At 41.4% G+C, this 115,343-nt stretch carries 120 protein-coding genes, 7 tRNA genes, 1 pseudogene and 2 riboswitches (2 of these 130 only partly in view); of the genes and pseudogenes, 32 read left to right on the top strand and 96 right to left on the bottom strand.

What is annotated here, in order from left to right; all coding sequences use genetic code 11:
• The 5 genes from AC3WTB_RS14865 to AC3WTB_RS14845 form a co-directional block, all read right to left on the bottom strand.
• Nucleotides 1-160, bottom strand: the 5' end (the start) of a protein-coding gene (locus tag AC3WTB_RS14865; protein ID WP_058837413.1) for an LLM class flavin-dependent oxidoreductase. It extends 893 nt beyond the left edge of the window; only the first 160 of its 1,053 coding nucleotides appear in the window; its start codon is at nt 158-160; its stop codon lies beyond the left edge, outside the window.
• 17 nt (nt 161-177) lie between these two features.
• A complete protein-coding gene (locus tag AC3WTB_RS14860) occupies nt 178-801 on the bottom strand; it encodes a nitroreductase family protein (RefSeq protein ID WP_492333917.1) in 624 nt (207 codons plus the stop codon).
• Nucleotides 785-1,258, bottom strand: a complete 474-nt coding sequence (locus AC3WTB_RS14855) for a MarR family winged helix-turn-helix transcriptional regulator (protein ID WP_492333916.1) — start codon at nt 1,256-1,258, stop codon at nt 785-787. The genes AC3WTB_RS14860 and AC3WTB_RS14855 overlap by 17 nt, the downstream gene beginning before the upstream one ends.
• Nucleotides 1,259-1,366: 108 nt before the next feature.
• On the bottom strand, nt 1,367-1,909 hold the full coding sequence (locus AC3WTB_RS14850; protein ID WP_058837410.1) for a dihydrofolate reductase family protein: 543 nt from the start codon (nt 1,907-1,909) through the stop codon (nt 1,367-1,369).
• An 85-nt stretch (nt 1,910-1,994) separates the two neighbouring features.
• A complete protein-coding gene (locus AC3WTB_RS14845) occupies nt 1,995-2,546 on the bottom strand; it encodes a TetR/AcrR family transcriptional regulator (protein ID WP_492333915.1) in 552 nt (183 codons plus the stop codon).
• A 148-nt stretch (nt 2,547-2,694) separates the two neighbouring features.
• On the opposite strand from AC3WTB_RS14845, the gene AC3WTB_RS14840 reads away from it, so the two are divergent.
• The 3 genes from AC3WTB_RS14840 to AC3WTB_RS14830 all read left to right on the top strand — a co-directional run bounded on the left by AC3WTB_RS14840 (nt 2,695) and on the right by AC3WTB_RS14830 (nt 4,318).
• Nucleotides 2,695-3,318, top strand: a complete 624-nt coding sequence (locus AC3WTB_RS14840) for a GNAT family N-acetyltransferase (RefSeq protein ID WP_047204138.1) — start codon at nt 2,695-2,697, stop codon at nt 3,316-3,318.
• Between the two features lie 68 nt (nt 3,319-3,386).
• Nucleotides 3,387-3,782 (top strand): VOC family protein, encoded by a 396-nt coding sequence (locus tag AC3WTB_RS14835; RefSeq protein ID WP_212044650.1) that lies wholly within the window; start codon nt 3,387-3,389, stop codon nt 3,780-3,782.
• Nucleotides 3,779-4,318, top strand: a complete 540-nt coding sequence (locus tag AC3WTB_RS14830) for a GNAT family N-acetyltransferase (RefSeq protein WP_039176793.1) — start codon at nt 3,779-3,781, stop codon at nt 4,316-4,318. Before AC3WTB_RS14835 ends, AC3WTB_RS14830 begins: the two co-directional genes overlap by 4 nt.
• Here the strand turns inward: AC3WTB_RS14830 and AC3WTB_RS14825 are convergent.
• Nucleotides 4,315-4,584, bottom strand: a complete 270-nt coding sequence (locus tag AC3WTB_RS14825; protein WP_212044648.1) for a YesK-like family protein — start codon at nt 4,582-4,584, stop codon at nt 4,315-4,317. The genes AC3WTB_RS14830 and AC3WTB_RS14825 overlap by 4 nt on opposite strands.
• A gap of 54 nt (nt 4,585-4,638) precedes the next feature.
• Between AC3WTB_RS14825 and AC3WTB_RS14820 the strand changes: the two genes are divergently transcribed.
• A complete protein-coding gene (locus tag AC3WTB_RS14820) occupies nt 4,639-5,112 on the top strand; it encodes a GNAT family N-acetyltransferase (RefSeq protein ID WP_099662945.1) in 474 nt (157 codons plus the stop codon).
• Here the strand turns inward: AC3WTB_RS14820 and AC3WTB_RS14815 are convergent.
• From AC3WTB_RS14815 to AC3WTB_RS14805, 3 genes are all read right to left on the bottom strand, one after another.
• A complete protein-coding gene (locus AC3WTB_RS14815) occupies nt 5,107-5,892 on the bottom strand; it encodes a GNAT family N-acetyltransferase (protein ID WP_492333914.1) in 786 nt (261 codons plus the stop codon). The genes AC3WTB_RS14820 and AC3WTB_RS14815 overlap by 6 nt on opposite strands.
• A 127-nt stretch (nt 5,893-6,019) precedes the next feature.
• The gene (locus AC3WTB_RS14810) at nt 6,020-7,222 is read right to left on the bottom strand and encodes an MFS transporter (RefSeq protein ID WP_039176781.1); all 1,203 of its coding nucleotides are present in this window, start codon (nt 7,220-7,222) and stop codon (nt 6,020-6,022) included.
• Between the two features lie 31 nt (nt 7,223-7,253).
• Entirely contained in the window at nt 7,254-7,859 is a 606-nt protein-coding gene (locus AC3WTB_RS14805) for a TetR/AcrR family transcriptional regulator (protein WP_059376099.1), read from the bottom strand.
• A gap of 309 nt (nt 7,860-8,168) precedes the next feature.
• On the opposite strand from AC3WTB_RS14805, the gene AC3WTB_RS14800 reads away from it, so the two are divergent.
• Together AC3WTB_RS14800 and AC3WTB_RS14795 are read left to right on the top strand one after the other, a co-directional pair.
• Nucleotides 8,169-8,621, top strand: a complete 453-nt coding sequence (locus tag AC3WTB_RS14800; protein ID WP_369879168.1) for a MarR family winged helix-turn-helix transcriptional regulator — start codon at nt 8,169-8,171, stop codon at nt 8,619-8,621.
• Between the two features lie 56 nt (nt 8,622-8,677).
• The gene (locus AC3WTB_RS14795; RefSeq protein WP_492333913.1) at nt 8,678-9,571 is read left to right on the top strand and encodes an alpha/beta fold hydrolase; all 894 of its coding nucleotides are present in this window, start codon (nt 8,678-8,680) and stop codon (nt 9,569-9,571) included.
• 35 nt (nt 9,572-9,606) lie between these two features.
• Here the strand turns inward: AC3WTB_RS14795 and AC3WTB_RS14790 are convergent, their stop codons facing one another.
• From AC3WTB_RS14790 to AC3WTB_RS14770, 5 genes are all read right to left on the bottom strand, one after another.
• On the bottom strand, nt 9,607-10,755 hold the full coding sequence (locus AC3WTB_RS14790; RefSeq protein ID WP_058837402.1) for a type II asparaginase: 1,149 nt from the start codon (nt 10,753-10,755) through the stop codon (nt 9,607-9,609).
• A 378-nt stretch (nt 10,756-11,133) separates the two neighbouring features.
• Complete coding sequence (locus AC3WTB_RS14785) at nt 11,134-11,895, bottom strand: SDR family NAD(P)-dependent oxidoreductase (RefSeq protein ID WP_492333912.1); 762 nt, start codon at nt 11,893-11,895, stop codon at nt 11,134-11,136.
• Nucleotides 11,896-12,031: 136 nt separating this feature from the next.
• The gene (locus AC3WTB_RS14780; RefSeq protein WP_492333911.1) at nt 12,032-12,385 is read right to left on the bottom strand and encodes an MmcQ/YjbR family DNA-binding protein; all 354 of its coding nucleotides are present in this window, start codon (nt 12,383-12,385) and stop codon (nt 12,032-12,034) included.
• A gap of 140 nt (nt 12,386-12,525) precedes the next feature.
• Nucleotides 12,526-13,419 (bottom strand): alpha/beta hydrolase, encoded by an 894-nt coding sequence (locus AC3WTB_RS14775; protein ID WP_492333910.1) that lies wholly within the window; start codon nt 13,417-13,419, stop codon nt 12,526-12,528.
• Nucleotides 13,420-13,725: 306 nt separating this feature from the next.
• A complete protein-coding gene (locus tag AC3WTB_RS14770) occupies nt 13,726-14,607 on the bottom strand; it encodes a LysR family transcriptional regulator (RefSeq protein WP_064498160.1) in 882 nt (293 codons plus the stop codon).
• A gap of 394 nt (nt 14,608-15,001) precedes the next feature.
• On the opposite strand from AC3WTB_RS14770, the gene AC3WTB_RS14765 reads away from it, so the two are divergent.
• From AC3WTB_RS14765 to AC3WTB_RS14755, 3 genes are all read left to right on the top strand, one after another.
• Nucleotides 15,002-16,057, top strand: coding sequence for an ornithine cyclodeaminase family protein (locus tag AC3WTB_RS14765; RefSeq protein WP_058837397.1), 1,056 nt, complete (start codon nt 15,002-15,004; stop codon nt 16,055-16,057).
• 100 nt (nt 16,058-16,157) lie between these two features.
• Nucleotides 16,158-17,291, top strand: a complete 1,134-nt coding sequence (locus AC3WTB_RS14760; RefSeq protein ID WP_039176753.1) for an aminotransferase — start codon at nt 16,158-16,160, stop codon at nt 17,289-17,291.
• Nucleotides 17,292-17,539: 248 nt separating this feature from the next.
• Entirely contained in the window at nt 17,540-18,847 is a 1,308-nt protein-coding gene (locus AC3WTB_RS14755; protein WP_492333909.1) for an aspartate aminotransferase family protein, read from the top strand.
• Nucleotides 18,848-18,986: 139 nt separating this feature from the next.
• On the opposite strand, the gene AC3WTB_RS14750 is transcribed toward AC3WTB_RS14755, so the two are convergent.
• A complete protein-coding gene (locus tag AC3WTB_RS14750; protein WP_059376082.1) occupies nt 18,987-20,426 on the bottom strand; it encodes a DHA2 family efflux MFS transporter permease subunit in 1,440 nt (479 codons plus the stop codon).
• Between the two features lie 79 nt (nt 20,427-20,505).
• Nucleotides 20,506-21,102, bottom strand: coding sequence for a TetR/AcrR family transcriptional regulator (locus AC3WTB_RS14745; protein ID WP_492333908.1), 597 nt, complete (start codon nt 21,100-21,102; stop codon nt 20,506-20,508).
• Between the two features lie 235 nt (nt 21,103-21,337).
• Between AC3WTB_RS14745 and bglS the strand changes: the two genes are divergently transcribed.
• A complete protein-coding gene (bglS, locus tag AC3WTB_RS14740; protein WP_041089240.1) occupies nt 21,338-22,066 on the top strand; it encodes a beta-glucanase in 729 nt (242 codons plus the stop codon).
• 43 nt (nt 22,067-22,109) lie between these two features.
• On the opposite strand, the gene AC3WTB_RS14735 is transcribed toward bglS, so the two are convergent.
• Nucleotides 22,110-22,535, bottom strand: coding sequence for a MerR family transcriptional regulator (locus AC3WTB_RS14735; RefSeq protein ID WP_492333907.1), 426 nt, complete (start codon nt 22,533-22,535; stop codon nt 22,110-22,112).
• Between the two features lie 208 nt (nt 22,536-22,743).
• Between AC3WTB_RS14735 and AC3WTB_RS14730 the strand changes: the two genes are divergently transcribed.
• On the top strand, nt 22,744-23,793 hold the full coding sequence (locus AC3WTB_RS14730) for an NAD(P)-dependent alcohol dehydrogenase (RefSeq protein ID WP_492333906.1): 1,050 nt from the start codon (nt 22,744-22,746) through the stop codon (nt 23,791-23,793).
• Between the two features lie 228 nt (nt 23,794-24,021).
• Nucleotides 24,022-24,483 (top strand): CarD family transcriptional regulator, encoded by a 462-nt coding sequence (locus AC3WTB_RS14725; RefSeq protein ID WP_064498163.1) that lies wholly within the window; start codon nt 24,022-24,024, stop codon nt 24,481-24,483.
• Nucleotides 24,484-24,753: 270 nt separating this feature from the next.
• Here the strand turns inward: AC3WTB_RS14725 and cspC are convergent, their stop codons facing one another.
• Both cspC and AC3WTB_RS14715 read right to left on the bottom strand, forming a co-directional pair.
• The gene (gene cspC / locus AC3WTB_RS14720) at nt 24,754-24,957 is read right to left on the bottom strand and encodes a cold shock protein CspC (protein ID WP_008346765.1); all 204 of its coding nucleotides are present in this window, start codon (nt 24,955-24,957) and stop codon (nt 24,754-24,756) included.
• Between the two features lie 242 nt (nt 24,958-25,199).
• A complete protein-coding gene (locus tag AC3WTB_RS14715; RefSeq protein WP_492333905.1) occupies nt 25,200-26,171 on the bottom strand; it encodes a S8 family serine peptidase in 972 nt (323 codons plus the stop codon).
• A gap of 86 nt (nt 26,172-26,257) precedes the next feature.
• On the opposite strand from AC3WTB_RS14715, the gene AC3WTB_RS14710 reads away from it, so the two are divergent.
• Complete coding sequence (locus tag AC3WTB_RS14710) at nt 26,258-26,953, top strand: DUF4258 domain-containing protein (protein ID WP_492333904.1); 696 nt, start codon at nt 26,258-26,260, stop codon at nt 26,951-26,953.
• The gene (locus tag AC3WTB_RS14705; RefSeq protein ID WP_492333903.1) at nt 26,950-27,345 is read left to right on the top strand and encodes a DUF2283 domain-containing protein; all 396 of its coding nucleotides are present in this window, start codon (nt 26,950-26,952) and stop codon (nt 27,343-27,345) included. The genes AC3WTB_RS14710 and AC3WTB_RS14705 overlap by 4 nt, the downstream gene beginning before the upstream one ends.
• 654 nt (nt 27,346-27,999) lie before the next feature.
• Here the strand turns inward: AC3WTB_RS14705 and AC3WTB_RS14700 are convergent.
• The 13 genes from AC3WTB_RS14700 to AC3WTB_RS14640 form a co-directional block, all read right to left on the bottom strand.
• Nucleotides 28,000-28,083 (bottom strand) — tRNA-Leu (locus AC3WTB_RS14700).
• Nucleotides 28,084-28,131: 48 nt separating this feature from the next.
• Nucleotides 28,132-28,214: transfer RNA gene (locus tag AC3WTB_RS14695), tRNA-Leu, on the bottom strand.
• 7 nt (nt 28,215-28,221) lie between these two features.
• A tRNA-Lys gene (locus AC3WTB_RS14690) sits at nt 28,222-28,297 on the bottom strand.
• A gap of 31 nt (nt 28,298-28,328) precedes the next feature.
• A tRNA-Gln gene (locus AC3WTB_RS14685) sits at nt 28,329-28,403 on the bottom strand.
• A 20-nt stretch (nt 28,404-28,423) separates the two neighbouring features.
• Nucleotides 28,424-28,495 (bottom strand) — tRNA-Glu (locus AC3WTB_RS14680).
• A 9-nt stretch (nt 28,496-28,504) separates the two neighbouring features.
• Nucleotides 28,505-28,595, bottom strand: a tRNA-Ser gene (locus AC3WTB_RS14675).
• Between the two features lie 4 nt (nt 28,596-28,599).
• Nucleotides 28,600-28,674, bottom strand: a tRNA-Asn gene (locus AC3WTB_RS14670).
• A gap of 223 nt (nt 28,675-28,897) precedes the next feature.
• Nucleotides 28,898-30,745 (bottom strand): sigma-54-dependent Fis family transcriptional regulator, encoded by a 1,848-nt coding sequence (locus AC3WTB_RS14665; protein WP_492333902.1) that lies wholly within the window; start codon nt 30,743-30,745, stop codon nt 28,898-28,900.
• A 103-nt stretch (nt 30,746-30,848) separates the two neighbouring features.
• Entirely contained in the window at nt 30,849-32,228 is a 1,380-nt protein-coding gene (gene lpdA, locus AC3WTB_RS14660) for a dihydrolipoyl dehydrogenase (protein ID WP_492333925.1), read from the bottom strand.
• Nucleotides 32,229-32,246: 18 nt separating this feature from the next.
• On the bottom strand, nt 32,247-33,380 hold the full coding sequence (locus AC3WTB_RS14655; protein WP_492333901.1) for a dihydrolipoamide acetyltransferase family protein: 1,134 nt from the start codon (nt 33,378-33,380) through the stop codon (nt 32,247-32,249).
• Nucleotides 33,381-33,397: 17 nt separating this feature from the next.
• Nucleotides 33,398-34,435: an alpha-ketoacid dehydrogenase subunit beta gene (locus AC3WTB_RS14650; RefSeq protein WP_008346887.1), complete on the bottom strand. Its 1,038-nt coding sequence runs from the start codon at nt 34,433-34,435 to the stop codon at nt 33,398-33,400.
• Between the two features lie 20 nt (nt 34,436-34,455).
• The gene (locus AC3WTB_RS14645) at nt 34,456-35,433 is read right to left on the bottom strand and encodes a thiamine pyrophosphate-dependent dehydrogenase E1 component subunit alpha (RefSeq protein ID WP_492333900.1); all 978 of its coding nucleotides are present in this window, start codon (nt 35,431-35,433) and stop codon (nt 34,456-34,458) included.
• 200 nt (nt 35,434-35,633) lie between these two features.
• On the bottom strand, nt 35,634-36,107 hold the full coding sequence (locus AC3WTB_RS14640) for a SprT family protein (protein WP_064498169.1): 474 nt from the start codon (nt 36,105-36,107) through the stop codon (nt 35,634-35,636).
• A 99-nt stretch (nt 36,108-36,206) separates the two neighbouring features.
• On the opposite strand from AC3WTB_RS14640, the gene cmpA reads away from it, so the two are divergent.
• A complete protein-coding gene (cmpA, locus tag AC3WTB_RS14635) occupies nt 36,207-36,341 on the top strand; it encodes a cortex morphogenetic protein CmpA (RefSeq protein WP_008346893.1) in 135 nt (44 codons plus the stop codon).
• Nucleotides 36,342-36,360: 19 nt separating this feature from the next.
• Here the strand turns inward: cmpA and AC3WTB_RS14630 are convergent, their stop codons facing one another.
• The 14 genes from AC3WTB_RS14630 to acpS all read right to left on the bottom strand — a co-directional run bounded on the left by AC3WTB_RS14630 (nt 36,361) and on the right by acpS (nt 47,362).
• Nucleotides 36,361-38,520, bottom strand: a complete 2,160-nt coding sequence (locus AC3WTB_RS14630; RefSeq protein ID WP_492333899.1) for a Tex family protein — start codon at nt 38,518-38,520, stop codon at nt 36,361-36,363.
• Between the two features lie 76 nt (nt 38,521-38,596).
• Nucleotides 38,597-39,196, bottom strand: coding sequence for a PP2C family serine/threonine-protein phosphatase (locus AC3WTB_RS14625; protein ID WP_039176718.1), 600 nt, complete (start codon nt 39,194-39,196; stop codon nt 38,597-38,599).
• Nucleotides 39,196-39,984 (bottom strand): RNA polymerase sigma factor SigB, encoded by a 789-nt coding sequence (sigB, locus tag AC3WTB_RS14620; protein ID WP_024427378.1) that lies wholly within the window; start codon nt 39,982-39,984, stop codon nt 39,196-39,198. Before sigB ends, AC3WTB_RS14625 begins: the two co-directional genes overlap by 1 nt.
• A complete protein-coding gene (gene rsbW, locus AC3WTB_RS14615; protein WP_039176716.1) occupies nt 39,950-40,438 on the bottom strand; it encodes an anti-sigma B factor RsbW in 489 nt (162 codons plus the stop codon). The genes sigB and rsbW overlap by 35 nt, the downstream gene beginning before the upstream one ends.
• Entirely contained in the window at nt 40,435-40,764 is a 330-nt protein-coding gene (locus AC3WTB_RS14610) for an anti-sigma factor antagonist (protein ID WP_017358393.1), read from the bottom strand. The genes rsbW and AC3WTB_RS14610 overlap by 4 nt, the downstream gene beginning before the upstream one ends.
• Before the next feature lie 59 nt (nt 40,765-40,823).
• Nucleotides 40,824-41,831: a PP2C family protein-serine/threonine phosphatase gene (locus AC3WTB_RS14605; protein WP_039176714.1), complete on the bottom strand. Its 1,008-nt coding sequence runs from the start codon at nt 41,829-41,831 to the stop codon at nt 40,824-40,826.
• A gap of 10 nt (nt 41,832-41,841) precedes the next feature.
• Nucleotides 41,842-42,243, bottom strand: a complete 402-nt coding sequence (locus AC3WTB_RS14600; RefSeq protein WP_024425390.1) for an anti-sigma regulatory factor — start codon at nt 42,241-42,243, stop codon at nt 41,842-41,844.
• A 2-nt stretch (nt 42,244-42,245) separates the two neighbouring features.
• Nucleotides 42,246-42,614, bottom strand: a complete 369-nt coding sequence (gene rsbS, locus AC3WTB_RS14595) for an RsbT antagonist protein RsbS (RefSeq protein WP_003214235.1) — start codon at nt 42,612-42,614, stop codon at nt 42,246-42,248.
• Between the two features lie 4 nt (nt 42,615-42,618).
• On the bottom strand, nt 42,619-43,449 hold the full coding sequence (locus AC3WTB_RS14590; protein WP_039176712.1) for an RsbT co-antagonist protein RsbRA: 831 nt from the start codon (nt 43,447-43,449) through the stop codon (nt 42,619-42,621).
• A 116-nt stretch (nt 43,450-43,565) separates the two neighbouring features.
• Entirely contained in the window at nt 43,566-43,916 is a 351-nt protein-coding gene (gene ndoA / locus AC3WTB_RS14585) for a type II toxin-antitoxin system endoribonuclease NdoA (RefSeq protein WP_024425388.1), read from the bottom strand.
• Between the two features lie 4 nt (nt 43,917-43,920).
• Nucleotides 43,921-44,202, bottom strand: coding sequence for a hypothetical protein (locus tag AC3WTB_RS14580; protein WP_003214273.1), 282 nt, complete (start codon nt 44,200-44,202; stop codon nt 43,921-43,923).
• Nucleotides 44,203-44,496: 294 nt separating this feature from the next.
• Complete coding sequence (gene alr, locus AC3WTB_RS14575) at nt 44,497-45,678, bottom strand: alanine racemase (RefSeq protein ID WP_064498172.1); 1,182 nt, start codon at nt 45,676-45,678, stop codon at nt 44,497-44,499.
• Between the two features lie 141 nt (nt 45,679-45,819).
• Nucleotides 45,820-46,836, bottom strand: coding sequence for an outer membrane lipoprotein-sorting protein (locus tag AC3WTB_RS14570; RefSeq protein WP_087975235.1), 1,017 nt, complete (start codon nt 46,834-46,836; stop codon nt 45,820-45,822).
• Nucleotides 46,837-46,996: 160 nt separating this feature from the next.
• The gene (acpS, locus tag AC3WTB_RS14565; protein ID WP_474892696.1) at nt 46,997-47,362 is read right to left on the bottom strand and encodes a holo-ACP synthase; all 366 of its coding nucleotides are present in this window, start codon (nt 47,360-47,362) and stop codon (nt 46,997-46,999) included.
• A 94-nt stretch (nt 47,363-47,456) separates the two neighbouring features.
• Here acpS and AC3WTB_RS14560 point away from each other — a divergent pair, with 94 nt between their 5' ends.
• Complete coding sequence (locus tag AC3WTB_RS14560; protein WP_041089200.1) at nt 47,457-48,062, top strand: rhomboid family intramembrane serine protease; 606 nt, start codon at nt 47,457-47,459, stop codon at nt 48,060-48,062.
• Nucleotides 48,063-48,116: 54 nt separating this feature from the next.
• Here the strand turns inward: AC3WTB_RS14560 and AC3WTB_RS14555 are convergent, their stop codons facing one another.
• From AC3WTB_RS14555 to AC3WTB_RS14525, 7 genes and pseudogenes are all read right to left on the bottom strand, one after another.
• On the bottom strand, nt 48,117-49,613 hold the full coding sequence (locus tag AC3WTB_RS14555; RefSeq protein WP_039176705.1) for a PH domain-containing protein: 1,497 nt from the start codon (nt 49,611-49,613) through the stop codon (nt 48,117-48,119).
• A complete protein-coding gene (locus AC3WTB_RS14550; protein ID WP_458209710.1) occupies nt 49,603-50,082 on the bottom strand; it encodes a PH domain-containing protein in 480 nt (159 codons plus the stop codon). Before AC3WTB_RS14550 ends, AC3WTB_RS14555 begins: the two co-directional genes overlap by 11 nt.
• A 114-nt stretch (nt 50,083-50,196) precedes the next feature.
• Entirely contained in the window at nt 50,197-51,696 is a 1,500-nt protein-coding gene (gene cshA, locus AC3WTB_RS14545; RefSeq protein WP_024427371.1) for a degradosome RNA helicase CshA, read from the bottom strand.
• Nucleotides 51,697-51,861: 165 nt separating this feature from the next.
• Nucleotides 51,862-52,201: pseudogene (locus AC3WTB_RS14540) on the bottom strand (avidin-fold protein).
• Nucleotides 52,202-52,328: 127 nt separating this feature from the next.
• Nucleotides 52,329-53,021, bottom strand: coding sequence for an alpha/beta hydrolase (locus AC3WTB_RS14535; RefSeq protein ID WP_099662927.1), 693 nt, complete (start codon nt 53,019-53,021; stop codon nt 52,329-52,331).
• Between the two features lie 18 nt (nt 53,022-53,039).
• Nucleotides 53,040-54,404 carry a UDP-N-acetylmuramoyl-tripeptide--D-alanyl-D-alanine ligase gene (locus tag AC3WTB_RS14530; RefSeq protein ID WP_039176700.1) on the bottom strand — a complete coding sequence of 455 codons (1,365 nt, stop codon included), beginning with the start codon at nt 54,402-54,404 and terminating at the stop codon, nt 53,040-53,042.
• 80 nt (nt 54,405-54,484) lie between these two features.
• A complete protein-coding gene (locus tag AC3WTB_RS14525; RefSeq protein WP_039176698.1) occupies nt 54,485-55,567 on the bottom strand; it encodes a D-alanine--D-alanine ligase in 1,083 nt (360 codons plus the stop codon).
• 184 nt (nt 55,568-55,751) lie between these two features.
• On the opposite strand from AC3WTB_RS14525, the gene AC3WTB_RS14520 reads away from it, so the two are divergent.
• Nucleotides 55,752-56,072 carry a thioredoxin family protein gene (locus tag AC3WTB_RS14520; protein ID WP_012008983.1) on the top strand — a complete coding sequence of 107 codons (321 nt, stop codon included), beginning with the start codon at nt 55,752-55,754 and terminating at the stop codon, nt 56,070-56,072.
• A 308-nt stretch (nt 56,073-56,380) separates the two neighbouring features.
• Complete coding sequence (fbpB, locus tag AC3WTB_RS14515) at nt 56,381-56,530, top strand: Fur-regulated basic protein FbpB (RefSeq protein WP_065215285.1); 150 nt, start codon at nt 56,381-56,383, stop codon at nt 56,528-56,530.
• Nucleotides 56,531-56,627: 97 nt separating this feature from the next.
• Here the strand turns inward: fbpB and AC3WTB_RS14510 are convergent, their stop codons facing one another.
• The 8 genes from AC3WTB_RS14510 to AC3WTB_RS14475 all read right to left on the bottom strand — a co-directional run bounded on the left by AC3WTB_RS14510 (nt 56,628) and on the right by AC3WTB_RS14475 (nt 65,308).
• Entirely contained in the window at nt 56,628-56,963 is a 336-nt protein-coding gene (locus tag AC3WTB_RS14510; RefSeq protein WP_008359528.1) for a hypothetical protein, read from the bottom strand.
• 117 nt (nt 56,964-57,080) lie between these two features.
• Nucleotides 57,081-57,848 carry an ABC transporter permease gene (locus tag AC3WTB_RS14505; protein WP_039176696.1) on the bottom strand — a complete coding sequence of 256 codons (768 nt, stop codon included), beginning with the start codon at nt 57,846-57,848 and terminating at the stop codon, nt 57,081-57,083.
• Nucleotides 57,826-58,752 carry an ABC transporter ATP-binding protein gene (locus AC3WTB_RS14500; protein ID WP_492333898.1) on the bottom strand — a complete coding sequence of 309 codons (927 nt, stop codon included), beginning with the start codon at nt 58,750-58,752 and terminating at the stop codon, nt 57,826-57,828. The genes AC3WTB_RS14505 and AC3WTB_RS14500 overlap by 23 nt, the downstream gene beginning before the upstream one ends.
• Before the next feature lie 127 nt (nt 58,753-58,879).
• Nucleotides 58,880-60,121, bottom strand: coding sequence for a dicarboxylate/amino acid:cation symporter (locus AC3WTB_RS14495; protein ID WP_039176692.1), 1,242 nt, complete (start codon nt 60,119-60,121; stop codon nt 58,880-58,882).
• A 76-nt stretch (nt 60,122-60,197) separates the two neighbouring features.
• A riboswitch (cyclic di-AMP (ydaO/yuaA leader) is annotated at nt 60,198-60,331 on the bottom strand.
• A gap of 63 nt (nt 60,332-60,394) precedes the next feature.
• On the bottom strand, nt 60,395-61,417 hold the full coding sequence (locus tag AC3WTB_RS14490; protein ID WP_039176691.1) for an AI-2E family transporter: 1,023 nt from the start codon (nt 61,415-61,417) through the stop codon (nt 60,395-60,397).
• A 198-nt stretch (nt 61,418-61,615) separates the two neighbouring features.
• The gene (gene dctP, locus AC3WTB_RS14485) at nt 61,616-62,884 is read right to left on the bottom strand and encodes a C4-dicarboxylate transporter DctP (RefSeq protein ID WP_260775321.1); all 1,269 of its coding nucleotides are present in this window, start codon (nt 62,882-62,884) and stop codon (nt 61,616-61,618) included.
• Between the two features lie 124 nt (nt 62,885-63,008).
• Nucleotides 63,009-63,692, bottom strand: a complete 684-nt coding sequence (locus tag AC3WTB_RS14480) for a response regulator (protein WP_008361849.1) — start codon at nt 63,690-63,692, stop codon at nt 63,009-63,011.
• Nucleotides 63,689-65,308 (bottom strand): ATP-binding protein, encoded by a 1,620-nt coding sequence (locus AC3WTB_RS14475; RefSeq protein ID WP_492333924.1) that lies wholly within the window; start codon nt 65,306-65,308, stop codon nt 63,689-63,691. Before AC3WTB_RS14475 ends, AC3WTB_RS14480 begins: the two co-directional genes overlap by 4 nt.
• Before the next feature lie 67 nt (nt 65,309-65,375).
• Between AC3WTB_RS14475 and AC3WTB_RS14470 the strand changes: the two genes are divergently transcribed.
• Nucleotides 65,376-66,473, top strand: coding sequence for a TRAP transporter substrate-binding protein (locus AC3WTB_RS14470; RefSeq protein WP_492333897.1), 1,098 nt, complete (start codon nt 65,376-65,378; stop codon nt 66,471-66,473).
• Nucleotides 66,474-66,499: 26 nt separating this feature from the next.
• On the opposite strand, the gene AC3WTB_RS14465 is transcribed toward AC3WTB_RS14470, so the two are convergent.
• Nucleotides 66,500-67,330: an EcsC family protein gene (locus tag AC3WTB_RS14465; protein ID WP_041089179.1), complete on the bottom strand. Its 831-nt coding sequence runs from the start codon at nt 67,328-67,330 to the stop codon at nt 66,500-66,502.
• A gap of 156 nt (nt 67,331-67,486) precedes the next feature.
• Between AC3WTB_RS14465 and AC3WTB_RS14460 the strand changes: the two genes are divergently transcribed.
• The 4 genes from AC3WTB_RS14460 to AC3WTB_RS14445 all read left to right on the top strand — a co-directional run bounded on the left by AC3WTB_RS14460 (nt 67,487) and on the right by AC3WTB_RS14445 (nt 70,250).
• Complete coding sequence (locus AC3WTB_RS14460) at nt 67,487-67,747, top strand: GlsB/YeaQ/YmgE family stress response membrane protein (RefSeq protein WP_039176683.1); 261 nt, start codon at nt 67,487-67,489, stop codon at nt 67,745-67,747.
• A gap of 222 nt (nt 67,748-67,969) precedes the next feature.
• On the top strand, nt 67,970-69,247 hold the full coding sequence (locus tag AC3WTB_RS14455) for an Nramp family divalent metal transporter (protein ID WP_039176681.1): 1,278 nt from the start codon (nt 67,970-67,972) through the stop codon (nt 69,245-69,247).
• 71 nt (nt 69,248-69,318) lie between these two features.
• On the top strand, nt 69,319-69,888 hold the full coding sequence (locus AC3WTB_RS14450) for a GNAT family N-acetyltransferase (RefSeq protein WP_039176679.1): 570 nt from the start codon (nt 69,319-69,321) through the stop codon (nt 69,886-69,888).
• Nucleotides 69,889-69,986: 98 nt separating this feature from the next.
• Nucleotides 69,987-70,250, top strand: coding sequence for a hypothetical protein (locus AC3WTB_RS14445; RefSeq protein ID WP_039176677.1), 264 nt, complete (start codon nt 69,987-69,989; stop codon nt 70,248-70,250).
• Between the two features lie 39 nt (nt 70,251-70,289).
• Here AC3WTB_RS14445 and AC3WTB_RS14440 read toward each other — a convergent pair whose 3' ends face one another.
• The 15 genes from AC3WTB_RS14440 to AC3WTB_RS14370 all read right to left on the bottom strand — a co-directional run bounded on the left by AC3WTB_RS14440 (nt 70,290) and on the right by AC3WTB_RS14370 (nt 89,962).
• Nucleotides 70,290-70,514: a hypothetical protein gene (locus AC3WTB_RS14440; RefSeq protein ID WP_039176676.1), complete on the bottom strand. Its 225-nt coding sequence runs from the start codon at nt 70,512-70,514 to the stop codon at nt 70,290-70,292.
• A gap of 82 nt (nt 70,515-70,596) precedes the next feature.
• Complete coding sequence (locus AC3WTB_RS14435) at nt 70,597-71,298, bottom strand: endonuclease V (protein WP_492333896.1); 702 nt, start codon at nt 71,296-71,298, stop codon at nt 70,597-70,599.
• Between the two features lie 13 nt (nt 71,299-71,311).
• Nucleotides 71,312-71,758 (bottom strand): toxin-antitoxin system YwqK family antitoxin, encoded by a 447-nt coding sequence (locus AC3WTB_RS14430; RefSeq protein ID WP_492333895.1) that lies wholly within the window; start codon nt 71,756-71,758, stop codon nt 71,312-71,314.
• The gene (locus tag AC3WTB_RS14425; protein ID WP_492333894.1) at nt 71,748-73,454 is read right to left on the bottom strand and encodes a T7SS effector LXG polymorphic toxin; all 1,707 of its coding nucleotides are present in this window, start codon (nt 73,452-73,454) and stop codon (nt 71,748-71,750) included. Before AC3WTB_RS14425 ends, AC3WTB_RS14430 begins: the two co-directional genes overlap by 11 nt.
• Nucleotides 73,455-73,685: 231 nt before the next feature.
• A complete protein-coding gene (locus tag AC3WTB_RS14420) occupies nt 73,686-75,407 on the bottom strand; it encodes a pyruvate oxidase (protein ID WP_144491742.1) in 1,722 nt (573 codons plus the stop codon).
• A 67-nt stretch (nt 75,408-75,474) separates the two neighbouring features.
• Nucleotides 75,475-77,301, bottom strand: a complete 1,827-nt coding sequence (locus tag AC3WTB_RS14415) for an APC family permease (protein WP_492333893.1) — start codon at nt 77,299-77,301, stop codon at nt 75,475-75,477.
• A 112-nt stretch (nt 77,302-77,413) separates the two neighbouring features.
• A riboswitch (cyclic di-AMP (ydaO/yuaA leader) is annotated at nt 77,414-77,558 on the bottom strand.
• A gap of 66 nt (nt 77,559-77,624) precedes the next feature.
• Nucleotides 77,625-79,715, bottom strand: coding sequence for a cellulose biosynthesis cyclic di-GMP-binding regulatory protein BcsB (locus AC3WTB_RS14410; RefSeq protein WP_492333892.1), 2,091 nt, complete (start codon nt 79,713-79,715; stop codon nt 77,625-77,627).
• Between the two features lie 4 nt (nt 79,716-79,719).
• On the bottom strand, nt 79,720-80,943 hold the full coding sequence (locus AC3WTB_RS14405) for a glycosyltransferase family 2 protein (RefSeq protein WP_376765047.1): 1,224 nt from the start codon (nt 80,941-80,943) through the stop codon (nt 79,720-79,722).
• A gap of 37 nt (nt 80,944-80,980) precedes the next feature.
• Entirely contained in the window at nt 80,981-82,693 is a 1,713-nt protein-coding gene (locus AC3WTB_RS14400) for a DUF2334 domain-containing protein (protein ID WP_492333891.1), read from the bottom strand.
• Nucleotides 82,683-83,534 carry a GGDEF domain-containing protein gene (locus AC3WTB_RS14395; protein WP_492333890.1) on the bottom strand — a complete coding sequence of 284 codons (852 nt, stop codon included), beginning with the start codon at nt 83,532-83,534 and terminating at the stop codon, nt 82,683-82,685. The genes AC3WTB_RS14400 and AC3WTB_RS14395 overlap by 11 nt, the downstream gene beginning before the upstream one ends.
• Entirely contained in the window at nt 83,515-84,597 is a 1,083-nt protein-coding gene (locus AC3WTB_RS14390) for a glycosyl hydrolase family 8 (RefSeq protein WP_058837358.1), read from the bottom strand. The genes AC3WTB_RS14395 and AC3WTB_RS14390 overlap by 20 nt, the downstream gene beginning before the upstream one ends.
• Before the next feature lie 196 nt (nt 84,598-84,793).
• Nucleotides 84,794-86,980 carry a DNA topoisomerase III gene (locus tag AC3WTB_RS14385; protein ID WP_492333889.1) on the bottom strand — a complete coding sequence of 729 codons (2,187 nt, stop codon included), beginning with the start codon at nt 86,978-86,980 and terminating at the stop codon, nt 84,794-84,796.
• Between the two features lie 72 nt (nt 86,981-87,052).
• Nucleotides 87,053-88,108: a tartrate dehydrogenase gene (locus tag AC3WTB_RS14380; protein WP_041089156.1), complete on the bottom strand. Its 1,056-nt coding sequence runs from the start codon at nt 88,106-88,108 to the stop codon at nt 87,053-87,055.
• A 97-nt stretch (nt 88,109-88,205) separates the two neighbouring features.
• Nucleotides 88,206-89,138 (bottom strand): DMT family transporter, encoded by a 933-nt coding sequence (locus AC3WTB_RS14375; protein ID WP_058837356.1) that lies wholly within the window; start codon nt 89,136-89,138, stop codon nt 88,206-88,208.
• The gene (locus tag AC3WTB_RS14370) at nt 89,135-89,962 is read right to left on the bottom strand and encodes an AraC family ligand binding domain-containing protein (RefSeq protein WP_058837355.1); all 828 of its coding nucleotides are present in this window, start codon (nt 89,960-89,962) and stop codon (nt 89,135-89,137) included. Before AC3WTB_RS14370 ends, AC3WTB_RS14375 begins: the two co-directional genes overlap by 4 nt.
• 154 nt (nt 89,963-90,116) lie before the next feature.
• Between AC3WTB_RS14370 and AC3WTB_RS14365 the strand changes: the two genes are divergently transcribed.
• Together AC3WTB_RS14365 and AC3WTB_RS14360 are read left to right on the top strand one after the other, a co-directional pair.
• The gene (locus tag AC3WTB_RS14365) at nt 90,117-90,791 is read left to right on the top strand and encodes a GntR family transcriptional regulator (protein ID WP_041089325.1); all 675 of its coding nucleotides are present in this window, start codon (nt 90,117-90,119) and stop codon (nt 90,789-90,791) included.
• 129 nt (nt 90,792-90,920) lie between these two features.
• A complete protein-coding gene (locus tag AC3WTB_RS14360; protein WP_008347156.1) occupies nt 90,921-91,217 on the top strand; it encodes a DUF3817 domain-containing protein in 297 nt (98 codons plus the stop codon).
• A gap of 31 nt (nt 91,218-91,248) precedes the next feature.
• Here the strand turns inward: AC3WTB_RS14360 and AC3WTB_RS14355 are convergent, their stop codons facing one another.
• Entirely contained in the window at nt 91,249-93,498 is a 2,250-nt protein-coding gene (locus tag AC3WTB_RS14355) for a hypothetical protein (protein ID WP_492333888.1), read from the bottom strand.
• A 390-nt stretch (nt 93,499-93,888) separates the two neighbouring features.
• On the opposite strand from AC3WTB_RS14355, the gene AC3WTB_RS14350 reads away from it, so the two are divergent.
• On the top strand, nt 93,889-94,071 hold the full coding sequence (locus tag AC3WTB_RS14350) for a hypothetical protein (protein ID WP_058837352.1): 183 nt from the start codon (nt 93,889-93,891) through the stop codon (nt 94,069-94,071).
• The gene (locus AC3WTB_RS14345; protein ID WP_058837351.1) at nt 94,068-94,247 is read left to right on the top strand and encodes a hypothetical protein; all 180 of its coding nucleotides are present in this window, start codon (nt 94,068-94,070) and stop codon (nt 94,245-94,247) included. The genes AC3WTB_RS14350 and AC3WTB_RS14345 overlap by 4 nt, the downstream gene beginning before the upstream one ends.
• A 444-nt stretch (nt 94,248-94,691) precedes the next feature.
• On the opposite strand, the gene AC3WTB_RS14340 is transcribed toward AC3WTB_RS14345, so the two are convergent.
• Together AC3WTB_RS14340 and AC3WTB_RS14335 are read right to left on the bottom strand one after the other, a co-directional pair.
• A complete protein-coding gene (locus tag AC3WTB_RS14340) occupies nt 94,692-95,114 on the bottom strand; it encodes a pyridoxamine 5'-phosphate oxidase family protein (protein WP_039176603.1) in 423 nt (140 codons plus the stop codon).
• Between the two features lie 293 nt (nt 95,115-95,407).
• Nucleotides 95,408-96,277, bottom strand: a complete 870-nt coding sequence (locus AC3WTB_RS14335) for an SDR family oxidoreductase (protein WP_024425561.1) — start codon at nt 96,275-96,277, stop codon at nt 95,408-95,410.
• Nucleotides 96,278-96,405: 128 nt separating this feature from the next.
• Between AC3WTB_RS14335 and AC3WTB_RS14330 the strand changes: the two genes are divergently transcribed.
• Entirely contained in the window at nt 96,406-97,044 is a 639-nt protein-coding gene (locus tag AC3WTB_RS14330) for a class I SAM-dependent methyltransferase (protein ID WP_492333887.1), read from the top strand.
• A gap of 16 nt (nt 97,045-97,060) precedes the next feature.
• On the opposite strand, the gene AC3WTB_RS14325 is transcribed toward AC3WTB_RS14330, so the two are convergent.
• From AC3WTB_RS14325 to AC3WTB_RS14315, 3 genes are all read right to left on the bottom strand, one after another.
• Nucleotides 97,061-99,148: a BglG family transcription antiterminator gene (locus tag AC3WTB_RS14325; RefSeq protein ID WP_492333886.1), complete on the bottom strand. Its 2,088-nt coding sequence runs from the start codon at nt 99,146-99,148 to the stop codon at nt 97,061-97,063.
• Nucleotides 99,149-99,277: 129 nt separating this feature from the next.
• A complete protein-coding gene (locus AC3WTB_RS14320; protein WP_492333885.1) occupies nt 99,278-100,360 on the bottom strand; it encodes a C45 family autoproteolytic acyltransferase/hydrolase in 1,083 nt (360 codons plus the stop codon).
• An 89-nt stretch (nt 100,361-100,449) separates the two neighbouring features.
• On the bottom strand, nt 100,450-101,082 hold the full coding sequence (locus AC3WTB_RS14315; RefSeq protein ID WP_492333884.1) for a GDSL-type esterase/lipase family protein: 633 nt from the start codon (nt 101,080-101,082) through the stop codon (nt 100,450-100,452).
• 395 nt (nt 101,083-101,477) lie between these two features.
• Here AC3WTB_RS14315 and AC3WTB_RS14310 point away from each other — a divergent pair, with 395 nt between their 5' ends.
• Nucleotides 101,478-102,113, top strand: a complete 636-nt coding sequence (locus AC3WTB_RS14310) for an FMN-dependent NADH-azoreductase (RefSeq protein ID WP_024720223.1) — start codon at nt 101,478-101,480, stop codon at nt 102,111-102,113.
• 34 nt (nt 102,114-102,147) lie between these two features.
• On the opposite strand, the gene AC3WTB_RS14305 is transcribed toward AC3WTB_RS14310, so the two are convergent.
• The 8 genes from AC3WTB_RS14305 to AC3WTB_RS14270 form a co-directional block, all read right to left on the bottom strand.
• Nucleotides 102,148-102,921 (bottom strand): IclR family transcriptional regulator, encoded by a 774-nt coding sequence (locus AC3WTB_RS14305; RefSeq protein ID WP_059376019.1) that lies wholly within the window; start codon nt 102,919-102,921, stop codon nt 102,148-102,150.
• A complete protein-coding gene (locus AC3WTB_RS14300; protein WP_487269011.1) occupies nt 102,905-103,951 on the bottom strand; it encodes a 5-oxoprolinase subunit C family protein in 1,047 nt (348 codons plus the stop codon). The genes AC3WTB_RS14305 and AC3WTB_RS14300 overlap by 17 nt, the downstream gene beginning before the upstream one ends.
• Nucleotides 103,948-104,694 carry a 5-oxoprolinase subunit PxpB gene (gene pxpB / locus AC3WTB_RS14295; protein ID WP_058837342.1) on the bottom strand — a complete coding sequence of 249 codons (747 nt, stop codon included), beginning with the start codon at nt 104,692-104,694 and terminating at the stop codon, nt 103,948-103,950. The genes AC3WTB_RS14300 and pxpB overlap by 4 nt, the downstream gene beginning before the upstream one ends.
• Before the next feature lie 18 nt (nt 104,695-104,712).
• Nucleotides 104,713-105,504: a putative hydro-lyase gene (locus tag AC3WTB_RS14290; RefSeq protein ID WP_039176581.1), complete on the bottom strand. Its 792-nt coding sequence runs from the start codon at nt 105,502-105,504 to the stop codon at nt 104,713-104,715.
• A gap of 5 nt (nt 105,505-105,509) precedes the next feature.
• The gene (locus AC3WTB_RS14285; protein ID WP_492333883.1) at nt 105,510-106,727 is read right to left on the bottom strand and encodes an NRAMP family divalent metal transporter; all 1,218 of its coding nucleotides are present in this window, start codon (nt 106,725-106,727) and stop codon (nt 105,510-105,512) included.
• Between the two features lie 26 nt (nt 106,728-106,753).
• The gene (locus tag AC3WTB_RS14280) at nt 106,754-107,512 is read right to left on the bottom strand and encodes a LamB/YcsF family protein (RefSeq protein ID WP_492333882.1); all 759 of its coding nucleotides are present in this window, start codon (nt 107,510-107,512) and stop codon (nt 106,754-106,756) included.
• A gap of 181 nt (nt 107,513-107,693) precedes the next feature.
• Nucleotides 107,694-108,449, bottom strand: a complete 756-nt coding sequence (locus tag AC3WTB_RS14275; RefSeq protein ID WP_024425552.1) for a Cof-type HAD-IIB family hydrolase — start codon at nt 108,447-108,449, stop codon at nt 107,694-107,696.
• Between the two features lie 127 nt (nt 108,450-108,576).
• Nucleotides 108,577-108,846, bottom strand: a complete 270-nt coding sequence (locus tag AC3WTB_RS14270) for an excalibur calcium-binding domain-containing protein (RefSeq protein ID WP_492333881.1) — start codon at nt 108,844-108,846, stop codon at nt 108,577-108,579.
• Nucleotides 108,847-109,030: 184 nt separating this feature from the next.
• On the opposite strand from AC3WTB_RS14270, the gene AC3WTB_RS14265 reads away from it, so the two are divergent.
• From AC3WTB_RS14265 to AC3WTB_RS14255, 3 genes are read left to right on the top strand one after another with little or no spacing between them, the layout of a single operon-like run.
• On the top strand, nt 109,031-109,408 hold the full coding sequence (locus AC3WTB_RS14265; RefSeq protein WP_041089114.1) for a VOC family protein: 378 nt from the start codon (nt 109,031-109,033) through the stop codon (nt 109,406-109,408).
• Between the two features lie 25 nt (nt 109,409-109,433).
• On the top strand, nt 109,434-109,727 hold the full coding sequence (locus AC3WTB_RS14260; protein ID WP_492333880.1) for a DUF5316 family protein: 294 nt from the start codon (nt 109,434-109,436) through the stop codon (nt 109,725-109,727).
• Nucleotides 109,728-109,752: 25 nt separating this feature from the next.
• Entirely contained in the window at nt 109,753-109,986 is a 234-nt protein-coding gene (locus tag AC3WTB_RS14255) for a DUF2651 family protein (RefSeq protein WP_039176568.1), read from the top strand.
• Between the two features lie 31 nt (nt 109,987-110,017).
• On the opposite strand, the gene AC3WTB_RS14250 is transcribed toward AC3WTB_RS14255, so the two are convergent.
• From AC3WTB_RS14250 to AC3WTB_RS14230, 5 genes are all read right to left on the bottom strand, one after another.
• Nucleotides 110,018-110,410 (bottom strand): RidA family protein, encoded by a 393-nt coding sequence (locus AC3WTB_RS14250; protein WP_126682215.1) that lies wholly within the window; start codon nt 110,408-110,410, stop codon nt 110,018-110,020.
• A 215-nt stretch (nt 110,411-110,625) separates the two neighbouring features.
• On the bottom strand, nt 110,626-112,374 hold the full coding sequence (locus AC3WTB_RS14245; protein WP_492333879.1) for a methyl-accepting chemotaxis protein: 1,749 nt from the start codon (nt 112,372-112,374) through the stop codon (nt 110,626-110,628).
• Nucleotides 112,375-112,475: 101 nt separating this feature from the next.
• Nucleotides 112,476-113,597, bottom strand: coding sequence for a mannitol-1-phosphate 5-dehydrogenase (locus AC3WTB_RS14240; RefSeq protein ID WP_492333878.1), 1,122 nt, complete (start codon nt 113,595-113,597; stop codon nt 112,476-112,478).
• 1 nt (nt 113,598) lies between these two features.
• Nucleotides 113,599-114,033, bottom strand: a complete 435-nt coding sequence (locus tag AC3WTB_RS14235) for a PTS mannitol transporter subunit IIA (RefSeq protein ID WP_039176556.1) — start codon at nt 114,031-114,033, stop codon at nt 113,599-113,601.
• A gap of 93 nt (nt 114,034-114,126) precedes the next feature.
• On the bottom strand, nt 114,127-115,343 hold the 3' portion of the coding sequence (locus tag AC3WTB_RS14230; RefSeq protein ID WP_039176553.1) for a PTS mannitol transporter subunit IIBC. Its footprint extends 226 nt past the window's final position; only the last 1,217 of its 1,443 coding nucleotides appear in the window; its start codon lies off the right edge, out of view; the stop codon is at nt 114,127-114,129.

The raw sequence follows: 115,343 nt of genomic DNA, 5'->3' as shown, positions 1-115,343 counted from the left end.
CCTCACGGTGATGCTCACCTACGCCAAATACATCGAGACCGACTTGATCTGCTAAAATAATTTCTTCTACTACTTCTCGAATACGCTGTGCATGACTGACTGTTTTTCCTGTTTGAAAATCAGGTGTTGTTTCGACAAATGTACTAATTCCTAGTTCCATGATTGGAACCCCCTATCTTATAAATATGTCACAAATTCAGAAACTGGCTTTCTATAGCCTCTCGCTTGTCTGCTCTCTACTTTTTCTTTTCCAAGTGTAATCATTAACACAGGAACCAAATCTGATTGAATGTTTAATACCTTTTTCATTGCTTCGGGATCAAAACCGATCATCGGGCAAGTATCCCAGCCTTTATTTTTAGCGGCAAGCATAAACAGCATGGCAGATAAGGAAGCATTGCGGATCGCCTCTTCCTTCTGGAAATCTGCCCCTCTCTGCTCATAAAAGCTCATGGTCTCTCTGACCATTTCTTCATATTGCTGCGTATTTAAAATGCCTAGCATTTTCAGGCCTTCATATATGTCTCCTGCATGCTCATAAGCGTTTGGATCTCCGAATACGATGATCGCTGCTGAAGCAGAGTGCACTTTATATTGTCCAAATGCCGCTTCTCTTACTTGTTCTTTCAGCTCTTCTGTTTGGACAACAACATATTGTGTGTGCTGTAAGTTAAAAGCAGATGGTGCCAGCTTGACCTCTTCAAATATGCTATTAAGCTCTTCTCTCGAAATCGAGATATTTGGCAAAAAATTTGATGCGGATCGTCTTTCACGTACCAATGTATCAAAGCTGATTGTCATCTTGTTTCCCCTTTTCGCGAAGTTGTTTTGCACCTAAACCGATTTTTTTTAGTAATTCAATGAGCTGCTCTTTTTCTTCTTTTTCAATAAAGGATAGATTTTGCGAAATGACCTCTGTGTGTTTAGGGAAAATGTCGTCAAACAATTGCTTCCCTTTTTCCGTAAGCTGTACATGGAATACCCGCTTATCTGAAGGCGCACATTGCCTTTTCACCAGTTCTTGTTTTTCTAGCTTGTTCACGACATATGTCATGCTGCCACTTGGGATTGACAAGATGTCGCTGATTTTTTGAACAGGCTGAGGTCCTTTACTGTAGAGCAATTCAAGGATCTGAAAGTTTTCAAATCCGATATCATAACGTTCAATGTCTTTTTGGATATTTGTAAAAAGGGCTTGATAGGCTTTCATCCATACGCGGAATAGCCTTAAATCTAATTCATGATCATGCTGCACCATGGCAACTACTCCTTTTTCAAGAAATCCTAAAACTAGGATAAATTTATCCTAACACTAGGATATTTTCTTGTCAATGAGTTTGTTTCATGAAAAAAAGACCACCTTGGTTCAGTGGTCCTCTTCTTTTAAGGTGAAATGCATTTCAGCAATTTGTTTATATTGATGTACTTCCTGTAATGAAAACTTGGATTCCAGATCCGCCGGCGAAAAGAGAGGAATTCCTCTTCCAATGATGACAGGTACGATTTGAAGAAAAAGCTCATCCACCAATCTTTCTTTTATGAAAGATTGAAGCAGTCCCCCGCCGCCGACAATCCAAATATTACGGCCTGTTTCATTCTTTAATTTTTTCACAAATGATAAGACATCTTCGCGAATGATATGGGTTCCTTCCAGACTGTCTTGTAACGTACGTGACATGATATAACATGTCTTTCCTTCATAAGGAAACTCATCTGGTGACAGCTGAAGAACTTGTTCATATGTATTGCGCCCCATGATCAGTGTATCGACTGACGCATAAAAGGTGTCGTAGCTCGTTTCATCTTCACCCTCTGTCCCTATTAGCCAATCGAGCCGGTGATCCTCTCTCGCTAAATATCCATCGATACTCATCGCCCCATAAAAAAGCAGTTTCCTTTTCTCACTCAATCCCACCACTCCCTTACTTCAAATAAGAACATATATTCTATTTTATCAAAAAGGAAAGACAAAGGCTACATAACTTTCTCCCTTTTTACGATTCCTGTTCCACCTTGACGAGAAGCTCGTATAATTTATGCGCGAGCTTGCCGGCATCAATGGTCATTTCTTCATGAATCCATTCCTCGAGTACCCCCACGACACCAGACACGACAAAAGAGGCCTCTATTTGTTCATTCTCTGTAATAGGACGCTGATCAAGCTGCCACTCTTTCATGACTTTTTCTTTGAAAAAGGCTTTGAATTGATTGGTCGTTGGGCCATTTGGTTTTACAAATAGCGTCAACATATACTGATTCTCTTTCAAGTATTCAGTTGTTTTGTTTAAAAAGGAAAGCATATCAAGAGGGTCCTGACTTGGAAAGGTTTCATCATATAATCCCCCGAGCTGATCGAATAGTTCTTTCTCAAGCTGTTCATATAAATCAAACACATCTTGATAGTGCAAATAAAAGGTTGCCCTGCCTAAATCCGCTTTCCTTGATAGCTCTGATACCGTAATCTGCTGGACTTCCTTTTCCTTTAACAGCTCAAGGAAGCTTTCCCGAATGGCTCTTTTTGTTTTGATTGTTCGTCTGTCCTTCATGAAATCCCCTCCGTTTTTGAACAATCAGGCGTTAACTGTCTAATTATGAACAGGTTATCATCCATTGCCGATGTTCGATCTCTTTACTTCTTATTATAATCAACACATGTTCAATAATATATATCTGTTCAAAAAAGGAGGCCATCATATGCTTCATTTCAGACTTGCCAGAGAGGATGAACTGCCTCAAGTGGCAGAGTTGTTAGATGATTCGTTTCAGGACTATTCATTTTTTGACTTATTATGTGAAAAGGTCTCAAAGCGCTCTGCTTTCGCTCGTCAGCTGCATTTGGTCAATACAAAGGTGTATTTTCAGCATCAAATCTGTTTTGTCGGGGTTGAGAACGAGAAGGTTGTGTCTGCTGCCCTTTTAAAGCATCCGCATCTTCCTGAACCAGGCGTCATGAATTATGTATTGTCAGGTGGGTTAAAGCTGCTCTTCACTGGCGGTATATCGGCCATTCAGCATGTGTTCCGTGTTTTAAAGGAGGCAAAAAAAGCGTGTTCTTCCTTAAAGCAGCCTTACTGGTATTTAGAAGCACTTGTCGTGGCAAAAGACCAGCAAGGAAAAAAACTCGGAAGCCGCATGTTAAAGCAATGCCTTTTTCCCTTTATCGCCCGGCAAGGTGGCGGACTGTTCACACTGATTACACACAACGAGGCCAATCGTCATTTCTACCGAAAAAATGGCTGGATGGAGTTTGATGAAAGGGTATTGCGAGGAAAGGAAATGTCCTTGGAAAGCTGGAGCTATAAAACCGTGATTAAATAAGGTATCCTCTTCAGGTGATGATATAATAGAGTCAGTTCAATCAATGATCATACTTGGAGGAGAGACTGATGATACGACGACTTGATCATATCGTGTTGACTGTACAACATATGGAGGACACCATTCGTTTTTATACGAACGTATTAGGGATGAAGGAAGAAACTTTTGGTGAAGGCCGTAAAGCGCTTCGTTTTGGTTTACAGAAGATCAACCTTCATGAAGCTGGTCATGAATTTGAGCCAAAAGCGGCTCATCCTCTTCCTGGATCTCATGATTTGTGCTTTATCACCGATTTAGACATGGACAGTTTGCTGCTGCACCTCCGGAAGCAAGTGGTCCCGATTGAAGAGGGACCGGTCAGCCGCACCGGTACATTAGGTCCAATTGAATCTGTTTATATCCGTGATCCTGATCTGAATTTAATTGAAATCTCTCGATATATAGAGGAGGGTGATCCGTCATGACTCGTATATTTTTGAGACCGATTGAAGAGCAAGATTATCCTGGTATTCAAAGAGGGTGTCAGCATGCAGAAACACTTCATATGACTGGCACACGAAAAACGTTCACACTAGAAGAAATTCGATCCGCCTATACCCGTTTTTTGCAAGATGACAGCAGACGAGATTTCGCCATTTGTCTGCTGGATACGAAAGAGATGATTGGAGATGCGGCGATTGTGGACATTGATCCAATCAATCATACGGCAAGCTTCCGCATTGCGCTTCACGGGCCGGAGCATTTTCAAAAAGGCTATGGCACTGAAGCTGTTCGGATGGTTCAAGCATTTGCCTTTGACACATTAGAACTCAACCGTCTTGAGCTTGAAGTCTTTTCCCACAATCCAAGGGCCTTTCGAAGCTATGAGAAAGCCGGATTTCAATATGAAGGAAAAAGACGCCAAGCGCTCTATTTCAACGGTACATACTCAGATGTCATCATCATGGGCATCCTTCGTGAAGAATATAAAAACATGATGAATACAGATGCTCCTGCTTAAGAAGGTTCATCTTTTTTTAAAAATTGAATCCCAGTGACGATGATTAAACAAATAATGGAAGAGAGAACGATAGAGACGCTTGATAGACTGAGCGCCATGCCTTCCCATCTACCAATAAAGAGACTGACAATCAATAAAACCAAACCAAATAAAATCAAGCATATAGGGACTATGGACCCCGCATGACGCTGCCGGCTTCTTTTCCCTGCCCACCATGAGAGACACAAAATAACGATTGTAAAAATAGCTGTTTGCAGCCAAAACATGTGATATCAACTCCCATTCTCTTTTTTGAACCTTTAACAACGGAGGTACTTCAAATGAACATTAGACCCATCGAGCAAAAAGACAATCCGTATATCGCAGCGATTATCCGTCAGTCACTAGAATCAGCGAATCTAGCAATTAAAGGAACAGCCTACACTGACCCCCAACTTGACCAGCTTTTCGAATATTATCAATCATTGACTCATGCAGCCTATTGGATTGCTGAAGAGCATGGTGAGATTGTGGGTGGTGTAGGGATTGCTCCATTCACAAATGGAGTATGTGAATTACAAAAGCTTTATTTAAGTCCAAAAGCACAAGGAAAAGGTGCGGGCAAAAAACTGATGGATACGGCGCTGGAATATGCCTCTACATACTACGAAGCGTGTTATTTAGAAACCCGCCGAGAATTAACAGCGGCTATAGGCCTTTATCAGCGATATGGCTTTTCTCTTCTTTCAGAACCGCTTGAAGGCTCCGAGCATTCTGCAATGGATGCTTGGTATCTCAAGACCTTCTCATCATGAACCATAAAACAATCGATAGGTTTTGATCCTCCGAAAGCCTAACTTCTCTGCTAGTTTGATTGAAGCTAGGTGATGGACATCGCAATCCCAATGCGGTGTCCTCTTTTTTTCATGACAGATGCTGATCATATGCTGAGCTGCCAGCAGCGCCAAACCTTTTCCTCGATAAGTCTCATCTGTCCAAATATCTATCTCTGCACGATCCTCACTTGAAAAAATAGAGACACACTCACTCACCACGTTCTCTCCATCTAAAATGGCAATCCCGATTCCCTTTGATAGAAAGCGAGCTGTTTCTCCCCAATAGGCTTCGTAATAGCTAGGAGGAAAAGCCCTGCTTGCAGTCATCACCTGCTCATTTGTCCGCTCTACTCTATAGCCTGGATAAGGTGCAGAGATATGAGAATGTGCCTGTGAATAAACGTACGCATGTCTTTCCATTTCATTCAGATATAACCCAAGACATTTTTTCATCAACGCATCTGTTAATGGGTTTGCTGAAAATATGGTGAATCGGGCATTTTGTCTTTTCTGCCTTTCGTACACATCCACAATGAAGGCTGAACAGCGTAACAGCTCCGCTTCACTCCTTCCTGCCACATAATAAATGCCGCATGAAGCTTCGAGAAAATATACAAGCGGATGCGCTTCATCATCTACATAAAGATGCCCTTGTATGACGCCATCCATGACTGCATCTACAAACACTGGATATGCCGGATCGATCTGCTTAATTCCTTTTTTCATTGATGGTATCTTTTTCCGTTCCAAGAGATGCACGATTTTTCCTCCTTTCCTTCCATTATAAAGAAAAAGCTGCTGACATACAGGACTCTTTTCAGCAAAAGCAATCTTCTGCATCAATGGCGCAATTTAAAAAAAGAGACCTTATTTAAAAGGTCTCTCATTATTCTGCCGTTGCCTCTTCTGTCACTTTTCCCTTCCAAATCAGGGTTAAGCCTAATCCAAGAAATAAGACAACACCTGCGAATAGAAATGGGAAGTGAATATTTTGGTCGAATAAGATGCCGCCAAGTGCCGGCCCGAAAATCGTACCTAGGCTTGTGTAGGTAGAGTTCATTCCTGCGACAAATCCTTGCTGATTGCCAGCGATTTTGGATAAGAAGGTGGTTAATGCTGGACGCAATAAATCAAACGCAAGGAAAATGACACATGTGACAATCAATACAACCAAAAAGCCTGACACAACGGTTGAAACGAAAGCAAGGACAGCCCCGATAATCAGACATAGCTGAATGACTCTTTTTTCTCCTAGGGTATTTACCAGTTTACCAAACACAAGTACTTGGATGATGACTGCCACAATTGAGCTGACGGTAATAATCACGGCTATATCTTTTGGACCAAATCCAAACTTATGATTTGTGAACAAGCTAAAGACTGTTTCATATGCAGATAGTCCAAATGCGAGGACAAATACAATGATAAAGGCAATGAGGTAGCTAGGATGAATCGATTTTTTCAAATCTTTAAAGAAAGTCGATTCTTTCACTTCAATCATTTGCTTCTCTCGCTCTTCTTTTGTTAAAGGCTCCTTCAGCATAAACATAGACGAAATGACGGCAATAAACGCAATCCCTGCTGCAAAGAAGAATGGCAGGCGTACGCCGTATTCTGCAATAAACCCGCCAATTCCCGGACCAATGATAAAACCAGTACTAATGGCCGCAGAAACATAGCCCATCGCCTTTGATCTTTCTTGAACGGTCGTAATATCTGCGACATACGCAGTGACAGCAGGCATGATAAATGCCGCACTAATTCCGCCTAGAAGCCTTGCAACATACAGAACGTACACGTGTGTTCCAAGACCAAAAACGAGTTCCGATAACGCGAAGAGGAACAGCCCAGACACAATCATTATCTTTCTTCCGTAGCGGTCTACCCATCTACCTGCAATCGGTGATGCGATGAGCTGAGCAACGGCAAACGCCGCCACAAGGTATCCCATCGTACTTCCTGTTAGATGCATCACATTCATGAATAGCGGCATGACAGGAATAATGAGACCAATGCCTAAAAACGCAATAAAAATATTACTCAATAAAATAACGAGTACAGCTTTTTGCTCACGAATCGGTTTTTGCATGATGTTTGTTTCCCCTTTACTGACTCACTTGTTACTCATGATGGTTGATTCCGTGAATAAACAATGAGATCGCCTCTTTTTGTAACTCTTTCTTCTGCTCAATGGTGTCATTTTTATATAACACGTCTAATCCATAAAAAACGGAAAGTAATATTTTCACTTTTGACTCCACATGCTGGATCGACCAGCTGCCATCTTCATTTCCCTCAAGTAAGATATCTCTCATCACATCATCAAAATCGACATCAATCTTGTTCAGCCGTTCCATGACTTCATCTGATGTAAAGGCGCTGGCACAAAATTCCTCACTCGCTCTCATTAATGGGTAGTTAATCCCCATTTGACTGAGCAGCTCTGCAAATCCGGCAAGCTTTTCAATAGCTCGGTTCAGTGTTTTCTTTTCCTCATGCCACGTTTCCATCATCACACGATGATCCTCTTCCATAATATGAAGAAACAAAAACTCTTTTCCTTTGAAATGATGATAGAGATTACCTTTACTCACCTCAGCAGCCTCTAAAATATCGCGTACGGATGTTTCTGAATAACCTTTTTTCGCGAATAAATCACGAGAAGCGGTGACGATTTTTTGCTTCGTCTTCTCACTCTTTCCAGCCCCGCTTTGTGTACTTGTCATGTGTCACAATCCCTTTCTACCCTACATTTCTTAATGTAAAAAAATAAAACCGACCAGTTGGTTTATTTTTTCATTATAAATGGATTTTCCTCATAATACAATGAAAAAGGCATCGATTCATAAGGCGTAATTCATGTGAAAACAAACAAAACAGTCATCTGCGTTATCACTAAAAAGGACTTATACGCATCTTTCTTCTGCGGCCTTTTCATGACTGCCTTGACCTACTACGTGTTCATCATTCATTTAATTTCACTTTATATTTAACTTCACTTAAATATAAAAATTGCCTATAATAGAATAGAGGTGATGTCATTGGATGGGGAAATTATTCATTACAGTAAAAAAATCATAGAATACTCGAATGCTCTAGGCTCAATTTATGTAGAAGAGTATCAGCGATTTTTAAAACATGAGTATGCAGATTTATCAGCCAAACAAGAGCTGACGCTTGAGTTGCTGCGTACGAAAACGAGAACGATCAATGAATTAGCTGATTACTTTTCGATTTCTGCCAGTGCAGCTAGCCAGCTTGTATCAAGGCTTGAGCAGCTCGGCTATGTCACACGAGAAATTAATCCGCATAACCGAAGAGAAATCATTGTTGATTGTGCTCAAAAGGGACATGACTATCACAAGAATACAGAAGACATTCAATTGCATCTAATTCAAAAATATTATGCAAAGCTTCCAAAAGAAGATTTAAAAACATTACTATCTCTATACGAAAAAATCTATCAGATTGCGAAAGAAGCGCCTTAATACGGTGTTTCTCTCCCCAACATTTAAGTTAACTAAACTATTAAGGGGTTGAAAATATGAGAAGCATTCATTTACAAGATGGCCGGCACATCGGTTTGACTCAATACGGTGATCTTGAGGGGTTTCCAATTTTCTTTTTTCATGGAACACCTGGATCAAGAGTGATGTTTTTAGATGATGATCCAATCTCTCAAAAGCTCGGCATTCGTCTCATCTGTTTGGATCGACCTGGATTTGGTTTATCCACCCCTCTACCTGACCGCACAATTTTAGACTGGGCAAAAGACGTGCAGGAAGTGGCAGATGATCTTGGCATTCAACATTTTTCAGTGCTGGGTGTATCTGGAGGCGGTGCATTCGCTGCTGGTTGTGCCTATCAATTGCCGGATCGCGTTCTTTCTGCCGCTCTGATCTCAAGTACAACTCCTTTTGAGGGCGGAAAACCGCCAAAAAGCATGCTGAAAGAAAATAAATTAGCCTTTTTCCTTAGTAAGAAGTTTCCTTGGCTATTGAAAACAAGCTATCGTTCCCAGAAAAAAATGATTGAGAACAAACCAGAGAAATTTAAGAAGCTGGCCAAAAACGGGAACAAGCATCTACATCCGTGGGATCGGCAATTCCTTCAAACCGATGAGCAGTTAGAAATGATGATGACACATTTACACGAAGCGACTCGTCAATCGGTGGATGAGTGTATTCGTGAACCCATTTTACTTTCGAAACCATGGGCATTCGATATGAAAGATATTCAAATCCCTGTTGATGTCTGGCATGGAAAAGAAGATACGATGGCTCCATTTGTAGAAATAGAAAAAATAGCTCAGGCGATTCCAAACGTCAAAACGCATTATATAGATCAAGCAGGGCACTTTCTTACTGATGTAGACGATATTTGGCGAGATATTTTACGCTCTTTAAAGGAGCGTGCTGAACATCAGAAACATGCATAAAAAAAGACCCAATATGACTCGGGTCTTTTTCTTCATTAATATTGTTCATAATACCTCTGCACTTTATCTGGATCCTTTGTCTTCGTCAGTGCCAGCATGAGCAGAATACGTGCTTTTTGCGGGTTTAATGAATCAGACGACACAAAGTGATGTTCATCATCCGTTTTTTCATGGGTGACAATTCCATTACCCGTACGGCTTGATCGCACGAGAACCACATCTTTTTTCACTGCATCTGTTGCTCCTTTGATGGCTTCTGTTGACATCGTTCCATTTCCTGCTGCGGCTACAACAATCCCTTTTGCTCCTGCTTTTACTGCAGCATCATACATATATTTTTGATCATTTTGATAGCCGTATAAAATATCAACTTGTGGCAATTCTTTTATCTTCGATACATCAAAATCGCTTTCAGTTGTATGTTTTCTTGTCGGTTCGTTATAAAAGGACACCACTTCACCAGTAACTACTCCGATGTATCCTTGCTCAAGTGACTTGAAGGCATCAGTTGTGGTTGTGTTTGTTTTCGTAACAAAACGAGCTGATGCAATTCGATCATTTAATGTGACCATGACCCCTTTGCCCTTCGCTTCTTTGGTGGATGCAATTTTCACCGCCTGATACAAGTTAAGCGGGCCATCTGCACTGATAGCCGATGCTGGTCTCATTGAGCCAACAACCACAACAGGCTTATCACTTTTGACCACCAGATTTAAAAAGTAAGCTGTTTCTTCAAGTGTATCTGTTCCATGCGTGATGACAATGCCATCCACTTGATCATCTTTTAATAGCTCATTGACTCGTTTGGCTAATTTTAAAAGAAGAGCGTCATCAACATTTTCACTTCCAACATTCGCAACCTGCTCACCAGTGACATTTGCAATATCCTTCAGCTGTGGAACTGAAGCAATGACTTTATCGATGCCAAGTGCACCAGATTTATAGCCCGTCGTATCTGTATCACTGTCTGAACTGCCAGCAATCGTCCCGCCTGTGGCTAATACCTTAATATTTGATAAGGACTTATTCCCTGTTTCAACCGCATTGTTTTTCTCTTTTGTTTCACTGGATACGTTTTCTTTTTCGCTTTGACTATTCTCTTGAGTGCCTGTGTTCGCACAAGCTGCTGTCACTAGTAATAAAACAGAAAGAAGGACAGCACCTAACCATTTTGTCATGTTCATTGGATCATCTCTTTTCCTCATTTGATGGATTTCATGGCTAAATCTCTTTCTATAGGCTTTACTTTATACCATACCTTCATTCATCGGCATGAGGCTAAAGATATAGAACCAATTTAAGGTAAAAAGAGGCATTATATTAAGGATTTATTCAATTCTTAATACCTAAATTTGCTGTAATTAAATTGAGTATTGAAAGAAAATTAGATAAAGCGTGTATATCTCTTTCTTATCAAATATTGGTATCCATTTTGAGCGATTTTCGCAGGACGTACAATGTTTATGTTACATAAATCACCAGATCCCCACCGATACTTGACCACACAGTCAATCATGCCATAAAAAAATCACTGAGGATATCTACCTCAGTGATGGGAATCGTTATTTCTTCATTGAACCTGCGTGTGAAAAGATTAGATCTTTCAATTCAAATTCGAATGTCTTTCCGTCCACAATACCGACTGTTTTTTCACTGTCATAAAGCTCAAGCATACAAGCAGCCATTTCTTTTGATGTATGATATTTCTTGAAATTGCCTTCATATTCAAATTCGTCTACATCCAATGAACGCTTTGCAAATTCTGATTCTGTCGCGGATGGCGCTAATACTTTTGCCTTTAATTTGGCACCTTTTTCTTTCAACTCTAGGGCCAGTCCTTCTGTAAAGGCGCTCACGTAAAACTTCGTTGCTGAATAGGTGACGGCATTGCCAACGACTGTATAGCCTGCTCGTGAAGAAATGTTAATGAGCTGAGCTCCCTCTACTTGCTCATAATCACGAACAAACAAGGTGGATAGAATCGTTAATGCTTCGATATTCAGATGAAGCATATCTCCAATTTTACTTAAATCTTGTTCTCCTATAGAGCCAAAATGACCAAACCCCGCATTATTTATGAACGTATCCAGCTCATAATCTGACAATGATTCATAAAAGGAATACACTTGCTCTATGTTTGTTAAATCAATTGACTGTATGACTACTTTGATATCGGGATATTGATCATGAATCTTTTTCTTCAATTCTTGGAGTTTATTGAGCCGGCGTGCAGCTAATATAAGATTTTCCCCTCGTGCTGCAAAGGCGAGAGCCGCCTCATATCCAATACCTGAGCTTGCTCCTGTAATGACTGTATAGCCCATTTTATATCCCCCTATTCGCGTCTTCTAACTGGTTAAATTATAACGACAGCGTTTCGCTCAAGTCAATTTTGAAGAGAGTCAAAGGGCATCATGTCAACTTAGATACAGCTCCTCAGTCACTTCCTTTTGAATCATTTTAGAGGATGTCATGCTGAGATTTTTTTGTTAATTTTTGAAAAACCAATTGATAGGAATGTTCGATTAACTCCTCTACAAATGAGGATGGAATGTCTGCATCAAGGTAAATGGAATTCCAATGAGTCTTATTCATATAGTAGCCAGGGATAATTCCTTCATGCATCTCTCTTAGTTCTTCAGCACGAAGAGGATCACATTTTAAAGTGATGACAGGCTTTCGATTCGCATCTCCCCCCATCATAGCAAACATCTTTCCGCCAATATGATAACGATCTGCCTGCCACTCAGGTTGATAATCATGGGTTGTTCCTTTTAAAGAAAGACAAAATGCCTGCAGCTGTTCTTTTTTCATTTCATTAGCTCCTTTTTTAGAAATCATCTATTTTCTCTATTATATCGACAATGAGGAAAGATATCTGACGCTTTTTTTCAGAAACAATAAGAAAAGCACAGGCCCGTTGTCTCCTGTGCTTTTGAATCACACTGCTTTTTTTATTCAAACGCCTTCTTTAGCTTATCCCCCATCAAATGCCAAGCTTCTTCAGCTATGGCTAAATCTCCGGCGTGCGTGAAGCCGTGTGGAACTCCTTTAAATTGTTTATACGTGACGTCTATCCCAGCTTCTTTTAACTTGGCAGCATATTGCTCAGCTTCTTCAGCCAGCGAATCCTTCTCTGCTGTGATGACGAGAGCTGTAGGCATTTGTGCCAAGGATGAACGATCTGCAAAAACCGGAGAAACGAGCGGATTGCGCGGATCTTGGCCTTGCAGATAGAAGGAATTAAAAAGTCTCGCCAATTCAACTGGAATTGCTTCATCAAACGCTGGCTTTTCTGCTGGATCAGTGGCTAGATCAAGCGGCGGATAATCGAGCACCTGATAAACAATTGGGAGTGTATTTCCTTTTTGAATATTCAATAGACAAGCAGCCGTTGCCAAATTTCCTCCTGCACTATGTCCGCCAACGGCTAATGCATTCCGATCGATTTGAAGCTCGTCAGGGTGTTCATACAACCACTTCAGTACATCGTAGCATTCATGAAGAGCCGCTGGGAAAGGGTGCTCAGGAGCAAGCTGATACTCGACATTGACCACGATACATTGCGCCCGGTCTGCAATGACTGGACACCATGGATTATCCATTTCAGCACTGCCCATGATAAATCCGCCACCATGTAAATTCACAAAAACAGGAAGCGGCTGCTTTGATGTGTTCACTGGCTTAAACACCCACACCTTTGTTTCGCCAGCACTTGTTGGAATGTCATATTCCATTTTGTTCACATCAGGAGGATTTACTGGCTTTAGTTCCGATTGACTCGCTAATGAACCTTCAGATGGCTGGCGTAATGAAGCAGCGATTTTGATTTGTTCTTCTAAGTTCATGATCTCAGACTCCTATCTTATTCATTTCTTCTTAACTCATTCGTTCCTTTTTCCTCTTTTCCTTCTACTGAATCAGCAGCACCTTACTGGAATAATCAAAATAAAAAAAGAAGACATTGAAGAAGGTATACGTTTATTAGCTAAACTTATCAATAAAGCTAAGTAACGCACTGAATTTAACACACGATACTAAGAGAATGAAAAAACGAAGAAAACGAGTTGTCCATGTTTAATGTAAATGGGAAAACTCGTTTTTATATCACAGCTGAAAACCTATAAAAATAAATAATTTTTAAGAAAAAATGATCAATCTGTAACTGCAAACCAAGTTTCTTTGAGCAATTCACAGAAAGATTGAATGGTTGGTCCTTCTGAACGACTTTTTAAATATACGACAGATGTTTCAATTGGTTTTTCACAGTAATGCAATGGGATAAGAATACCCTCTGCTAATTCTTCTTTAATCATATTTTCACCAAGCAAGGCGATTCCGGTTTTATTTAAAACTGCCCGCCTAATCGTTTCATCACTTCCCCCGCATTCAATGATAGAAGATGGACGGGTGTTAATTTCAGAAAAACACTGCTCTGTAATTGAGCTAAAACCGCAATGTTCATGATAAGCAAGAAACGGAAAAGATTCTATAATCTCTTCTTTAGAGCGGTTTTTTGTAAGATCGGCGGAGACAACCAACACCGCCTTTTCCCTTTCTAAAACAAACTTTTCTAATTCTGAGGAATCAACTTCCCCTGCAACAATCCCAATATCTGCTTCATTATTTAAAATTTTATCGACAGCTATAAGGCTGTTTGCTGGCATGAGGCGCAGCATAACTTGTTTATGCAATTTTGTATAAGAACTAAGCAGTAGGGAAAGGTGATTCGTACAATAATATTCTGAAGCTGTTACAGTTAGACTTCCGGAAGGACCATTTAACTCTTCCATGTCTCTTTCCATATATTCCATTAATTCAAATAATCTATCTGTATGCTGCTTTAATTTTTTTCCAGCAGGCGTCAAAAACGTTTTTTTTCCAATACGGGTGAATAGAGAATGGTTTAGTTCCCTTTCTAATACTTGAATTTGCAAAGTAATAGTGGGTTGAGTATATTTTAAGATCTTTGCAGCTTTGGTCATATTCAATTCATTGGCTACTACTTGAAAAGTTTTTAGATTTCTGAGTTCCATTTAACCTTCATCTCACTATCTATATTTTTTATAGCCTACAAAAGCTACTAACCAAAAGTATATAAAATAATCATCTTTCACATAGGATATAAGGTTAACCATATAACCCCATAGACAAGATGCGCTGAAGAGAATAGCAATCAAATCATTATATCAAAAATTTTAACGAGAAAATCTAAAAGTTTGATACGAATCATTCATTTTTTATTGGTAACTATTGAATCGCCTAATTTAAAATACCAATAAAAAACCAAGTCATCTCCTTACTCTTAAGGTTATGATATATCGCTAAAGTTTTCTAATGCATACTATTAAATTAATTAATTTTTAGCTTGTTTCATCCTGTGATAGATTTGATAAAGAGCTTAACGAAGTAAGGGAAAGGGAGAATATTATGTACCCATTTAAAGTATTAAATCATGAAGATATCAAAGCTATTCTTGATATGAAAATTGTAATCGATATCGTAGAAAAAGCTTACGTCTTAAAAGAAAATAAAGAAGCTTCTTTATTCCCAATGGTGTTTCACGAGTTCGAACCTGGTAAAGCGGACATGGATATTAAATCAGGAGAATTGTCAGGAGCAGGCATTTTCGGTTTAAAACTTGTTTCCTGGTTCGGTGACAACCCTTCTAAAAACCTTCCTGCTGTTGTTGGAACTGTCTTAGTTCTTGACAGCCGTACAGGCCTTCCAATCGGTATCTTGAGCGGTGAGTATATGACCATGATGCGCACCGGAGCAGCTGGTGGAATTGGAGCTAAATATTTAGCAAGAAAAGATTCAGAAGAATTGCTTATGGTAGGATCAGGTCATGTTGCAGCTTATCAAATCTTAGCTGTTTTAATGACAATGAACCATATCAAAAGAGTTCGAGTGTATAATGCTCATTCATTTGACCGAGCTGGTCAGTTTTGTGCAGACATCAAAGGCAAGTTAAAAGAGCTGTTAGCTCAAACTAAAGAACAAAACCCGGAAGTTTATGAAGAAATGCTTCAAAAGATAGAGATTGAGTATACGCCGGTTAATGATATTGAAACAGCTACGAGAAATGCAGATATTATTATTACAGCTACTCCAGCACGCCAACCAATTATTCTAAAAGAATGGGTAATGCCAGGTACTCATTTTTCATGTGTGGGTGCAGACATGGCAGGAAAACAGGAAATTGATGAAAATATTTTAACTGATGCTCGCATATTCGTTGATGACCATGAACAGTCTGTTACGGTAGGAGAATTTGAAACTGCATTCAAAAAAGGCATCATCGCAAAAGATAGCATCATTTCGGAAATTGGAGGAGTGATTACAAATCAAGCACCAGGACGCATTTCTCCAGAAGACATCACAGTTTTTGACAGTACAGGCATCTCTCTTCAAGATCTATTGACAGCGAGCTATGTTCTAGAACAGGCAGAAGAAAAACAAATTGGGATGTCGACAAAGCTGTAACTGATCGATAGCCTTTTAAATAAGCAGATTTTAGAAAGTATTCTTTACCAAAAGACTATGTATCAAAAAATAAGATCATACTTACAAAGGAGTTAATCGGATGAATATTAAAACATTTGCTGTAGAACATTGGATGAATTTATACGAGCAAGAGGCCGTTTATAATATCGCGGAAACATGTGTTGAATCTTTCACTGTAAATGAGTTGATTGGGATTGACGGCACAAATCCGGCAGATTTTTTCAATGAAGTCGGAAAGAAAAAATTAACATACGGACATATTGAAGGATCTCCAGAGTTTAAAAGCTTAGTATCTGGCCTGTATGAGACAGTTGAAGCTGATAATGTACTTGTCATGAATGGAGCAATTGGTGCAAACTTCTTAGTGCTCTATTCTCTTATTGAGCCAGGAGATCATGTAATTGCTGTACACCCAACATACCAGCAGTTATATGATGTGCCTGCTTCATTTGGCGCGAATGTAGATCTGCTGCCATTGAGACCAGAAAATAACTTCCTGCCGGATCTAAACGAATTAAAGTCTCTGATTAACGAAAAAACAAAATTGATTATTATCAACAATCCGAATAATCCTTCAGGTGCTATTATTGAGAGAGAAATGCTTGAAGAAATTGTAGAAATTGCACGCTCAAGTGATGCTTACTTGCTGTGCGACGAAGTATACAGAAACCTATTACAGGAAGATAACCTTGTTGTGCCATCTGTTGCTGATTTATATGAAAAAGGAATCAGTACATCAAGTATGTCAAAAGTATTTTCATTAGCCGGCTTGCGCCTTGGCTGGATTGCAGGTCCAAGTGATGTGATCGCTGAATGCATAAAACACCGTGATTACACAACAATCAGCTGTGGTGTGCTTGACGATATGTTAGCCGTTCATGCTCTTAAAAACTACGACAAAGTCCTAGGGAGAAGCCGCAAAATTATCAAAGATAATCTGGCTATTTTAGATGAGTGGGTTCAAAACGAACCTTCAATCTCCTACGTAAAGCCACGTGCAGGCACAACATCTATGCTGAAATACGATTACCCTGTTTCATCTGAAGAATTTTGCGTTGACCTATTTAAAACGAATGGCACATTCTTAACGCCAGGTTCTTGTTTTGATATGGAAGGATATGTTCGTATCGGTTACGCATGTTCAACAGATGTATTAAAAGCAGGTCTTGAGAAATTCTCTGAATATTTGCGTACCCTTAAAGTAAATAGCTGATTAAAAACCATTAAGATAAATATTTGGAATATCTGATCGTACAAAAACCGAACTGCCAATTATGGTTAGTTCGGTTTTTTTGTAAAGTTAAAAGATATTTAAAAACCTTTTCTTGTCAGATTATCTCACATCATTATCTTCAATAGTTACTATAAATAAGTTAAAATTTCCAGTTAATTATTTTCGTGTTATTCTACACCTGCAACAGAAGAAAGGTAGAGGTGTAAAAAGCTTAAGGGGGAGATTTTATGAGCAACAACTGGAGTTCCTTAGTTGAGAACATGAGTGATTATTTAGCACCTAGCATGGCCAAAGATCATCCAAACTTACCTGTGGTAAAAGAAGAAGGTTGTTATTACTACGGGCTGGATGGGAAAACCTATTTAGATTTTACTTCCGGGATTGCAGTAGCTAATACAGGACATCGCCATCCTAAAATCGTACAAAGTATCAAGGATGCAGCAGATCAATTAACTCATGGCCCTTCGGGAGTCATTATGTATGAATCCATTTTAAAGCTGGCCAAATCTCTAGGTGAAATTCTGCCAGGAGATTTAAATTGTTTTTTCTTTGCCAATAGTGGTGCTGAAGCAATTGAGGGAGCTTTAAAATTGGCTAAATATGCAACAAAGAGACCTTATGCTATTTCTTTTACGGGGTGCTTTCATGGCCGTTCTTTAGGTGCTTTAAGCGTATCAACATCAAAAAGTAAATATAGAAAATATATAAATCCGTCTCACCTGACTTATCATCTGCCTTATGCTAATATGCAGGCATGCCCCGAAGGTAAAGACCCAGAAACTTTCTGCATAAACGAATTAGAAAAACATTTTGAAGAATTATTTAAACACCAAGTGACACCTGAAGAAGTAGCCTGCGTCATATTAGAACCTGTATTGGGAGAAGGCGGCTACATCATCCCTCCTAAAGGGTGGCTGAAAAAGATCCGCGAAATATGCGATCAGCATGGTATACTGCTTATTTTTGATGAAGTACAAACTGGCTTTGGACGCACAGGGGAGTGGTTTGCTGCTCAGACATTTGAAGTCACCCCAGACATTATGGCTATCGCTAAAGGAATAGCTTCTGGTCTACCTTTAAGTGCCACAGTAGCTTCAAAAGAACTGATGAGCAAATGGCCTGCTGGAAGTCATGGAACAACGTTCGGTGGAAATCCAATTGCCTGTTCGGTAGCGTTGACCACTCTTAAAATAATGAAAGAAGAAAGATTACTAGATAATGCAAAAGTGGTTGGTCAATATGCTGCTGAAAAACTAAAACAAATGAAAAAAAATCACCCAGTCATTGGAGAGATACGCTCGGTAGGCTTAATGATTGGAATTGAAATGATAAACCCAAAAACAAAAAAACCCGATGGAAGCGCCGTCATGAAGATTTTAGATTATTCCCTTGAGCAGGGAGTTCTCTTTTACTTATGCGGTAACGAAGGAGAAGTGATTAGAATGATCCCTCCTCTGACCGTCACAAAAGAACAGATTGACGATGGGCTTTCAAAATTAGAAAAGGCATTGCACCAATTTGAGAAAGAATATTAAGTAGAAGCCGTTTCGAGTATTCACCGCTATTCTATGTACGACTCTTTTTTTCATATTTAATGATATCATTATTTGATGAAAGACTAATTTATTGAAAAAAAGCACTGCGGCGCTATGTCCTCAGTGCTTTTCATTTCTCTTATGATACTTGCTGTTCTACCTTCACTCGTTTAATGAAGAAAGCAATAATCAATCCAATGACGGTCATGATCACAGCAAAGATAAATGCATGCTGGACACCATTTGTAAAGGCGAGCAGCTGATTCACCGGATTTGCGGGATCAGATACATTTTCCATAAAGCTGCGAGTTCCTGATGAAAGGATCGAGATACCGATCGCAGTACCAATAGCTCCTGACACTTGCTGCAAGGTATTCATAATCGCTGTACCATGCGGATATAGCTCTGGCGGAAGCTGATTTAATCCATTGGTTTGAGCAGGCATCATGATCATCGCGATTCCGATCATTAAGGTAATATGAAGAGTTACAATGAATCCAATTGACGTATTCACACTTAGATTCGTAAAGCCAAACATCGTCGCTGCGACAATGACAAGACCTGGAATGACAAGCCATTTTGGACCAAACTTATCAAATAGACCCCCCATGATTGGAGATAGCAGTCCGTTGATAATTCCACCTGGCAACAGCATTAAACCTGCTGTAAATGTAGAAAGCGCCAAGGACGTTTGCAGATACAATGGCAAAATCATCATAGCAGACAGCATTACCATCATACACACTAAAATCAGAAGTAACCCAATGACAAACATCGGATATTTAAACGGGCTTAAGTTCAGCATTGGTTCTTTCATGTTCAACTGTCTTAAAGAGAACACGAGAATCCCTATGACACCAACTACAATTGCAACGATGACATGCATACTGCTCCAGCCGCCGCCTTCACCGGCACTGCTAAAGCCATATACTATTCCACCGAAACCAATGGTTGAAAGCACAATCGATAAGATGTCGATTTTCGGTCTTGTTGGTTCTGTAATATTTTGCATAAAAATAAAACCAAAAACAAGTGCAGCCATTAATAAAGGAAGTGAAATCCAGAAAATCCAATGCCAAGTCAACGATTTCAAAATAAGGCCAGAGACTGTCGGGCCGACAGCTGGTGCAAACATAATCACAAGACCAATAATCCCCATTGATCGGCCTCGTTTATGAGGCGGGATGATGACCAAAATCGTATTAAACATCAATGGCAGAAGCAATGCTGTACCGACTGCCTGCACGACACGTGCTACCATTAAAATACTAAAGACCGGCGCAACCGCCGCAATAAATGTTCCGATGATCGAAAAGACGAGCGACGTAATGAAAAGCTGCCTTGTCGTAAACCATTGAAGAATGAGTCCTGAAATCGGTACGAGAATACCAAGTGTTAATAAATATCCTGTTGTCAGCCACTGAGCAGTCGTCGCTTCAATTCCAAAGTCTAACGTTAAACTTCTCAGCGCCATGTTTAATGCCGTTTCACTGAACAGGCCAATAAATCCAGCTGTGATAAAAGAAATAATAATGGGCAGCGTTCGAATTTCAGAAGCTGCTGCTTGCTGTTTGTTCATATTAAGTTGGCTCCTTTTCTTTTTCAATTTAGATGAACCTTAGGAAGTCAGGGTGGTCAGAAATGAGCCACTTTCATGTCTATTGAAAGACGGATAAAATCTGTTTTTCTGCAGCAAATTGAGCAATTTTGTCGATCGAATAGCCAGATTCATGTATATAAAACATGAGCTCAGGCGTCATTGGAGAAGACATACATAACGTTGTCAGTTCTATATCCTTTATATTCGCTTCTCCCTTTTCTCTCGCTTCTTCAAGCAATTCACGAATGATTTGTCTGAGTGATTGACTGTAATGACTATCATACACTTTACTTGTCTGCTCTAAATTCCCCGAGATTGTGAGCATCCGAATCCAGTCTAAATGGTTACCGACGATCAGATGAATTTCTTCGAGAACATAGCGTAAACGTTCACGAACCGGCTGATCACTTATTTTGCTCAAGTAAAGATGCAAAGCTGGGATCAGCTGTTCAAATTTCTCCCCAAGGATAGAAAGGCACAGATCACTTTTATTGGCGTAGCGGCGGTATAAAGTACCCTGTCCAACACCAGCTGTTTTCGCAATTTTATGCATGCTGACATTTTCTACACCAAATTCTTGAAACAAGGAGAATGCGATCTCTTCAATTTCCTCACCAATATCCTTTTCCACCATACACACCTTCTTTACCTTCATCCACATGACACTCATCTCTATGTGTTAAATCAAAACACTTTAGGTTTTTCTTAGGACAATTGTCCCGATATTATCTTACGGACAACTGTCCGCATTGTCAATCATTATTTTTTTCTTTCAATTCTATTAAATGATGCACACAGTTTATCATTATTTAGACCGATTTTCCCTTTTGAAAGAATCATGTATGATCAATTAAGAAAGCGCTTCCGTAAAAGGAGAGGAGAATGCGAATATGTACCGTATGAAACGAATGTTGATGCTGGTTGTCACTGGATTAGTCTTGAGTTTGTCCACATTTACTGTGGGTGCCTCGGCACAAACGGGTGGATCGTTTTATGAACCTTTTAATAACTATAATACGGGGTTATGGCAAAAAGCCGATGGATACTCGAATGGAAACATGTTTAACTGTACGTGGCGTGCAAATAATGTGTCTATGACCTCAGCAGGTGAAATGCGTTTATCGCTCACAAGTCCCTCCTATAACAAGTTTGACTGCGGAGAAAACCGCTCCGTTCAAACGTACGGCTATGGGCTATATGAAGTCAACATGAAGCCAGCTAAAAATGTTGGGATCGTCTCTTCTTTCTTCACTTATACGGGACCGACTGATGGCACTCCTTGGGATGAGATTGACATTGAATTTCTAGGAAAAGATACGACAAAGGTACAGTTTAATTACTATACCAATGGTGTAGGAAATCATGAAAAGATCGTCAACCTTGGTTTCGATGCAGCGAACTCTTATCACACGTATGCATTTGACTGGCAGCCAAACTCCATCAAATGGTATGTCGATGGACAATTAAAGCATACCGCCACCACACAAATTCCTCAAACACCAGGGAAAATTATGATGAACCTGTGGAATGGTGCAGGTGTCGATGAATGGCTTGGTTCCTACAACGGTGTTACACCACTCCACGCACATTATAACTGGGTGCGTTACACAAAAAGATAACTCTATCAAAAAAACCTGTGACTTGTCACAGGTTTTTCTTCGTTTAATTTGAACTAGTTTTCAGCTGATGAGCGAGTTTTTTCTCATGATTGTGGATAATATCTTCATAACTTTCTATTTTGAAATCCAATCGTTTAATGGTCTCTTCGATTTCCTTTTGTTTTTGGACGAGTCTTTCTCGTTCATTGACCAAAATGTTTTTTCGCGAAGATAACGTATGATCATCATCCTCAAAAAATAAGGCTGTATATTCTCTAAGCGCATCAATCGAGAGCCCAGCATTTCTCATACATTTGATAAATTCAATCCATTGAAGATCATCCGCTGTATAATCACGAATCCCATGATCGTCACGTTTGATTTCTCTAATCAAACCAATATTTTCGTAATATCTAAGTGTCGCAGTGGATAAATCGAGCTGTTTTGCTGTTTTGCTGTTTTGCTGTTTTGCTGCTTGTGCTATTTTCATTGTGCCCTCCCTCTTTCTCTTACCTTCCGATCTCCCTTTCCTCATCATCTCCATTTTAAAAAAGAAAGCAAGATGCTTTTGGCTCAATTCTTGATTCAAGAATGTTGAATTCGTTATTACAGAAGGTTTTCTGTTGACTTATAGTTCACTTTAAGAAGTACAGTATAGAAGAAAGAATCGAATCTTATTTTTGAAAGGATGATCAAGAATGTGTCAGACGCACCAATCAAATGTTTTAAGTGTTTCACACGCAAAAGCGAATTTTGAACGGACGACCATTGAACGAAGAGCACTTCGTCCACATGATATTTTAATTGATATTCAATTTAGCGGGATCTGTCATTCAGATATCCACAGCGCTTTTGATGAATGGGGCGGCGGTATTTTCCCGATGGTTCCTGGTCATGAGATTACTGGGGTCGTTGCAGCTGTAGGGGATGATGTGACGAAGTTTCAAATCGGTGACCGTGTAGGTGTTGGCTGCTTTGTGGATTCCTGCGGCACCTGTGAATATTGTCAAAATGGAGACGAGCAGTATTGCACAAAAGGGGTCGTCCAAACATATAACAGCCGTGACTATGACGGGGAACCGACTTATGGCGGCTACAGTCAAAAAATTGTCGTGACTGAACGATTTGTCGTCAGCATTCCTGAACAACTGCCTCTTGATGCCGCAAGCCCTCTTCTCTGTGCTGGCATTACAACTTATTCTCCATTAAAGCACTGGAAGGCAGGCCCTGGCAAAAAGGTTGCTATCGTCGGAATGGGCGAACTCGGCCATGTTGCCATTCAATTCGCACGCGCACTTGGTGCTGAAGTAACGGTTTTAAGCCGCTCTTTGAATAAAAAAGAAGAAGCACTATCATTTGGCGCAAAAGACTATTTTGCTACAAGTGATCCTGAAACGTTTCAGACACTAGCCGGTCAGTATGACCTCATTCTCAATACAGTCTCTTCCAACATTAATGTGGATGCCTATCTGTCCTTACTCCGTGTAGATGGAACCTTGGTGAACGTCGGTGCACCGCCTAAGCCGGATCAATTCCACGTCTTTTCATTAATTTCCGGCCGCCGCAGCATAGCTGGTTCACTCGTTGGCGGCATCCAAGAAACACAAGAAATGCTCGATTTCGCAGCTGCTCACAACATCGCACCACAAATTGAAGTGATTAACGCGAATCAAGTTGATGAAGCGTATGAACGGGTGCTGAAAAGTGATGTGCGTTACCGGTTTGTGATTGATATTGCTACGTTGTGATTGCTATTTGTTTTAAGAGACTAGCCTGATTGGCTGGTCTTTTGTTATGTTTCAACCTTTTCCTTTTACACAGGTGTATGCAATGGACATTTCACAGCAAAAATCCTCTGAAATTCGCACAAAAAATATTGACATAAAAATAAAAAACATGTTATTATTAAAAATTTGGTTATTACACCTTCATTTGTGATACCCTTATAGTAGATACAATTTATGGAGGTGGATGAAATGTTTCAAATTGGTGATAACATTGTTTATCCAATGCACGGAACAGGCATAATTGAAGCCATAGAAGAAAAGAAATTTTCTGCCGAGACAGAAGAGTATTATGTCATTAAGATGTCCGTCAGCCAGATGAAAGTGATGATTCCAACAAAGAAAATGTCAGGGTCAAATATAAGAGCAGTTACGAATATACTTGCCATCAAGAACATTATCCACATTTTTCAGAATGGAACCTCAGATACATTATTGTCCTGGAAAGAAAGGTATAAAATCAATACAAACAAAATCAAAACAGGCGATATCCAAGAAGGCGCTGAAGTTGTACGTGACCTCTTGCGAATGAAAAAAGAAAAACCACTCAATTCAAGCGAAAAGAAAATGCTGGATGATGCTTACGAGTATTTGATTAGTGAACTGGAAGTCATCGAAGGAATTACCGAAAAACAGATTAAGAGCTTTTCTTAAAAATTTATACCACTTTTTTACTCCCACCTTCTCCCTCATTTGTTGAACATTCTCTACGAATAGCTCCACGCCCTGTCACTTTGAAAAGAAAAAGAAATTATTTAGGAAAATTCCGCATATTGTCAATCCAGTATGTTATACTAAACTAACCTTTGAAGCATGAAATTTTGACGAATACCTTGTACCATCTCCCTACTTGTACGTTGAGTAGGGTTTTTTCATGCAAAAAAACAGGCTCTCCGTAGAGAACCTGTTTTAGAAGAATGAAGATTAAGCAATTTTTTGAACGTTAGCAGCTTGAGCTCCACGAGAACCTTGCTCTACGTCAAATGATACTTTTTGACCTTCGTCTAAAGATTTGAATCCGTCGCCTTGGATAGCTGAGAAATGTACGAATACATCGTCGCCTTCTTCACGTTCGATAAATCCAAAACCTTTTTCTGCGTTAAACCATTTTACTGTACCTTGTTCCATGATTGTTGCCTCCTCGTGCGTTTACCACACAATGTATTATACTATCCTTGCCCAAAGTACCCTCAAGACGAAAAGTCAATCTTCATACTATCCTTTACGCCGAACAAAAATAATTACTTTTCATTATAGCATGAATCGGTAATAATTGCAATTTTTTTCTCATAACATATATAGTTAAGAAGAAAAGTTTATCAAATATTTCTCATTTTTTATCTATCCCTGGAAAGAGACGTTTCTCATAATTAGAAGAAACGTCTCTTTTCTTTAAACTTATATACCAAAAAGCACATAATCAATAAAATAATTAGAATAATTGCAACTTTTAATGCAATGGAGTATATATTAGCTCTTCTTAAATGTTTTAATGTTTCCTTTTCATTAAGAACACCTTTCCCATATAAGCTAACATCTTTTTCTTTTTTACTATAATTAGATAACACATTAAGAATTTGTTTATTAGTTATATTTTTTTCCTCTTGTAACATCAGTGATAAAAACCCAGCTAAATAAGCAGCTGCTACAGAAGTTCCACTTATTCTCGTTTCATTCTTATTATGATCAACACTTTTTAAATTTTCACCTGGAGCCATAATATCAATACCTCTTCCCCTACTAGATTGAAACCACCTATGACCATTTTGATTAACAGCTCCAACGCCTATTACACCATCTAATTTTGCAGGATATCTAATTGTATCTTTTTTGGATAGACCATCATTTCCAACCGCAGATATTAAGACAATATCCTTTTTCAATGCTTTCTTAATGATATTTTCCAGTTCTTTAGAATACTTTGTACCTCCTAAACTCATTAATATAATATCTACATCATATTGTATCGCTTTCTCAACACCTTTAATAACAGCATCATATTTACCAGAAACATTCTTTTCTAGAACTTTTATAATATACAATTCAGCTTCAGGTGCGATACCAAAATCTTTAGATCCAATGATATTCGCTGTTAATGAGCCATGACCATTATTGTCTTCTATATTATCCCCTTCGTGAACTACATTGTACTTCTTAATAATATTGATATTATTTCCTCTATAACCAGTATCTAAAATGGCTATTGATACTCCTTTTCCAGTTAAACCGTAATTACCAGCGATTTCTCTAACTCTATGTTGAGGTTCATCAGCTGAAACTTTAGACATGTTCACAAAAAAAAGAAGAGTGACTAAAATAATATAAATATAATTTTTGTTCATTTTTACCTATACCCCCATATTATTGTTGATATTACTTTATTATCATATTATAATATACATGATTTTATTTAATAGGAGGGAATTTTTTGAAACATTTAAAACAAATTAGTTGTACTATCGCCTTAATTATGTTATTTACTATTATAGGGCCGACCATTACAACTGTAACCGCACAAGAATCAGAGTATGAAGTAACCATCGAACCACAAAATAACACTAGTTTCACTGACGAAAAGTTACTCAAACAAGATATTTCTCTTCTGATTAATGATCAGAGTATTATAAATAGTGCAAAAGATATTGATCATAATATGTCAGATAAAGAAAAAGAACAGTATCAGGAAACATTTTCTAACTTAAAAGAAAGTGCTTTTAAATTAGATGATGAAACACTCTCTTATATTGATAACATTAATCCAGATATTGATGTGCAACTCTTAATTGACCAAGAAGAACAAATTGAAGAAGAACTAGCAATGGAAAGTGAAGTTGATGCTTTAATAGCTCCTTTACTTATTAGAGGTGCTATTTCAGCAACAGTATTCTTATTAAGAAAAGCAGGCATTAGGGTTTTAACTGTCAGTTGGCATGTAGGTTTAAGAATGATTCAACGTCATATTACTCCTAAACAAGTCTTTGATGCGGTGAAATACGGTAAAAAGTATTATGATCCAAAGTATAATTCTACAGTATATCATTATAAGGGTGTAGCTGTTGCTAAACAGGGCAATACTTTGACTACAGTATATAAAAGTGGAGTTAAAAAGAGGTGGAAAAAATGAAGATTATGAAGATAATGAAGAATAGGATAACTTTTGATAAAGCTGCTAACTTTGGATATATATATGTCTTTAATAAAAAATATAAATATAAAATTAAGGAAACAGAAGAGTTAGAAGCTAATGAGTTGATAGCTTTAGATATTGATAAAGAAAATAAGATAGTTGGTTTGGAGATTTTTGGAGAAGAAGCGATTTATATCAAAAATAATGAAATTTCTCAAATGTATAAACAAATAGATGGTTCATATTATTTTTTATTAGTTGATAAACCTGTAAAAAGCTCATCCATATTTTTAGGAATTGAATTCCTTTTTGAGAATGAAGATTACACTAACTTTGTCGGTTATAAAATTTTAGATAACGAAAAATATAAAATAGAGCTTTTGAATTAAACAACCTATTGTAGCCTGATGTATTTATATTTAAAACACTCACCTAATCAGTGAGTGTTTTTGAACTATATTTTCTTTATTTGAAATAAAAATACAGTCAGAAGAATTAATTCTCCTCTTCAACGTATTATTAAATTATCACTAAAAACTCTATGTCTTTCGGTTACGTTTAATTAATATTTACATATGAAGGTCACTTTTATAAGAACGTTACTAAAAGATCCTCTCTAATATTTAAAGTCTTTCTCGTATCCTCCAAGTCGAAAAAATTTTCTTTATCACCTGCAAAGAGATTTCAATGCTTTTAGTGGTCATCATTATGTTAAATTGAGGGTAATTCCCTTCAAATGCTGCAGTTCTCTTTTTTCAGAACAAAACTTCAAGAATAAATATCTTTTAGCATTACCAGGAGATTTATTTTTGAAAATCTCAGTCGAACATATCTAAAGAAAACAGCATCACTGATCCAAATGGAAAAGCTTATGATTAAAGCTTAAAAGTAACTTCAAAGGCAAGGCAGAACAATCAGACGACATTATATAAAAATATCGATCTCTAACAAAAAAGTCCACTTACTTAAGGTGAGTGGACAGATTTATTTAGAAGTTATATAAAATAAAAATACCAAAGGTCTACAACCCTTGGTATTATTGATGCGGCCGAGAGGACTTGAACCTCCACGGGTTATTCACCCACTAGGCCCTCAACCTAGCGCGTCTGCCATTCCGCCACGACCGCGTGTATGATGTGCTCATATATTCATAAGTGCACTGTTTGAAAAAACAATGCGGGTGAAGGGACTTGAACCCCCACGTCATAAAGACACTAGATCCTAAGTCTAGCGCGTCTGCCAATTCCGCCACACCCGCGTGACAATGGTGAGCCATGAAGGACTCGAACCTTCGACCCTCTGATTAAAAGTCAGATGCTCTACCGACTGAGCTAATGGCTCATCTGCTATGCAGAAAAACATATATAAAATATGGCTGGGCTAGCTGGATTCGAACCAACGCATGACGGAGTCAAAGTCCGTTGCCTTACCGCTTGGCTATAGCCCAACGAATCAAAAAACAAAACATGACCCGTACGGGATTCGAACCCGTGTTACCGCCGTGAAAGGGCGGTGTCTTAACCGCTTGACCAACGGGCCATACAATAATGGCGGAGAAGGAGGGATTTGAACCCTCGCGCCGCTTACGCGACCTACACCCTTAGCAGGGGCGCCTCTTCAGCCACTTGAGTACTTCTCCATTATGGCTCCGCAGGTAGGACTCGAACCTACGACCGATCGGTTAACAGCCGATAGCTCTACCACTGAGCTACTGCGGAATAATAAGACATGTTTCATTATATCTATGCCAGAAAAATGTGTCAAGAATTTTTAAGTATTTCATTCCTGTCTCATTAGCGACGGCTTTTATAATTTAACATATACTAATATAACAGTCAAGCCTTTCTTCCTTCCTTTTTGTTTTCTGTTTAGACATGACAGAAAGACCCCGACCTCTAACTGAAAGACCAAGGTCTTCTTGCTGATGTGACCCCTATGAGTTCATGACAGCTTATACTTCCGCATCCACTTGTAAAAGGTGCTTCTTGGCACCCCTGCCAGCCTCGCTGCTTCTGACACATGACCTTTCGTTTTGTGCAGTGCTTCTATCACTGTTTGCTTTTGAATGCGTTCCCTTAGCGTGAGTTCTTTTGGATTCTCGGTATACTCTGGTAGATGCAGCTTCTGCTTTTTCTGATCCATCGCCTCTAATACCGCCGCATATTGCGATTCACCAATCCAACCTCCTTTAGGAAACAGTACCCTTATATATTCAAATAAATTAAAAAGCTCTCGTATGTTTCCTGGCCAGTGGTACGCTTCTAGCTTACGAAAAAAAGATTCAGGAAAAGTCGCATTCCATTGGTGTTTCTTTTGGTAATAGCGATAGAAATCAACAATATCTTCTTTTCTTTCTCTAAGCGGCGGGATGTTGATTGGATAGACATGAAGACGGTAATACAAATCTTCACGTATTTTTCCTTCCTTCAGCAGTTCGTTCATATTCCGGTGTGTCGCTGTTATGATTCTAATATCCAAAGGGATTTCGTGTGTCCCGCCGAGCGGTACGACTTTTCTTTCTTCAATGACCCTAAGTAGCGCCACTTGCATCGCATAAGGGATTTCGCCAATTTCGTCTAAAAAGAGAGTTCCTTTCTGCGCCTGTTCAAATTTCCCCTTTGCTCCATGACGTTTTGCCCCTGTAAAAGCTCCTTCAGCATAACCAAATAGTTCGCTTTCTAATAGGCTTTCTGGTATGGCTCCACAATTAACGGCAATAAACGGTCCTTTATGTCTTTCACTAGCTAAGTGAATTGCTCGAGCGGCCAGTTCTTTCCCTGTACCTGTTTCTCCCCAAATATATACATTTACATCTGTTTGTGCCGCTCGTTTCAATTCGCTGAGTGTCTGCTGAAATACTGTACTTGTTCCAGATTCCCCGGGAAATTGAGGAAAAGAAACGGTGATATGTCTCTTCTCTGCTTCTTCAAGAGAAAAAGCCATCCCAAGCAGCTTTCCGTCTTGTTCTGACTGAATGATCTGCTTGTCCCTTGTAACAAATGTCTCGTCCATGAGCAGCTCAACATCCATTCCGTACCAGTCTGAAAACCGATCTCTAATCGGTTTGCTTGCCGAAACAATCTGCTTTTTCTCATTACAGATAACATACGGCTCGTCCGCTTCCACCTGCTGGAGACAATGACTGACCAGCTCCATCTCTTTCCTTTTTTGCTGGACCTGAATTTCTCTCTCTATAGCATATGCAACTGTTGAAGCCATCCCAAGCATAAAAGGATGCCTTTGATCCGCCATACAGGAGATATCAATGACTCCTATGATCGTGCCGTCTGCATCACGAATAGGGGCCGCTGAACAACTCCAATGATGGGAAGCGACTGAAAAATGCTCAGTTCCGTTGATCGCTACAGCTTCCCCAATGACCAGTGCCGTTCCAATAGCGTTCGTCCCCACATCGGCTTCGGTCCAGCGCGCGCCCTCCATAAAATTTATTTTTTTCGCTTCTACCAGCGTCCTTTGGCTTCCTGTCAAACTCAGCACATAGCCATCTGCATCGATGAGTAAAGCCATCATGTCCGATTCTTTTAATTGCTCACTAATTTTATTTAAGTAAGGAAGAGCGGCATTTAGGAATAGTGAGTACTTCTTTTTTTGAATACTGAATAATTCCTTTTCTAACAACGACTGTCCTTTATCTAAATACGGGTTCACATTTGCCTGTTTACATCTGTGCCATGACTCCATCACTCTCTTATCCAGACGAGACCTATCAAGTAAACCTTCACGAACAAAACGTTTCCAAGTATTTAAATAACAAGGCGTCGGATTCATTCCATCCTCTCCTCTGGGGGCTTTTTATCCATTATAGATAATTATAAAAGCGCTTTCAATTATTGGCTGACCCAGGAATTCATTCGGATAAAATGTTTCTCTATCAGCAGTGCACCGCTCGTCCATTTGTTTGCAGCAAGGCTTCGTGTATCGCCTCAGAGAGTGTCGGATGTGCCGCAATAAATTGCTCTAATGTATCAGCTGTCAACTCTATATGCATCATCACTGCCGCTTGTCCAATTAGTTCTGTTGCATTTGGCCCGATAATGGATACACCTAAAATTTCTTGATATTGCGGTTCGACAATGACCTTTACTTGACCAGCTGGCTGATTTAAAATGAGTGCTTTTCCATTAGCAGAAAAAGCGAATTTCCCTATCCGAATCTCCCCATATTGTTTTCTAGCACTCTCTTCATTTAAACCGACACTCGCGATTTCTGGAGACGTGTAGATGCACCTTGGAACCACTTGTTCGTTGACCTTTACATCTTCACCTGATGCATGTGATGCCGCAATCGTTCCTTCATGAAAAGCAGCATGAGCAAGCTGAACACCGCCTGTCACATCACCGCACGCATAGATATGCGGAAGATTGGTTTGCATATGCTCATTGACGAAGATCCCGTTTCTATCAAATTCAATGCCGACCTGTTCAAGATTCAGCTCTCCCAGCCTCGGCTTTCTGCCAATGGCGACTAAACAATGATCGGCCTTGATGTCACAGCGCTCTCCATGATCCTTCTCAACCACCACTTTTTTTGAGATTGCATCAAGCTGTTTGACTGTTGCTGATGTCAAAATCTCCACACCAGCTTTTTGAAGCTGATCGTGAAGACAGTTAGCGGTATCGTGATCTTCTTCAGGTAAAATGTGTGCTGCCTGTTCAACCATGACAACCTTTGATCCCATTCTGCTAAAGATGCTTGCAAACTCACAGCCGATCACCCCTCCGCCAATGATACAAAGCGAATCTGGTATTGAAGGGAGCGTCATGGCATCCTTACTATCAATGATCCACTCCCTGTCAAATGGTGCGAAGGGTAAAGCAGCAGGTTCTGATCCTGAAGCAATAATGATTTGTTTTGCTTGAATGATTTCAGATGTCCCTTCACTTTCTATCAATAGCTCATGTGACGAAAGAAATGATGCTTTCCCATTTAACACGCTGATTTTGTTTTTATTCATCAAATAACGAACGCCATCAGTCAGCTGCTTGACGACTGACCGTTTCCGCTTTTGAACGGCATCCCAATGAATGATAGGCTCCTTCCCTGGAAGCTCAATTCCAAAATGACCAGCTGATTTCACATGCTCGTACATATCGGCGCTTTGCAAAAGAGCTTTCGTTGGAATACAGCCTTCATTCAGGCAGGTACCTCCTAACAGGCCTTGGTCGATTAGTACAACCTCTCTGTCAAAACGGGCGGCTGTTATTGCCGCCACATATCCTGCTGGCCCGCCTCCTATAATGACTAGCGTCATGGTCATTTCACCTTCTTCCTATAAAAGAATGGATACTGGTTTTTCTAAATAGGCTTTAACAGTTGATAAAAATTGTGATGCCGGCGCCCCGTCCAGCACACGATGGTCAAATGTCAGACTGAGTGGCAGGATCGTCCCTTTACATAATTCATTCCCCTGATAAACAGGCATGTGATCCGCTTTTCCAACGCCAAGAATACCTGCTTCCGGCGGATTTAAAATCGGGGTAAAATGTTCCACACCATAGGCACCTAGGTTAGTGATTGTAAAGGTAGAGCCTTCAATTTCATCGTGGAGAATTTTGCCTTCACGTGCTTTTTTGCCATACGATTTGATACTCTTCGCCAGTTCAATAAGTGAAAGCTTTTCCGCATGCCGAATAACAGGTACTGCCAGCCCGTGATCTAAAGCAGCAGCGATTCCAAGATGTACATGCTCAAAAGTTTCGACTCTATCATGTTGATATTGACTGTTCATTGCAGGGTGCTTTTGCAGAGAAAGAATCACTGCTTTGGCTACAAAATCGGTCATGGTTAATTTCATATCGTGTTGTGCTCCAGCTGTTTCGTTCAACTCAGACTGTAAAGCTGTAAGTTTTGTCACATCCGCTTTCATCGTTATTGTTAATTGTGCACTTGTTTGCAGGCTTTCCATCATTCGCGAGGCAATGGTTTTCCGCATCATGCTGGCTGGCTGATGCTTTGTTGGTTCATTATGTTGTTTTTCTTTTTCATCAGGAAGTGCCCGAAGCACATCCGCTTTCGTGATTCTCCCATCTGGACCTGTTCCCACTAATGTATGAATATCCAAATTAGCACTTTGAGCAATCTTACGTGCAACAGGGGAGATTTTTATTCTCTCTTTCTTTTGTTTTAGCGGCAGGTCTTTTTCTTTCTTTTCCTCGACCTGTTCATTTCCTTCACCGATATAGCAGATGACCGTGCCAGGCGGTACACCTTCTCCCTCAGACACTTTTATATCCAATATAGTTCCTTCTGCAGGTGATTCGATCTCCATTTCAATTTTTTCAGAGTTGATGCTTGCAATGCTTTCCCCTTTATTCACGGTCTCTCCGATCTCTTTATTCCAGACAGATACCGTTCCTTCTTTCATTGACATTCCCAATTTCGGCATCACAACCTCGACAGCCATCTCCCTCTCTCCTTTCTTTAGTTCAAGATCTTGTCATGACTTTTTCCAACCATCTCTAAGACAGTGTTCACAACCTTATCAGGTGTCGGCAAATATATATCTTCAAGCGGTGGTGAAAATGGGACCGGTGTATGAGGAGCCGTCACTTTTTTGATTGGAGCGTCGAGTAAATCGAAGCCTTTATCCGCAACCAGAGAAGAAATATCTGCGGCAATTCCGCACCTCGGATTTGCTTCATCCACAATGACAAGCCGATTCGTTTTCTCTACTGAAGTCAGAATGGCCTCTTCATCGAGCGGTGACAAGCTTCTAGGATCAATCACCTCGGCTTCAATTCCTTGGGCAGCTAATTGTTCTGCTGCTTCGAGTGCTGTATGAACTTGTTTGCCTACTGCAAAAATGGTCACATCTGATCCTTCTCTTTTCACATCTGCTTTGCCAAGCGGCAGCGTGTAATATCGCTCCGGAACATCTCCTGTGATATTGTAAAGCGTTTTGTCTTCAAAAAAGATGACAGGGTCCTGATCCTCGATGGCTGCCAGCAGCAATCCTTTGGCATCGTATGGTGAAGAAGGCACCACCACTTTCAATCCAGGGATGCTTGTAAATAACGCATACAAGCTTTGCGAATGCTGAGCAGCTGCTCTAAAACCCGCTCCATGTGTCGTTCTGATTGTGATTGGCACCTCTGCTTTTCCGCCAAACATGTATCGAAATTTAGCCCCTTGATTCAGCACTTGGTCCAGACAGGTCCCGATAAAATCATTAAACATGAGCTCCGCAATTGGCCTTAGCCCTGTGGAAGCAGCTGCCATGGCCGCACCTACATAGCCAGCTTCACTAATCGGTGTGTCAAGGACTCGCTCACGTCCAAACTCCTGAACGATTCCTTTCGTTACACCGAGCACGCCGCCCCATGCTTCATCATCTTGTAAGTGATCTACATGAGCGCCTCCAGCAACATCTTCCCCCATTAAAATGACATCCTCGTCTCTTCTCATGGCAAGCTTAATCGCTTCATTCAATGCACTAGACATGCTGATTTCTCTTGTCATTTTCCTCTCCTCCTTCTGATTTATTGATACGAAACATACACGTCGGTCAATAATTCGGTCTGATCTGGATATTCACTTTCTTCACTGAATTGAACGGCTTCATCTATCGCTTCAGTTACTGCCGCTTCAATATTTGATAGCTCTCCATTCGTCAGCAGCTGCTGCTTGATCAATTCATTTTTAAAAAGAGTGATCGCATCCCTCTCTTCTTGATGTTCTGTTGTTTCTTGATTGGTTTTGTAACGCTGGGCGTCTCCTTCGAAATGGCCATAATTCCGATATGTCATACATTCAATCAATGTCGGACCTTCTCCATTTTTCGCTCGTTCAATTGCTTGTTCTGCGGCTTGATAAACGGCCATCACATCTTTTCCATCTACCTGAATCCCTGGAATGTTATAACCGGCCGCTCGATCGACGATTGATTTGCAGCTTGAAGCATAGGAAAATGGTGTCGCTTCTCCGTACCCATTGTTTTCTGCGATGAAAATGACGGGCAGTTTCCAGATGGCCGCGAGATTGATTCCTTCGTGGAAAGTTCCTTGATTGTTTGCACCATCCCCAAAAAAACAAACGCTTACATTTTCTGTCTTCTTATATTTAGCTGTGAGGGCTGCCCCGCACGCAAGAGGAAAGCCGCCTCCAACAATTCCGTTGGCACCAAGCATTCCTTTATCAAAATCTGCAATGTGCATGGATCCGCCTTTGCCTTTACAAAGACCTGTGGCTTTCCCATAGATTTCTGCCATCATTCCTTTTAGATCACAGCCCTTCGCTATACAGTGGCCGTGGCCGCGGTGGGTACTTGTAATACTGTCTTTTTCATTCAGATGTGCACAGACTCCTACGGCAACAGCTTCTTCGCCAGCATAAAGATGGACAAACCCCGGCAAGATTCCTTTTGTAAAAAGCGCGTGTACTCGATCTTCAAATTGGCGGATTTCCTGCATTTTTTGATACATCCATACGGCTTTTTCTTTAGTCAATGCCTTTTCCATTTGGTAAAACCTCCTATCCTTTTTTGCTTGCACTACTATACAAGCAAAAATCGTGCCAACATGAAGATACATGAACACTTAGGCTTTGACCGAATCACACCGATGAAAAAAGAGACAAAATGAGACATGCGTCTCTTTTTGTCTCCATATGTCCACACATCTAATGGAATAAAAAAAGCATCCCCTTAGAGGAATGCTTATCATAATGAATCGGTTGTGCTCTGCCACTTTAATTTCCCTTTGCAGACGCCGCATACATAACGAGAGGTATCAAACCGTCTTTTTCTGATAAAAGACCGGCCGCATCCTGTGCAAATGTATTCATGGCGTTTCCCCGCACGTCGCTTCTTTTGTACGGTCTTAAGCGGTGTACAAAAACGCGGGGCTTCTACTTGTTTTAATAACGCTTTAAAATCACGGTCGCGATGCTGATAGCCCTTTCCCTCAAGATGTAGATGATAATGACACAGCTCATGCTTGATGATCCCGATTAATTCTTCTCGTCCATGCTCCTCTAGGTATCGGCGGTTCAGTTCGATATTGTGTGTACCAAGTAAATATCGTCCGCCTGTCGTTTTTAACCGTTCATTAAAAACAGCCTGATGGCGGAATGTCTTGCCAAAGAACTGCTGGGAAATGTGCTCTGTTAACTGCTGTAACTCTCTCTCGTTCAATCAAGATCGTTCCTTTCTATAAAAACCTCGAACGGGACAATTTCCCCTATGCATACATTGAAGATACACCCACTGTTTCGATCAAAGGAGGAATGGGCGATGCCCAACTGGCTGAAAAATCAGATGCAGAAGGCATTTTATGAGAAAAATCATTATCAAATCAAATTGCTGAATCAATGCTGGTACTTTTATAGAAAAAAACATTCAGTCACATCAAGGCACACCCCATCCTAAGGTGCGCCTCGTTTTTTGTTTACTCTGGTTTCAACATGGAGAGGGCAACGCGACCTTTTGCCTGGTCAACCGAGTCCACCCAGACGGTCACAATGTCACCAACTGATACAACGTCAAGCGGATGCTTCACAAAACGATTGCTTAGTTTGGAAATATGCACAAGCCCATCCTGCTTTACGCCAATATCAACGAATGCGCCGAAGTCTACGACGTTTCTTACCGTTCCTTGCAGCTCCATTCCTTGCTTCAAGTCTTCCAATTTCAATACATCTGTTTTGAGCAGCGGTTTTGGGACTTCATCCCGCGGATCACGCTCAGGTCTTGTGAGCTGATCGATGATATCTTGAAGTGTAATTGTTCCAATATCTAGCTGTTCTGCTGCTTCATCCAGTTTCACTTCAGCAATTTTCTCTTTTAACTGCTCTGTGCCAAGATCGTCTGGCGTCATGTTGATCATGCGTAAAAACTGTTTTGTTTCTTTATAGCTCTCTGGGTGAATGCCTGTACGGTCAAGCGGATCTTGTCCGTCTGTAATACGCAAGAAACCGATACACTGCTCATATGTTTTAGCACCGAGCCTTGGAATATCCTTCAATTCTTTTCTGCTTGTGAATCTCCCAATCTCTTCGCGTCTTTTGATGATATTCCCAGCGACGGCTTTTGAAAGGCCTGATACATATTGCAGCAGCGCCTGTGATGCTGTATTGACGTTTACACCAACTTGGTTGACGACTGTCTCAACGACAAAGGTTAACGAGCTGTTTAATTGCTTCTGGCTGACGTCATGCTGGTATTGGCCCACACCAACAGACTTCGGATCAATTTTCACGAGCTCTGCTAAAGGATCTTGTAATCTTCTAGCGATTGAAATGGCGCTTCGTTCTTCAACTTGCAGATCTGGAAACTCTTCTCGTGCCAGCGCAGATGCCGAGTAAACACTTGCTCCTGCTTCATTCACGATCAAATAGGACACCGGCTGATCCAGCTCTTGAATCAAGTCTGCAATGAATTGTTCTGTCTCTCTTGAGGCTGTACCGTTTCCAATCGCAATGACTTCAATGTTTGATGATTGAATGATCTCTTTCACTTTTTTTTTCGCTTCCGCTTTTTTCTGTACAGGCGGGTGCGGGTAAATGACGCCAATATGATGGACTTTGCCCGTATCATCCACGACGGCTAATTTGCAGCCTGTCCGAAATGCGGGATCGACTCCAAGTACACGCTTCCCTTTCATCGGCGGTTGAAGCAGCAGTTTTCTTAAGTTTTCAGCAAAAATATGAATCGCTTGTTCCTCTGCTTTTTCTGTCAGCTCTTTTCGTATTTCTCGTTCGATGGAAGGCTGAATGAGACGTTTATATGCATCATCGATTGCTGCTTCAATAAACGGTCTCGCCGTCGTCTGTTTGCCTTTTAGAACTTGTTTGTCGAGATAGAAGCGAATATTTTCAGCAGGTGGTTCGATGGCTGCCTTTAAAATGCCCTCTTTCTCCCCGCGGTTGACCGCTAGTACACGGTGCGGGACAATCTTTTTGATTGGCTCTTGATAATCGTAATACATTTCATAGACGTTTTTCTCATCGCTTTCGACGTCTTTTCCTGATGTGACCAGACTGCCCTTTTGGTACGTTTCACTGCGAATCCATTTTCGCATATCAGGATCATCTGCCAGCTGTTCAGCAATGATGTGCTGCGCACCCTCAAGTGCCTCTTCTACAGTCGTCACTTCTTTTTCTTCATTCATAAAAGCAGCTGCCTTCTTCTCGATCTGATCGCTTGGCAGCGTGAGTAAATATTCCGCCAGCGGCTCCAGCCCTTTTGCTTTGGCTACATTCGCCTTTGTTTTGCGCTTTTGTTTGAATGGCCGGTATAAATCTTCGACCTCTTGCAGTTTATGAGCTTGTTCAATTTTCTGTTTTAATTCATCGGTTAGTTTGTCTTGTTCAGCAATTAAGCGAATGACTTCTTCTTTTCGATTCGTGACATTTTGGATATATGTATAGCGCTCTGAAATGGTTTGGATTTGCACCTCATCCAGTGAGCCTGTCTGCTCTTTCCGATAACGGGCAATAAACGGGACGGTGTTGCCATCCTCTAAAAGCTTGATCACACTTTCAATTTGTTTCGTTGAAAGCTTTAATTCTGTCGCAATTTGTTTCAATAAAAAGTCAGATGTCTTCATACTTTGCATCCTCTCACTGTGTCTTCTCTTTTAGTGTATCAAAAAAACCGGCAAAACAGAAAAAAGGTCAGCTATTTTACGTGAGCTGACCAAGTACATAGGTGAGATCGTCCTTTTTGTCTTGTGTGTATGTTTCAAGCTGTTTGGCGATGTCTTCAACTGAATGTCCATGCTTTAAACACATGCGCATGTTTGGCACATTCAGTCCGTCTGAATACATAATGAATATCGATCCTTTTTCGTAGGAATAGGTGTATGTTTTATATTTTCTAGGTTTCCCTGATAAGTATCCTGATGTCGGAAGTGGATAAATATAGTCGCCAGAAGGTGCATTCAAGATAAAACGAATATTACCAACCGAACAATAGGTAAATTGCTGCTGAGAAAAATTCACCTTTAAGATCGCAGCTGTGGCACCGCGTTTATTTTTCATGGCCTGATTGCATCTGTCGATGAGGGTCGCTACATCCTCATGTCCATATTCTTCGACAATTTCGCTGACTAAAGAAGATGATTCATTGGCGTACTGGCCGCTGCCTAATCCGTCTGCTACAGCACAAATTAGTTCTTCATCATCTGCTTTAATAAAAAAACTGTCCCCGCAGCATGGTTTTCCTTCTTTATTCGATTGATAGATAATGGCGTTTACATGCTCATGCTGTTCAATCTGTTTCATTACCCTAGCTCCATAGACGCATCTTCTGATAATGCATCTCGCAGTTTTTTCACTGCCTTCCGCTGCAGTCTCGATACATGCATTTGGGATATGCCGAGTAAATCGCCTGTCTCTTTCTGACTCTTATTTTGCAAGTAAGTCAGATTGATAATCTCTTTTTCTCTATCCGACAGCACATGAAGCACACTCTCAAGCATCATTTTTTGGTTCACACGTTCGTAGCCTTCTTCCTGTGAGCCGACAACGTCTAAAATCGTCACAGTACTTCCTTCAGAATCAGCCTCTACGCCTTGGTCAACTGACAGTGCTTGATAGCTTTTGCCCATCTCCATGGTTTCGAGTACTTCTTCTTCTGTTACATCCAGATATTCTGCAATTTCTTGGACTTTAGGTGATTTCTGTGTCTCTGTTGTCAAATGATCGACTGCCATTTTGATTCTTGGTCCAAGCTCTTTGATCCGCCTTGGTACATGGACACTCCATGTCTTATCTCGTAAAAAGCGTTTGATTTCCCCGATGATGGTTGGAATAGCAAAGGCTTCAAATGATTTACCGACGAGCGGGTCGTATCGTTTAATAGCGCCAAGTAAACCAATCATTCCAACTTGTCTGAGGTCCTCATGAAAGCTTTTTCCTTTAGAATATTTTTTCGCCAGCATATCAACCAAGTTTGTATAGCATTCGACCAGCGTGAGCTGCGCCTGCTCGTCTTGATTGGTTTGATAGCTTTGGATGAGGCGATCTACTTCATCTTTAGTTAGTTTCATAGTTTTGGATGGTTGTGTCATGGTCAACTCGCTCCCTGTTTAAAAACTTTGTCATCGCCACGGTAACTCCGGAGTTTGCTTGCACCTCGACTTCATCCATCAATGTTTGCATTAAGTATAAACCAAGACCTCCTTCTGCCAATTGATCCACCGTATGAGCAGATGTGTACGGTCCCAAGTCTTCCTGTTTTTGCTTAAAGTCAAAGCTACCGCCTTTGTCAGCGACAATGATTTCTAGACGATCCGCGTAGACAAGAAAGCGAACAGCTACCTCTCCATCTTCGCCGTCTTCACCTTTGTAGGCATGCTGAACTGCATTTGTACAGGCCTCACTGACGGCAATTTTTAAGTCTTCAATCTCTTCATAGGCATAGCCCATCCGGCTCGCTACACCTGAAAGAGTCAAACGAATGATGCCTACATATTCTGGTTTTGCCGGTATTTTCATCTCGATTAGATCTACTGATTCGTTCATTGTACCCCACCCTCTGACTTTGCAGAAATGTCAATGATGTCCTTTAATCCAGTGATTTCAAACAACCTTACAAGCCGTTCTGACAAGTTCTCAAGCTTTAATGTTCCACCTGCTTTTTGAGCCGCTTTAAACAGCCCAACGAATACACCTAAACCTGTACTATCCATATACGTAACATCCTTTAGACAGATTTCAAGATGCTCTCCCGCCTCTGCTTTAGGCATGAGCGTTTCTCTTAGCTGAGGAGCGGAGTACACATCGATTTCTCCGCTGACACTGATTTTCGTTTTTTGATCTATTTGATGCTCTTTTACAGACATATTCATTATGCATTCACCTCGAAATTCTTGTTTCCTAAAGTTTTATATACCCGCATGTTCACTTTCTAAACCTTTCTTTTGAGAACAAGTAAAGTAAAGTCATCGTGCAGCTGAAAATCCTGCAGTTTGAGTAAGCTGGCGTAGATGGCATCCACCATTTCTTGAGCTGAGTAGGATAGGTGCTCTGATATGAGTGCTTTGATGTCTTCCCGCTCTAGGAAACCGTCCTCTGACTTGGATTCTGTGACCCCATCAGAGAATAAGATCACCATGTCTCCTATGTCTAAATGCTTCTCATACTGTCTGTAATCAAAGTCTGGTGCAATCCCGAGGACAAGCCCTTTCGCTTCTAAATCGTAAAATTTGTCCTCTTTTTTGCAATAGAAAAAGCCCGGCTCATGACCAGCCGATGCATATTTAAACTCATGCGTTTCTTTATTATAGCTGCCATAGAACATCGTGATAAACATACTTGGATCTACATTTTGCTCGACTACACGATTCAGGGTTTTCAGTACCTTTGTTGGGCCGCTCCCTGACTCTGGTAAGGAATCCATCGCATATTTAATCATCGACATACAGAGCGCTGCCGGGATTCCCTTTCCAATGACATCTGCGATCGCGATATTGATTGTATCGTGATCCGTTACAAAGTGGTAATAATCTCCACTCATCTGTTTTGCCGGTACACTAATCGCACCAATATCAAAGGTATCTCCTTCTGGAATTTTCGTTTCCAGAAGGGTTTGCTGAACATTTGCAGCAATTTCGATTTCAGATTTTATTTCTTGCTGGATGCCTCTGAGTGTTAAATGTTCTTGGTAAGCAAGTCCGTACCCAATCATGACTTCAATTAAGAAGTCTAGTGAATGAAAAACATCTTCCGGCAAATCAGGGTAAAGCTCCTGAATCACTTTTCGGTGAACACTCACTATTTCTTCAGGAGGTATTTGATGCTCAATGGTTTTACGGCTAAATTTTTGAGCTTGATAAAGCGATGTTTCAGTTAAATCACTGATATAACGACTGAGCAGCTGATGGTACCGCTGCTCCATTACCTCCTTAAAATCCATGGTTTCCCTCCTAGCGAAGCCACTTAACAGCTTGTATCTCCGTTCCTTGTTCTGGTGCAGAGTCTAATTTAAATTCATCCATCAGTCTTCTGACACCCGGAAGACCTGCTCCGAGTCCGCCTGATGTTGAAAATCCGTCTTCCATTACTTTACGTATATCCATGATACCCGGGCCCTCATCGGCTGCGATGACTTTGAGTCCACGCTTTCCGCGCTCCATCACTTCGTCTATACAAATCTGACCTTTACCAGCGTATAAATAGATGTTTCGAGCTAATTCTGAAATGGCCGTCGTAATTCTTGCTTGGTCAACTGTTCCAAATCCAAGTTCTTTTGCAACATTGCGCCCCAATTGTCTTGCTGCGACTATGTCCCATTCCGTCAATATTCTTACACAGGATTGGTCTTTCATATCTATTCCCCCAATTCCCGCTTCAGTGTCTCAAGCCCTTGTTCAAGATCTAGTGCTGTCTGAATTTCTTCAAGCGATATTCCAAGTTCAATCAGCGTCACAGCGACTGCTGGCTGTATTCCTGTTAATACAACTTTTGCCCCCATGAGCTTGGACATCGTGATGACATCGCCTAATACCTTTGCAATAAAGGAATCAATCATGTCGACGGATGTGAGGTCAATGACAACACCGTTTGCTCCTGTTTCATGAATTTTATTCAGCAAGTCTTCTTGAAAGTGGAGAGCTGTCTGATCATCAAGCTCCCACTGTATTGAAATCAGAAGACAGTTATATAGTTTTAAGATTGGAATCTTCGGGTGATTTCTCACTAGGTTATCCCTCCAATGAAACAATTTTTCGATTTGTCATTTCCAAAGCAGTTTGAATTCCTTTTTGAAGGGTATTCTTTGTTGTAACTTGAGATAAATCAATTCCAAGGTTCACAATGGTTTGGGCTATTTCTGGGCGAATACCGACAAGCAAACACTTCGCACCTACTAATCTCACAGCCTCAGACGCTTGAATGATATGGTGGGCTACCATTGTATCAACAACAGGGACACCCGTAATATCAATTAAGACGACCTGTGAGCGATGTTTGACGACACCATTGAGCAGGTTCTCCATAATTTTTTTCGCACGATCTGTATCAATTGTTCCAACAAGCGGCATGACGGTGATGTGCTCAAATACAGGGATCAGCGGGGCAGAAAGTTCCTGCAGCGCAATTTTTTGAAGGCTGACTGTTTTCTCCCATGAGATGGAATACTGGTTTAAGATCTCGTTATGAATTGGTGTGATGAATTGGTCGATTTGCCAGATGAGGTCATGACTTTCTTCTGTTGTATCTTTGTCATCGTTCATTTTTTGATATAAATGTGTACGGATTTCAGTTAGACCATTTGCCAGTAACTTAAGTGATATACCCATTTGAACAATGTTTAAAGCAAGAGTTTGCACTTTTTCTTCAAAATCCTCATTATACCCCTCTGAAAGAGATGTAATGATTAGTTGAACATATTCCGAACAGATGGTTTCATACATTTTGTCGTTCAGCATCATGTCCGTTTCTTTTTCTCCGAGTCGTCTAAAAATGTCCGTCCACTCTTTTTGTAATTCCTCTTGATGCTCCCTTGCGAAAGCTAACACGATATGATTCGACATGTTTTACCCCCTACGTACATAAACAGCACTTCTTTTATTCTTTCTTCATTATAACGTTAATAAAAATTGAACACAAAAAAAAGTTGCTCTCACGAGAGCAACCAAATCTCACCATATTAAAAATCAATAAGAGCCAAACTAACTTGTAAGGCTTCATCAACCTTCTCCATCATCTCATCATCAAGATGTGTGATTTTATCTGTCAATCTTTGTTTATCGATTGTACGAATCTGCTCCAAGAGAATGACAGAATCTCGTTCAAAGCCGTAGCGCTTTGCATCAATTTCGACGTGAGTCGGTAATTTCGCTTTTTGTATTTGGGCTGTTATGGCTGCAACGATAGCAGTCGGGCTGAAGCGATTTCCAATGTCATTTTGAATCACCAATACTGGGCGAACCCCGCCCTGCTCGGAGCCAACAACAGGAGATAAATCAGCAAAGTAAACATCACCGCGTTTAACAATCAAATGTTTAACCCCCGCTGACTAATCGCTCAACTGTATTCTCAGCCTCAAATTCTGCGTATTGTGCCTCTGAAGAGATATTCAGATTAATTTTCGCCATCTCCATGTAGCCGCGTCTCATCGATTCACGATTTTGTCGAATATTACGTTCACGAATATACGTTTTTGTCGCTCGGTAGATCAATTCATTTCTTGTTACCTTATCCTGCTCTGCTACTCGTTCGATTTCAGACATCAAAGCCTCCGGTAGTCGAATCTTCATTTCGTTTGTTGCGCTGGATTCAGACAAAAAACATACACCTCCACAAAACTTACGGATACCGTTTCGATCCATTCCAAGACTAATCATACCATTATTCAATGCGCAAGCAAAGCTGTTTTTTCATGATTTCTTATTAGAACATGAAGCGGCTGTTCACCCGTAAATCAAAGATGATAATGGAGTTCCTCTTTCACATTATACGCTTTTTTCCGAAAATCATACGGTATTTCCAAAATCTCTAAAAAAGGGAGAATGTTTACCCCTTCTTTGTAGAATAAAAAGGAACGATGTCAGTTTGACGATCGTTCCTGTGAAAGCTGTTTAGAAAAAGCTTGGCCCGCCTTGAAGCAGCGGATTCCGCACATGCACCCTTTTGCCGTCCTCTATATATACTCTTGGGACGCGGTGTCCAATGGAGCATGTGACTTCATAGTTAATGGTTTCAAGCCTTTTTGCAATTTCATCGACTGATACCATTTCTTCACCTTGTCCACCAATCAAAACGACTGGCTCCCCTACTGGAAGGTTCTCTTTCAGTTCAACCATGAATTGATCCATACATACCCTTCCGGCAATCTTCCGGCGCTTTCCGCCAACAAGTACTTCCGTACCTGCCAGCTTCCGAATCCACCCGTCTGCATAGCCGACTGGTACCGTACCGATCCACGTATCTTGATTAGCTGTATACGTCGCCCCATAGCTGACACTCTCACCCTTTTGAATGAGCTTTACATGGGCAAGCTTTGTATGAAGCGACATGGCTTCTTCCAGCTTGAAAGGAAGTTCATCTTTGATTTCCTCTGACGGTGACAGCCCGTACATACTGATGCCGAAGCGAACCATATTAAATAACACTTCTTTAAACCTTAAACCTGCTGCACTATTGGCACAATGAACAAGCAGTTTTTCCGTATGAAGCGGCTGAAGCAAGGTTTGAAAGGTGTCGACCTGCCGATCAAAATAGTTCTCATCCTTTTCATCCGCGGTCGCAAAGTGAGTAAATACTCCTTCCAGCTGTAAATAAGAATGCTCGCTGACAAGCTTCTTTACTTCATTCACTTGCTCTAACGTTTTCACACCTAAACGGTTCATTCCGCTGTCTATTTTCAAATGAAAACGAATGGGTTGTCCCATCTGCCCTTTCACCATATCGACGACTTCCCTCAGCCACCTGGTGGAGTAAGCGGTCATAATTACATTGTATCGAACAGCGGTTTTGACATACTCCGGCGGTACTGCGCCGAGTATAAGAATCGGTGCTTTGATACCTTTATTTCTTAAAGAAATGGCCTCATCTAAAAAGGCTACAGCTAACAAGTCTGCTCCTGCTTTGAGGGCAGCTCTTGCCACTTCTATATCTCCATGTCCATATGCATTGGCTTTCACAACAGCCATCAGTTGAACATTTTGACCGATATGATCTTTCATATGTGAAACATTGTGCTTGATTGCTGTTAAATTAATTTCTGCCCATGTGTCTCTATAAAAGGCATTTGTGTCCATCAGTCACACTTCCCTATTGAATGATTCAATCCCCTCATATGATACTAAAAATCAAGAATAATGTGAAACAAATCAAAGAAAATCAGCCCTTGCACAGGGCTGATGCTGCATTTATCAAGGCTTTCCGCCTGAGAACCTCATTTATTTAGCTGACTGGCCTTCTACACTCTTTGCGACCATCAACAGCTCTTCCTTCGATAGATCACTTGAGGAAATTAAGTAGTCAACTCCGTCAGAAGTCCATGAGAGAGATTGATCTGTCAGAACCCCTACTGTCATACCAAGATCGACCGGCTCGCCGTTCATCGTGACAGGCGTAGATGCTTCCGCTACTCTCGCTTTTTCCTGGATGAGTGTGAAGGATTTCTTGCCGCCGTACGTAATCACATAACGCTTCCCAGCATCTGTTGTCATTTCTTTCTCTTCCATCTTCTTCACGCCTTCTGGCATATCAACTGGTGTTTTCACCGCAAAGCTGTCAGATGGGTCTGCACTTGTGGCAACATCCATTTGAGAGAGTGTCATGTTTTTCTTCTCATCAAATGCATCTTTGTCAAAGGATTTATTGAATTCAAAGTGAGAGAATTCCACTTTCACCATTGGCTTCTTGTCGCTATCCAGCACTTTTACACTGGCAGGCGCCATTGTTTTCTTATGAAAGGTAATCTCTTGGGTAGGCAGCATTTGATTGTGCTGATAATTGGTCTTCGTTTCGAATACATACTTTGACTCTTTCGCTTTGAACTGAGCTGCACTGTCATTCTTAATGTCCTTCACGAGTGATTCGAATAAATAGACTTGACTGCTATTATTCGGCCAATCGCTATGGAAACGGAAGCTCTTGTTCAATGAAGGTGTCAGCACAAACACACCATTGCCGTTTCTTAAAATGACTTGACTCTGATCCTTTTTCGGATTTTCTAAATAGACACGGTAAAGCTCCGGCTTTTTGTACCAAATTTCTACCTGGTACTCCTGCGGGTCATTTCCTGTCTCAATGGTCATTTTTGCTTTGGCTTTGTATGATGTCATTTCCTCTGCCTTTTTGTTTAAATCTCCAACGATATCCTGCTGAGATTTTTGACCGCATGCGGAGAGAATCAGTACAAAAAGGATTCCCGTTACAAGCAAAACAAAGCTTTTTCTCACCCTTTTCAACCCCTTCGTTAATTGTGTTAAAAGGAAGAAACCGCTTGTTTGACTTTAACAGTACGCCTCAAGAGTTAACTGCGTACCGCGAACCATCAAAGCCTGTTAGCAACTCGCCCTTCCTTATCGCACTACCCAATATATGAAGGGGGGACAAACAATATGCAGACTAGCTTGACAACCTTTCAATTAAAACTTGTGCAGCAGCATATTCCTTTGTATGAGTAATGGACACATGAACCTGATCTCCCTCCGCTTTCTTGCTTTTGATGAAGGGTTTTCCCTTATCGTCTTTTTGGATGTCTATGTCATGAAAGCTTAAATACTGACCGATTCCGGTTCCGTATGCTTTAGCGAAAGCTTCCTTTGCCGCAAAACGTCCTGCCAAAAATTCCAGCTGTCTTTTTTCACTGAGTGTACGAAAGACATCCTGTTCACTTAAAGTCAAAATTCGTTCTGGTAAACGAGGCTGTCTGCTGAGCACTCGCGATAGCCTGTCGATCTCTACAATATCAATGCCTATTCCTTTGATCATGAGGTACCTCCTATGATACTCGTACTAATTTGAGTGTTCGCTTCATAAACGTGTTACTATAAACTTACCATTATCTAGTCAAAAGGGGTTTGTTATGTTTATTCGAACGGAGAGCTTTCAACAATTTATTAGATCGTATCCAATCGTAACAGCGATCCTTGCTTTACAAATCGGCCTGTGGCTTATATTTGCGATTCCTATCCCTATTATACAGCTTGGACAGGATCATCTCGTCGGTTTCAACTATGGTGTAGCGGCTGGGGAATGGTGGCGGCTCGTCACACCTATTTTTCTCCACGGAAGTCTCACGCATATTTTATTTAATTCTATGTCCCTTTTCTTATTCGCCCCAGCGCTTGAACATTTGCTAGGGAAGGTTCGATTTCTAATCATTTATCTTGGTGCAGGGTTCATTGGCAATCTCGGGACCTATTGGGTGGAGCCTTTAGAGTATGTACACGTTGGCGCTTCTGGTGCGATCTTTGGTTTATTTGGGGTGTATCTATACCTTGTCCTATTTAAACCGCACATGATGGACCGCGGCAATTCACAAGTGATTTTAACGATTCTGGCTGTTTCTGTCATCATGACCTTCGTCAATTCGAACATCAATATCATGGCTCACTTATTTGGATTGATCGGCGGTATGATTCTAGCACCTATTACCCTGTTCTTCCATTCGAAAAAAAGACGCTATTAATCTCATAAAAAATGTCGATCACTCCTTGAGCTGGAGCTGATCGACATTTTTCGTTTAAGACGATTGATTTTTTTCATACGAATACCAATCAAATACACGTGCAGCATCTTCTTCCTCAAGGTGATGCACACCAAAAGAATCAAGCAGCGCGGAGGATTTTACAAAGGTGTGAATACTTGCGACCCGGCCTTTCTTTTGGAAAAAAGATTGCGTCATCGTATAGTTTTGCATTCGTTTTCTCAAGACAATGCCAGTGGTCTTGCCAATGCCTCTTGATGTCAGTTGAATCAATGAATCTTTGATTGTATATCCTGATTGTTTATAAGCTAAATAGCCAAAGAATAGAGCAAGTGGTAACGGAATGAGTCCCAAATATCCCCATGGCGGAAAGCGCACCGACAGGATAACACCTACAAGTAACGGCACAAAGCCATATGAGATCAAGTAGCGTTTGAGTGAACGCTTTGGCACCTTTTTCAGCTCTGTTTCTGGTGCTACATGATAATGATCCGTGAATTGGGACAGCAATTCATTTATTTTTTTCTTCCGAATGAGCGGAAATAAGACGGAAGAGGTTTCTTTCTCTGTAATCGAACCGCCTGCACTAACAAGCATCACTGTCGCAAAGCCAAAAGGCTCACGGATAATATTCTCTTTGATTTTCACTGCTTGAATTCTCGCAAGTGGAATGGTCATTTGATGTCTCTCGATGAGTCCTCTTGTAATGATAATGTCATTCCCTTTTCGCTTTGCAGCAAAATTCGCATACTGAAGCGCTGTTACCCCAACACTCAGGATCCACGCGATCAATACGGCAAGAAATATCAAAATCGCATAAATTTCAACGCTCGCATGACTTAAAAAAGAGAACTTCTTGAAGAACCCGTCCAAAGGGAGAATTTCATCTATTTGCGTGTAGATGGCAAGACACCCAGATATAATGACCCCGATACCGCTTGAAGTGGTCGCAGCCAAAAGTAATTCTGGCACACCCATACGGTAGGAGACATTGATTTCTTCCTGCACAGGTTTCTGGGCAGCCAAATGGCCATGCAGATCTCCTGCTTCATCCGTCATTTCTTCTTCCTGCAAGCTTTTCTTCCGGTTGAAAATCGACTGCTTTAATTGTTCCGCTTCTGCTTTTGTAATCGCGGTCAGGCTCACTTCTGGACCATCCGTACCGCCTGCCGTTTCGATTTGGACCCGCACTAAACCAAAAATCCGTTGGAAAATACCTTCACTTGTATTGACCGTTTGAATTCGTTCTAACGAAATATATTTTTTCTTTTTCGTGATTACACCCGATTCCACACGAAATTCATCGTCTTCCATCCGGTAGGTGAATCGTCTCCATTCTAAAATGGTATATACGGCTTTCCATAAAAGAAGCACACCAAGAATGATAAATGCATAAAAGCGGATGCTCGAATTCGAGTTCACAAAAATCAATACGAAAAAAGGGATAATGAAGTTTTTAATCATGGATACAGCATCTGATATAAAATCAATGAACATCGAGATAGGATGTACACGTTTTGGTTCAGACATCATCTTCCGTCACCCTTGCTAAACGAGATATGTAATCACGAAGCTCATCTGCCTCTTCTAATTCTAGCGCCGGTATATCATGAACTGTGGCAGCAGTCGAAATTTGAACAGAGGCCAAACGATAGCGCCTTAAAAGCGGTCCTTGTGATGTATCAACATGCTGTACACGAACCATCGGCACAATGACACGTGTGACGCGAAAGAGTCCATGCTGTATTTCAATTTCATTTTCAAATACTTCGTAGCGCCAGATGTGATGGCGGATTTTTGGTATGAGCCAAATGCCAAAAATGACCTGTAAGACCCATAAACCAGAAAGGATCGCTCCAATCCAATATGGCCATTGTAAATAGTAGCTAGCAACAAATACCCCAATGATGATGAGTAAGAAAATCAATGAGATAATTCCATTTTGAAGACGCCATACCTTTAAACCATTTAGACTAATTTGACGTTGCGGCTGTTTTCTCACATTCTTCCCCCATTCTCTTACTTTTCTATCAATATATTACGTAACAAAGCCTAAAAAGTTTCAATTTTAGCCTGTTAAAAAAAGCGAACCCTGCAAAGGATTCGCTCTTGTATATTAGTTGTTATAAGATTTCTTTTGACGACGATCGTTAGAAGAACGATTGCGGTCATTTGAAGAACGCTTTTTATCACCATAAGATGAACGGCTGTTCTTGCCTTTTCCACGGTAGCCTCCGCCACCGCCGCCGTCTCTGCGTTTAGAAGAGCTGCGGTTGTTACGATGACGTTTTGAAATCATTGGTGCTTCATCTGTCAAACGAACAGGCGTTGCATCCGGCTCTTTTGTCATCATTTTGATAGCAGCTGCAACCACTGTTACAGAATCATGATCTTCCAGCAATTCAGCAGCAGCTGTCATGTAGAAGTTCAAGTTGTTTTCACTGATGATCGTGCGTAGACGGTCAACTGTTACTTGCTGTTGTCCTTCAATTGCCTCATCTAGTGTAGGTTCTTTCATACGATCCATTTTACGTTTAGTCGTTTGCTCAATCGCACGAAGCATATCTTTTTCACGTGGTGTGATGAATGTCATCGCCATACCTGTACGTCCAGCACGTCCAGTACGTCCAATACGGTGTACGTAGCTTTCTGGATCTTGCGGCACGTCGAAGTTATACACGTGTGTGACGCCTGAGATATCAAGTCCACGTGCTGCAACGTCTGTTGCGACAAGCACATCGATTGAACCTTCTTTGAATTTACGAAGTGCAACCATACGTTTTGCTTGAGTCAGGTCACCATGAATTCCTTCAGCTGTATAACCTCTTAGGTTAAGTGCTTCAGTCAATTCGTCAACACGGCGTTTCGTACGGCCGAAGACAATTGAAAGCTCAGGTGATTGGATGTCAAGAAGACGAGTCAATGTATCAAACTTCTTACGTTCATGAATATCCAAATAGAACTGTTGGATGTTAGATACAGTCATTTCTTTCGCTTTTACTTTTACGTGTTCTGGGTTTGTCATGAAACGCTCTGCAATGCGCTTAATTGGTGCAGGCATTGTCGCAGAGAATAAAAGTGTTTGGTGTTCACTTGGTACATTTGAAAGGATCGCTTCAATGTCTTCGATGAAACCCATGTTTAGCATTTCGTCTGCTTCATCTAGCACGACTGTTTCAACATTTTGAAGACGCATTGTACGACGGTTAATGTGATCGAGTAAACGTCCTGGAGTCCCTACGATGATATGAGGATTTTTCTTGAGCGAACGGATTTGACGGCCGATATCTTGTCCACCGTAAATAGGAAGTACGCGTGCACGCTTGTCTTGGCCGATTTTATATAGCTCTTCAGATACTTGAATCGCTAATTCTCTTGTTGGCGCAATGATAATCGCTTGGATATTTGGAGACGCTGGGTCGATTTTTTCAACCAGAGGAATACCAAATGCTGCAGTTTTTCCTGTACCTGTTTGTGCTTGTCCGATGACATCTTTATTTTGAAGACCGAGAGGAATCGTTTCTGCTTGAATCGGTGTTGCTTCTTCAAATCCCATGCGGTTAATAGCCTTCATGAGACTTTCGCTTAATTGAAAATCTTGAAACGTTATAGTCAATTTATTCAAACTCCTTCTAATTGCTGTTTCAGTAATCTCGTGAATGATCATTAAAAACTGCCCTTTTCTGAAAGGACAGGTCCATTATATACAAAGCCCGAATTACCCTACCTTATATCTTACCATTACACTATTTGTTTTTCAACAAGACAGAAATGGATATATCTACTGCTCTACAATGACAGATTCACCTTCACTTTGGTCTCCGTCCATCCATTTCCACTTTTCAAACAGTTGGATTTTTCCATTATCCAGCTGCTTAGGAGTGGAATCGCAAGACCCGCTTCTCATGCTGCCGTCCTTGCTTACATGGTGGTATCTAAAATGAAGTGTTCCATCCTAAATTCACAGTTCCTACAAGTACGCCAGATACAATACTGCCGCCTTGATATGTGCCCGTTAATATATTCCCGTCTTGACGATATTGAAATATGGTTCCTGCTGATACTTCTCCGTTACTCGAATTAGACTGCGGGATAAAGGTTTTTCCGTCATATTGAAACAACCGAATCAACCACCTTTTCTTTCCTATTGTACCATAGGCCTGTCACTCATTCGACAAAAATGATGCAAATTTTAACAAGTGGGATTCAATTTATATTAGTTTAGCCACATTTTAGCTTTTCTATATATTAAATTGCTTTTTTTAGAAAATGTTCTACTTTCTCAAACAATTGCTGGGCACATGGCTCATGGCAAACATGATGTTTACAATCCGGCAAATAAAACATTTCTTTCTGGCGAGACGGGACTTTATGATAAATAAATTCTGCACTTGAAGCAGGCACAATCCCGTCGCTTTCACCTTGAACAATTAACACAGGCAGATGAAGCTTCTCAAGCGAATTCTTCGTTTGCTTTACCAGCTTCATAAATTCTATCGCAGCTGACAGCGGCGTGCTTGTGAGCTTATGGCGATATCGATCATATAAAGGGTTTGTATCAACGATCCCTGACAGGGACTCCTTTACCATCTGCCGTGTGTCTTGCATCATTTGTTTTGGGTTCACATATTTGGCCGCAGCACTTAAAAGGACAAGGCGGGCAACTGGGTACTTCGCCGCTAAGTAAGAAGCAATCATTCCGCCCATAGAAAAGCCGACCAAATACACGGTGTCACAAGTCCGATAAAGAGATAGAAGTTCGAGTTCAGCTGTCGCTATCCATTCTTGATAAAGAATGCCTTTTAACTGAAGCTCATCCCCATGCCCCGGAAGCGTGACAGACTGCACATGCCAATCTGCCGCCTGTTTTAAATATTGCGCCAACGGTTCTACTTCATAAGGAGCACCAGTAAAACCGTGAATACATAAACAGCCAATCATTCTGTCACCTTCTCACTTTTATAGTGCAGTAATGACTTCTTCCAATCTCATACCGCGTGAGGCTTTGACAAGCACAACATCGTCAGGCCCTGCCACTTCAGCTAGTTTTTTCTTCAGGTCCTCTTTGTCCATAAAGGAGAATACGTGCTCAGCCCCGAATGATTTTTTCGCTCCTTCAGCAATAAATGCACCTAGGCGGCCATACGTCATGACATGATCAATAAATTCTGGCTTGATGTAACGGCCAAGTTCATAATGATACGTTTCTTCTTCGCTGCCCATTTCGAGCATATCTCCAAGTACAAGAATACGGTTGGCAAAGCCGTCCATATCCCCCACAAGATCAATGGCCGCTTTCATTGAAGTCGGACTTGCATTATACGCATCATTGATTACAGTGATTCCCTTGTCTGTTTTAAACAGCTCAAGCCGCATCCCTGTCAACTTCGTTTGCATCAGTCCTTGGGCAATTTGTCTTTCATTCAGCCCAAAATGCTGACCTATTGCAATAGCAGCAAGTGCATTCTTCACATTATGTTTCCCTAATACAGGAATGAGAAAACCCTGGGCATACCCTTCTACTTGAAATTCTGTTCCTTCTGCAAGCTGGTTGATGTGCGTTACCTTGATATCACAGTCCTCTGCTTCTCCAAAGGTTTTTACACGCTGAGAAAGTGAACTTGATCTTTCTCGAAGCAATGGCTCATCACCTAGGTAATAAAAGACGCCGTCTTCTTTTAAGCCTTTTACGATCTCATATTTTGCATCGGCAATGGCTTCTCTTGATCCTAAATCTTGCATATGAGATTCCCCGATATTTGTGATGACTGCTGCATCCGGCTCAGCGAGGTCTGATAAAAATTCGATTTCGCCTTTTGCACTCATACCCATCTCCAAAACCGCAATATCGGTTCCTTCTGGCATTGCAAGAATGGTGAGCGGAAGACCGATATGATTATTAAAGTTACCGTCTGTTTTATGAACTTGATACGCTGTTTGCAAGACGGAATGAATCATGTCTTTTGTTGTGGTTTTCCCATTACTTCCTGTAATACCGACAACACGAGGATTTTCTTCTTTTAAGTATGATTTCGCCAGCTGTTGAAGCGCAGCTAGTGTATCCTCTACAAGAATAACAGGAACGCCTTCTGGCGGATTGGCTTCTTTTTGATTCCATAGAACAGCTGATGCTCCAAGCTCTACTGCTTTTGAAGCAAATGTGTGACCGTTAAAATGTTCTCCAATAAGCGGGATAAACAGTGCGCCGTCTGATACTTTTCGTGTATCTGTTGTCACTCCGTGAATCTGCTCTTCGCCAAAAGCTTGATTAGATAGGGTTCCACCAGCCATTTGGGCGATTTGTTTCACTGTACGTTTGATCATGATTTTTCGCCTCTCTTTCTCATTTCACGTTTGAAGGAAAAGAGACACTACCTAAGGATAGTGTCTGCTTGCTGCTCACATTAAAAAGTTGTTTTAATGGTTTGTTTTTCTTGATGGCGTTCAATTGCAAGTGACACCAGCTTTTCAATCAACTCTGGATACTCTACACCAGTGTGCTTCCAAAGTAATGGGAACATACTAAAAGGTGTGAATCCAGGCATTGTATTCACTTCATTGATCAACACTTCACCTTTTTCTGTAAGGAAGAAGTCTGCACGTACGAGACCAGATCCATCAAGGGCTTTAAATGCCTTAATTGCCATGTCATGAATCGTCTTATATTCATCCTCTGACACACTCGCAGGAATGATCAAATCTGTATCGCCATCTTCATATTTTGCTTTGTAATCATAAAAATCTGTTTTAGGTGCAATCTCACCAACGACAGAGCATTTTGGCTCATCATTGCCTAATACACCAATCTCAATTTCTCTTCCAACAACGCCTTCTTCTACGACCACACGACGATCATATTGGAAAGCGAGGTCGAATGCAGTCTGCAGCTCTTCTTTGCTGCGGCATTTGCTAATTCCAACACTTGATCCCATGTTGGCAGGTTTCACAAAGCATGGATAGCCAAGTACTTGTTCCACTTGTTCTAAGCTTTCTGTTGTCGCTTTCTCAAAGTCTTTTTTATTGAAGGAAAGGTGCTTTGCTTGTGCAAGTCCTGCTTGTGCAAAAACATCTTTCATCATGACTTTATCCATACCCGCAGCAGACGCGAGAACGCCGTTGCCGACATACGGGATATTTAACAGTTCAAGTAATCCTTGCATTGTGCCATCTTCTCCATTTGGTCCGTGCAGCAACGGGAAGACAACATCAATTTTCTCATCAACCGTTGCAGGCTGTGGAAACATGCTTTCATTTAAAGAAGTTGGTAAAAACGTCTTTGCGTTCTGTTCAAATTGAAGCATTTTGACGTTTGATACTGGTTCAGTGAGTTTTTCTCCTCTTAACCATTCACCCTCTTCTGTAATATAAATTGGATGTATATCGAACTTCTCAGTGTTAAGTGCTTTTGTAACTGCAAGGGCTGTTTGCAGTGATACATTATGTTCGGCTGACTTTCCGCCGTAAATCAATCCTAAACTTATTTTCAATGGATACTCCCCCCACTAAAATTCATCTTTACTATCTTATCACTTTCAAGCAAAAATGCTCTAATTAATTTTTGTTGTTACGTAATTGAAATGATTTGTAAAGGTTGTAAGCGCCTCCCGAGCATTTGTATGTCATTCGCCTTAATTTTATATTAAAATGACATTGAAAAGGAGTTGTGACAAATTGAAAAAAATCACAAGTACTGAACAATTCAATGAAATAATTCAATCAGACAAAGAAGTCATCGTTAAATTCTTTGCAACATGGTGTCCTGACTGCACAAGAATGGACATGTTCATTCCAGACATCCTAGAAGCTTATGCTCACCATGAATGGTTTGAAATAAATAAAGATGATTTCCCTGAATTAGCGGAAACGTATCAGGTAATGGGTATTCCAAGCTTGTTAATTTTCAAAAATGGTGAAAAAACAGGGCATTTACACAGTGCAAACGCAAAATCGCCTGAAGAAGTGACAGAGTTTCTTCAAGAGCACGTTTCTTAATTGAAGGACATCAGCAAACTTTTGCTGGTGTCTTTTTTCTTTTTAAATCTCTTCATAAGACGAGCTTCGCAGCCAAAACGTTTCAAATTGATGTTTTCCCTTACGACAAGTCATGACAAAATTATTTCCTGGGAAAGAATGCAGCGTCGATACAGCTTGGAATATGTCGGTTACGTGAATTTTCTGAATTGAATCTTTACTTATGACATTTGTCTTTGTATAATGGAGTTGCTAATTGAAAATGATTATCAATTTCATCTATGTGAAATCCTATAAACGGTCATTCTAATAAAGGAGCGATGAGTCACATGTCTAAGAAGAAGATCAAAACCTATCAGCAATTGATTGAAGAGAACAAAAAGGCGATCATGCGCGATCCTCAAATGATGGAAAGTATATACGAAACCATCGACAAAAAACACCAGAAGCAGCTTGCAGCTGCTGGGCGTGAATCATAACTACAAGAGGAGCAGTCATCACTGGCTGCTCTTTTGTCTGCTTCAATAAAATAAAAAAGCCGATAAAATCTGTTATTCGATTTTATCGGCTTTTGTTTTAATGTGATTTCGCTACACGGTCCTGCTTCATTCCTAAATAAATGAGCATATATGTGAGATAACCCATTGTCATCGTTAAACCACCGAAGAAAAATTGAGAAAAGACTGGTTCCTCAAATGTTGTAACGGCAGCAAGAATGATCCAGCTCGCATATAAATAAACCATGAACCATTTCATGTTTCTTTTAAGTGTATACAGAAAGAAAAGACCGGCTAACGAAAAGATCCCCAGCGCTAGTCTGAAATAAACAAGATGATCAAACTGGAAGGCAAAAGACACAAACGAAAACGACAGCAGCAACAAAATTGGTAAAGCCGTAATGAAATTTTTCACGATAGTGCCACCTCCATGACTCCTTCTTATTATAAGACAAAATCGGCCGGTTATCGTGAAATACAGACTCGTTTTCACAAAGATGTCACGAATTTTTCTTGTTATTTGACACAATTTTTACACATTTACATCACGTTTCCAAAAAAGAATCCAAGCCGATCCAACAAAGAAAACAAAATGCGCCCCCACTATAAATAGAGAAAACAAAAGGCTCATCCCATGAAAAGGCGGCGGTCCTTGAAAGCTGTACTGAGTAAAGTCCGTATTCGCAAAAAGAAGGATTTTCCCCCACTGATTTTCTAAGAGCGACATGATCGGTACAAGTGATTTCGCCGCATATAAAACAAAAAACGAGGTCACAAGTGCAACAAGACTGTTTCTAAACAAACTGGAACACATAAAAGCAAAGCTTGCCATCATGACCACTTCCACCCACTGAGATCCAATGACGGCAAACGTATGCTGAAATAATTGCCCCGTTCTTTCATCAAAATCAGTACCGAAGAAAATAAGACCAAATAGAAAAGCTAACACATAATAAAAAACAAACAAATAAATGACTGTCAGCAGAAGTGTGATGTATTTTGACAGAAAAATGTGCAGTCTTGTTTTTGGCCTGATCAATAAAAACTTGATCGTCCTTTTCTGAAACTCTGTTGAGATCAAGGTCGCGCCAATAACGACAGCAAGCACCTGTAAAATAAACACGACATTCGTGGAATAAGCAAAATAGTTTGCGACTGTGTCTTGTCCACCAAAGCTTGATATGACTCGTTTCAAGGTGAGAGCCATTGCTAGTTGAAATACAACGATCAACCCAAGAGCAATGAATGTGATTTTTTTCCTCATAATTTTCTTATGCTCATTCTTGATGAGGTTCAGCATCTGTCTTCCCGCCTTCCGTCCATTTCATAAACGCCTCTTCAATTGATTGCTTTTGAGGCGTCATTTCAAGTACATCAAACCCCGCCAGCACAAGCTGTTTGTTCAGTTCTGGCACACGTTCTTTGTTCAGTTGAAGCAGTACACGAGCTCCGTCTCGTTCATATGTATACTCCTCTGCGTCAAGCCATGAAACCGCCTTTTCTATTGGCTGAATATTCATCAGCACCTGCTCTTTCCCTTCCATATCACGGAGATGAGTGCTAGCTTTGATCTGTCCCTTTTGAATGATGATCATGCGGTCACATAGCTCCTCTACCTCATGCAATAAATGCGTCGCAAATAACACCGAGGTTCCTTCTTCCTTTACGAGCATTTGCAAGTGCTCCCGGAATTCCTTCATTCCTGCAGGGTCTAGTCCATTTGTCGGTTCGTCTAAAATGAGCAGGTTTGGCCGATGCAAAATAGCTTGTGCAATCCCAAGCCTTTGTTTCATCCCTAGCGAATACGTCTTGACCTTCTGATGAATGGCATCCTCCAGGCGAACTCTTTCCACTACTTCCTGAATGCGTTCCTCCGTCACCCCGTCGTGCATCGCTGCATACATTTCAAGGTTTTCAAAGCCTGTTAAATACGAATAAAATTCTGGATTTTCTATGATCGCACCAACAGATGACATCGCCCCGAGAAAATCCTCATCTTGTGAATATCCATTGATCATGATGCGGCCATTGTTTTTTTTCATCAAGCCAACGATCAATCGAATCAAGGTTGTTTTTCCAGACCCGTTGGGGCCAAGTAATCCGACAATTTCTCCCCGCCCAATGTCTATAGAAATATCCTGCAAAATCATTTTTCGGCCAATTTGTTTATCGACTTTCTCTACTTTTAAAACAGCAGACTGCAAAATGGTTCCTCCTTCTGATGTAAAGCCTATGGCGGCAGTTACGACCGCTCATCCTTTAAAAAGTATATCACGCGAGACAAATCAATCCATGAAAAAAAGGACTGATCCAATCAGCCCTTCTTGCTTATTAAAGAGATAGGTTAGGTGTCGGCGCTTCTTTTTCATGCTTCTTTTCGGTTTCAGAAACAATCACCGCACATGCTGCGTCACCTGTAATATTCACTACGGTTCTTGCCATATCTAATAAGCGGTCTATGCCAAGGATCAGCGCTATTCCCTCAACAGGAAGATTCACGGAATTTAAAACCATGGCCAGCATGATGAGCCCTACCCCTGGCACTCCTGCTGTACCGATACTTGCTAATACAGCCGTTAACACAACAGTCAGCATTTGAACAAACGTCAGTTCAACCCCATATACTTGAGCGATAAAAATGGTCGCAACACCTTGCATAATGGCTGTGCCATCCATATTGATGGTTGCACCAAGCGGCTGCACAAAGCTTGAAATCGGCTCTGGTACCTTTAAACGCTTTTGCGCTGTTTCCATTGAAACCGGCAGCACTGCGTTACTGCTTGATGTACTAAATGCAACAACCATCGCCGGGGAAAATCCTTTAAAGAATTCCATTGGATTTCGTTTAGCTAAGATCGCAACGGTTGAACCATATGTCAGGAAGAAATGCAGGATGAGCGCAATTAACACGACCGAAAAGTAAAGTCCCATCGCTTTCATGGCATCCAGCCCCTGACTGCCGATCGCGGTTGCAATCAAACCGAATGTCCCGTACGGTGCAAATTTCATCACAACACCGACAAGATACATCATTAATTCATTTCCTTGTTCAAACAGCTTTAGCAAGCCTTCCGTTTTTTTACCGAGCATGGCGATGCCAAGACCTAAAAATACACAGAAGACGATAATTTGAAGCATATCTCCTTCAACTAACGATTGGACTGGATTGGTTGGAATAATGTTGAGTAGTGTTTCTGCCATTGATGGGGCTTCCTCTGCGGAATAATCAGCTGCTTTTGTATCAAAATTGCCGAAGGCTCCCGGCTTGATTAACACAGCTAATGAAATGCCAATGATGATGGCAAAAGTCGTAGTGAGCAGGAAGTAAGTAATGGTTTTTGCGCCGATTCTGCCTAGCTTTTTCGGATCACCAAGGCCTGCTACACCAAGCGTGATCGAAAAGAATACAATGGGCACAACCAGCATTTTAATCAGATTTAAGAAGATTTGACCTAGAGGTGTAAATAAATACGGATCTAACACTTTGAATACATTTGGAGCAAAAAGGTTAAGCAGCAATCCTGTGATGGCACCTACAAACAAGGCAATAATAATTTTCGTCGCTAGCTTCAATAAAATCTCCCCTTCCTCGTCAAAAAGCCCACGAGAGAGTCTTCTCGTGGGCCTGCGTGTCCATACGTGTACCACTGTCTACTCTCTTCACGCTGATGAGGTTAGCTGACGGGTTAGGACGAAGAGATGTCCTTTTTTCTCAGATAAGAAAAATTCACCCCAAAAACATGGGTCCCCCATTCCTTTAGAAGGATTAAGCGTGTGGTAATATGATATTTTCATACCATTTATACCTTATTTTCGGAAAATTGTAAACAGGTTCATATGAACTTTTTAATTACTTTCTTCCCTATTTGTAACTTCAAGAATATCTAAAATAAACACAAAGATTGGGATACCTATAATAAGTCCCCAAATGCCAATATAGTGTTCAGAGAAGATCAGCACAATAAACGTGAAGAAAATAGGGAGTTCTGTTTTAGCTGACATGAGCTTCGGATTTAAGAAATAAGCTTCAATGGCATGGATAATCACGATCACCAGCACAATATAGAGGACATACATTCCGCCTCCAAGTGTATACGCAATGATGCTGAGTGGAATAAGAGAGATAACCACACCCGCTACTGGGATTAAGCCTAGCAAAAAGACCATGACCGCTAAGCCAAATAACTGCGGGAAACCCATAATGCCTAGCGCAATTGTCGTTAGCACACAATTAACGGTTGCAATAATAAACTGTGCTTCGAGTACTTTTCCAAACGTTCGGGAAAATTTACGTCCAAAGAAGGCAATTTCATGATAGAACACGGAGATTTTACTCGTTTTGAACTTGTTCATAAATTGAATGAGGCGTTCCTTTTCGAACAGGAAGAACATGCTTAATATTAAGGACATAATGACCTGGATACTGAACGTGCTGAAATCAGTTAAATATGTATAGAGGAAATTAAACCCTTTCTCAAAGAAAGCTGATATTTTGAAATCACCAAATACGTTCGTGATGACGTCAAAGAAGGGTAAATCTTGTGGATGATCTGCGATTTTCTTTCCTAAATGGAATAGCTGCTCCACCTGTTTGGCGATGATTGGTACAAAAACGAAACCGCCAAATGTCAAACCACCAGCCAGAAGAATATACAAAATAGTAATGACCGATTTCTGTCCTATTTTCAGGAAGCGATTTAAAAAGCCTCTAATGACCTCTTCTAACCGATTCATCAAAAAGGTGAAAATGAAGGTCAGAAGAATTAAATTCATCATTCCCCTTAATAGATATAATGCTGTGGCTAATACTACAAATACTAAAAACCGCTTAACACCGGGTTTTTCGAACAATTTTAAAAATGCCGCCATTACGTTACACACCTGCCAGGACTAAAGTCTATTTTTCATCGTATCTGATATACATTATATCGGATCTTTCTGTAAATTATATAATAAAAGGTCAACGAGGTCTTACGATTCGTAGTCATTTTATTGATTTTATTTTTTACACAAGAAAAAACCGAACCTATGTAGAACATAAGGTTTCGGTTTTTGGTTGTTTTTATACTAAACAGCCTGCTTCATATTTCGCATTTCCTGAAGTGCTGTTTTGCTCTTCGATTCGTCAAATTCACCTTCACTCTTTGCGACAACAATTGTTGCGATTCCATTACCAATGAGGTTTGTGATGGCTCTTCCTTCGCTCATGAAGCGGTCAACACCAAGCAGCAGTGCAAGCCCCTCTAGCGGAATAACCTGTAGTGCTGCAAGTGTAGAGGCAAGCACGATAAATCCGCTTCCTGTCACCCCAGCAGCTCCCTTTGATGTCAGCATCAGAACAAGGATAATCGTGATCTGCTGACCGATGGACAGGTCTACACCGAACACTTGCGCCAAGAAGACGACGGCCATCGATAAATAGATTGAAGTTCCGTCTAGATTAAAGGAATAGCCTGTTGGAATAACAAGACCAACAACAGATTTAGAGCAGCCGTAGCGTTCCATTTTATCCATCATTCTTGGCAGCACAGATTCTGAAGAGCTTGTGCCAAGAACAATCAAAATTTCATCCTTGATAAATCGCAGATAGCTGAACAAGCTGAAGCCATACATTTTACAAATGATGTTCAGTACAACGAAGATGAACAGGAACATTGTCATATAAACGGAGAGCATCAGACTTGCCAGCGGTTTAATTGATGCCAGCCCAAAGTGTCCAATTGTATAAGCCATTGCCCCAAATGCACCGAGCGGCGCAGCACGCATGATATATCCAATGATTTTAAAGAAAACGAGTGACAGCTTATCAAGCCATTCGATGATGCCTTTCCCCTTCTCGCCAAGTGCAGCGAGCGCAACACCGAATAAAATAGAGAAGAATAAGACCTGTAAAATATCACCCTTTGCGAAAGCATCTACCATGTTAGATGGAACGATGTGTGTGACAAATTCCATCCAGTCGATGCCCTGTCCGCCATTTTGGGTATATTGTGAGACATCCCCTTTTTCAAGCTTGCTATAGTCAAGACCTGCACCTGGCTTCATGATATTCACAACAAAAAGACCGATGACCAGAGCAAGTGTCGTGACGACTTCAAAATAAATAAATGCTTTCCCCCCAACTTTTCCAACCTTTTTCATATCCCCCATCTTGGCAATACCAAGAACAATGGTTAAGAAAATAATTGGTGCAATGACCATTTTAACGGCATTGATAAAGGTATCACCAAGCGGCTTCATTTCTTTTCCGACGTTTGGCCACACCATCCCGACAATGATCCCGATGATGACAGCTGCAATCACCTGAAATGTCAGGTTCTTCAAAAGCCTTTTCATAAAAAATCAACTCCCTCACCCTTTGATGTAAACGCTTAACTATTATCTGTAGGTAAATGATAGCGATTTCATCAAAGACTGTGAAGCTTATGGACATATCGTACATTTTGGTCTTTTTGGTCTCTTAGTCAGAATGTACGATATATTTATTCACGGGTCGTCCTACCCCGCCATATTGCATATCTAATTTCAGCTCGCCTTCTTTTACGAGGAAGTCTAAATACCGGCGTGCCGTGACACGGGCAATGCCGAGTGCATTGGCAACTTCCTCTGCAGACTGTGCGCCTTCCTGCAAGCCCATATACGCTTTAATTTCGTTCATCGTATGCACATTCAGCCCTTTAGGAAGCCAAGTATCTTCCTGCTTAACAGCAGGCTTTCGTATGATATCATCGAGCATCTCCTGAGAAAATTCTGCGGCGGTTCGAATTTTTGATTTAAACGCCTTATAGCTTTCAAGAGATTCTTTCATTCGTTCAAATTTGAATGGTTTAATAATATAATCCCGCGCACCATTTTGAAGCATGATGCCGATGGTCTCTTTGTCCTTCGCTGCTGAAATCACAATCACATCCACCTGCATCTTCTGTTTTCTGATGTCTTGCAGCGTTTTGACGCCATCCTTTTTTGGCATATACACATCAAGTACCACGAGATCTGGACGAATCTCTTTAATCAGCTGGATGCCCTGCTCCCCATTTCCAGCGACAGCTGCTACTTGAAAGCCAGGAACACTCATAATGAATTCTTTATTCACTTCTTGCACCATTGGGTCATCTTCAATTAACAGCACCTTAATCTGAGTCATCTGCCTCTCTCCTCTATGGTCATTGGGAATTCGATTGAGAAGGTGGTACCAATGCCGATGCTTGATGTGACTTCTACATTTCCCATCCCTTTGTCGATAATCGTTTTTACAATATACAGGCCATAGCCTGTTCCGCCCTCTTTGCCGTGTGTGAAGCCTTTATCGAAAAGATAAGGAATTAGTTCCTCTTCGATTCCGGATCCATTGTCTTCAATTAAAATCGCGAGGACATCCTCCGTTTGATCGATGCTAATGGAAATGACTTTTGTGTCTCTTTCTACAGTATCATACGAAGCAAAGGCGTTCTCAATGAGATTTCCGAGAAGCTTTGTCATATCATGCTGATCAAGCCGCTCAGGGAAATGACGGAGGCTGCTATGTTCATCTACTTCGACCTTGATGCCAAGCTCCTTGCCCCTTCTGATTTTGCTCATCAATAACCCTGCGACAGCATCATGCTGAATGACGCGATGAAGAAAGTCCGTCACATGTTCCTGCTCCTCTGTCGTTTGAAAGGCTAGATCGAGCGCCTGATCGGCTTTACCAAGCTGAATCAGCCCAGCAATCGTATGAAGCTTATTCATATGCTCATGGTTTTGCACCCGCAAACCGTCCACAAAGTTTTTAACTCCTGTGAGCTCTTCCGCCAATTTTGCCGCTTCCGTCCGGTCCTGAAAAATGGCGACCGCTCCGATGATCTTCTTTTTCATCACAATCGGAATCCGGCTGCTCATGATCCTCTTTCCGCTCATATGAATTTCTTCATTGTAGACGGGTTCTGCGCGATCGATGATCTCAGGAAGTCGTGTATCAGAGAGCACACCCCAAATATTCTGGCCCACGACATCACCTGTCACGCCAAAAATCTGCTTCGCCTTCTCATTAAAAATGGTGATCATGTGCTGATTATCTATGGCGATGACCCCTTCATTAATAGAGTGAAAGGTTGCAGTGCGTTCCTCCAGCATTCTAACAATCTCATGCGGCTCCAGCTTAAACATTTGCTGTTTAATATGGCGGGCGAGCAAAAATGAACCTACAAGCCCAAAACTGAGCGTCAGCAGGAGAATCATGAGGATATCCCGCTTCATTTCTCCTAATATATCTGCCATACTTGGCAGGGTTCTTCCTACAAGCACAACCCCTGTTTGATTAAATTGATCATCCTTCACTGGATAAAAAGCTCTGATGGCTGTTCCAAGCTCTCCCTCTGCTTCTGAGAAATAAATATGCTCTGCAAAAGCCGGCTCTTCATCTGTTCCTTCTGAGCGCTGGCCAATCCTTGTTTTTACTGGATGCGTTAATCTCACATGATCCATATCCATCACGACAATGTAGTCAGCGTCTTGAATAATCCGAATTTCTTCGATTGCATGCTGTAATCGATCACGCTCCTTTGTCTGATCAGCTAACGCCTGCTTCACCTCATTCATCTCAGCCACAGTTCTCGCCGTGTTCATGAGTCTCTTTCGAAGCTCCCGTTCCTCTGTTTGCTGAATTCCCCCGACAAGGACAATGCCTCCGATTAAAAGGGCGAAAATGACAACGAAATATGTGAGGATGGTAAGCTTCCATCTAATAGATAATTGTTGCAATTTCAATCGATTTCTCATCATTTTTTCACCTGTATCTTTACGAATTCTTCCTTTGTCAAGTATGCTTGACATAAGGGGGATCTGACGCATGAAGAATTTACTCGCTTATACGCTATTACTCATGATCGGTTTTGTAACCGCTTTATACTTTGGCTTTTATCATATGATGCCAAAATCAGCGACAACCTTTGATGATGAACAGACAGGGCTGAAGGACCAGCTTGTGTTCAAATTCAGTCATGTCGTGGCAGACAATACACCTAAAGGACTTGCTGCAAAGAAATTTGCTGAGCTTGTGCACGAAAAATCGGATGGAAAGATCAGCATTCAAATTTTCTCCAACGGGAGCCTTTATTCTGATATTGAAGAAATTAATGCACTCAAAGAGAATCAAGTTCAATTTATCGCTCCGTCTACCTCAAAGCTCGGCATGCTGTCCCCTGAGTGGCTGGCACTTGATCTTCCCTTTGCTTTTTCAAATTACAACGCAGTTCAAGAAGGCCTGCACGGTGCAATTGGACAAAGGTTGTTTGGCACGCTGCAAAAAGATGGATTAAAGGGAATGGCTTATTGGACAAATGGCTTTAAGCAAATTACCTCAAATAAAGGGCCCATCAAACAGCCGGCTGATTTAAAAAACCAGTCTCTCCGCATTATGCAAAGCGACATGATTGAAAAACAATTTAAACTTCTTGGTGCAAAGCCCTATCAGGAATCATTTAATTCAACGTTTCAGCTATTAGAAACCAAAAAAGTAGACGGTGAAGAAAATACCATTTCAAATATTTATTCAAAAAAATTCTATCATATACAAGACTATATGACGATCAGCAATCACGGGTATTTAGGCTATGTGGTCTTAACAGATCAATCCTTCTTTGACCGCCAGACACCCGAAACGAAACGAATTTTACTTGAAGCCATGGAAGAAACAACAGCTTGGAATGAAAAGCATGCAGAACAGATGAACAAAGATCAGCTGGAGGACATTAAACATGAATCGCCGATTGTCATTCATGAATTGACGCCAGCTGAAAGACAAAAATGGATGAAAGCCCTTGATCCTTTGTATGACGAAGCCGAAAAAACGATTGGCTCCACCCTCATCAAACAGATCCGCGAACTTCGTGCACGTTATGAACACTCACCTATTCATGCTTATCAGGAAGAGGATGAGAGCAAATAAAAAAATCCCTTTGATAAGGGATTTTTTTATGCGCCGGACTCACTCTGTTCTTGCTCGGTGAGCTCTTCTAATCTTGTTAAAATTCTTCGCTTTCGGTATTGCATCATGCCTGTTTCGGCAATTCCTTTTAATTGTGAGCGGTTCGAAACGGCACCAAACAAAATCCCAGCGATGGGCACAAGCTGAAACAGTTTCTTCCAGCCAAACGAATCTCGGTAATTATAGACAACCTCACGCCACCCTTGGATTTGGGAAATCATGTTTTCATGCTTCCCTTCAGATGCATGATAGCTTTTCAGCTCTTTTAGAATCGATTTCTTTCCAACGACATCCGCAGAGTTCAACTGCAAGCATTTAATGATGAAGACCCGCTCCTCTTTGTTTTTAGGATCATAGCCATAGGTGACCGCAATATCCTGTAATGTTTTCAGAGAGAGACCGAGTACCGCAGGAATATCAGCGGCTAGTGTAAACATTCCGCCAACACCAGTTGTCGCCCCTTGTACCGTCGCGAGATTTGTTCTGTTTTTCCCCATATGCTCACTAATGGCATCCATCATTTCGATCGGGGCCTTTCCAATATCCTCTATGCGCTGAATGGATTCATCGGCACACTTCTTTTGAAATTGATGAATGATGCCTTTTTCCGATGTCAAATAGGCACCGCCGGATTGAATGTAATGGCCCATTTCGTCTAGCAGTACACCGATTTTTTTCTGAATAAAAGCAGGCGTCAGCTTGTCCAGCATTTGAAATGGAAGACGGCTGAGTTTCTCCCAAAACCATACCTTTTGCTGGTCTTTCTCCCACTTTTCAATCTCCTTTAATTGTGCCTTTAGCCATTCTCTTTCCTCCATGTCATATGCCTCCTTAGATGCCGCTGAAGTATTTGTCTGTTATTATACACAATCCTTGTCCATCATACGTATAGAACATTGAAGCGGTTCCGAAAGGTTTTAATCTTTTTCAAAACGGTTATTGCTTAATAAACAAACAAAAGAGGAGTGATCAACATGTTAGGATTTCTAATTTCATTGGTTGTGGCGATTGTCATCGGTCTCATTGGGAGTGCACTCGCTGGAGGCAGTGTACCAGGAGGATGGATCGGTTCAATGATTGCCGGGCTTGTAGGCGCTTGGATTGGTCATGGATTACTTGGAACGTGGGGTCCTAGTCTGGCAGGCTTTGCGATCATTCCAGCGATCTTAGGAGCAGCAATCTTTGTCATTATTTTAAGCCTGATCTTCCGCAGCGTAGGATCAAGGGTATCTTAAAAAAACGAATAACAGAGGAAGCAGTAGGGACACCGTCTAAGGGGCGGTGTTTTTTATGTTGCGCGTTGACAAGGTATCTATTTTTTTCACTTACATATGATAAACAAACCTATTAGTTCAGATAGTTGACTTTTCATGAAGATGGGCATATGATGATTAAAAATTGCATGAAGGAAACTTTTTGTGCCCAAGCAAAACTTTGTAGAATCTAGGTGATGACATATGACAAACAAATACATCGAGGCACAAGCACACATGTCAGCGGCAGCTGAGCGTGCACTTGAAGGAAAGGTCAAAGGATTTAGAAGGCTTCTTCCTTTTCTAGGCCCTGCTTTTATCGCTGCCATTGCATATATTGATCCTGGGAATTTTGCCACCAACATTGCCGCTGGCTCCAAATATGGATACCTCCTCTTATGGGTCATTCTCATATCAAATCTCATGGCTTTGCTCATCCAATCCTTGTCCGCAAAGCTTGGAATAGCAACAGGTAAAAACTTACCTGAAATCGCACGTGAAGAGTTTCCAAAACCTGTATCCATCGGTTTATGGATTCAGGGCGAACTCGTCATTATTGCCACAGATTTAGCTGAGTTTATTGGAGCGGCACTTGGTTTATACTTGCTCTTTCGGATTCCTTTGCTTGAAGCATCTATTATTGCAGCCATTGGATCATTTGCGATTTTAGAATTGCAAAGACGGGGATATCGCGCATTAGAAGCTGGCATTACAGGCATGCTCTTCGTTGTCGTGATCGCTTTCGCTGTGCAAACCTTTGTCGCCAAGCCAGATATGGCAAGTGTCGCAGGCGGGCTTTTCATTCCAAAATTTGATGGCACAGATAGTGTACTGCTTGCAGCTGGAATTTTAGGTGCTACTGTGATGCCACACGCGATCTATTTACATTCAGCATTAACCCAAAGAAGAGTCGTCGGCAGAACAGAAAAGGAGAAAAAACAGATTTTTCGCTTTGAGTTTTTCGATATCCTCATTGCGATGTTAGTTGCTGGAGCCATCAATGCCAGTATGTTGATTGTGGCAGCCGCTCTATTTTATAAAAATGGTCTCTTTGTTGAAGATCTGGATGTTGCGTTCCAGCATTTTAGCACACTTGCAGGTCCTGTATCAGCTATCTTATTTGGTGTAGGCCTGCTTGTAGCCGGACTATCCAGCTCTTCTGTCGGTACATTGTCAGGCGATATCATTATGCAGGGTTTTATTCAATACCGCATTCCACTGTATGTCCGCCGGCTGATTACCATGATTCCCCCTATTGTGATCATTGCATCTGGGGTGAATCCGACATCCGCACTTGTGATGAGCCAAGTGGTCTTATCATTTGGTATTGCCTTTGCTTTAATTCCGCTCATTTTATTTACAAGTAAAAAACGGATTATGGGCGAATTGACGAATGCCCGCTGGGTGACAGGAATATCTTGGGTGATAGCAGCTCTTGTTGTCGCACTCAATCTCTTTTTAATTGTAGATACGTTTATGTAAAAGACAGTCGTGGTGCTGTCTTTTTCTTTTCATATGGTTATGGTAAAATTCCCCTGAGAGGATGTGGGCACATGTTTTTTTATCAAGATCAAGAGATATCCATGCGGTTGCTTGAGCCAAGAGACGCAAGAAGTCTATATTTGCTCATCCAGCGGTCAAGAGAGCATTTACGTGAATGGATGCTTTGGGTGGATTCAACACAGACAGAGGAAGACAGCATGGCATTCATTCAAGGCGCAATGCAGCAAGCCTTGCAGAACAACGGTTTTCAAGCAGGCATCTGGTCACATGGAGAGCTTGTCGGGATCATTGGCACCCACCAAATTCATTGGATCAACAGGACTGTTTCAATTGGCTATTGGCTCGGAGAAGGCTATCAAGGAAAAGGCATCATGACAAAAGCATGCAAAGCAGTCATTCAATATTTATTTGAAGAATGTGGACTGCACCGCATTGAAATCAGGGCTGCTGTCGATAACCAGAAGAGCAGACGCATCGCAGAGCGGTTATCCTTTTCGCTTGAAGGCATTTTGAGACAATGTGAATGGCTGGGCGACCGCTTTACGGATCATTGTGTATACGCGCTCTTGCAGCCTGAATATATGAAAGAAAAAACGCATTCTATGAATCAACCCACTTAATTGTGTCGATTGCATGAATTATTTTACAAAGTGAAGCTTTGTGGTATCCGTTGCGATCAGCATCTGATAAAATAGAAGGAAAAATCGAGGTATGAAGTATGTCTCTTATTATTTTATTTTACTTATGGATCGTCCCTTTATTATTTGGCATTTTCTTCTCATTCTTAACAAAGAAAGCCACCTACAAACGCCGCTTTGTCCCATCATATAGCATGGCAGGACTCAGCATCGTTTTTCTCATTCTGGCACTTGTCTTTTCAGCCAGCCATTTTCTATTCATTTGCGGTATATTCCTATTTGCCACAACCCTTGTCGGCACAAGCATCCCTTTATTTTTAGCCTTTACAAAAACACCATCATAAACAAAAACCACCTTTTTCAATGGAAAGGTGGTTTCTTTTTTATTGATTTGGCATTCTGTAAGTCACGGTGGCATCTTGATTGGATTCAATTGTTTTCACAATGTCTTGTAGGATCTCTGACGCTCGATCATTTGAGTCATACTTGCCGAGAGTCTTTACCCAAGTATCGCCTCCTGCGATCATTCCTTCAATCTTTTTGCCGGTTACTGAGACTTCGTGGACATGAACGAAACTTTGCTGGTTTTGTGCGAAAATCCATAGCATGGTTTTAACTCCTTTTATTGTTTGATTGGATGTCGTTAGCCCTTTTCAATACAGCTAAAAAATGTGCTATGTTACACTTCCCCTATTCTTTTGTTAATAACTCTTTTCGAATAGCATGTGTCTCAATATCTGCAAACCTTACAGGTATTGGTAATCTACTGTTTTTATCAACAAGTTTCATAATAATTTTTGTAGTTGTATCTAAATCAATCCAATTCCCACATGAAATAAAAATAGGCTTAACATTCACTCTGGTTCTGAGGGCTCTTCCATATATTTCGTTATTTATAATAATATCTGTGTATGCATTTGTTTTATTTTGGGGCATGGTAAAATCTATACCATTAATTTTCAAATAACTTTTTGCGACTCCAATGGTAGGTTTATTTAAGAAGAAAGACGCCTGTGTAGCAATGCCCATGTGTCTATAATGTAAATAACCATTTCCATCAAACATATAGACGTCTACTTGTTTCGTCAGTTTTTTTACTGCATCTTTAATTAATGGCATTTCACGAAAAGCAAGAAAACCTGCTATATAAGGAATCCTTATTTCTCCATGGCTATGCACTTTTTCTATGATTTTTTTTTCTATCAAATCATAGACGACGATACAACAAACACCGCTCGTTTTTCCATCCATATCAAAATAAGCTACATCTACACCTGCAATAAACCTTATGTTCTCAAGTTGAAAATTATTTTTCAATTGCACTTTAGGCAAGAGCGCTTTTTGTTCACTTTTAAATTTTTCTAATAAATCATTTATTTCATCATTACTCATAAGATCCACACGATTAGCTGTTGAATTTTTCGGCATATTTCAAATCGGATTCATTAGGTTCTGCCTTTTTCTCTACAATATTTCCACTTTCATCATACTTTATATAAGTCATCTCTCGACCAGCAACACATTCAGATTCATACTTTTTATTTCCATTTTCAAAAAACTCAACTTGATAGCCGTCGGCTGCATTTTTACTCATATGACCTATTTTCTTAACATTTCCATTTGAATAGAATTCAACATACTTACCTTGTTTAACCCCTTGTTCAACATAGAAATAACTCTCAATATTCCCATTTTCATATATATCATATGCTAATCCCGTAAACAGCTCTTCTTTACCACCCTCGGTAATTTCCACTATTGCTAGTTCGTAAGGGCCTCCATATTCTAAACATTCTTCAAACTCAGTGCCATTCTCTAAAATAAAATCTTTTTTCAATATATCATTTAACATTTTTAGGAACCTCCGTGATAATTTTAGATCCATCTGTAAGATAAGCACAATGAGGACACCTTGGAAACATCATTCCAGCCGGTTTCACTCTACTCTGACCTGTCCTAACAACATTCAAAATAAAATTATCCAAACTAGCACCTGGATTAGCCTTTAAGGCCTTATTCAAGGCGATCACTTCTGCATGTGACCCCGCACCTTTTGTAAATGTATATGAATCTATAACCTCTTTTGGCATTCTATCATATTTGGCATTTATTAAGGGATGGAAATCTGGTAACTTTCCATCATAATCATTTATTGCATACGAATATTTTCCAGTCTGCTTATCATAAACTCCAGCAAAGGCAGGACCCATTTTCTTCTTGCTAATGCCAGTTTCTTTTAATTTATTTAGTTCTTTCACCGTTTCTCCGCGTAAATTAATTCTTTCATTTAATTCTTTTGAATCGATCTTTCCATATTTATTTCTCAAATAATCAATTCGACTTTTCGTGTTCTCTTTAACCCCCATCTTCCCATGAAACCCTTTCACCCCGAACGGCAAAAGCATCCCCAGAGCCGCGTTCATACTTGCTTCCTGCTGTTCTTTTGAGATCTTGTTTCCAAACATGTCTCGGCCTGTGATTGCTTCGCTGAAGCCGTTGGTGGCGGTTAGGCCATATAAACCTTTTTGAGATGTTTTCAGGGCGTCAAAGGATTTTTGTGATGTCTTGTAAATGTCGACTGCTCTTACTGCGGCTGATGTGGCTTGGGTGGTTTTATAGACAGCCTTTCCGCCTTTGAAAATGCGGCCTGCCCAGCCGACGATTGGGATGTAGCCTGCTGCTGCCATGCCGCCTGCCGCGACTCGCTGACCTGCGGTGAGTTCCTCGCCCGTGATTGGATCAACGCCTGTTGCGGCACGTTTTGCATCGTTCACGCCGGTCAGTTCATTCACGATGTTTCCGCCATAATCGAGTGCTTTTTCATACCAAGGGCGGTTGGCGAGGGCTTCTTGTTCCTTTGCAATCTTTCGGGCTTCTTCTTGTTCTTTTTTGATTTTCAGATATTCAGAAGTTTGCTTTTCAATATCGCTTTTTGCCTTGTAGATTTCGCTATTTTGATACGCTTTCTTGTCAAAATTCATAGGCGAAATCGCTTTTCCGTCATTTGTCGCATTCATCATTTCAGCGTACAATGCCATTGTAGCTTGCTGCTCCGTTTCTGACAAAGCATATTCATCTTTTAAATTTTGATCAAGCTCTCTCAGTTCTTTGACCGTCTTTTTTCGTTCATCTTCCGCATCTTCTATTTTCTCATCAAAGGTTTGACTATCAAATACTTCTAGAGAAATGAGATCATCAATGTCTTGAAAAATCGTTTTGAGTGCCTTTTTTTGATCCTTTACAATGCTTTTGGCATTCTTGATGCCCATATGTACTGCGTTGTCTAAAAAGTGTTCTTCTACAAAGGTATCGCCGCCAAAGCTCGTATCATCAAGTGTCCCAGAAACACCGTCATGAAAGGCTTTTTGCTTATCAATGAAGCTGATAAACATGTCTACATTTCCGGAGAGCTCTTTATAAAAGCTTTTAATGTTATCGGCACCTTTCCCAGTGAAGTCGTCACCAAGATTGGCAACACCTTGTAATGCCTTTTTTAAATCTACCATTTGTTCACGGAGTTCCTGATAGTGTTTTGCTCTTGTGTCCATGGCACTTGTTAGTGCTTTTGCATCAAGTATCTTACCCAGAAGAAGTCACTCCCTCCATTATTGATCATAAAGTCTATTTTACCTTTCTCAGCGAATTGGAAAAATAGGCTTTAAGTTACAAAAATAATGTCCATATATTTATAGAGGAAATAAAACAAGTGATAATTGAAATGTTTTTCCTTTCATCACAAAAAAGTCAGTCCTCTTTTGAGAGGACCGACTACATTTTGTTTAGAAAAAGCGTTTTAAACTTTTCTTGAGTGGAGGGATATCCAGCTCGCCTTTTTCAAAGAATTTTTTCAGTAAGTACTTACTAAAACCGGCTGCTTGTGTGTACGTAATTTTTCCAGGTAACGGCGGTTCATTGGTGACAGCAACATCAATAATGACAGGTTTATCTGATTGAAGAGCTGTATCAAAGGCTGGAGCTAGTTCTTCATGTGATGATACGGAGATTCCTTTGCCGCCACATGCTTCTGCAAACTTAGCAAAATCAATATCTTCTAGCTCTATACCATAATTGATGTTTCCTTTTACTTGTTGTTCATATTCAATCATTCCAAGATTGTTGTTGTTTAAAATCACCACAACGATTGGCAGTTTATATTTGACCGCTGTCACAAAGTCTTGCATAACCATTGTGAAGCCACCATCGCCACAGACAGCAATCGCTTGGCGATTCGGTTCATTTAACTTAGCAGAGATAGCACCAGGCAAACCACAGCCCATTGTGGCAAGCCAGCTGGAGATGATGAAATCCTGCTGTTTCATTTCAAAATGGCGTGCCATCCATACGGTTACATTCCCTACATCAACAGAAAGAATGGCGTCGTCTTCGACTGCTTCTTCTAATCTAGCAATGACTTGCTGAGGTTTAAGCGGTGATGTGGCAACGGATTTTTCCTTATCCATTTCTTCTCGCCATTTCATCATATGCTCAGTACAAGCTTCAAGGAAACCACGCTGCTCTTTATATTCAATGTAGGAGGTCAGTTCATGCAAACCACTCTTGCTGTCACTCACGATTCCTACGTCTACCGGATATCTTTTACCGATTTGATCTGGTTTAATATCCAGTTGAATGGCAGGTGTGTCCTCTGGTAAGTAGTCTCTATATGGAAAGGAAGTTCCAAGCATAATTAAGAGATCACACTCTTCCATCGCTTCATATGCTGGCTTCGTTCCGATTTGACCTAGGTTTCCTAAAAAATATGGGTGCCTGTCTGGCACAACACCTTTTGCAGGAAGTGTGATGACAATAGGCGCAGCAGCCTTTTCTGCAAATGAAAGAAGCTCTTCTTTTGCATTTCGTAATCCTTTACCTGCTAATATGACTGGCTTCTTCGCATTGTTAATTAGCTGTGCTGCCTTTAGCAGTTGATCTTTCTTTGGCCGTACTTCTCCCTCAACATAAAGAGGAGATGTATAAACAGGCTTACGCTTAATTTTTTGAGAAAATAAGTCATCCGATACGGTGAGAACTGCCACACCTTTGTGAGTATAAGCTGCTTTAATGGCTTGATTCAATAAATCAGGCAGAGCTTCTGCTGTTTGTACCTGTTGATTAAAGACAGCAACGTCGTCAAACATCCGCTCTAATTTGATTTCTTGAAAGGCGTCTCTCCCTACTTCAGTTGACGCAACCTGCCCTGCAATTGCTAAAACGGGTGCGCCATCTGCTTTTGCATCGTATAGTCCATTTAATAAGTGGACAGCACCCGGTCCAGCGATGGATAAGCAGACACCGAGCTTACCTGTTAGTTTGGCATCAGCCGCCGCTGAAAGTGCCGCCACTTCTTCATGTCTCGTTTGTATAAATTGTATTTGGCTTGATTCATGCCTAAGCTCTTCAATCAATTCGTTTATGCTGTCGCCGGGCATTCCATAAATATGTTTTACGCCCCACTCTTCCAGTAGCGCTGTTACTTCTTTTCCTGCGGTTCTTTGCGGCATGTGAGAAAACTCCTTTTTTCTTACTCCATACCACCGCACCCTTTTGATCAAACGTTTCAACTTGCTGCTACTTTTTAAAATGATATGGAAGGGTGGCAACCACTATATCCCGCTTCCATAACAGACGGAATCTTAATAAGAAGGCAGATTGGTTATGCAAGATCGTGTGCCATCTTTTTTTCGGGATAAATTGAGGTACGAGCACCATCACTTTATATTGATGCGCATTTGCTTTTGCCTCAACCGTTTCAAGGAATTTATCGAGCGGATGAATAAGGCTTCGATAAGACGAATGCAGCATCACAAGCCGCACACCGCTGTTCAGTTTTTCCCAATCCGCTTCAATTTTCTTATCTTTTTCTTTATCAAAGGATACATGAACTGCTATGACTTGCTCTGATAAGGATTTTGCATATTGAACAGATTGCTCAACAACACGCGTTACACCGGCAATTGGCACAATGACCACATTTCCTTTAATCTCAACAGGCTCTGTTTCATTCATTAAACGCAGTTGTTCTCCGACAGACAGGTAATGCTTTTTAATGGAATGAAAAATTAATAAGACAATTGGCATGAAAACAAATACTGGCCATACAAGATGGAACTTGGTCAAAATAAGAATCATGAGAACCGTGAAGGAAATCAGTGCTCCGACTATATTGATAGGCATTTTCGTTTTCCAGCCCTGCGGTTTTTCACGAATCCATTTCACACACATACCGGTCTGTGACAAGGTAAATGGAATAAATACACCGACAGCATATAGCGGGATAAGGTGTTCCGTTTTCCCATCAAACAACCAAATGAGCAGCATGGAAGCTACACCTAAGAAGATAATGCCATTAGAGTAACCGAGACGATCCCCTCTTACTGTAAACATACGCGGCATATATTTATCCTTTGCTAAGTTGACCGCCAATAAAGGAAAGGCGGAAAAGCCGGTGTTTGCCGCTAATATCAAAATTAAAGCTGTGACAGCCTGAATGACATAATAGAAAAATGTACGTCCAAATGTATCTGATGCAATTTGTGATACAACCGTTTCTTCTGGCTTTGGTGATATGCCAAAACCAAACGCAAGCAACGTCACGCCAACAAATAATACAGCTAGTAAACCACCCATCATCAATAATGTTCTCGCTGCATTTTGTGCAGCTGGTTTTTTAAAGGATGGAATGGTATTTGAAATGGCTTCAACCCCAGTCAGTGCAGAACAGCCAGACGAAAATGCTTTTAATAAAAGAAATAATGTAATGCCAGGTACGTGTGTACCTATTGCAGTATGCTCAGGTGCTGGAGGAACGCCTCCTGTTAATAATTTAAAGCCCCCGACTCCAATTAATATAAGGAGTGATATGACAAACAAGTATACGGGATAAGCCAAAATAGATGCTGATTCTGTCAATCCACGAAGGTTGAGCACCATAATCAAGATGACCAATACAATTGAAATCAGCACATGATATGGATATAGTGCCGGAAAAGCTGATGTGATGGCATCAGTACCCGCTGATATGCTCACTGCTACAGTCAAAATATAATCTACAAGCAATGATCCCCCAGCGACCAGTCCTGGCTTTTCACCTAAGTTTCGGCTAGAGACGACATAGGCCCCGCCGCCTTCTGGATAAGCATAAATAATCTGGCGGTAAGATAGAATTAACGCCATTAAAAGAATTAATACACAACCTGCAATCGGGAGTGAGTACCAAAATGCTGCTGCACTAACGACTGAAAGAACAATCAAGATTTGTTCTGTACCGTATGCAACAGATGACAATGCGTCTGATGACAATAATGCCAACGCTTTGATTTTTGATAGTTTTTGTTCTCCTGCTGCCTGTGATTTTAATGGTTTCCCAATTAAAATACGCTTCATCAAACTGTACATGTGATGCCCGCTCCTTTAGTGTCAAACGATTTAAGTTACAAAAGATGGATCGCCAAAAAGACACAGAGGCAATAGAATGCCCCTGCGTCTATTGTTTAGATCACAGGTTGGTCTTTGCTCTCTTTAACGCTTACGAGGTTAGCTGACGGATTCGGGCGCATGAGACTTTGCCCTACCTAAAAAGGATTCACCCCACGTGGTGTCCTGCACCACTAATGGTTCCCCCGCTCATCGAAATGATTCAGCGATTGGTCTTTTATAAAAGAGATCATACTCCCGTTTGACACCAAAGTAAAGACATTTTTTCAAGGTCTTTTGATCGTTTATCTATCAGTCTTTTTGCGGTTTTTTCGTACGAAATAAATAATCATTCCGACCACAAAAATAATTAGCACAGCGATACATGCAAAATAAATCCAAGAATCACCGACGCCTTGCTTTTCACCTTTTTTGAGATCATTTGTTGTGCTGCTGACCGTTTGATGATTAGAGAACATGTCTTTGTTTTTGCTCTCGATGGCAACTGTTGCCGTTTCCGTATTTGTTTGCAGGAAATGAAGCACTTCATGTGAAAGATCAGCGTCAGCTGCTTTCATTCCTGAAAAGACGGTCATTGTTTGTTCTTTATTCCATACAGATGGCTGCGTCCATACAATACGAGCAGTCGTTTCGTTGATCATATCAAAGGAGGATACATCATACTGATCCTTTGTCACTGGAACGATGAGATCGTCTGCTTTTTCTTTTAAAAGAGAGAACGTTTGAATGCCCCCGATGAAAATAAGAGAGTGATTTTTCAATTGATCATTTGTCACATTTGAAGCTTTGATCAATTGATATTGAGCAGCTTCCGGCTGACTAAATGATTCTGTCAGCATCGCCATTTGATTGATCGTTTCTTGCTTGATTTGATTTGGCATGATGATCAATGTTTTTCCTTGCTGTGTTTTTGATGTGAAAGGAAGCGGCCATGCAGCTAAATCCGGTGTATCACTAGCTGTCCCTTCTGGTATTTGAAGAGAGCTATTCTTATCAATGTAAATCCAGCTTTCTTCATCCGTATGTCTGCAGGACTCCATGTTTTTAAAGCCTGTAGTGACAAATTGCAAATCAATATATTCATTCTTTTGGAGCACTTGTGAATCTACTGGAATTGACACATGATAGAATCCATTCTCATCTTTGTTTCCTAGTTTTGTTAACGGTACATCGTGTGGTTCATTATTAATCATGACTGTTAAGCGTTCCGCTTTGTTCGCTGTATCAGTTTTTTTAAATGATAGATTTAACTTTGCACCAGATTTTTGATTAGCGATCAATGCTTTCGGATAATAGTAATGATCCGATGCCGTCTTTTTGGTTCCAACCGTTACATCATCACCACCAAAATCTTTTAAACGAATTTGATGAGATGGTTTTGATGCTTTAGCAGTAACCTTTTGAAGCAGCAAATCTGTCCCAGTGAGCTGATCGGTCAGTTCTGGTTGAGTCAGGACATTGATTTTTTCAGCAATTGTCTTTGGCTGTTCAGCAGTGACAAATAAAATGGGCTGTTCTTTTTTCTTCCCAGTCAGTGTTCTCACTACTAACGTAAGCTGGTTGCTTGCTGTTTTCATTTTCGCAGCTTGCTCGATCGATTTCACTCGTCCCTCCCAATTTCCTTTCGCTCCAACAGCAATCGTTGGATGCGCGATTTGCTTGAGGTCCTTTTCTTGGACGATTTTGAGGTCTGCTTGGCGGTCTTTGTTTTTCAACGTACGGTATACTTTCACAGCCGCTTCTAATTCAGCTGCTTCCGGTGAATTTGGAATCACAATATCTGTTTGTTCTTTCTGATCACCTGTTTGAATGAAAGGTGAAGGGAAGCTGTCTAACGTCACGTCTGTCGTTTGAGTTCCTTTGAAATCCAGCTCACTTTCAGGATATACTTTCAGCCAATTGGCAGGTGTCTCTTGGTTGATACACACACCTTCTTTTAACACGCCATAAAATGCGAGCTGAATCCGATGAGAACCTTTTTTCAATTGCGATTTGTTCAATTTGATTTGAATCGATTTCTTTTGGTTTTTCCCTGATACGGGAATGGTCTTTTCAATCTCTCCATCAATCATGACTGTGAACGATGATGGCGAAATGAGTAATGGTGATGCCTCTATATTCAATGTAAGGGTGCTAGACTCTACTTTTTCTTTCTCTATTTGATAGGAAAATTCAGTGCGGTCTTCTTGTCCATACAAGGTCACTACATCTTCTGATAATGCTTGCGTTTCTGTTTGACTTCCTTTTGATGAGCGAATCCAGTCATCTTTCACTTGTACTCGATTTGATTGCGCCAGTGCTTGCCCCGCCATGAAAAAAGGCTGAATGGCAAGGGATATCACCAATGTAAAAATCATCCATTTTACCGATTTCAATTTGTCACCCGCTTTTCTTTTGTTGTTGATCGTAACGCTCGGTTTTGTACCATTTTACTTCTTGTTTGAATAAACGGCTCTTTGTCTCTACAAATAAAGAGTACACGACTAGCGCAATCCATACTTGAGAATAAGTGAAGTACATGAGCGCCACAATGAGTATATTTTGTTTGGTGAGCTCTGTTTTCTCAATGCTTAATGTAATCATCACTTCTGTTAGAAAGAGGAAGAAGGCCAATCCCCACAGGATCAGTGCAACAGCTCCTACAGATAAGTGAAGGTCAACAAATAGGTTCACGATAAAGATCCCATTTGAGAGCAGGACACCGAAGAAAAATAAGAAATACGTAAAGAAGAAATAAAACAAATCGAAAATCATTCGTTTTCGTTTCAGCTTCATAAACTGCTTTAAAAATTTGAGTACAACATATTGATTGCCTCGTGCCCAGCGCGTTCTTTGCCGCCACCAGACTTTCCACGTCTCAGGCTCTTGTTCCCAAGTGATCGCTGCCGGGAAAAATCGAATGACATAGCCAAGGTTATAGACACGAATCGTTAATTCGGTGTCCTCAGCCAGCGCATGAACATCCCAGCCACCAAGTTCTTCTAAAATATGGCGGCGGATGGCGAAGTTGGTGCCTGGTATTGTCGCAATGCTAAACCACTTCCATCTTCCGCCCTGCGCCATCCATTGGAAGCAGATGGTCTCAATATTAATAAATTTGGTCAGGAGATTTTTGGCTGCATTAATGACCCTGAATTTCCCGACAACAGCACCTGCCTTAGGGTCGTTCAATAAACCAAGAACCAAGTGATAGACGGCCTTTTGTTCAGGCATGTTATCTGCATCGTATACGCAGATGACTTCTCCTGTTGAAGCCTTTAAGCCTTCATTCAGTGCAGTGGATTTTCCCTTTCCGGCAAATGGCGGCTTTGTTTCAATCATATGGATATGATCATATTGCTCACTGAATGACCGCACGATGTCCCCAGTGCCATCGGAGGAATTGTCATTAATCACAATGATTTCAAGGAGATGTTTAGGGTAGGATAGCTGGACCATTGCTTTTAGCGTTTGCCGGATGACAACTTCTTCATTATGAGCAGGAATCAGAATGCTGACGGTCGGCAGCTCTTTCCCTTGTTTCGTCCATTCAGGCAGCACTTTTTCGTAGGTCAGGTAGTGCTGAAAGCCGCCCTGCATGAGAAACATGTGGTATAGGAGCATGATCCAAATCAATATTAATGAAAGATAAAATAAGACATCAGCCACCTAATTTTCTCTCCTTAAAAATTCGTTTTTTCATTGTCAGTCTTAAATACAATGTGTAAAAAGCAAATGCCGCAATAAACAGCATCACCACGACTGTGAGAATTCGCAGCATATTTTCCATGCCGCTTCGTTTGACTGTTTTGGTTTCTGCTCTATTGGATTGTTCTACTTGAATATGTCCATTCCCTGATGTTTTGATCTGCACATGTGATGTTTGGACCGTCTGTTTTGTTTTCTTTAAATCCAGCCATTCACTAGAAGGAATTGCATCCATCTGCGTCATCAGATTTTGCAGTCCATCTATTCCTGATTCCACATCATAGGACAGCCCGATTGCGGCTGATTGAAGATGCTGGATGGATTGAATCTTTTGCTCTGTTAAAATATTTGAACCTTCTTGGTCAGATGCTGGCTCTACTGATTGCTGAGGATATAAGGTCATGCCGTGAAGCATAGCGGGCTTCGTCACCAGCGGCGGAGCACCGGCTGTTTTCCACGTATGATCCGACAACTGTACCTGTCCAAACAGACTGGACATATGCCTAGATATCACTTCGTAGCCTTGTTGGGATATGGCATCACGCGGTACTTCGAATGCCAGTGGATATAGACCTTGCTGCGCAAGAAGCTCAATGCCCTTTGTGATTTTTTCTTCTGTATAGATGATTTCTTGCTGCTGATTCGATCTCGTATAAGCATCGAAGTCCTTTTCATTCGAAAAATGGCTTTCACTTTGCTTCTTCTCAGCTTTTTTTGGGTCATTTGATGTAATGGACTGATCATTCTTTGCATCCCAGAACTCAAAGTCCTGACCAGAATCCTCCGTTCGGTACGTACGGCTAAATCCATGAAGAATGATGCTGGCTCCATTTCTTTGCAATTGTTTTAACACTTTTACGAGCTGCGGGCGGTCACTCAGTGTCACTTCATCACCTGTTGTTCGATCCACCCATACAGGGGTTACCGCTATCAGAAACGGAATATGCCGAGTGGATACATATTGTCCAAGCTCAAGCAGCTTTTTCTCGTCAGAGACAGGACTGATGTTCCCAAACCTTAAGTACTTTGTGGTCAGCTGATGAGAAGAAGACAGGCGTTTTTCCAGCACTTCTGCAAGCAACTCGTTCTGCTGCACGACATTTAAGATGCCAATATAGTTGGCCCCTTCCTTTGTTTGGATCACAAATGGAAGGTCAGCTTCATGCTTCTTCAATAAAAATTCACTTTGCAATTCGGCCCCTTGAACCGTTAACGCACTGATACTTTTCTCTAGCTGACGGTAAGTTTGATCATCTGTATATTTGATTTGACTCGTATGATCTTGTTTGTGAAAAGTAAGCTTGGAGAATGGGCGAAGCTGTTCCGCATTGTATCCAATGGCTATTACCTTCTGTGCTTCATTCATTATACGAATGGTCTGTTTCGGTAAGGTTCTCTTTATTTCTCCTAGGTAGATGACTTGCTGAAATTCACTGATCTTCTTTTCAGCCAAATATTCATCAGATACAATCGTCGTCTTTGTTGAAAAATGTCCGGCGAGTAGATCCAGCATATGCACTGCTGGTGTCGCTTCCCCCGATTCTGTCGAATAAACGATCAGGGTATCTGACTTGGCAAGTGCGTCGGCTGAAGCCATGTATTTAAAAGAAAGAATCAAAAAAAGAGCAAGCAACAAACAGCATTTCATCAAAGAATTAAAGTTCATTCATCATCATCTCTTTTTCTAGTTCTTCTAAAAATTGCTCTGGCGTACGATAATCCGAACTGCTTGTTAAATGACAGACATGAAAAGTCAGGGTGACTTCACGACCGTTTAACAGCACATGCTTTTGCAATTTATCTTTTAGCTTCTCAAGGACGACAGAGACATTCTCTTCTGGTGTGTGAGTAAGCAGCAAGCCTATTCGTTCTTCGGATAATCGAAATTTCTTATCGGTTTCTCTGACACTTTCGCGAATCTTGATACTTAATTGCTGAAATAGGTGCTGCATTTCTTTTTCTCCATATAACGATTTGAATTCCGCTGCATAATGGATATGAAGAAGGATAAAAACGAATGGCTGTTTGTAACGTTCTGCCCGTTTCATTTCCTCGGATAATTCCAGCTTCATCCGATCTGCATTGTCAAATCCAGTTGTCGAGTCAATCGCCACAAATTGTTTCATCGCCTGCTTTTGTTGTTCAATGGTGTGACGCATCGTCTTGATCCGCTCATGCAAGCTTCCTGCTGAAATCGCGAAAAAAAGAAGGGCTACGCCCCAAACCACCACATCCTGCAATGTACGATTGGAAAAGAAAGGATTTTTGTGGCCAAGCTCTGTAAAGAACATAGCACTTCCTATAAAGAACAACATCAGCAAGGTAAAAATTAATGCTGGTAAGATGCCAAATAAAATCCCGCATCCTAACACGACAAAAGTCAGTGTGATCATCAAAAAGCTCTCTGCATCATGCAAGCCAAGGTAGCTCATAAACAAAATAAGACCTGCAAACGTGAGGAGCAGAGAATAATATAAACGATACGTATTACTGAATAACCGATTCATTAAAAAGCTCCCTTTCTGCAATGAGAGGCAATAAGTTGTCAAATGAGTGTGTGTCTTTTTCGTTCATGTATCCTCCATAATAATCCTTGAGAGGATCTTGAATTTGTAATTCTTTCATGCGGTCATAAACCTCTTTTGCGAATTCCGGTTCGTTTCGTTTAAGAGCATACAAGATGACCAGTGCATATACAGAAGGCGATTCATACGTCACTGATGGCTGCAATGTGCTCAGTTTATATCTACCGTACAGCTTTCCTTCTTTTTTAAAAGTCGTTTTCAGCCATTTCATGATCGCGGACGTACTCACCTTTGCACGATCGGCATGTAGAGCCGTATAGAGTTGATCAATCATATTGATTTCTCGATCAAATGAATAGGCTTTTTTCTTTATATCATAGGATTTAGGAAAGAATCCTTTTTTTCTCGGTGCTTGTTTTAGAATGGTCAATTGGTTACTCGTCATTTGTTTCGTGAATATTTTGAGGGATTCCAATTCTTTGATTGCTTTTGGGTCTAAATATGAGAGTGTGATTGTGTGTGAAGTTCGGTTTGTTGACGCATCATAATAATCGGACAAGATGCCTCTATACATATTCTTGTCTTTTAACGCTTGTGCGATTTCTTTTGCTGTGGTTTGATACGCTGCATTCTTCCATAAACGATCTGCCTTTTGAAGTGCCGCCACTACCCGTAAGTCATCAACTAGAGCATTGGCTTTACTTTTTTGATCAGATTCGATTTGCCAGCTGAGAAGGTGATCATCTAGTAAAAATTCATCTTGCAGGACACCAAATTGTTGGTCAAAAGAATTTTGATCTTTTTTTCGAACAAGATAATCCATCCAAAGTCCAAGCGACTCAGATAAGTAGATGTGCTGCTCTGCTAATGAAGTGCGAATCATGCCTTGATCTGTCATGAGGTGATGAGTGATAAAATATTCTCCAGGCAATACAGGCTGTGGAGATACTGGATCAGCTGATTCCTTCTGCTGTTCCCAGGTACATCCGCCTAATAAAAAAACAATGAGTAAAACAATAGCCGTGCGATGTATGGCTGTAACCATTCGTGTCCCCTTTCAACTCCCGTTCTCTTAGCATCTAACGATTTATTATAGAGTGTTTTTGTTAAAATTTAAATAAATATTTTATACCAAATTACGAGTCTTTTTGCATACATATTCCCATTTTCAGAAAAACCATATGCCGATATACTTGATTACACAGAAAAACCCATGCATTTCAGCATGGGTTTATACACTACTATTGATCTAATTTTAATTTCTTTAATTGCTCAGCCAGTGCGTTATTGATTGGCTCTTCCACTTTCTTTTGTTTCTTCATATATTTTGACACATCGTGCTTACTGGCTTTCTTTTGATTGGATTGTGATTTGCGTTTTTCGAAAACAGACAGTTTTTCTCTATGGCCGCACACACAAGCAAAGATTTTGCCATCACCTTCTCCGCGCAGCTCGAGCTTTTTATGACAGTTCGGGCAGCGTGCGTTTGTTTTCTTCGCTACATTTTTACGGTGGCCGCATTCTCGGTCTTGGCACACGAGCATTGTGCCATGTTTTCCGTTCACTTTCAGCATAAGTTTTCCGCAGTCAGGACAATGGGTGCCAGTGACATTGTCATGCTTAAAGGTTTGGTTCGTTTGTTTGATTTCAGATACGGCTTGTTTTGCATAGGACTTCATTTCACTCATGAATTGAGAAGCCTTCAGCTGTCCTTTTGCGATTTTAGAAAGCTTTTGTTCCCATTCCGCTGTTAACGCAGGTGACTTTAAGTCTTCAGGCACTAAGGAAAGCAGCTGTTTCCCTTTCGATGTGATGAAAATGTCTTTGCCTTTTTTCTCGATTAAGAAGCTGTTGAACAGTTTTTCAATGATATCGGCTCTTGTGGCCACTGTTCCTAGTCCGCCTGTTTCACCGAGGGTTTTCACTAAGTCCTTTTCCTGATTTTGCATAAATGCCGCTGGGTTCTCCATAGCAGATAGCAGAGTTGCTTCATTAAAACGGGCAGGAGGTTTCGTTTCTCCATTTGTTTCTTTCAGCTGGCGTACTTCAAGTGACTGCCCTTCTAAGAGCAGCGGCAGATGCTGATCTACTTCGCCTGATTCCTCGTCTTCATAGGAATCATCATACACGGCTTTCCAGCCGGCTGATTGTACGGTTTTTCCTTTTGCCGTGAACGTTTCACTGCCTATCTTGGCAATCACCGTTGTTTCCTCGTATTCAAAAGGATTCATGAGTACAGCAAGGAATCGTTTGGCAATAAGATCATATAATTTACGCTCTTTATCACTTAGTGCACCAGGATACAGCTCTTCCTCGGTTGGAATGATCGCATGGTGATCTGACACTTTTGCATCGTTGACGAAGCCTTTGTGCGCTTTCACGCCTGATTGTAAAATGCGGTTCACATGCTGTGCGTACGGTCTGACGTTCATTCCTTTTAAACGATCTTTTAATGTAGGAACGATATCCGCTGAAATAAATCGTGAATCTGTACGCGGATATGTCACAAGCTTATGCTGCTCATACAATCGCTGAAGCGTAGACAAGGTTTCTTTTGCTGAGAAGCCGTAGCGTTTATGTGCATCACGCTGCAATTCAGTCAGGTCATACAGCCCTGGAGCAAAAGCTTTTTTCGCTGTTTTTTTCAATGCATCGATCACTGCTGGTTTTCCTTTGCAGCCTGCCAAACGCTCTTTTATGACATTCTCTTGGAATGTGCGGTTTTGCTTTGTTTTGGCATCCTGCCATGTCAACGTAAGCCCATCTACTTGTGCAGTCATTCCATAGAACGGCTTCGGCTGGAATTGCTGAATGTCTTCTTCTCGTTTGGCGATCATGGCAATCGTTGGTGTTTGTACCCGTCCACAGGAAAGCTGTGCATTGAACTTGGTCGTCAGCGCTCTTGTTGCGTTGATCCCTACAATCCAGTCTGCCTCTGCACGTGCAACCGCCGAGCGATACAGATTATCATATTCTCTGCCATCTTTTAATCGTTTGAAGCCTTCTTGGATGGCTTTGTCCGTAACAGATGAGATCCATAGTCGTTTCAGTGGCTTTTTCACATGCGCTTTTTCAAGAATCCATCTTGCGACTAGCTCCCCTTCACGTCCAGCATCTGTTGCGATGACAATATCTTTTACATCTTTTCTTGCAAGCTGCGCTTTCACTGCTTGGAATTGCTTTCCTGTCTTTTTCATGACGACAAGCTTGAGCGGCTCTGGAATGATCGGTAAATCCTCTAAACGCCAGGATTGAAATTCTTTTCCGTAGCCTTCTGGATCAGCCAGTGTGACCAAATGGCCAAGCGCCCACGTCACAATGTATTGGTCTCCTTCTAAAAAACCATTTCCTTTTTTATGACACTTCAGTACACGTGCTAAGTCACGTCCTACTGAAGGTTTCTCTGCTAATACAACTGTTTTTGACACTAGATTTCACATCTCTTTCTTCTATCCATCCTTTTATTATAGCAGACGTGGAGATGCTGTTCTAATGACGGATTATTTCTTCAATCGCTTGATGATTTCGTTGGTGATTTCTTGTGTTTGATAGGCTCCGCCGATGTCTGCTGTTAAAAAGCCGTCTGCTGTGACTGACTCGATGATTTCGAGGAGGTGTGTGCCCAGTTCTTCTTCTCCGAAATGATCAAGCATGAGTTTAGCCGTCCAAATTTGACCGATTGGGTTGGCAATCCCTTTTCCTGCAATGTCTGGGGCTGATCCGTGTACAGGCTCAAACATGGACGGATATTTGCCATTCACATTGATGTTGGCAGCAGGCGCTACGCCAATACTTCCCATAATGGCGGCTCCAAGATCAGTCAAAATATCGCCAAATAAATTACTGGCGACAATCACATCAAATTTCTCAGGTCTTGTCACAAAGAAGGCTGAGAGTGCATCAATGTGCTGTGAGTCTGCTGTCACCTCTGGATAATCCTTTGCTACGTCTTGAAACACTTCATCCCAAAATGGCATTGTATGAACGATTCCATTCGATTTGGTTGCACTTGTCACATGCTTTCTTCTCTTTTTTGCTAATTGAAAGGCAAAACGCATGGCTCGCTCTGTCCCTTTTCTGGAGAAAACAGCATTTTGAATGGCAAGCTGATCTTCTCCTTGATAGATACGGCCCCCAATTTCACTATATTCACCTTCACCGTTTTCTCTTACAACAAGAAGATCGAAATCCTTTGGCTGAGCAAGCGGTGAGCGAATTCCGCTCAGCTGTTTTGCAGGTCTAACGTTGATCACCTGCTCAAATTCACGTCTAATTTTAATGAGCAATCCCCAAAGTGATACATGATCCGGCACTAAATTGGCATCTCCGACGGCCCCTAAGAAAATGCTGTCAAAGGCTTTTAGTTGTTCCAATCCATCCTTTGGCATCATTTCGCCATGCTCTAAATAATATTCACAGCTCCACGGAAAATCCTGAAAGGTGAAAGACAGACCGCCATGCACCTCTGATATCGCTTTCAAAACTCGGATGGCTTCAGGCACAACTTCCTTTCCAACTCCGTCTCCTGGTATCGCTGCAATTGAAACATGCTTCATTGATTTTTCCCCCTTTGTCATCGGTCGACCGTCGACCGTTTAATTTGAGTTTACTAAAGAGTGCCTGTTCTTACAATGGACAAAAGACGCTTTTTGATCAAAGCGCCTTTTTATCCTGCACCAGTATCGGGGACTTCTGTTTCTTTCTTCCCGCACCTTTTTTATCTGAAAGCAGCAAACCTCCTAAGGTCAGTACCGTTCCTAGTGCCGACATGAAGGTCAGACTCTCGTGAAGAACGATCATTGAAATGATCATCGTGATAATGGGCACTCCATAAATATACACACTTGATTTCACCACACCGATCGTCTTCACGGAAAAGCTCCATGTCAGAAAACAAATAGCTGATGCAAAGACGCCTAAAAACAGCAAGTGGAAGGCAAACGATGGATTCGTGAACCGCTCCCAGTCTAAACGAATCTTAAAATGCCAGATTAGCGGAATCATCCATAGCAGCCCGTAAAAGAAGACACGTCTTGTCACCTGAATAATATGGTAGCCATATTGATTGATCATTTTCGATAAAATGGAATAAAATGCCCAGACGATGGTAGCCATAAATGCTAAAGCATCACCGAGCGGATTCAATTGGAACGTCGTCATCCCATTAAAGCTAATCAGTACAATTCCTATCATCGCGATGAAAAAGCCTATAAAAAAGCGGCTGTGCAGCGGCTCATCTTTTAATAAAAAATAAGACAATAGAAAAGAGAAAAATGGGACAACGGAGCTGATGACACCTGCATTCGAAGCGAACGTATAGGTAAGTGCAACATTTTCCAAAAAATAGTATAAGACCACACCGCATAACCCTGCGAGCGCAAACATCCCTTCATGCTTTCTACGCTGTACCTTCATGGTGACTGGATAAATGATCATCAGGGTAAGGTACCCAAGGAAAAAACGAAAAAATAAAATCTCTGTTGGAGAAAAAGCCGTTAATAATATTTTGGTTGATATAAAGGTAGATCCCCATAAAAAAATGGTGAACATGGCTGCTAGATGACCAAGAAGCTGTTTATTTTTCATTTTGCTGTTACCTGCTTTTCAAAAATTTGCTGATACTGCCCTGGCGTAAGCCCAATAAATTCCGAAAAGAAATGAGTCAAATGACTTTGATCAGAAAATCCAGCGGCAGCAGCTACATCTATTGGCTTCATTCCTTGGGCGAGTAGTTCCTTCGCATAGTTCACCCTGATTGTCTGTAAATAACGATACGGCGTAATTCCTCTGAACTTTGTAAAAGCACGCAGCAATGAATATTTGTTCATGGACACGAGCTCACCTAAGTCATCTAACGATATATTTTCCGTGAGATGTGTTTCAATATATTGCTGTACGTCTTGGACTTTTTGTTCATTGGCATTGGCATTGGCTGCTGATGCTTTTTCCTCTGGTATATCAGAATAGGTTTCGATCAACTGCTTCATCAAAAAGTAAAAGGCTTCCTGTTTATTCAAAGCAGGAGCTTCTTCTGTGATCATTTGATGAAGATCATATAATTGCTTTGCTAGTTCACTTTGTGAAACCACAGGGGCTTTAAAATGCGGCTTGTGCTGAAAGATCTTCTCCAGCAACTCTGGTTCAATATTTAAGCTGCGATAATCTAGCGGCTTGTGATCAAATTGTTCACATCCGTGATTATCGTACGGATTGAAAAGAAGGATATCTCCTTTTCCAATGATGTATTCTTGATTTTGGCAGAACATACGTCTTTGACCGCCTTCAATAAATCCAATCACATAGTATGTATGAAAATGTTTTGGGAACTTTTTGATGATGGCATGAAAGCGATACGCCTCTATTTGCAAGTCCTGGTCAAAATGGACTGTTCGTTCCTCTAATGTTCTCATGTCGATCCCCTCTTTTCACTGAACTCATCATTAGTGTAGCACACCCTTTTTCTCTTGGATTGTACGATATTGACTTTTCGATGCAGGCTTGCCTAGAGGGAAAAACTTGGATAACATGAGACAAAAGATGATGTACAAAAGAGGGAATGATGGGATGAATTCATTCGAGATGGAAAGACCAACACCGTATCACATGCAATTTTATGAACAGCTGAAGCAAATGATTTTTGATGGCCAGTTTCAGCCAGGAGAGCGCATCAATGAAACACAGCTTGCCAAGCAATTTGGCGTAAGCCGTTCACCTGTAAGAGAGGCGATGAGGCTGTTAGAAAAAGACGAGCTTTTAATCGCGGATCATCGATCAGGCTATTCAGTCTATACGTTAACAGAAAAAGATGTCGAGGAGCTCTATCAAATTCGGGTTGCCTTAGAAACACTTGCTGTTGAGCTTGCCTGTAAGGAAGCCACGCAAAGAGAAATGGATGAAATTGAGCAGGTTCTCACGGAGGCGGACGAAGCGATCAAGCAGGAGCTGCCATCTAAAGAGATCGTCCAGTTACATGAATCCTTTCACCAAAAAATCATTTTGGCGAGTCACAATGACCGTTTATCCAAACAATTGAATCACGTGAATGCACTCATTCACTATTGTCGCATCTTCCATTTTAGCGGCGGCACTCGTGCTGAAACCATTCAAAGAGAGCATGCAGCGATCTATTCTGAAATAAAAAAGCGCCGCTCCACAGAAGCGGTTCAAGCAATGACTGAGCATTTATTACATGATGTGATGCACTTAAAGCAAGTACTCTCTGAAACAAACAAACAGTAAAGGACTTTTCCCATTTTTTAAGCAATCCATGAACATATTTTGAATTTTTCGTAGATTTCAGCATGTCCAGACGATCTTTCGTTTATATTAGAAGATGAGAAACTAGCTTTTATACAGGAGGATTTGTATATGCATACAAGTATTAGCCGTCTGCGACAGGCGGGTTTTATTGAGGGTATGTCTCTTTTAACCCTTCTTTTAATTGCCATGCCTCTAAAATATTTTGCGGATATTCCGATGGCAGTCACCATTGTAGGCTCTCTTCACGGCGCATTGTTTGTCATCTATATGCTCATTTTGGCATATGTGACATTTAAAGTTCGCTGGCATTTGAAATGGTCCATCGCCGGTTTTTTTGCGGCATTCATTCCTTTCGGCAATTTCGCCTACGATAAGGTGCTCCGCCAATATGATACAAAAGCTTAATAGAAAAAGCGTTCCATAAAGGAACGCTTTTTTATATTGATGCATATTTCACAATGGCTGCTTGACGCGTCATATCGTGATATGCCACCCATAATTCATCACCAGGCAAGACGCTGGTGATTGGATCGATTGGCTGTTTCACTTCATACATCATGCCATTTCTCTCAACTTGAATGATCGCTAATGGCAGATTGCCGATGACGCCAGCAAATTCGACATTGGTCACTTTTGCACTTCCTTGTTTCTCTTGCATGAGGCTCATTTCTCTATCCAGCTCTTCTTTCTTTGTCTGGATCGTCATTTGAGTGCCCGCTGCGACCTGCATATGATCAGGGATAAACTGGCTGACCGTTTTGGTGATGGACTGATCTCCGTTTGACACTGTCACATCCAGCTGAATAGGCTTTTGTTCATGGATGGCAATTGGATATTGCTTCACACGTTGGATGTTTCCAGTTAACGTCATATCTTTCCCCGATCGATTCCGAACTTCATAGCCATAGGCAGCCATTTTCAGCTGGCCATTGATGTCGACGAGATCGGCTTTTTCTCCTGTTCTAAATTCAAAACCAGCGGCTTGAATCATCGGAATGATATACGTTTTCTGATCTAATTCAAATGTGAGTGATAAGACGGTGCCCCGTCCTACGGTTCCATATGATTCTATATTTCTTAAAACAGCGCCTTTGATGAACTTTGGCTCACTTGGCTGCGAGAAGTCACCCTCTTTTAAAAGCATTGCCTTTTGCTTCTTCGGATCATAGTGAATGGCAATAGGCTGGCCTGGCTGTGGTATCTGGGTGTAGGATACAACCGTTTTAACCGTCTTTTCTATACTTTGCCCTTCATATTCAAATTGAAGCCGCATGCTGACAACTGGCTGTTCGTTGATATAGGTGCCCGTTTCTTTCACGGACACAATATAGGCTTGTAATGTGACACTGTCCTTTATCTTGTTTCTTCTCACCAGTCTCAAAATCGGCGGCAGGAAGATAGCTAACACAAATAATAACAGTGGGATCAAGATCCATATCGCCCAGTTGAGAATGAGCGGTCCGCCCTTCATTACATATTGCATAAAGGTATCAACAGACGTTTGGTGGGCTGGACTGGCGTTTTCAATTGAGATGACCTTTTGCAAAGGAAATTCCTTTAACTCTTTGCTTTTCGTCTCAAATGCACCCGTTAATTGATTGTCAAATGAATAATAGAGCCAATCGCTCTTCACATTTTTATTGAAAGAGAGCCCTTCTCTTTGTAAAGATTCATAAGACAATGATTGAAACAGCTTGCTGGCAGACACCGCCTTATTCGTGCGATGATTATAAATATAACCCGTCAGTTTGCCTTTTGCTTCGTCCTTTGCTGTAGAGCCTGCAATCAACACTTCTTCCTCATTAAGCTGGTACACATACGTTTGGTATATTGGCTTTGGCGTTGGAACGACTTCCCCAAGCCTTCCTTCTGCATTCACTTTCCTTGCCCTTTTTGGATATTCCGATTCCACGGCGACAGCAAAGTTTTGTGATGATCCGATCGTTTTTTGCAGCCTCTGCTCAACTGTATCTTCCACAAGGCTAAACGGTTCAGCATTTTTTGAGACATAGAGGCCAAGCTGATGCTTCTCGTTTGAAATGCCGCTGACATAAGCCTTTTGATCATTTTTCAAGGCTACTTCAAATATAGGAATAGGGGTCTGCCCTCTAAAGGAATTCATGACAGCATCCATGGAGACAGGCCTTGCCGGCAGCTTTAGCTCGTTAAGATTGTGTACATAAAATTGCCCGTTCTTCAGCTCACCAATGACTGCAGCGGCGCCTTCCATTTCTCCTGTAAATACAAGTCGTCCATTCCATTGATATGTATTCGTATTTAGAAATGAGGGAATCTGTAGTTTCTGTTGAGCGAGTTCTTTCTTTTCTCCATTTGGAGACAACTTTTCAATCATCAGCTGCCCGTCTTTATTCTTTAAAGCAAGCAAGAGATTGTTTCCTTGAATGGATGGCAGCATTTCATTAAACGAATCACTTTCTGTGGTCCATTCACTCATTCTTTTTCCTGATTGAGGATCAACCATTGCAAAATGGAGCTGCTGGTCTTTTGATACAGCACTCACCACTCGTTTGCCTTCATCAAATGTGAACATTCCTTTGACGTTATTCTCTGTTACTTTCCCATCTGACAAATCATCTTGATAATGATTCCACACCAAGACACTGAGAATGATTGCTGGAATAAAGAAGACAATATATCTGAGGAAGATGACTGGTATTCTTTTCACTTGATCGCTTCCTTTCATGAGGTTCCTTTCACTTATACGTCAGTACAGCGAAAATGTTTCACGCTAGAAGAATACCATCAAAGCCTCTGAAATCCATATTTTACAAACTTTGTTGTTTACGATAAAATCCAATCAGATTCAAAAAAGGAGTTCTCTCATTGGATAAGCTATCATCAATCATTCTAGCGGCGTGGCTGCGTGTCCCTCGCTGGCTCAAGCAATGGGTACTCGTATCCATTTCCATTTTCTTTTTTTATATGTGTTTTGTAAAGGGGCTGACTAGCTGGCACACCTTGCCGCCTAGCACTTTGCTCTCATGTGTGATAGGTTCCTTCATCATTTGGCTGATGTGGCTTAAGGGTCAAAAAAATAAGTGAAAAGAGGAAAAAGATGAAAAAATTGATTCTATATTTTGCAATCTCTTTTGTTCTGCAATTCGTTTGGTTTGGTCTTGTTCACCCAAATCGAGGCGTGACACTGCTGGATATGTTCATGTTTTCTATTTTGTTTGCAGTGATGTTCTTTTTTATTGAACGGATTTGGCAGTATCAGAAGAAAGGGCAAAGAAAATGATCATGAAGCCCGCTTTATTCACTCTGATCATCTGTGCATTCATCGGTCTGCTGCTAGTGTCGAACCCTTTTGGAGCGGACGCCATGCGATTGGTTTGTATCTTCATCTTCCCTTTTCTTGGGCTCGTTGGTTTTGGGGTCCTCTTGTTTGACCAAATGAAAAAGGCTGCCAAATAGATGGCAGCCTGTTACTTACTCTTTTCATGCAAATAAATAATCAATGTTTAATCTCCGTTACGGAGTGTATGAATTAAGATTCGATCATATCAGTGTGTCATATGTGTTCCGAGTGAACCTACGTTTGAAAGTAAACGCCATGGAAGTTCTGGATAACAAGACAACGAAAGCCCTACCTCTCATTCGTCCTTACGGCTCCGAAGCCGTGCCAGTGTGAATTGTAAATCAAAACGTCTTTTTTCCATTCTTCCGCTTATATAGGGGGGCGGGTGCAGAAGGAAAAGAATAAGTTTGTTCGCTTTGACAGCGTCTCGTTCTTATCAAGTAGAAGCTCTATTGCTTCTCATTGTGTCATAGAAAAAAGAAAGTTTACTTTCTTTATTTATTTGCTTATTTCAACACTTAATATCAAATTATAACACATTCCCCCTGATTACGCAAGTGTTAAAGTGATAATTCTGCTGGTGTACGGCTTCCTTCATTCATATAACGAATGGAGGTTGGATCAATTTTCAGAATCACTAGATTCGGGTCATCTTTTCCTTTAAACCATTTCTCCATCTCATCAGACCAAAGGCGGTCGATCAGTTCCGGATCATCGGTTAATGTTGCGGTACCTGCAATTTCTGCATAAGTATCACCAAATCCTTCGCCTGAATATCCAATGAGAATATGAACATTTGGATTTTTTTCAATTTCATCTGCTTTATGTGTTTCTTTACTCGTTGGTGTATATAACGTCAGATCTTCATGGAAAAACGTCATGTAGCGAGTATGCGGCTTATCCTGTTCAACAGTCGCCAATGTTCCGACCTTTTGTTCATCTAATAGGTTTAATACCTTCTGTTTTAATTCTTCTTGAGACATATCATTTCACTCCTTCAAAATTTCATCCGTATTCTTAGGTTTCCACGACGGCCCATTCATTAAACAAAGAAATGTGTTTTTCATAAAAAGAGACCTTCTGGCTGATGCTATAGAAAACAGGTTCAATGAAGGGAGAAGTTGAACATGCATCATGAAACGATGTTCCATTTGAGTTCACTTGTCATTGCGGCAGTTGTTGTGGGCATTATCGTATGGTCTGTCACATCTGTGCAGAAGAATCGCAAGAAATACTAAAAACACCGCCCAATCAAAGCTGGGCGGTGCCGCGTAGATCATGTATTCATAAAGGAACCGCCATTGACGTGAAGTGTCTGTCCTGTCATATAAGACGATTCGTCAGAAGCCAGCAGCACAAAGCAGCCGACATGCTCTACAGGCTGTCCTGGTCTTCCCATCGGGGTTTCTGCCCCGAAGCTTTCCACACTGTCTTCATCAAATGTAGATGGAATGAGCGGTGTCCAAATTGGACCTGGCGCTACCCCGTTTACCCGAATCCCATCTTTCACAAGCGATTGTGCCATAGAACGCGTAAAGCCGTTAATGGCTCCTTTTGTCGCCGTATAATCAATCAGCACTGGGTTACCTCGATATGGGTTAATTGACGTTGTGTTAATGATGGAGCTTCCCGGTTTTAAATAATCCAATGCCTTTTTCGTAAAATAGAAATAGGAATAGAAGTTGGTTCTAAAGGTTTGGTGAAGCTGTTCACTTGAGATATCTTGAATACGTTCTTGTGGATGCTGTTCAGCCGCATTATTTACTAAAATATCTAATTGTCCAAAGGCTTCAACTGTTTTTTCTACTGCTTTCTCGCAAAAGGCTTCGTCACCGACATCTCCTGCAATCGTCAAGCATTTGACGCCTTCCTGTTCTACACGTTTTTGCGTATCTTCTGCATCCTCATGTTCATTTAAATACACAATGGCGACATGTGCTCCTTCTTTTGCATAGGCAACAGATACTGCCCGTCCGATTCCACTATCTCCGCCTGTAATCAGTGCCACTTTTCCTTTTAGCTTGCCAGAACCTTGATATGATTCATCCTCAAAGATCGGCGCTGGATTCATTTCTCTTTCACTGCCTGGCTGCTGATCCTGCGTTTGGCGCGGAATGCCATTTGTTAAATATTCACGTAAATCCATGTGTAAGCTCCTCCTTGATTTGTTGATGTATCCTTTCATTACCACCTCATTTTTCCACTCAAACATCATGAAGCTGTACAGATGTGTTCCGAAAATCAGCATGTTTGAAGAGGAGAAAAATCGGTTACATGATCATCAAAAAGGAGCGTTCTCACATGCTGTCTACCCTTTCAAAAACCTTTAGCAGACCAAAAGGCTGGCTCGGAAGCATCGCTGGATTCATTATGGCAAATGAAAATAAAGCATTGAATCAGTGGGCCATCCGCCACTTAGATCTGACTGATGGTGAAAACATTTTGGAGATTGGCTATGGACCCGGCTACAGCATCAAACATATGCTCAAGCATTATCAAGATCTTCACATTGATGGGCTGGATGCTTCTTCAACCATGCAGGAGCAAGCACAGTCCCGCGTCACCAAACGAGCAAAAGAGAAACAGGTCCGATTGTATGTCGGAAAAATCGAGAAAACACGCCTTCCCGGAGAGCAGTATGACAAAGTGCTGTCTGTTAATAATTTTACGATTTGGGATGATCCAAAGACGGGCTTACTCAATCTTTACCACACCTTGAAACCAGGCGGAACACTCGTTATTGTCATGCAGCCAAGAGAAAAAGGAGCTGACGCCAATCGGACAAAAGAGATGGGTGAAAGCATATTAAATGACATGCAGTTTGCAGGGTTTGACCAATTTTCTATTGAGTATGAAGAAATTCGTCCTACCCTTGCTGTCTGTGTCACAGCAAAAAAGCCGAGAAGCGACTAAGCTCTCGGCCTTTTTCTTACCACTTTGCCTCTTTGACAAATTGATAGAAAAGCTGATGTAATTTCTGTTCAATGTGTTCCTTTGTCCCTTGTCCATAAAGCGCCATGCTTTCTTCACTTTCAATGATGGATGAACTGATCAGACTAAACATTTCTGACCCTTCCTTGCCAAGCTCTTGCGGCGCTAGCATCATGAGCATTCGTGACATCTGCTGCTGCCCGCCATCCATGCTTTTAACCTCGTATGCTTGATCAAGATCATAAATATGAAAGATTGGTTCCTTGATGAATGCATGCTTTAAATGATAAAGAGCAAATTCAGTACCAGGTATGCCTAAGCCGCCTTGCTGTTCACGTTCCAAAAGGCCGCTCACCACATCATCTCCATGTATGATAAGCCCTTCCTCTTCAAGCTGACGAAGCAGCTGCCTGATGGTTTCATCATGCTTCGGCATCGTCTTTCTTTTTTCAATGGTAAAACGGGACAGGATGCTGCGAATCACAAACATATAATTCGTCACCTGCTCTGCAACCGTCATCATATTTACGGTTTCTTGCACCAATTCTTTGGGAGATTCTTTTGTTCTTTTTTTCTCGATGATATAAGGAATCTTCCGTTTAATATGAGCCTTCACACGCATGGCATCATCCTCGTTTAGGAGAGGGCTGACCATAATGTAATCGATATGCTCATATGGTATCGGAACGGTCGAGACAATCATGTCATAGCTCGATGCATCGATTTCCTTTAGCTCCATCAAGGAGGATAGATCGAATTTGGCGATCTCCGGCAATTCTTTTTTCAACCGAGAGGCGAGCATTTTCGAGGAACCGATGCCGCTTGAGCACACAACCAGCGCATGAATTTTTGTTTCTTCTTTTTTGATTTCAAGCACTGAGCCAAAGTGAAGCACAAGAAAGGCAATTTCATCCTCTGGAAATTCAATCTCAGGAAAGAAGCGCTCGACTCCTTCTTCAATCGCCATAAACAGCAAAAAGTAGTCTTTTTTAATTTGTTGTGTGAGCGGATTATAGATTCTCATCTTTTCCTTTAGACGGTTCATGGCAGGTTCGAGATGAGATACGAGTCCCTCATACAATGAATCATTTTCATTAAGATGATAGCCGGTTTTATTTGAAATAAAATCAATGAGCTTTTTCGTTCTCAGCGCGATATCCAGCTCGATTTCATCAATACGGTATTCTGCCCCAAAGCTGCGATTTGCACTGCGAAGGTGGATGGTCATATATCCGACCTCCGCTTCAGGGATCTCCACATTAAACATGCGTTCAAGCGCTCTTGCCATTCGGAGTGATGATTCAAACTCCTTCGTCCGCTTTAATTCCAGCAGCTCTTCCTCTTCCATTCGAATGGTTTCCCCAAGCTGAATACGTTCGATGGCATAGGTCAAGTGAACAACAAGTGCAATATAGGCACTATCAGATAAGGAGAGTGACAGTCGATCCTTCAAATGAAAGAGCAATCTTTCCACCTTAAGCAACTGTCCTCTGCTGACAACGCCAAACACCTTTTCCGTTGCTTTCGTTCGATGTTTGATATTCATTTCAATCGTTTCTAAAAACAATTGAATGTCGAGCCGGTCGACAATGAGATTGCCGACAATTTTCCGTTTTGCTTCCTCCGGCCCTTTTAATTCAATGCCGTACCCGCGCTTGCGGATAAGCTGCAAACCGTATGGAGCAATCCACTCCGTCAGTTCATCTAAATCATAGCTGATCGTCGCATTTGTTACCTGCAAGTCAGTTGCGAGTGTGTATAATTTCACCGGTTCCTTCGCTTCAAGCAGCGCACATAGGATTAAGAGCTTTCGTTCATCCGAGCTGTATTCAATTTGATCCTCACTTGACATATGAGCAAGAAGCCGCTGTTTATCCTCCTGTTCGCCAACTGCCTTTAAGCCTTTTCCCGGCTGTTTATCTAATGAAAGATGATAATCTTTCAAAATTGGTTTAATAGATTTTAGTTCTCTATGGATCGTTCTTGTACTCACCTGAACAGAATCGGCTATCTCACGAATGGTGACATAACGATTTTGCTGAATGATGTATTTAATGACTTTCTGTTCTCGTGCCGTTATGTACATGAAATGCCTCCTTCTGTATAAATAGGTCTATTGTCACACCTTAATATAAAACGCTTTCAACGAGCGATGCAATCTTAAGTTGATCTGAATTTGGCACAGCGGCTGTGACAAAATATAAACAAGGGATCATTAGACGCTTCTCCAAAATGACGGTCCATAATCCTTTTGATGAAATTGTACCTTTTGTTCATGAAAATGCAGTGAACCACCGGCTTTTAAAGAATAAGTCGGATTGTACACCGGAGAACCAAAGCAATAATCAATCGTGCCTTCTTCCGGACGGAACATGACGGTTCGCATCGTTCCAAACAGCTCCTCATAATTGTGCACAGTTAGACCATCAGGATATTCTGTCTGAAATAGCTTCACAAGAGAATCATTTGATCGTTGTTCTTTTAAAGCCTCCATTAACATATCGTATCTGACAATAGAATGATGTTTGGTCATCCCTTTTGCTGTTTGATCAGCTACCGGATGATTCGTTGCGGCAATATAACCTGTCTCTGGTCTTCTCACCCTTTTTTGACCATCGATGATTTCAATTACAGCCGCCTCTCCTTTTCGATCCGCAAGCATGATATGAACATTTGAGGCAACGGGCATTTCCTGGATTGAGCGAATGGCTTCCTCGACCGTTTGGCAGGATTCCAGAACAGAGCGAATCACATGATACACCTGCAAACCGGCGACTGCTGGAGGCTTTAAACCGGGTTCATTGCCAACCGGCGGACCGCAAGCGGAGAAAGTCACAGCAAGACCATGCTCATTCATTCCATCAGATCTGCCAAACAACAGCAGCGACGAACCTGTATGACATGCCGATTCTTTTACATGTGTCGTCACAAGACGCATATCATCAAAAATCGGGGAGAAATCATAGTTACGAAGCATGACCGTTTGTTGACCGGCTGCCATATTCCCCTGCCTCACACAATGGGAACAGCCTGGCTGAAGATACGATGAATAGAAAAAGGTCAAATAACGCTCATCTAATTGCATTTCATCACAAAACCCAGCAATTTCTTCATCTAATTGAGGAAGAAAAGGACGGATCAGCTGCTTCGTTTCCTTCACAGCCTGTTGTGTTACCGGTTCTGTTCGAATATATTGTGTCTGCAGCAGCGGGTTCCCCTTCAGCCAGAGAGCCTGCTGTTTTCCTACTTCATAAGCTGTTCCTGTCATCTTTTGAAAAAACGCATTGATCTCCTCCATGCCTGCACACCTCTTTCGCCTTCGTTTCTTTTATCATATCGAAACCGTCATTTATTGAAAAGGATGAAAAAGACTGCAATCCCACCGGATTACAGCTGTTTACAGTATTGTTGATACAATGCTTCTGCCATTGCATCATACCCCTTAGGATTCGGGTGAAATTGATCAATCGATAAGTAAGCTCTTTCATGCCCTTCAAACGCTTTGTATACATCCACAACTTCTACATGTGGATTCACAGCAAGCAAACGAAGTTGTTGATTATATTGCTGAAGCCACCGCCCGGCTATTGGTATTTGTGGAAAAGGATTATATAAATTCATGAGATATACGCAATAGGGCTCATGCTGCCCTCTTTTGATCTGAGCAATTTCGTGAATCATCTTGCTAAAATTCGCCTGGCAATGCATGACCGCTTGCAGTAGTTTCTTTTCATCTTCACCTTCTTCATACTGCTGAACAGCTTGAACAAGGTCATTCCCACAGCCTGTGATGGTGATGATGTCAGCAGCTGCAATGGCACGTCTCACCTCAGACCGTTTGAAGAGCTGTAAAATCTCATCGGTCGTTAACCCTGACTTTGCAAATACAGACAGCTCGACCGGTGCATGCGTCTTTTTTTCAAGCAGCCATCGAAACCGCTGAGTAAATCCTCCACCAAATAAACGTGCCCCCACCCCAACTGTTAAGGAATCCCCAATCGCAACATAGGATCGTCCCACTCTTATCCCTCACTCTCTCCTGCCTTCTCTTATATATACGAATTTGGAGAACAGATGCTTGTAGCAGATGACTTAGGGGCATCCATCTTTTTTTATTTTACAAACTCTTTACTTGCGGTATTGAACGATTTTTTGTTCAATAAGAGTAGGTTTTTTGCGCTGAAATCTGCGTGTTTATGCGTTCCAGAAAAATTTACAAACTTTTTATCTTGATTTCGAGACTTTATATCTTGACTTCAAACTACAATGTGATTACAATGAAAATATCAGTTTTTATGTAACTGTGCTTGTTACATCTTTTTCATAGCATTCCAATATGATTAAAGATGCCACATATTCAGCGTACCTTTGGGATACGCTAAAAAAATAACCGAAACAGAAAGGATTGAATGAACATGGCAAAAGTTTTATACATCACTGCACATCCGCATGATGAAACAGTTTCTTACAGTATGGCTACTGCTAAGGCATTTATCGAATCTTATAAGGAAGCAAACCCAAGTGACGAGGTTGTACATATCGATTTGTACAAAGAAAACATTCCTCACATTGATGCAGATGTATTCGCTGGCTGGGGCAAACTTCAATCTGGTGCTGGCTTCGATACACTTTCAGCTGAAGAGCAAGCAAAAGTTGCTCGCCTAAACGAATTAAGTGATCAATTCGTTTCTGCTGACAAATATGTATTTGTTTCACCACTTTGGAACTTCTCATTCCCACCAGTTCTTAAAGCATACATTGACTCTGTTGCTGTAGCTGGTAAAACATTCAAATACACTGAGCAAGGTCCTGTTGGTTTATTAACAGACAAAAAAGCTCTTCACATCCAAGCACGTGGTGGATACTACACTGAAGGTCCTGCTGCTGAACTTGAAGCAGGTCACCGTTACCTTGGTACAATTGCGAACTTCTTCGGAATTCCTTCTTTCGAAGGTCTTATCGTTGAAGGTCACAATGCTGAGCCTGCGAAAGCAGAGCAAATTAAAGCAGATGCAATCGAACGTGCAAAAGCTTTAGGAAAAACTTTCTAATAACTGCACACAAAAAAGCCAATGATCTTGACGGTCATTGGCTTTTTATTTGTTCAGACGAAAAGCCTAATTCTCTCGAAATATCACTGGCGGCTTTTTTCACCTGTTGAATTAAGTAAGGCAGGCGTTCTTTTTGATAGCCCGCTTCAAATCCTGCAATGCTAATACCTGCTGCCACTTCCCCCAGATGATTGAAAATAGGAGCTCCAATGGCCGCTGTATAGTTTTCAAGCTCAGAATAACTTAACGTATATCCCCGCGCATTTGATTCTTCGAGCATGTTTCTTAGAACCTCTTTGTCTGTAATAGTCCCAATTCCGATCTTCCCCAGCTCAATTGAGTCAATATAGGCAAGTCTTTCGCTCTCTGGCAAAAAGGAAAGAATACTTCTCGCACAGGCACCCGCATATAGGGGGGAACGTCTACCGACGGCGGTGTAGAGACGAACAGGCTGCGTACCTTCTATCTTTTCCACGTAAATGGCTTCGTCACCCTCGCGAACAATGAGCTGTACAGCTTCTCCTACTTCATCCCGTAAGCTTTCCATAAATGGTCTTGCAATTCTTCGAATATCAAGGCGGTCCGCCACAAGCTGACCGTATTCAAGGAACATTAAGCCTAATCGATAAGCACCTGTTTCTTGCTTTTCTAACAGTCCCATATCGGCTAATGAGCTCGCCATGCGATGGACAGATGTTTTCGGCATACCAGATAGCTCGATCATTTCATTTAATGTTAATTGATCGTGAGCGATAAACAGCCGCAAAATCTCCATTGATTTCACAACCGTTTTATTTGTGTTTTGCATCTTCTTCACCTTTTCTAAACGAGAATGCTTCCAGCTTGATTCTTGCGGTAAGCTCCCTCAGTTCTGCTTCTTGTTTAAATAACGCCTGCTCTGCATCCCGATGATCTATTTGTTCAAAATACAGCTTTGCTCCAGGCATCGCCTGTGCAATAAGCGGCAAATCTACAGTCGCTACTTCTCCAATACGCGGGTATCCGCCTGTCGTTTGCCGATCTGCCAGCAGAATAATCGGCTGGCCATCGGGTGGGATTTGAATAGATCCAAAGGCGACCGCTTCTGAGATCAATTCCAGCTTTTCTTTTAAATGAACCGGCTCCCCCTTCAGCCGGCAGCCCATACGATCTGATTGAGGTGTGACCTGATAAGGCTGCTCAAAAAATGCGGTTTGAGATGTTTCTTGAAAATGAGAAAAATGCCTCCCTGCCAGCACACGAATCACTGGCGATTTCCGCAGCGGCAAAAAATAATCGTGACTCACTGTCCAATCTGGTGCGCCGTATCCCGCCTGATTCACTTTATTTTTTAGCCTATCAAACAAACGATCCGCTACGATAGACGGCTCTCCAATGGGCAGAACGTCGCCTTTTTCAAGAGGACGCCCATTCAGTCCACCGATCCCTGCTCTTACATAGGTGCTTTTGCTCTGCATAACTGGCTCTACATCAAATCCACCTGCCACAGCAAGATAAACGCGGCAGCCTCTCTTACAAAGACCAAAGGTGATCGTGCTTCCTGATCGGACAAAGAGCGGCTTCCATAAAGGTGCCCGCTCTCCGTCAATATCAATCTCTACATCAGCACCAGTGACTGCAATGAGCTGATCCTTCTCACATGTGAGCACAGGACCCGGCCCCATCAACGTGACTTCCAGTACGGCTTCGTTTTCTTGGTTGCCAGTGAGAATGTTGGCGATTCTAAGTGAAAGCGGGTCCATGCCGCCGCTCGTTAAGACGCCATACTTTTGATAGCCTTGCCGCCCTTTATCTTGAATGGTTGTGTACATCCCTGGCTTGATGACATGAATACTCAACGTTCTGCCTCCTTCATGCTGAAAAATTCCTTTTCAGACATTTGGACAAATCTGACCTCGTCCCCTGCTTTCAATAGACTCGGAATTTCCTCGTCTGGGCGAAAAAGCGGCAGCGGGGTTTGTCCAATGAGCTGCCAGCCCCCGGGTGTGGAAATTGGATAAACGCCTGTCTGCTTTCCTGCAATACCAACAGAGCCTTTTGGAATGGACATCCTTGGTGTTTCTCTGCGTGGTGCCGCGATCTTTTCAGACAGCCCGCCTAAAAACGGAAACCCTGGGGCAAATCCAATCATATAGACAAGATACGTCCCGGCAGTGTGAATACGTACGACTTCCTCTGGCGTTAAACCATTGATACGAGCAACCTCTTCTAAATCAGGGCCCAGCGCTCCTCCGTAACAGACTGGAATGTCCACAATTCGGCGCTTTACCTGAACTCCCTCCTGCCATTTGTCTTCAAGAAGTTGTTCAATATAGCCTTTGACCCATTCGTACGGAGACAGATCTTGTGTTTGAAGCTGGGCCGATTGATGAACGGTATAAGGCTCGTAAAAAACAGTCACGTTTGTAAAGGCTTGAACCGCTTCTACATAACCTTCAAATGGGTGCTGTTCAATACATGCAAACAGCTGCTCAACACGTGCATGAATCTCTTCATGTATGTCAGCTCCAGCTTGGATGACGATCGCTGCATCTCCCAGCGGGTGGTAGGTGATGGAATCTTTTATTGTTGAAAAAGCCACTTGAGGACACCTCTCTTTCTACAGTACACCGAGCTTTTGATCTCTTCGATCTGTGATGAACATATGCCCAGGTGCATGAGTGATCGCAATGTCGGGTTTTGTATGCATGACAATGGCTTGCGGCGTCACACCACATGCCCAAAACACCGGGACTTCTCCTTCTTTGATCACAGATGGTTCTCCAAAGTCAGGCTGGTTCACATCGGAAATACCAATCACCGCTGGGTCCCCTATATGGATCGGGCCGCCATGGACTGATGGAAATCGAGATGTCACTTGAACACTTCTTGTGACCTGATGCGCCGGAATGGGTCTCATGCTGACCACCATTGGGCCATGAAAGACTCCTGCTTTTTCACAAGCTATATTCGTTTGATACATGGGTACGTTATGACTGTCTTCAATATGGCGGACAGGGATATCATTCAGCATAAGCGCGTGCTCAAACGTAAAACTGCATCCAATGAGAAAGGCAACCATATCATCCTCCCAATAAGCAGAGATATCTGTAACCTCTTCTTCAAGAATCCCTTTTCGGTAAATACGGTACTTAGGAAAGTCCGTACGAATATCCGCTTGAGGCGCCGACCGTCTTGGCACTGGATCACCTGGGTCCAGTACATCAAGCAAGGGACATGCAGCTGGATTCCGTTGACAAAATAGGAGAAAATCAAAGGCTAGTTCCTTTTTGACAATCATCAAATTAGCCTGAGCAAATCCCTCAGCAAAGCCAGCCGTTGGTCCTGTGATCTTTTTTTCGCGAATCAATTCTCTAATTTGTGAAGGCTCATAAGTTTGGTAAGTATTCATCTGAATCAGCTCCATAGTTTCGGGATTTCATTGATGATGGTATAACCGCCCATTATCGCCATGATGACCACAACAAATGCACCAGACACTGTCAAAAAGAAAGGATGGCGATAATTTCCGACAATGTCTTTCTTATAAGCCGCAACAAGCAATGTGCCAAGAGCGAGCGGCAAAATCAATGCATTGATCGCTCCAACTAATATCAAGATGTTCACAGGTCTTCCGATCGTGATAAAACAAAGGGTTGAAAGAGCAATAAAACCAATGATAATGCCACGCTGGTTTTGCTCAATTTTTGGTGAGAAGGTTTTGAAGAAAGAAACAGATGTGTATGCTGCTCCAATGACGGATGTAATCGCCGCAGCCCACATAATAATCCCGAACATTTTATATCCGATATTTCCTGAAGCTAATTGAAAAACAGAGGCAGGCGGGTTGGATGGATCTATCTGCAAGCCTTTTGAAACAACTCCTAATGTGGCAAGAAAGAGTGCTACACGCATGACAGAAGTAATTAAGACACCGAAAATAGAGCTTTTCGTCACTTGCGGCAGGGCTTCCTTCCCCTTAATACCTGCATCCAGCAAGCGATGCCCACCAGCAAAGACGATATAGCCGCCTACCGTTCCGCCCACAAGTGTCACAATGGATAAAATATCAATCTCCTCTGGGACAAATGTTCTCACCGCCGCTTCTCCAATTGGCGGCGCTGTTGAAATCGCCACATACAGCATCAGGCCAATCATGACAAAGCCTGCTGCCTGTGTGAAACGGTCCATCGCTTTCCCAGCCTCTTTAATTACAAAGATGAGAATGGCAATCACAGCACTGATCCCTGCGCCAATTCGCGGATCGACACCGAAGATCACTTGAAAACCAAGACCAGCCCCAGCGATATTTCCGATGTTAAAGGCAAGTCCCCCAATGACAATCAAAAAGGCGAGCACATACCCGAGACCCGGGAGCACCATATTTGCAATATCCTGACCTCGTTTTTCTGACACGGCAATGATGCGCCATACATTTGTTTGTGCAAAAATATCTAATAAAATTGAGATCAAAATGACAAATCCAAAGCTAGCCGCAAGCTGCTGTGTGAAGACGGTCGTTTGTGTTAAAAATCCTGGTCCAATCGCGGACGTCGCCATTAAAAAGGCTGCGCCCATCAGCATAGACCGATTCCCCTTTGGTGCCTTCGTGTGTTTGACTTTCTCTGTTTTCATGCTGTTTCCCCCTTTGATGACGATTTTTATTGAAAGGCCTTGAGATGGATGCCGGCTTCTTTTAGCTTCGCTGTAATGTTTTTTGCAAATTGAAGCGCATGGCTGCCGTCTCCGTGAATGCAGACCGTATCTGCTTTGAGCTCGATATCTTCCCCTTGAACTGTACGAACCTTGCCTTCTCGCACCATACGAACAACCTGTTGGACGGCACGTTCATCCTCTTCAATGAGTGCATGTGGTTCGCGGCGCGATGTCAGCGTCCCGTCTGTTTGATACGTCCGATCAGAAAAAACTTCATGAGCCACTTGCAGACCTATCCGTTCACCTGCTAACGCAAGTTCACTGCCTGACAGACCAAATAACACAAGGTTTGGATCCACATCATACACAGCCTTCGCAATTGATTCAGATAAGTCAGTATTTTTAGCCGCCATGTTGTAGAGGGCTCCGTGTGGTTTGACATGCTGCATTGTGCCGCCCTCGGCCTTGAGAAAGGCTGATAGAGCACCAATTTGATAGATGACAAGATCATAGGCTTCCTCTGCGGAGATAGCCATTGGACGTCTGCCAAAGCCGGCCAAATCTTGCAAACCAGGATGTGCACCAATTTTGACCCCTTTACCCAGTGCCATTCTGACTGTCTTTCTCATAACCGTTGGATCTCCTGCATGAAAACCGCAAGCAATGTTGGCTGAGGTGACATATTCTAAGATTTGTTCGTCTGCACCGATTGTGTATTGACCAAAGCTTTCTCCCAAATCACAGTTGATATCCACTTGATACATAGAACCCCTCCTTGTTGTTCCGAAATACGGAATCCAAAGTCCGAATATTCGAATTTATATTGATTATATCAACTTTGCATAGACTGCACATGAAATTGGCAGAAAACATAACAATAGAACTAGAGAAAACAAAAAAAGCGAGAGGCAAAGTCCTCTCACTTTTTCTTGTATGAAATGCATTCTATTTAGACAGCACCCAATGTTGGATAGCTTTTGCAACGCCATGTTCTGTATTAGGCGCTGTAATCCAATCAGCGGCCTCTTTCACCACTTCCTGCGCATTTCCCATGGCAATGCCTAATCCGGCCTCTTGAATCATCGCCATATCATTGAGACTGTCGCCAAGTGACATGACGTTATCCATCGTACAGCCAATGCGTTCTGCTACTTTTGCAAGAGCTGCCGCTTTGTTAATGCCGGCTGCATTGACTTCGATATTCGTTGGACTTGAGTTTGTGATCTCTAAGTGCTTATTTGTTTTCAATGTATTGAGGACTTCCTCACGAACGTCATCATCATGAATATCAAAGCCAAATTTCAGCCATTCATGGTCATGAATTCGTTCTGGAAATTCACCTCTCCACACCTTATCCACAGTCGAAGCCCAGTAATCGGTTTCGTACCTATTTTTTAAATCCCACATCATTTGGACGTGATCAGGATGCAGCAGATCTCGTTCGATCAGCTGGAAGTTTGAATCCCAGATCTCACTTCCGTTTGCTGTCACAAGGTAAGAAGATAACTTGAGCGGCTCAACCAGCTCTCGGCATGTCATCAATGTCCGCCCTGTGCTAATGACCACATGGACCCCTTTTGCTTCAGCTTCTTTAATCGCTTGTTTATTTTCCTCTGGAATGATGTGCTCACTGTTTAACAGCGTGCCATCCATATCAATGGCAATCAATCGGATGTCTTTCTTATGAGCTTGTGTTGACAAATTGAGTACCCCACTTTGTATCGATTTTTGAAACTATCTTTATTTTAATATAAAGATGAAGCTGGCACAAAGGGACGAGTTTGATCCCATAGAAAAAAGACCTTGTGACAGGTCTTTCCATAGGTGCTTAGCGTTCACATGCAATGCCGTCTTTATCACGGTCAAGCCGCATATTTTTTTGATAAAGTGCTTTTGATACATAAGGCTTGTACTTTGTTTTCCCGCCTTTGTTTTTCGTGTTTTTACTTTTTGCTACGCCACCTTTATATACTTTGTTCAGCGCTTTGCAGTTTTTGTAAGACTTGACCGTTTTTGCATCTGCTGTGTAGGAGTCGACTTGTGTAAAGCTTAGTAAAAGACCTAAAGACAAGACAGCTACCATGATTTTTTTCAACATGTAAAATCCCCCTATTTTTTCTAATTTTACATTTTTATCATATGTCACCACTTTTTGTTTTTCAAGACTATTGAGCTAATTATTTTGATTTTTTTGGTATGAAATACACCTTATATCCTATATGGTACAATGAGTGGGAAACCTTTCCGTTTTTGACACGTATATGAAGAGAGGAGTTTTTCACATGAAAATGAAATATACCATTCTATATGTAAACGATGTTGAGGCAAGTATTCATTTCTATCAACATGTTCTTGGTTTCCCTATAAAATTGAGGGTTGAATCTTATGTTGAGTTTGACACTGGAGACGTGACGTTATCGATTAATTCACGCCAGGATGTCAAAGAGGCCCTCGGATTGCCTGTCCCAGAAGCAAATCAAGCGTCTCAAACGTTTGAGATTGGCTTTGTTGTGGATGATGTGGATCAAACAATTGCTTCAATGAAAGATAAAGGGGTTCCGATCATCAAGGAACCCGCAAAAAAACCATGGGGTCAAACAGTCGCTTATGTGTCTGATCCTGATGGTCATTTCATTGAAATATGTGATGCGATCTCCTAATTGTTTTTGAAGGGAGTGAACCAAAATGAGAAAAAAACATGTTTTTTTCGTCGGTGTTTGCTCAATGATTGTGATTTGCAGTGCCGCTATCCTGTTGCAACACCTTGAATGGATTGGGTTTGTCAGCGGCGGAATCTCAATTATTGGGGTCGTAATGTCTGGGGTGCTAATGGGTGCTTGGACAAGTGGAGAAGAGACACGAGCAGCCTATCATTCTGAAACAAAAGAACACCGCATGTGGCGCCTTGATACGGCTTTTCTTGTGATCATTTTTGCACTTCCACACATGGCTGCGTCGGTCTTTTATGTTTTGATGTAAACACTTGTTAAAAGGAGTTAGTCGTATGGCTGTTTTTATTTTATTCATTGTATTTGGCTTTCCCATTATCTCTGTGCTGATTGGTATTTTCGGTACGCTCCTTCTGAAGAATGTTTGGATGCCTACTTTGATTGTGCTGTTAGCGAGCATGATCTTCATGTTCACCTATATTGGCGGGAATGAATCTTTTCTCATTTGGGTTATTGTCTATACCGTCTTTACATTCTTTGCTGGATGGATTACAAAGCGGCTCAAGTAAAAAAGAACAGCATCGCTGTTCTTTTTTTAAATCATATATCCGCACACCATAGTTCAATTTCAATTTTTAGCTCAGGCCATCCTAAAGCTGATACATAAGCAACCGTCATTGATGGGTAAGCTGTTTTGAAAATCGTATCCCACTGAGGATATAGATGGTCCCAGTCAATTTCTTCTGTTGCCCATATATTGACCTTGATCACATGTTCTTCATTCAATCCCTCTGATTTAAGGATTTTTTTGATATTTTCAAACGTATTCGTTACTTGGTCGTTTAAGCTTGATGGGATCTGCCCATCTATATCTGTCCCTACCTGACCAGATGTAACAAATAATCCCGCACCCTTTGGCACCCTTGTAATATGACTGTAGTTACCAACAGGTTTCGGCATACTTTCTGGGTTTTTTCTCGTGATTTTTTCCATGTTATGTCCCTCACTCACGTTTATTTTTCTGCTAGTTTTTTCGTTTTGTAGACAGACTTCACCAATTTCTATCTACCTTCAAAGAAAACAGCAGTAGAGTATCCATAGCCACAAGGTAAGAACATCAATATCTTCTTTTTCATGACTGAAACACTCCTTTTGTTTGCGTGAGCAAGGTTTTGATTAACTTCATAGTACCACATAGTCAAAATGAATTATAGACGATAACGCGCAATGTCCTGATTCAACCGCATGCTAAGTTCATTGAGTCTTTCTGCTGCTTTTGCCACATTAGAGATGGCTGTCACTTGTTCGTCTGTGGATGCAGTGATTTCTTCGATCGCCGCTGCGTTTTCTTGAGAAACATGTGCTGCGCCGTGCATGGCTTTTGTGATAAGGTCGTTTTGCTCCAGCAGTGTATTCAGCTCTTTTGCCATCGCGTTTGTTTCAACGATGGTTTGTGAAATCAATGTAGAGATGGCATTGAATTCGTGTTCTGTTGCATGCACCGCTTCATCCAGCTCGGCAAAACGATCCATTGTGTTAGACATGATACCAGCTGTTGTTGTCGTTTCTTCTTTAATGCCTTGAATCATTTGCTGAATTTGAACGGCTGATTGTTTTGTCTGCTCAGCTAAATTCCGCACTTCACTCGCCACAACTGAGAAGCCTTTGCCGTGCTCTCCTGCACGTGCTGCTTCAATGCTGGCATTCAGTGCCAGTAAATTGGTCTCATTTGAAATGCTTTCAATCGTATCTGTGATTTGAGAAATATCCTGTACTTTTGTACTTAACTGCTCGATTCCTGCTCTAATGCCTTGAGACGCCTGAATCGATTGTTCATTCGATTGTTTTAATTGCTGTACGATTTGCTGGCCCTGCTGTGATGATTGACTCGATTGGTCGGAAATCCGTTTAATTTGATCACTCTGTTCTTTCACATTCTCAATAGATTGATTAAACTGGGTCATTTGTTGATTGGCTACTTCAAGATCAGATGCTTGATGAAGTGTTCCAGTCGAAATGTCTCCGATGGCTCGTCCAATTTCTTCACTGCTGGCTGAGGTTTCTTCAGATATCGCCGATAAATCTGTCGCTGATTCCACAAGCTGACTGCTCGTATCCTGTAAACCGCTCACCAGTGTTCTAAGCTCTCCTGACATATGGTTAAAGCCTTTTGCCAGCTGTCCGATTTCATCCGTTGTTTCCTTTAAGCTCGTGCGTTCAATATTCCCCGCCGCAATTTCCTTTGAAGCAGCAGTGACTTGCTTGAGCAGTCTGACTTTTCCTCTGGCAGCTAAATAAAAGACGCCTAAACTCAGAAGGGCGACACCCGCTGTAATGAGAATAATATAGAGCTTCATCTGCTCTAATTCTTTATAAAATTCGTCCTGGAAGACAGCGATGCCTACACTCCAATTCCACGGTGTAAACTGGCTCATATAGGCAAGCTTTTCCTTTTCTTCGCCGGTTGCATCGTCCTTATCCATATAGGTCACATAGTGTGCATCCTCATCTTTTGCATTGGCGCCAGCGACCATTTTTTGACGATTGGTCGTGTTATCTGGAATGACACCGATGTCGTTGACCGGATGGACCTGGGTTGAGTAGTCAGTGCCATATGCGATCAGATAGCCTTTATTTTTATAGATAAAATCTGATTTTTGAGATTGGTATCCCTTCCCGTTGTCATTTTTGGGTCCGCTCAAGTAAAGGCGGGCCTGTTCTTGCGCCTGCTCAAGCGTCAGTTCTTTTTTCTCCACACGGTCATTCAATTGTTCAAGTGTGGCCATTGCTCCGCTGACGATGTGCTTTAAATCTGCTTTCCCTGCATCAATTAATACATGTTTCGCTAACAAATATCCCGTAGTTCCAACAAGTCCGCCCGTTAAAATCGTGATCACGATAATGGCAGACATTAATTGAAAAAAGACACTTCTTGACGCAAACGCTTTCTTTTTCATAAACAAATTCCCCCTTATTTTATATATCGTCAAGCTGGGGAAAGTATTAAAAAAAGTCATAGAAGAAAATCCCTTTCGCACGTTGGAAAGGGATGTTCAAATTATCGAGTTGCTTCTTTAAGAATGGCTTGATAAAGATCGTCTGTTGGCGAGAGTCCACATACCTCTTCCAGCACACCTTCAATGCCTTTTTCTTTTCGTAATGCCTGCAGACGAACAGCTTCTTCATCTTCAGTAAAGTCGTAAGCCAAAGCTGCCACGATGCCTTTAACTAAATACTGTGGCTGTTTGATCTTTTTCGCTGGACCGATTAAACGGTCATCTGCTCCGAGCTTTCTAAGTGGAGAGCGTGCGACACGCGTGACTTCATCAGAGATAAAAGCATTTTCAAATCGTTTAATGATTTTTTGAATATACGCATCATGTTCTTCTTTTTGAAAGCCATATGTGTCGATTAAATAACTGCCTGTTTCGTGAAGTGCACCTTCGACCACTTGACGAATCTCTTGTGTATCGACAGCTTCTTTAATCGTTTGCACACCTTTCTCGTACCCGACATAAGCAGCTAGTGCATGTCCTGTGTTGACAGTAAAGAGCTTACGCTCAATAAATGGCGTCAAATCTTGTACAAAGGTCGCTCCGTCAATTTGAGGAACGTCTCCAATAAAGCCTGTCTCATCAATCACCCACTCGAAAAATGGCTCGACTGATACTTTCAATATGTCCTCATGGTGCTGAATTGGGACAATGCGATCAACCGCAGCGTTTGGAAAACCAACTGTGTGTGACAGCGCTTCTTGTTCATCAGCTGTTAAATGAGAGAAAACGGCTTTCTTTAAATGAGAGCTGCCGCCAATCATATTTTCACATGCCACAATGTTGATGATATGATCAGGCTTTTTCTGTTTTAAACCTTCAGCAATCGACGAAGCAATGATGTTCAAAATGGCTGGTCCAACAGCTGTTGTAACGAGATCAGCTGTTGCAATCGCCTCTATTAAAGCAGCTGGATCTTTTGCGGAATTGATGGCTGACACAGGACCGACTACTTCTTGCTGCTGCCCTGGTGCTGCGAGTTCAACCGTGTATTCTCCTTTTTCATTCAGCTCGTTGATGACCGCTTCATTTACATCGGTAAAAACGAGCTCAAATCCTGATGCTTTTAACAAAGATCCGATAAACCCTCTGCCAATATTTCCTGCTCCAAAATGAAGTGCCTTCATGTTAGTTCACCTCGTTAAAGATGGCGATCAGTTCATCCTGATCCTTTGCATGAAGGATACGCTCTACGTTTTCTTCTTCTGAACAGACAATCGCAATTTGAGAAAGAATATCGAGATGCTCATTGTTTTTACCAGCGATGCCAAATACAACTTTAGCAATATTCCCCTCGCCGTATTCAACGCCGTCTGGAATTTGGATAATGGAAATCCCTGAATGAAGGACAGCCGCTTTCGCATCCTCTGTTCCATGAGGAATGGCAATTCCGTTGCCCATAAATGTAGAAGAAATATTTTCTCTTTCAAACATTTTGTCCACATAATCACTTGTGACATAACCGTTTGCCACTAAGACTTCGCCTGCTTTTTTAATGGCTTCTTCTTTAGAGCCCGCTTGTTCGTTTAGAAAAATATTGTCTTTTGAAAGTACTTGTTTCATGAAAGATCACACACCTTTTTTAGAATGAAAATCAGAAAACAACCAAAACGGGGAGTTCAATTAGAAAAATTGGACTCAACCCGTTTCGTCATGTTATTTTTTCAATTTCTCAATCAGCTCATCGTATTTCGGACTGTTTAAGAAATTATCAACTGAAATATGCACAGCTCCTGGCAGTTTTGCCTTCGCTCTATCTGTTAAATCTTTATGAGTAAAGACCACATCGGCATCATCTGGAATGTTGCTGATGGATGTATTTGTCACATCAATATCAAGCTCTGCCTTTTTGACTTTATTCTTTAAAACGGATGCGCCCATCGCACTTGATCCCATTCCTGCATCACAGGCAAAGATGATTTTGTTCACGTCATCTGGATTGATCTCATCTGGAGATGCTGCTTGCTCGCTTGCTTCAGCACCTTCTTTTTGTGCTGTAAGAGCAGCTGCTGCTGCACTTTTCTTGCCTTTCATGTCTTGCATTTTTTCTGTTGCTGCTGTTAAGTCTTCATCCACTGCTTTAGACGCTTTCAAAATGACAGAAGCGACAAGGAATGATACGACCGCTGCCACGACAACACCTGCTAGAACGGCAAGGTGGCCGCCTTTTGGTGACATGAGCATAAGAGCGATGATGCTTCCTGGTGACGGCACAGCCTTTAAGCCTGCATTTAACAGTGTAAAAGTTAGAACGCCGCTTGCTCCCCCAGCAATTACCGCTAAAATGAGCTTTGGCTTCATTAAGATGTATGGGAAGTAAATCTCATGGATTCCCCCTAAGAATTGAATGACAATCGCACCCGGTGCAGACTGCTTTGCTGTCCCTCTTCCAAAGAACATGTAGGCCAGAAGGACACCGAGACCTGGTCCTGGGTTAGTTTCAAGCAAGAACAGAACGGACTGGCCTGTCTTCGCCGCTTGCTCCACCCCTAATGGACCTAAAATTCCTTGGTTAATCGCATTGTTTAAGAACAATACTTTTGCTGGTTCAATGAAGATACTTGCCAGCGGAAGTAAATGTGCATTGACAATGATATCTACACCTGCCGCAAGGGCTTTATTCAGACCTAGTACCACTGGGCCGATGGCGTAGAAAGCAATGGCGACTAAAATGGCACCTAGAATACCTGCACTAAAATTATTAATCAGCATTTCAAAACCTGATCTGATTCGGTCTTTAAACAGCTGGTCGATTTTCTTAATGAGATACCCGCCAAGCGGTCCCATGATCATCGCACCTAAAAACATTGGGATGTCCGAACCGACAATAACCCCGATCGTAGCGGTTGCACCGAGTACCCCGCCTCGATGGT

This window comes from Bacillus sp. EB106-04-04-XG123, from assembly GCF_058791855.1.
This window is presented reverse-complemented; position numbering and strand designations above follow the sequence as displayed.

Coding starts and splice junctions, on each gene's coding strand:
- AC3WTB_RS14605 (WP_039176714.1), bottom strand. CDS start 41,831: ATGGATTTTAAGGAGGTAATGGAGCAGCGGTACCATCAGCTGCTCAGT.
- AC3WTB_RS14375 (WP_058837356.1), bottom strand. CDS start 89,138: ATGAAAAATAAACAGCTTCTTGGTCATCTAGCAGCCATGTTCACCATT.
- AC3WTB_RS14455 (WP_039176681.1), top strand. CDS start 67,970: ATGACAAACAAATACATCGAGGCACAAGCACACATGTCAGCGGCAGCT.
- AC3WTB_RS14305 (WP_059376019.1), bottom strand. CDS start 102,921: ATGCAAAACACAAATAAAACGGTTGTGAAATCAATGGAGATTTTGCGG.
- AC3WTB_RS14625 (WP_039176718.1), bottom strand. CDS start 39,196: ATGAAACAGATTGAACAGCATGAGCATGTAAACGCCATTATCTATCAA.
- bglS (WP_041089240.1), top strand. CDS start 21,338: ATGTACCGTATGAAACGAATGTTGATGCTGGTTGTCACTGGATTAGTC.
- AC3WTB_RS14425 (WP_492333894.1), bottom strand. CDS start 73,454: ATGGACACAAGAGCAAAACACTATCAGGAACTCCGTGAACAAATGGTA.
- AC3WTB_RS14505 (WP_039176696.1), bottom strand. CDS start 57,848: ATGCTGAACCTCATCAAGAATGAGCATAAGAAAATTATGAGGAAAAAA.
- AC3WTB_RS14555 (WP_039176705.1), bottom strand. CDS start 49,613: ATGATGTCTGAACCAAAACGTGTACATCCTATCTCGATGTTCATTGAT.
- AC3WTB_RS14810 (WP_039176781.1), bottom strand. CDS start 7,222: ATGCAAAAACCGATTCGTGAGCAAAAAGCTGTACTCGTTATTTTATTG.
- AC3WTB_RS14235 (WP_039176556.1), bottom strand. CDS start 114,033: ATGAAACAAGTACTTTCAAAAGACAATATTTTTCTAAACGAACAAGCG.
- AC3WTB_RS14840 (WP_047204138.1), top strand. CDS start 2,695: ATGCTTCATTTCAGACTTGCCAGAGAGGATGAACTGCCTCAAGTGGCA.
- AC3WTB_RS14830 (WP_039176793.1), top strand. CDS start 3,779: ATGACTCGTATATTTTTGAGACCGATTGAAGAGCAAGATTATCCTGGT.
- lpdA (WP_492333925.1), bottom strand. CDS start 32,228: ATGACGCTAGTCATTATAGGAGGCGGGCCAGCAGGATATGTGGCGGCA.
- AC3WTB_RS14390 (WP_058837358.1), bottom strand. CDS start 84,597: ATGGTTACAGCCATACATCGCACGGCTATTGTTTTACTCATTGTTTTT.
- AC3WTB_RS14365 (WP_041089325.1), top strand. CDS start 90,117: ATGAATTCATTCGAGATGGAAAGACCAACACCGTATCACATGCAATTT.
- AC3WTB_RS14760 (WP_039176753.1), top strand. CDS start 16,158: ATGAATATTAAAACATTTGCTGTAGAACATTGGATGAATTTATACGAG.
- AC3WTB_RS14860 (WP_492333917.1), bottom strand. CDS start 801: ATGACAATCAGCTTTGATACATTGGTACGTGAAAGACGATCCGCATCA.
- AC3WTB_RS14470 (WP_492333897.1), top strand. CDS start 65,376: ATGAAGAATTTACTCGCTTATACGCTATTACTCATGATCGGTTTTGTA.
- alr (WP_064498172.1), bottom strand. CDS start 45,678: ATGGACACAAATGCCTTTTATAGAGACACATGGGCAGAAATTAATTTA.
- AC3WTB_RS14380 (WP_041089156.1), bottom strand. CDS start 88,108: ATGAAGCATGTTTCAATTGCAGCGATACCAGGAGACGGAGTTGGAAAG.
- AC3WTB_RS14805 (WP_059376099.1), bottom strand. CDS start 7,859: ATGACAAGTACACAAAGCGGGGCTGGAAAGAGTGAGAAGACGAAGCAA.
- AC3WTB_RS14280 (WP_492333882.1), bottom strand. CDS start 107,512: ATGTATCAAGTGGATATCAACTGTGATTTGGGAGAAAGCTTTGGTCAA.
- AC3WTB_RS14610 (WP_017358393.1), bottom strand. CDS start 40,764: ATGAATATGTCTGTAAAAGAGCATCAAATAGATCAAAAAACGAAAATC.
- AC3WTB_RS14320 (WP_492333885.1), bottom strand. CDS start 100,360: ATGGAGGAGATCAATGCGTTTTTTCAAAAGATGACAGGAACAGCTTAT.
- acpS (WP_474892696.1), bottom strand. CDS start 47,362: ATGATCAAAGGAATAGGCATTGATATTGTAGAGATCGACAGGCTATCG.
- AC3WTB_RS14750 (WP_059376082.1), bottom strand. CDS start 20,426: ATGAACAAACAGCAAGCAGCAGCTTCTGAAATTCGAACGCTGCCCATT.
- AC3WTB_RS14340 (WP_039176603.1), bottom strand. CDS start 95,114: ATGTCTCAAGAAGAATTAAAACAGAAGGTATTAAACCTATTAGATGAA.
- AC3WTB_RS14560 (WP_041089200.1), top strand. CDS start 47,457: ATGTTTATTCGAACGGAGAGCTTTCAACAATTTATTAGATCGTATCCA.
- AC3WTB_RS14855 (WP_492333916.1), bottom strand. CDS start 1,258: ATGGTGCAGCATGATCATGAATTAGATTTAAGGCTATTCCGCGTATGG.
- AC3WTB_RS14445 (WP_039176677.1), top strand. CDS start 69,987: ATGTCTCTTATTATTTTATTTTACTTATGGATCGTCCCTTTATTATTT.
- AC3WTB_RS14260 (WP_492333880.1), top strand. CDS start 109,434: ATGAGAAAAAAACATGTTTTTTTCGTCGGTGTTTGCTCAATGATTGTG.
- AC3WTB_RS14465 (WP_041089179.1), bottom strand. CDS start 67,330: ATGGAGGAAAGAGAATGGCTAAAGGCACAATTAAAGGAGATTGAAAAG.
- rsbW (WP_039176716.1), bottom strand. CDS start 40,438: ATGAACGAATCAGTAGATCTAATCGAGATGAAAATACCGGCAAAACCA.
- AC3WTB_RS14430 (WP_492333895.1), bottom strand. CDS start 71,758: ATGTTAAATGATATATTGAAAAAAGATTTTATTTTAGAGAATGGCACT.
- AC3WTB_RS14645 (WP_492333900.1), bottom strand. CDS start 35,433: ATGGAAAAGGCATTGACTAAAGAAAAAGCCGTATGGATGTATCAAAAA.
- cmpA (WP_008346893.1), top strand. CDS start 36,207: ATGCCCAACTGGCTGAAAAATCAGATGCAGAAGGCATTTTATGAGAAA.
- AC3WTB_RS14785 (WP_492333912.1), bottom strand. CDS start 11,895: ATGGGCTATACAGTCATTACAGGAGCAAGCTCAGGTATTGGATATGAG.
- AC3WTB_RS14590 (WP_039176712.1), bottom strand. CDS start 43,449: ATGTCGAATCATATCGTGTTAGCTTTCGCAAGGGAGCATCAAGAGGAA.
- AC3WTB_RS14440 (WP_039176676.1), bottom strand. CDS start 70,514: ATGCTATGGATTTTCGCACAAAACCAGCAAAGTTTCGTTCATGTCCAC.
- AC3WTB_RS14825 (WP_212044648.1), bottom strand. CDS start 4,584: ATGTTTTGGCTGCAAACAGCTATTTTTACAATCGTTATTTTGTGTCTC.
- AC3WTB_RS14420 (WP_144491742.1), bottom strand. CDS start 75,407: ATGCCGCAAAGAACCGCAGGAAAAGAAGTAACAGCGCTACTGGAAGAG.
- AC3WTB_RS14435 (WP_492333896.1), bottom strand. CDS start 71,298: ATGAGTAATGATGAAATAAATGATTTATTAGAAAAATTTAAAAGTGAA.
- AC3WTB_RS14345 (WP_058837351.1), top strand. CDS start 94,068: ATGATCATGAAGCCCGCTTTATTCACTCTGATCATCTGTGCATTCATC.
- AC3WTB_RS14395 (WP_492333890.1), bottom strand. CDS start 83,534: ATGAATCGGTTATTCAGTAATACGTATCGTTTATATTATTCTCTGCTC.
- AC3WTB_RS14735 (WP_492333907.1), bottom strand. CDS start 22,535: ATGAAAATAGCACAAGCAGCAAAACAGCAAAACAGCAAAACAGCAAAA.
- AC3WTB_RS14715 (WP_492333905.1), bottom strand. CDS start 26,171: ATGAACAAAAATTATATTTATATTATTTTAGTCACTCTTCTTTTTTTT.
- cspC (WP_008346765.1), bottom strand. CDS start 24,957: ATGGAACAAGGTACAGTAAAATGGTTTAACGCAGAAAAAGGTTTTGGA.
- AC3WTB_RS14290 (WP_039176581.1), bottom strand. CDS start 105,504: ATGAATACTTACCAAACTTATGAGCCTTCACAAATTAGAGAATTGATT.
- AC3WTB_RS14770 (WP_064498160.1), bottom strand. CDS start 14,607: ATGGAACTCAGAAATCTAAAAACTTTTCAAGTAGTAGCCAATGAATTG.
- AC3WTB_RS14490 (WP_039176691.1), bottom strand. CDS start 61,417: ATGGCGGCATTTTTAAAATTGTTCGAAAAACCCGGTGTTAAGCGGTTT.
- AC3WTB_RS14480 (WP_008361849.1), bottom strand. CDS start 63,692: ATGACTCAGATTAAGGTGCTGTTAATTGAAGATGACCCAATGGTGCAA.
- fbpB (WP_065215285.1), top strand. CDS start 56,381: ATGTCTAAGAAGAAGATCAAAACCTATCAGCAATTGATTGAAGAGAAC.
- AC3WTB_RS14370 (WP_058837355.1), bottom strand. CDS start 89,962: ATGAGAACATTAGAGGAACGAACAGTCCATTTTGACCAGGACTTGCAA.
- dctP (WP_260775321.1), bottom strand. CDS start 62,884: ATGAAAAGGCTTTTGAAGAACCTGACATTTCAGGTGATTGCAGCTGTC.
- AC3WTB_RS14765 (WP_058837397.1), top strand. CDS start 15,002: ATGTACCCATTTAAAGTATTAAATCATGAAGATATCAAAGCTATTCTT.
- AC3WTB_RS14405 (WP_376765047.1), bottom strand. CDS start 80,943: ATGCTCCTATACCACATGTTTCTCATGCAGGGCGGCTTTCAGCACTAC.
- AC3WTB_RS14845 (WP_492333915.1), bottom strand. CDS start 2,546: ATGAAGGACAGACGAACAATCAAAACAAAAAGAGCCATTCGGGAAAGC.
- AC3WTB_RS14240 (WP_492333878.1), bottom strand. CDS start 113,597: ATGAAGGCACTTCATTTTGGAGCAGGAAATATTGGCAGAGGGTTTATC.
- AC3WTB_RS14665 (WP_492333902.1), bottom strand. CDS start 30,745: ATGAATCCGACGCCTTGTTATTTAAATACTTGGAAACGTTTTGTTCGT.
- AC3WTB_RS14630 (WP_492333899.1), bottom strand. CDS start 38,520: ATGAAGACATCTGACTTTTTATTGAAACAAATTGCGACAGAATTAAAG.
- AC3WTB_RS14450 (WP_039176679.1), top strand. CDS start 69,319: ATGTTTTTTTATCAAGATCAAGAGATATCCATGCGGTTGCTTGAGCCA.
- AC3WTB_RS14835 (WP_212044650.1), top strand. CDS start 3,387: ATGATACGACGACTTGATCATATCGTGTTGACTGTACAACATATGGAG.
- AC3WTB_RS14475 (WP_492333924.1), bottom strand. CDS start 65,308: ATGATGAGAAATCGATTGAAATTGCAACAATTATCTATTAGATGGAAG.
- AC3WTB_RS14655 (WP_492333901.1), bottom strand. CDS start 33,380: ATGGCTGTCGAGGTTGTGATGCCGAAATTGGGAATGTCAATGAAAGAA.
- AC3WTB_RS14335 (WP_024425561.1), bottom strand. CDS start 96,277: ATGGATTTACGTGAATATTTAACAAATGGCATTCCGCGCCAAACGCAG.
- AC3WTB_RS14400 (WP_492333891.1), bottom strand. CDS start 82,693: ATGAACTTTAATTCTTTGATGAAATGCTGTTTGTTGCTTGCTCTTTTT.
- AC3WTB_RS14255 (WP_039176568.1), top strand. CDS start 109,753: ATGGCTGTTTTTATTTTATTCATTGTATTTGGCTTTCCCATTATCTCT.
- AC3WTB_RS14775 (WP_492333910.1), bottom strand. CDS start 13,419: ATGAACTTAGAAGAACAAATCAAAATCGCTGCTTCATTACGCCAGCCA.
- AC3WTB_RS14725 (WP_064498163.1), top strand. CDS start 24,022: ATGTTTCAAATTGGTGATAACATTGTTTATCCAATGCACGGAACAGGC.
- AC3WTB_RS14745 (WP_492333908.1), bottom strand. CDS start 21,102: ATGAAGGTAAAGAAGGTGTGTATGGTGGAAAAGGATATTGGTGAGGAA.
- AC3WTB_RS14245 (WP_492333879.1), bottom strand. CDS start 112,374: ATGAAAAAGAAAGCGTTTGCGTCAAGAAGTGTCTTTTTTCAATTAATG.
- AC3WTB_RS14705 (WP_492333903.1), top strand. CDS start 26,950: ATGAAGATTATGAAGATAATGAAGAATAGGATAACTTTTGATAAAGCT.
- AC3WTB_RS14325 (WP_492333886.1), bottom strand. CDS start 99,148: ATGTACATAACGGCACGAGAACAGAAAGTCATTAAATACATCATTCAG.
- AC3WTB_RS14460 (WP_039176683.1), top strand. CDS start 67,487: ATGTTAGGATTTCTAATTTCATTGGTTGTGGCGATTGTCATCGGTCTC.
- AC3WTB_RS14730 (WP_492333906.1), top strand. CDS start 22,744: ATGTGTCAGACGCACCAATCAAATGTTTTAAGTGTTTCACACGCAAAA.
- AC3WTB_RS14310 (WP_024720223.1), top strand. CDS start 101,478: ATGGCAAAAGTTTTATACATCACTGCACATCCGCATGATGAAACAGTT.
- AC3WTB_RS14350 (WP_058837352.1), top strand. CDS start 93,889: ATGAAAAAATTGATTCTATATTTTGCAATCTCTTTTGTTCTGCAATTC.
- AC3WTB_RS14360 (WP_008347156.1), top strand. CDS start 90,921: ATGCATACAAGTATTAGCCGTCTGCGACAGGCGGGTTTTATTGAGGGT.
- AC3WTB_RS14820 (WP_099662945.1), top strand. CDS start 4,639: ATGAACATTAGACCCATCGAGCAAAAAGACAATCCGTATATCGCAGCG.
- AC3WTB_RS14600 (WP_024425390.1), bottom strand. CDS start 42,243: ATGAAAGACCAATCCTGTGTAAGAATATTGACGGAATGGGACATAGTC.
- AC3WTB_RS14790 (WP_058837402.1), bottom strand. CDS start 10,755: ATGAACATGACAAAATGGTTAGGTGCTGTCCTTCTTTCTGTTTTATTA.
- AC3WTB_RS14535 (WP_099662927.1), bottom strand. CDS start 53,021: ATGATTGGCTGTTTATGTATTCACGGTTTTACTGGTGCTCCTTATGAA.
- AC3WTB_RS14795 (WP_492333913.1), top strand. CDS start 8,678: ATGAGAAGCATTCATTTACAAGATGGCCGGCACATCGGTTTGACTCAA.
- AC3WTB_RS14800 (WP_369879168.1), top strand. CDS start 8,169: ATGTCATTGGATGGGGAAATTATTCATTACAGTAAAAAAATCATAGAA.
- AC3WTB_RS14415 (WP_492333893.1), bottom strand. CDS start 77,301: ATGTACAGTTTGATGAAGCGTATTTTAATTGGGAAACCATTAAAATCA.
- AC3WTB_RS14265 (WP_041089114.1), top strand. CDS start 109,031: ATGAAAATGAAATATACCATTCTATATGTAAACGATGTTGAGGCAAGT.
- AC3WTB_RS14330 (WP_492333887.1), top strand. CDS start 96,406: ATGATCATCAAAAAGGAGCGTTCTCACATGCTGTCTACCCTTTCAAAA.
- sigB (WP_024427378.1), bottom strand. CDS start 39,984: ATGACACAACCATCCAAAACTATGAAACTAACTAAAGATGAAGTAGAT.
- AC3WTB_RS14780 (WP_492333911.1), bottom strand. CDS start 12,385: ATGAAAAAAGAACAGCTGCAGGCATTTTGTCTTTCTTTAAAAGGAACA.
- AC3WTB_RS14755 (WP_492333909.1), top strand. CDS start 17,540: ATGAGCAACAACTGGAGTTCCTTAGTTGAGAACATGAGTGATTATTTA.
- AC3WTB_RS14650 (WP_008346887.1), bottom strand. CDS start 34,435: ATGACAAGAGAAATCAGCATGTCTAGTGCATTGAATGAAGCGATTAAG.
- AC3WTB_RS14270 (WP_492333881.1), bottom strand. CDS start 108,846: ATGTTGAAAAAAATCATGGTAGCTGTCTTGTCTTTAGGTCTTTTACTA.
- AC3WTB_RS14285 (WP_492333883.1), bottom strand. CDS start 106,727: ATGAAAACAGAGAAAGTCAAACACACGAAGGCACCAAAGGGGAATCGG.
- AC3WTB_RS14530 (WP_039176700.1), bottom strand. CDS start 54,404: ATGATCAAACGTACAGTGAAACAAATCGCCCAAATGGCTGGTGGAACC.
- AC3WTB_RS14250 (WP_126682215.1), bottom strand. CDS start 110,410: ATGGAAAAAATCACGAGAAAAAACCCAGAAAGTATGCCGAAACCTGTT.